109 protein-coding genes (1 of these 109 running past the window's edge) are annotated in these 115343 nt (G+C 42.8%); 57 read left to right on the top strand and 52 right to left on the bottom strand.

Features of this window, described 5'->3' with window-relative positions; translation table 11 throughout:
• Positions 1-227: 227 nt before the first annotated feature.
• From lptC to BLQ81_RS00340, 4 genes are all read right to left on the bottom strand, one after another.
• Positions 228-770 (bottom strand): LPS export ABC transporter periplasmic protein LptC, encoded by a 543-nt coding sequence (lptC, locus tag BLQ81_RS00325; RefSeq protein WP_092727963.1) that lies wholly within the window; start codon positions 768-770, stop codon positions 228-230.
• A gap of 90 nt (positions 771-860) precedes the next feature.
• A complete protein-coding gene (locus BLQ81_RS00330) occupies positions 861-2165 on the bottom strand; it encodes a hypothetical protein (protein ID WP_092727964.1) in 1305 nt (434 codons plus the stop codon).
• A 99-nt stretch (positions 2166-2264) separates the two neighbouring features.
• Positions 2265-3548: a hypothetical protein gene (locus BLQ81_RS00335; protein WP_092727965.1), complete on the bottom strand. Its 1284-nt coding sequence runs from the start codon at positions 3546-3548 to the stop codon at positions 2265-2267.
• A complete protein-coding gene (locus BLQ81_RS00340) occupies positions 3538-4254 on the bottom strand; it encodes a type III pantothenate kinase (RefSeq protein ID WP_092727966.1) in 717 nt (238 codons plus the stop codon). Before BLQ81_RS00340 ends, BLQ81_RS00335 begins: the two co-directional genes overlap by 11 nt.
• Positions 4255-4345: 91 nt before the next feature.
• Between BLQ81_RS00340 and BLQ81_RS00345 the strand changes: the two genes are divergently transcribed.
• The 3 genes from BLQ81_RS00345 (at position 4346) to BLQ81_RS00355 (ending at position 8429) form a co-directional block, all read left to right on the top strand.
• Positions 4346-5419: an anhydro-N-acetylmuramic acid kinase gene (locus BLQ81_RS00345; RefSeq protein ID WP_092727967.1), complete on the top strand. Its 1074-nt coding sequence runs from the start codon at positions 4346-4348 to the stop codon at positions 5417-5419.
• A 75-nt stretch (positions 5420-5494) separates the two neighbouring features.
• Positions 5495-6721 carry a Glu/Leu/Phe/Val dehydrogenase dimerization domain-containing protein gene (locus BLQ81_RS00350; protein ID WP_092727968.1) on the top strand — a complete coding sequence of 409 codons (1227 nt, stop codon included), beginning with the start codon at positions 5495-5497 and terminating at the stop codon, positions 6719-6721.
• Positions 6722-6902: 181 nt separating this feature from the next.
• The gene (locus tag BLQ81_RS00355) at positions 6903-8429 is read left to right on the top strand and encodes a sodium:proton antiporter (RefSeq protein WP_092727969.1); all 1527 of its coding nucleotides are present in this window, start codon (positions 6903-6905) and stop codon (positions 8427-8429) included.
• Here BLQ81_RS00355 and BLQ81_RS00360 read toward each other — a convergent pair.
• On the bottom strand, positions 8426-9007 hold the full coding sequence (locus BLQ81_RS00360) for a DNA-3-methyladenine glycosylase I (RefSeq protein WP_092727970.1): 582 nt from the start codon (positions 9005-9007) through the stop codon (positions 8426-8428). The two genes, BLQ81_RS00355 and BLQ81_RS00360, sit on opposite strands and share 4 nt — an antisense overlap.
• A gap of 86 nt (positions 9008-9093) precedes the next feature.
• On the opposite strand from BLQ81_RS00360, the gene BLQ81_RS22990 reads away from it, so the two are divergent.
• Together BLQ81_RS22990 and BLQ81_RS22995 are read left to right on the top strand one after the other, a co-directional pair.
• The gene (locus tag BLQ81_RS22990) at positions 9094-9534 is read left to right on the top strand and encodes an alanine racemase (RefSeq protein ID WP_317042004.1); all 441 of its coding nucleotides are present in this window, start codon (positions 9094-9096) and stop codon (positions 9532-9534) included.
• 70 nt (positions 9535-9604) lie between these two features.
• Positions 9605-10108 (top strand): alanine racemase C-terminal domain-containing protein, encoded by a 504-nt coding sequence (locus BLQ81_RS22995; protein WP_317042005.1) that lies wholly within the window; start codon positions 9605-9607, stop codon positions 10106-10108.
• Here BLQ81_RS22995 and purU read toward each other — a convergent pair.
• The 8 genes from purU to rfbC form a co-directional block, all read right to left on the bottom strand.
• On the bottom strand, positions 10105-10959 hold the full coding sequence (purU, locus tag BLQ81_RS00370) for a formyltetrahydrofolate deformylase (RefSeq protein ID WP_092727971.1): 855 nt from the start codon (positions 10957-10959) through the stop codon (positions 10105-10107). The genes BLQ81_RS22995 and purU overlap by 4 nt on opposite strands.
• Before the next feature lie 9 nt (positions 10960-10968).
• A complete protein-coding gene (locus tag BLQ81_RS00375; RefSeq protein ID WP_092728179.1) occupies positions 10969-11706 on the bottom strand; it encodes a shikimate dehydrogenase family protein in 738 nt (245 codons plus the stop codon).
• On the bottom strand, positions 11703-12638 hold the full coding sequence (locus tag BLQ81_RS00380) for a DUF368 domain-containing protein (RefSeq protein ID WP_092727972.1): 936 nt from the start codon (positions 12636-12638) through the stop codon (positions 11703-11705). The genes BLQ81_RS00375 and BLQ81_RS00380 overlap by 4 nt, the downstream gene beginning before the upstream one ends.
• Before the next feature lie 166 nt (positions 12639-12804).
• Complete coding sequence (locus tag BLQ81_RS00385) at positions 12805-13575, bottom strand: phosphosulfolactate synthase (protein WP_092727973.1); 771 nt, start codon at positions 13573-13575, stop codon at positions 12805-12807.
• A 109-nt stretch (positions 13576-13684) separates the two neighbouring features.
• Positions 13685-15100, bottom strand: coding sequence for a tetratricopeptide repeat protein (locus tag BLQ81_RS00390; protein ID WP_092727974.1), 1416 nt, complete (start codon positions 15098-15100; stop codon positions 13685-13687).
• A 159-nt stretch (positions 15101-15259) separates the two neighbouring features.
• Complete coding sequence (locus tag BLQ81_RS00395; RefSeq protein WP_092727975.1) at positions 15260-16213, bottom strand: NAD-dependent epimerase/dehydratase family protein; 954 nt, start codon at positions 16211-16213, stop codon at positions 15260-15262.
• Between the two features lie 9 nt (positions 16214-16222).
• Entirely contained in the window at positions 16223-16972 is a 750-nt protein-coding gene (locus BLQ81_RS00400; RefSeq protein WP_092728180.1) for a tyrosine-protein phosphatase, read from the bottom strand.
• Positions 16972-17526 (bottom strand): dTDP-4-dehydrorhamnose 3,5-epimerase, encoded by a 555-nt coding sequence (gene rfbC, locus BLQ81_RS00405; RefSeq protein WP_092727976.1) that lies wholly within the window; start codon positions 17524-17526, stop codon positions 16972-16974. The genes BLQ81_RS00400 and rfbC overlap by 1 nt, the downstream gene beginning before the upstream one ends.
• A 204-nt stretch (positions 17527-17730) precedes the next feature.
• On the opposite strand from rfbC, the gene hflX reads away from it, so the two are divergent.
• Positions 17731-18996 carry a GTPase HflX gene (hflX, locus tag BLQ81_RS00410; RefSeq protein ID WP_092727977.1) on the top strand — a complete coding sequence of 422 codons (1266 nt, stop codon included), beginning with the start codon at positions 17731-17733 and terminating at the stop codon, positions 18994-18996.
• A 144-nt stretch (positions 18997-19140) separates the two neighbouring features.
• On the opposite strand, the gene dgt is transcribed toward hflX, so the two are convergent.
• Positions 19141-20484, bottom strand: a complete 1344-nt coding sequence (gene dgt, locus BLQ81_RS00415; RefSeq protein ID WP_092728181.1) for a dGTP triphosphohydrolase — start codon at positions 20482-20484, stop codon at positions 19141-19143.
• A gap of 109 nt (positions 20485-20593) precedes the next feature.
• On the opposite strand from dgt, the gene BLQ81_RS00420 reads away from it, so the two are divergent.
• The 6 genes from BLQ81_RS00420 to BLQ81_RS00445 all read left to right on the top strand — a co-directional run bounded on the left by BLQ81_RS00420 (position 20594) and on the right by BLQ81_RS00445 (position 24422).
• On the top strand, positions 20594-21400 hold the full coding sequence (locus tag BLQ81_RS00420; protein WP_175454129.1) for a DUF4382 domain-containing protein: 807 nt from the start codon (positions 20594-20596) through the stop codon (positions 21398-21400).
• Positions 21401-21492: 92 nt separating this feature from the next.
• A complete protein-coding gene (locus tag BLQ81_RS00425; RefSeq protein ID WP_175454130.1) occupies positions 21493-22290 on the top strand; it encodes a DUF4382 domain-containing protein in 798 nt (265 codons plus the stop codon).
• On the top strand, positions 22287-23315 hold the full coding sequence (gene ribD, locus BLQ81_RS00430) for a bifunctional diaminohydroxyphosphoribosylaminopyrimidine deaminase/5-amino-6-(5-phosphoribosylamino)uracil reductase RibD (RefSeq protein ID WP_092727980.1): 1029 nt from the start codon (positions 22287-22289) through the stop codon (positions 23313-23315). Before BLQ81_RS00425 ends, ribD begins: the two co-directional genes overlap by 4 nt.
• Positions 23308-23793 carry a GAF domain-containing protein gene (locus BLQ81_RS00435; RefSeq protein ID WP_092727981.1) on the top strand — a complete coding sequence of 162 codons (486 nt, stop codon included), beginning with the start codon at positions 23308-23310 and terminating at the stop codon, positions 23791-23793. The genes ribD and BLQ81_RS00435 overlap by 8 nt, the downstream gene beginning before the upstream one ends.
• A 42-nt stretch (positions 23794-23835) precedes the next feature.
• Complete coding sequence (locus BLQ81_RS00440) at positions 23836-24141, top strand: DUF4160 domain-containing protein (protein ID WP_092727982.1); 306 nt, start codon at positions 23836-23838, stop codon at positions 24139-24141.
• A complete protein-coding gene (locus BLQ81_RS00445) occupies positions 24138-24422 on the top strand; it encodes a DUF2442 domain-containing protein (protein ID WP_092727983.1) in 285 nt (94 codons plus the stop codon). The genes BLQ81_RS00440 and BLQ81_RS00445 overlap by 4 nt, the downstream gene beginning before the upstream one ends.
• On the opposite strand, the gene BLQ81_RS00450 is transcribed toward BLQ81_RS00445, so the two are convergent.
• A complete protein-coding gene (locus tag BLQ81_RS00450; protein WP_092727984.1) occupies positions 24398-25174 on the bottom strand; it encodes an alpha/beta fold hydrolase in 777 nt (258 codons plus the stop codon). The genes BLQ81_RS00445 and BLQ81_RS00450 overlap by 25 nt on opposite strands.
• A 10-nt stretch (positions 25175-25184) precedes the next feature.
• The gene (gene dxs, locus BLQ81_RS00455) at positions 25185-27098 is read right to left on the bottom strand and encodes a 1-deoxy-D-xylulose-5-phosphate synthase (protein ID WP_092727985.1); all 1914 of its coding nucleotides are present in this window, start codon (positions 27096-27098) and stop codon (positions 25185-25187) included.
• Between the two features lie 178 nt (positions 27099-27276).
• Here dxs and BLQ81_RS00460 point away from each other — a divergent pair, with 178 nt between their 5' ends.
• The 4 genes from BLQ81_RS00460 to BLQ81_RS00475 are packed head-to-tail and all read left to right on the top strand — an operon-like array spanning position 27277 to position 32396.
• Positions 27277-28026: a segregation and condensation protein A gene (locus BLQ81_RS00460; RefSeq protein WP_092727986.1), complete on the top strand. Its 750-nt coding sequence runs from the start codon at positions 27277-27279 to the stop codon at positions 28024-28026.
• Between the two features lie 2 nt (positions 28027-28028).
• On the top strand, positions 28029-29093 hold the full coding sequence (locus BLQ81_RS00465; RefSeq protein ID WP_092727987.1) for a lysylphosphatidylglycerol synthase transmembrane domain-containing protein: 1065 nt from the start codon (positions 28029-28031) through the stop codon (positions 29091-29093).
• A 1-nt stretch (position 29094) separates the two neighbouring features.
• Positions 29095-31563, top strand: coding sequence for a bifunctional UDP-N-acetylmuramoyl-tripeptide:D-alanyl-D-alanine ligase/alanine racemase (locus BLQ81_RS00470; protein WP_092727988.1), 2469 nt, complete (start codon positions 29095-29097; stop codon positions 31561-31563).
• Positions 31564-31586: 23 nt separating this feature from the next.
• Positions 31587-32396 carry an ion transporter gene (locus BLQ81_RS00475; RefSeq protein ID WP_092727989.1) on the top strand — a complete coding sequence of 270 codons (810 nt, stop codon included), beginning with the start codon at positions 31587-31589 and terminating at the stop codon, positions 32394-32396.
• On the opposite strand, the gene BLQ81_RS00480 is transcribed toward BLQ81_RS00475, so the two are convergent.
• From BLQ81_RS00480 to BLQ81_RS23005, 3 genes are read right to left on the bottom strand one after another with little or no spacing between them, the layout of a single operon-like run.
• Positions 32393-32851 carry a GNAT family N-acetyltransferase gene (locus BLQ81_RS00480; protein WP_092728182.1) on the bottom strand — a complete coding sequence of 153 codons (459 nt, stop codon included), beginning with the start codon at positions 32849-32851 and terminating at the stop codon, positions 32393-32395. The two genes, BLQ81_RS00475 and BLQ81_RS00480, sit on opposite strands and share 4 nt — an antisense overlap.
• Positions 32852-32873: 22 nt before the next feature.
• The gene (locus BLQ81_RS23000; protein WP_317042006.1) at positions 32874-33584 is read right to left on the bottom strand and encodes a chloride channel protein; all 711 of its coding nucleotides are present in this window, start codon (positions 33582-33584) and stop codon (positions 32874-32876) included.
• Entirely contained in the window at positions 33511-34077 is a 567-nt protein-coding gene (locus BLQ81_RS23005) for a chloride channel protein (protein ID WP_317042007.1), read from the bottom strand. Before BLQ81_RS23005 ends, BLQ81_RS23000 begins: the two co-directional genes overlap by 74 nt.
• 150 nt (positions 34078-34227) lie before the next feature.
• Here BLQ81_RS23005 and BLQ81_RS00490 point away from each other — a divergent pair, with 150 nt between their 5' ends.
• Positions 34228-35121, top strand: a complete 894-nt coding sequence (locus tag BLQ81_RS00490) for a TIGR01777 family oxidoreductase (RefSeq protein ID WP_092727990.1) — start codon at positions 34228-34230, stop codon at positions 35119-35121.
• Here BLQ81_RS00490 and BLQ81_RS00495 read toward each other — a convergent pair.
• The 3 genes from BLQ81_RS00495 to BLQ81_RS00505 all read right to left on the bottom strand — a co-directional run bounded on the left by BLQ81_RS00495 (position 35098) and on the right by BLQ81_RS00505 (position 36139).
• Positions 35098-35472 carry a type II toxin-antitoxin system VapC family toxin gene (locus tag BLQ81_RS00495; protein WP_092727991.1) on the bottom strand — a complete coding sequence of 125 codons (375 nt, stop codon included), beginning with the start codon at positions 35470-35472 and terminating at the stop codon, positions 35098-35100. The two genes, BLQ81_RS00490 and BLQ81_RS00495, sit on opposite strands and share 24 nt — an antisense overlap.
• A gap of 271 nt (positions 35473-35743) precedes the next feature.
• The gene (locus tag BLQ81_RS00500) at positions 35744-35911 is read right to left on the bottom strand and encodes a PLDc N-terminal domain-containing protein (RefSeq protein WP_092727992.1); all 168 of its coding nucleotides are present in this window, start codon (positions 35909-35911) and stop codon (positions 35744-35746) included.
• A gap of 3 nt (positions 35912-35914) precedes the next feature.
• Positions 35915-36139 carry a PLDc N-terminal domain-containing protein gene (locus BLQ81_RS00505; protein ID WP_245693114.1) on the bottom strand — a complete coding sequence of 75 codons (225 nt, stop codon included), beginning with the start codon at positions 36137-36139 and terminating at the stop codon, positions 35915-35917.
• Positions 36140-36226: 87 nt separating this feature from the next.
• On the opposite strand from BLQ81_RS00505, the gene BLQ81_RS00510 reads away from it, so the two are divergent.
• The 7 genes from BLQ81_RS00510 to BLQ81_RS00540 all read left to right on the top strand — a co-directional run bounded on the left by BLQ81_RS00510 (position 36227) and on the right by BLQ81_RS00540 (position 43802).
• The gene (locus BLQ81_RS00510; protein WP_092727993.1) at positions 36227-38779 is read left to right on the top strand and encodes a M14 metallopeptidase family protein; all 2553 of its coding nucleotides are present in this window, start codon (positions 36227-36229) and stop codon (positions 38777-38779) included.
• 93 nt (positions 38780-38872) lie between these two features.
• Positions 38873-39997 (top strand): amidohydrolase family protein, encoded by a 1125-nt coding sequence (locus BLQ81_RS00515; protein WP_092727994.1) that lies wholly within the window; start codon positions 38873-38875, stop codon positions 39995-39997.
• A gap of 137 nt (positions 39998-40134) precedes the next feature.
• Positions 40135-40929 carry a LytR/AlgR family response regulator transcription factor gene (locus tag BLQ81_RS00520; RefSeq protein ID WP_175454131.1) on the top strand — a complete coding sequence of 265 codons (795 nt, stop codon included), beginning with the start codon at positions 40135-40137 and terminating at the stop codon, positions 40927-40929.
• Positions 40930-41006: 77 nt separating this feature from the next.
• Complete coding sequence (locus tag BLQ81_RS00525) at positions 41007-41648, top strand: dioxygenase family protein (protein ID WP_092727996.1); 642 nt, start codon at positions 41007-41009, stop codon at positions 41646-41648.
• A gap of 7 nt (positions 41649-41655) precedes the next feature.
• Complete coding sequence (locus BLQ81_RS00530; RefSeq protein ID WP_092727997.1) at positions 41656-42165, top strand: DUF4440 domain-containing protein; 510 nt, start codon at positions 41656-41658, stop codon at positions 42163-42165.
• A 21-nt stretch (positions 42166-42186) separates the two neighbouring features.
• Positions 42187-43407: a dioxygenase family protein gene (locus tag BLQ81_RS00535; RefSeq protein ID WP_092727998.1), complete on the top strand. Its 1221-nt coding sequence runs from the start codon at positions 42187-42189 to the stop codon at positions 43405-43407.
• Between the two features lie 104 nt (positions 43408-43511).
• Positions 43512-43802 carry a YceI family protein gene (locus BLQ81_RS00540; RefSeq protein ID WP_175454132.1) on the top strand — a complete coding sequence of 97 codons (291 nt, stop codon included), beginning with the start codon at positions 43512-43514 and terminating at the stop codon, positions 43800-43802.
• A gap of 236 nt (positions 43803-44038) precedes the next feature.
• On the opposite strand, the gene BLQ81_RS00545 is transcribed toward BLQ81_RS00540, so the two are convergent.
• Entirely contained in the window at positions 44039-45013 is a 975-nt protein-coding gene (locus tag BLQ81_RS00545; RefSeq protein ID WP_092728000.1) for an NADPH:quinone oxidoreductase family protein, read from the bottom strand.
• Positions 45014-45374: 361 nt separating this feature from the next.
• Here BLQ81_RS00545 and BLQ81_RS00550 point away from each other — a divergent pair, with 361 nt between their 5' ends.
• Both BLQ81_RS00550 and BLQ81_RS00555 read left to right on the top strand, forming a co-directional pair.
• Positions 45375-46763 (top strand): dipeptidase, encoded by a 1389-nt coding sequence (locus tag BLQ81_RS00550; protein WP_092728001.1) that lies wholly within the window; start codon positions 45375-45377, stop codon positions 46761-46763.
• Positions 46764-46851: 88 nt separating this feature from the next.
• A complete protein-coding gene (locus BLQ81_RS00555) occupies positions 46852-48957 on the top strand; it encodes a protein-disulfide reductase DsbD family protein (protein WP_175454133.1) in 2106 nt (701 codons plus the stop codon).
• Between the two features lie 141 nt (positions 48958-49098).
• On the opposite strand, the gene BLQ81_RS00560 is transcribed toward BLQ81_RS00555, so the two are convergent.
• From BLQ81_RS00560 to parS, 7 genes are all read right to left on the bottom strand, one after another.
• Positions 49099-49869, bottom strand: a complete 771-nt coding sequence (locus BLQ81_RS00560) for a hypothetical protein (protein WP_139183537.1) — start codon at positions 49867-49869, stop codon at positions 49099-49101.
• An 8-nt stretch (positions 49870-49877) separates the two neighbouring features.
• Entirely contained in the window at positions 49878-50615 is a 738-nt protein-coding gene (locus BLQ81_RS21885; protein ID WP_139183538.1) for a T9SS type A sorting domain-containing protein, read from the bottom strand.
• Positions 50616-50679: 64 nt separating this feature from the next.
• Complete coding sequence (locus BLQ81_RS00570) at positions 50680-51150, bottom strand: hypothetical protein (RefSeq protein ID WP_092728004.1); 471 nt, start codon at positions 51148-51150, stop codon at positions 50680-50682.
• 141 nt (positions 51151-51291) lie between these two features.
• On the bottom strand, positions 51292-52053 hold the full coding sequence (locus BLQ81_RS00575) for a hypothetical protein (protein WP_092728005.1): 762 nt from the start codon (positions 52051-52053) through the stop codon (positions 51292-51294).
• Positions 52054-52224: 171 nt separating this feature from the next.
• Positions 52225-52521, bottom strand: a complete 297-nt coding sequence (locus BLQ81_RS21890) for a hypothetical protein (RefSeq protein WP_139183539.1) — start codon at positions 52519-52521, stop codon at positions 52225-52227.
• 54 nt (positions 52522-52575) lie between these two features.
• Complete coding sequence (locus tag BLQ81_RS00585) at positions 52576-53031, bottom strand: RES family NAD+ phosphorylase (RefSeq protein ID WP_092728007.1); 456 nt, start codon at positions 53029-53031, stop codon at positions 52576-52578.
• Entirely contained in the window at positions 53031-53531 is a 501-nt protein-coding gene (gene parS, locus BLQ81_RS00590) for a type II RES/Xre toxin-antitoxin system antitoxin (RefSeq protein ID WP_092728008.1), read from the bottom strand. Before parS ends, BLQ81_RS00585 begins: the two co-directional genes overlap by 1 nt.
• Before the next feature lie 229 nt (positions 53532-53760).
• Here parS and BLQ81_RS00595 point away from each other — a divergent pair, with 229 nt between their 5' ends.
• The 4 genes from BLQ81_RS00595 to BLQ81_RS00610 all read left to right on the top strand — a co-directional run bounded on the left by BLQ81_RS00595 (position 53761) and on the right by BLQ81_RS00610 (position 60590).
• Positions 53761-56553, top strand: a complete 2793-nt coding sequence (locus tag BLQ81_RS00595) for a 2-oxoglutarate dehydrogenase E1 component (RefSeq protein ID WP_092728009.1) — start codon at positions 53761-53763, stop codon at positions 56551-56553.
• A 97-nt stretch (positions 56554-56650) separates the two neighbouring features.
• Positions 56651-58189, top strand: coding sequence for a 2-oxoglutarate dehydrogenase complex dihydrolipoyllysine-residue succinyltransferase (odhB, locus tag BLQ81_RS00600; protein ID WP_092728010.1), 1539 nt, complete (start codon positions 56651-56653; stop codon positions 58187-58189).
• Positions 58190-58334: 145 nt separating this feature from the next.
• On the top strand, positions 58335-59732 hold the full coding sequence (gene lpdA / locus BLQ81_RS00605; RefSeq protein ID WP_092728011.1) for a dihydrolipoyl dehydrogenase: 1398 nt from the start codon (positions 58335-58337) through the stop codon (positions 59730-59732).
• 84 nt (positions 59733-59816) lie between these two features.
• Entirely contained in the window at positions 59817-60590 is a 774-nt protein-coding gene (locus tag BLQ81_RS00610) for a Rossmann-like and DUF2520 domain-containing protein (RefSeq protein WP_092728012.1), read from the top strand.
• Here the strand turns inward: BLQ81_RS00610 and BLQ81_RS00615 are convergent, their stop codons facing one another.
• The 5 genes from BLQ81_RS00615 to BLQ81_RS00635 all read right to left on the bottom strand — a co-directional run bounded on the left by BLQ81_RS00615 (position 60591) and on the right by BLQ81_RS00635 (position 66734).
• Positions 60591-61445, bottom strand: a complete 855-nt coding sequence (locus tag BLQ81_RS00615; protein ID WP_092728013.1) for a pirin family protein — start codon at positions 61443-61445, stop codon at positions 60591-60593.
• 72 nt (positions 61446-61517) lie between these two features.
• Positions 61518-62813 carry a Zn-dependent hydrolase gene (locus BLQ81_RS00620; protein ID WP_092728014.1) on the bottom strand — a complete coding sequence of 432 codons (1296 nt, stop codon included), beginning with the start codon at positions 62811-62813 and terminating at the stop codon, positions 61518-61520.
• A gap of 82 nt (positions 62814-62895) precedes the next feature.
• A complete protein-coding gene (locus BLQ81_RS00625; protein WP_092728015.1) occupies positions 62896-63894 on the bottom strand; it encodes an acyl-ACP desaturase in 999 nt (332 codons plus the stop codon).
• 225 nt (positions 63895-64119) lie between these two features.
• A complete protein-coding gene (locus tag BLQ81_RS00630) occupies positions 64120-65001 on the bottom strand; it encodes an NHL repeat-containing protein (protein ID WP_092728016.1) in 882 nt (293 codons plus the stop codon).
• Positions 65002-65009: 8 nt separating this feature from the next.
• The gene (locus BLQ81_RS00635; protein WP_092728017.1) at positions 65010-66734 is read right to left on the bottom strand and encodes a hypothetical protein; all 1725 of its coding nucleotides are present in this window, start codon (positions 66732-66734) and stop codon (positions 65010-65012) included.
• Between the two features lie 176 nt (positions 66735-66910).
• Here BLQ81_RS00635 and BLQ81_RS00640 point away from each other — a divergent pair, with 176 nt between their 5' ends.
• Positions 66911-68155, top strand: a complete 1245-nt coding sequence (locus BLQ81_RS00640) for a dipeptidase (protein ID WP_092728018.1) — start codon at positions 66911-66913, stop codon at positions 68153-68155.
• A gap of 46 nt (positions 68156-68201) precedes the next feature.
• Here BLQ81_RS00640 and BLQ81_RS00645 read toward each other — a convergent pair whose 3' ends face one another.
• Together BLQ81_RS00645 and BLQ81_RS00650 are read right to left on the bottom strand one after the other, a co-directional pair.
• Complete coding sequence (locus BLQ81_RS00645; RefSeq protein ID WP_092728019.1) at positions 68202-68630, bottom strand: type II toxin-antitoxin system VapC family toxin; 429 nt, start codon at positions 68628-68630, stop codon at positions 68202-68204.
• Positions 68627-68884, bottom strand: a complete 258-nt coding sequence (locus BLQ81_RS00650) for a DUF6364 family protein (protein WP_092728020.1) — start codon at positions 68882-68884, stop codon at positions 68627-68629. Before BLQ81_RS00650 ends, BLQ81_RS00645 begins: the two co-directional genes overlap by 4 nt.
• A 296-nt stretch (positions 68885-69180) precedes the next feature.
• Between BLQ81_RS00650 and clpB the strand changes: the two genes are divergently transcribed.
• Positions 69181-71799, top strand: coding sequence for an ATP-dependent chaperone ClpB (clpB, locus tag BLQ81_RS00655; RefSeq protein ID WP_092728021.1), 2619 nt, complete (start codon positions 69181-69183; stop codon positions 71797-71799).
• Between the two features lie 353 nt (positions 71800-72152).
• Here the strand turns inward: clpB and BLQ81_RS00660 are convergent, their stop codons facing one another.
• The gene (locus BLQ81_RS00660) at positions 72153-72512 is read right to left on the bottom strand and encodes a DUF1304 domain-containing protein (protein ID WP_092728022.1); all 360 of its coding nucleotides are present in this window, start codon (positions 72510-72512) and stop codon (positions 72153-72155) included.
• 107 nt (positions 72513-72619) lie between these two features.
• Between BLQ81_RS00660 and BLQ81_RS00665 the strand changes: the two genes are divergently transcribed.
• Entirely contained in the window at positions 72620-73996 is a 1377-nt protein-coding gene (locus tag BLQ81_RS00665; RefSeq protein ID WP_092728023.1) for a methyltransferase RsmF C-terminal domain-like protein, read from the top strand.
• 3 nt (positions 73997-73999) lie between these two features.
• Here the strand turns inward: BLQ81_RS00665 and BLQ81_RS00670 are convergent, their stop codons facing one another.
• Positions 74000-75094, bottom strand: coding sequence for a DmpA family aminopeptidase (locus BLQ81_RS00670; protein WP_092728185.1), 1095 nt, complete (start codon positions 75092-75094; stop codon positions 74000-74002).
• Between the two features lie 292 nt (positions 75095-75386).
• Positions 75387-75560: a hypothetical protein gene (locus tag BLQ81_RS22145; RefSeq protein ID WP_175454134.1), complete on the bottom strand. Its 174-nt coding sequence runs from the start codon at positions 75558-75560 to the stop codon at positions 75387-75389.
• A gap of 219 nt (positions 75561-75779) precedes the next feature.
• Between BLQ81_RS22145 and nth the strand changes: the two genes are divergently transcribed.
• From nth to BLQ81_RS00695, 3 genes are read left to right on the top strand one after another with little or no spacing between them, the layout of a single operon-like run.
• Positions 75780-76451: an endonuclease III gene (gene nth / locus BLQ81_RS00685; RefSeq protein WP_092728026.1), complete on the top strand. Its 672-nt coding sequence runs from the start codon at positions 75780-75782 to the stop codon at positions 76449-76451.
• Positions 76452-78224 (top strand): asparagine synthase (glutamine-hydrolyzing), encoded by a 1773-nt coding sequence (gene asnB / locus BLQ81_RS00690; protein WP_092728027.1) that lies wholly within the window; start codon positions 76452-76454, stop codon positions 78222-78224. It abuts the gene before it with no gap.
• A complete protein-coding gene (locus BLQ81_RS00695; RefSeq protein ID WP_092728028.1) occupies positions 78221-79444 on the top strand; it encodes a glycosyltransferase family 4 protein in 1224 nt (407 codons plus the stop codon). The genes asnB and BLQ81_RS00695 overlap by 4 nt, the downstream gene beginning before the upstream one ends.
• On the opposite strand, the gene gldB is transcribed toward BLQ81_RS00695, so the two are convergent.
• The gene (gldB, locus tag BLQ81_RS00700) at positions 79407-80411 is read right to left on the bottom strand and encodes a gliding motility lipoprotein GldB (protein ID WP_092728029.1); all 1005 of its coding nucleotides are present in this window, start codon (positions 80409-80411) and stop codon (positions 79407-79409) included. The genes BLQ81_RS00695 and gldB overlap by 38 nt on opposite strands.
• Positions 80412-80529: 118 nt before the next feature.
• On the opposite strand from gldB, the gene BLQ81_RS00705 reads away from it, so the two are divergent.
• Both BLQ81_RS00705 and BLQ81_RS00710 read left to right on the top strand, forming a co-directional pair.
• Positions 80530-81534 (top strand): radical SAM/SPASM domain-containing protein, encoded by a 1005-nt coding sequence (locus BLQ81_RS00705; protein WP_092728030.1) that lies wholly within the window; start codon positions 80530-80532, stop codon positions 81532-81534.
• A 91-nt stretch (positions 81535-81625) separates the two neighbouring features.
• Positions 81626-82699, top strand: a complete 1074-nt coding sequence (locus BLQ81_RS00710; protein WP_092728031.1) for a DNA methyltransferase — start codon at positions 81626-81628, stop codon at positions 82697-82699.
• Here the strand turns inward: BLQ81_RS00710 and BLQ81_RS00715 are convergent.
• A complete protein-coding gene (locus tag BLQ81_RS00715) occupies positions 82685-82969 on the bottom strand; it encodes a hypothetical protein (RefSeq protein ID WP_092728032.1) in 285 nt (94 codons plus the stop codon). The genes BLQ81_RS00710 and BLQ81_RS00715 overlap by 15 nt on opposite strands.
• A gap of 522 nt (positions 82970-83491) precedes the next feature.
• On the opposite strand from BLQ81_RS00715, the gene BLQ81_RS00725 reads away from it, so the two are divergent.
• Genes BLQ81_RS00725 through BLQ81_RS00745 form a run of 5 tightly spaced genes read left to right on the top strand, consistent with a single transcriptional unit; the run spans position 83492 to position 90742 of the window.
• Positions 83492-86077: an SLBB domain-containing protein gene (locus tag BLQ81_RS00725; RefSeq protein ID WP_092728034.1), complete on the top strand. Its 2586-nt coding sequence runs from the start codon at positions 83492-83494 to the stop codon at positions 86075-86077.
• Positions 86077-87144, top strand: a complete 1068-nt coding sequence (locus BLQ81_RS00730; RefSeq protein WP_092728035.1) for a GumC domain-containing protein — start codon at positions 86077-86079, stop codon at positions 87142-87144. Before BLQ81_RS00725 ends, BLQ81_RS00730 begins: the two co-directional genes overlap by 1 nt.
• 13 nt (positions 87145-87157) lie before the next feature.
• Positions 87158-88450 (top strand): oligosaccharide flippase family protein, encoded by a 1293-nt coding sequence (locus tag BLQ81_RS00735; RefSeq protein ID WP_092728036.1) that lies wholly within the window; start codon positions 87158-87160, stop codon positions 88448-88450.
• A complete protein-coding gene (locus BLQ81_RS00740) occupies positions 88434-89357 on the top strand; it encodes a glycosyltransferase family 2 protein (protein ID WP_092728037.1) in 924 nt (307 codons plus the stop codon). The genes BLQ81_RS00735 and BLQ81_RS00740 overlap by 17 nt, the downstream gene beginning before the upstream one ends.
• Positions 89348-90742 (top strand): O-antigen ligase family protein, encoded by a 1395-nt coding sequence (locus BLQ81_RS00745; RefSeq protein ID WP_092728038.1) that lies wholly within the window; start codon positions 89348-89350, stop codon positions 90740-90742. Before BLQ81_RS00740 ends, BLQ81_RS00745 begins: the two co-directional genes overlap by 10 nt.
• A gap of 408 nt (positions 90743-91150) precedes the next feature.
• Here the strand turns inward: BLQ81_RS00745 and BLQ81_RS00750 are convergent, their stop codons facing one another.
• The gene (locus BLQ81_RS00750) at positions 91151-92257 is read right to left on the bottom strand and encodes a Fic family protein (RefSeq protein ID WP_092728039.1); all 1107 of its coding nucleotides are present in this window, start codon (positions 92255-92257) and stop codon (positions 91151-91153) included.
• Between the two features lie 181 nt (positions 92258-92438).
• Here BLQ81_RS00750 and BLQ81_RS00755 point away from each other — a divergent pair, with 181 nt between their 5' ends.
• The 5 genes from BLQ81_RS00755 to BLQ81_RS00775 are packed head-to-tail and all read left to right on the top strand — an operon-like array spanning position 92439 to position 96952.
• On the top strand, positions 92439-92654 hold the full coding sequence (locus BLQ81_RS00755) for a hypothetical protein (RefSeq protein WP_092728040.1): 216 nt from the start codon (positions 92439-92441) through the stop codon (positions 92652-92654).
• Positions 92655-92675: 21 nt separating this feature from the next.
• Complete coding sequence (locus BLQ81_RS00760) at positions 92676-93806, top strand: glycosyltransferase family 4 protein (protein WP_092728041.1); 1131 nt, start codon at positions 92676-92678, stop codon at positions 93804-93806.
• Positions 93803-94699: a class I SAM-dependent methyltransferase gene (locus BLQ81_RS00765; protein WP_092728042.1), complete on the top strand. Its 897-nt coding sequence runs from the start codon at positions 93803-93805 to the stop codon at positions 94697-94699. Before BLQ81_RS00760 ends, BLQ81_RS00765 begins: the two co-directional genes overlap by 4 nt.
• Positions 94692-95852: a glycosyltransferase family 4 protein gene (locus BLQ81_RS00770; protein ID WP_092728043.1), complete on the top strand. Its 1161-nt coding sequence runs from the start codon at positions 94692-94694 to the stop codon at positions 95850-95852. Before BLQ81_RS00765 ends, BLQ81_RS00770 begins: the two co-directional genes overlap by 8 nt.
• A complete protein-coding gene (locus BLQ81_RS00775; RefSeq protein ID WP_092728044.1) occupies positions 95828-96952 on the top strand; it encodes a glycosyltransferase in 1125 nt (374 codons plus the stop codon). Before BLQ81_RS00770 ends, BLQ81_RS00775 begins: the two co-directional genes overlap by 25 nt.
• Before the next feature lie 118 nt (positions 96953-97070).
• Here BLQ81_RS00775 and BLQ81_RS00780 read toward each other — a convergent pair whose 3' ends face one another.
• On the bottom strand, positions 97071-97451 hold the full coding sequence (locus BLQ81_RS00780) for a GxxExxY protein (protein WP_092728045.1): 381 nt from the start codon (positions 97449-97451) through the stop codon (positions 97071-97073).
• A 202-nt stretch (positions 97452-97653) separates the two neighbouring features.
• On the opposite strand from BLQ81_RS00780, the gene BLQ81_RS00785 reads away from it, so the two are divergent.
• Positions 97654-98067, top strand: a complete 414-nt coding sequence (locus BLQ81_RS00785) for an OsmC family protein (protein ID WP_092728046.1) — start codon at positions 97654-97656, stop codon at positions 98065-98067.
• A gap of 253 nt (positions 98068-98320) precedes the next feature.
• Here BLQ81_RS00785 and BLQ81_RS00790 read toward each other — a convergent pair whose 3' ends face one another.
• From BLQ81_RS00790 to BLQ81_RS00810, 5 genes are all read right to left on the bottom strand, one after another.
• Positions 98321-98707 carry a hypothetical protein gene (locus tag BLQ81_RS00790; protein ID WP_092728047.1) on the bottom strand — a complete coding sequence of 129 codons (387 nt, stop codon included), beginning with the start codon at positions 98705-98707 and terminating at the stop codon, positions 98321-98323.
• 96 nt (positions 98708-98803) lie between these two features.
• Complete coding sequence (gene rlmF, locus BLQ81_RS00795; protein WP_092728048.1) at positions 98804-99757, bottom strand: 23S rRNA (adenine(1618)-N(6))-methyltransferase RlmF; 954 nt, start codon at positions 99755-99757, stop codon at positions 98804-98806.
• Positions 99758-99781: 24 nt separating this feature from the next.
• The gene (locus tag BLQ81_RS00800) at positions 99782-100513 is read right to left on the bottom strand and encodes an SIMPL domain-containing protein (RefSeq protein WP_092728049.1); all 732 of its coding nucleotides are present in this window, start codon (positions 100511-100513) and stop codon (positions 99782-99784) included.
• A gap of 87 nt (positions 100514-100600) precedes the next feature.
• Entirely contained in the window at positions 100601-100732 is a 132-nt protein-coding gene (locus tag BLQ81_RS23050) for a hypothetical protein (protein ID WP_092728186.1), read from the bottom strand.
• Positions 100733-100758: 26 nt separating this feature from the next.
• On the bottom strand, positions 100759-102231 hold the full coding sequence (locus BLQ81_RS00810; RefSeq protein WP_092728050.1) for a M14 family zinc carboxypeptidase: 1473 nt from the start codon (positions 102229-102231) through the stop codon (positions 100759-100761).
• A gap of 89 nt (positions 102232-102320) precedes the next feature.
• Here BLQ81_RS00810 and BLQ81_RS00815 point away from each other — a divergent pair, with 89 nt between their 5' ends.
• The 3 genes from BLQ81_RS00815 to BLQ81_RS00825 all read left to right on the top strand — a co-directional run bounded on the left by BLQ81_RS00815 (position 102321) and on the right by BLQ81_RS00825 (position 103990).
• Positions 102321-103331, top strand: coding sequence for a dipeptide epimerase (locus tag BLQ81_RS00815; protein WP_092728051.1), 1011 nt, complete (start codon positions 102321-102323; stop codon positions 103329-103331).
• Positions 103332-103461: 130 nt separating this feature from the next.
• A complete protein-coding gene (locus BLQ81_RS00820) occupies positions 103462-103701 on the top strand; it encodes an addiction module protein (RefSeq protein ID WP_092728052.1) in 240 nt (79 codons plus the stop codon).
• Positions 103691-103990, top strand: coding sequence for a type II toxin-antitoxin system RelE/ParE family toxin (locus BLQ81_RS00825; protein WP_092728053.1), 300 nt, complete (start codon positions 103691-103693; stop codon positions 103988-103990). The genes BLQ81_RS00820 and BLQ81_RS00825 overlap by 11 nt, the downstream gene beginning before the upstream one ends.
• A gap of 85 nt (positions 103991-104075) precedes the next feature.
• Here the strand turns inward: BLQ81_RS00825 and BLQ81_RS00830 are convergent, their stop codons facing one another.
• Together BLQ81_RS00830 and BLQ81_RS00835 are read right to left on the bottom strand one after the other, a co-directional pair.
• Positions 104076-104771 (bottom strand): response regulator transcription factor, encoded by a 696-nt coding sequence (locus tag BLQ81_RS00830; RefSeq protein ID WP_092728054.1) that lies wholly within the window; start codon positions 104769-104771, stop codon positions 104076-104078.
• Complete coding sequence (locus tag BLQ81_RS00835) at positions 104768-106480, bottom strand: sensor histidine kinase (RefSeq protein WP_175454135.1); 1713 nt, start codon at positions 106478-106480, stop codon at positions 104768-104770. Before BLQ81_RS00835 ends, BLQ81_RS00830 begins: the two co-directional genes overlap by 4 nt.
• 222 nt (positions 106481-106702) lie before the next feature.
• On the opposite strand from BLQ81_RS00835, the gene lysA reads away from it, so the two are divergent.
• The 5 genes from lysA to BLQ81_RS00860 all read left to right on the top strand — a co-directional run bounded on the left by lysA (position 106703) and on the right by BLQ81_RS00860 (position 114278).
• Positions 106703-107926, top strand: a complete 1224-nt coding sequence (gene lysA, locus BLQ81_RS00840; RefSeq protein WP_245693115.1) for a diaminopimelate decarboxylase — start codon at positions 106703-106705, stop codon at positions 107924-107926.
• Positions 107927-108143: 217 nt separating this feature from the next.
• Positions 108144-109187, top strand: coding sequence for a PorP/SprF family type IX secretion system membrane protein (locus BLQ81_RS00845; RefSeq protein ID WP_092728056.1), 1044 nt, complete (start codon positions 108144-108146; stop codon positions 109185-109187).
• 429 nt (positions 109188-109616) lie between these two features.
• Complete coding sequence (locus BLQ81_RS00850) at positions 109617-111647, top strand: T9SS type B sorting domain-containing protein (RefSeq protein ID WP_217636630.1); 2031 nt, start codon at positions 109617-109619, stop codon at positions 111645-111647.
• Positions 111648-111650: 3 nt separating this feature from the next.
• Positions 111651-112691, top strand: a complete 1041-nt coding sequence (locus BLQ81_RS00855; protein ID WP_092728058.1) for a PorP/SprF family type IX secretion system membrane protein — start codon at positions 111651-111653, stop codon at positions 112689-112691.
• 57 nt (positions 112692-112748) lie between these two features.
• Positions 112749-114278, top strand: coding sequence for a cryptochrome/photolyase family protein (locus BLQ81_RS00860; RefSeq protein WP_092728059.1), 1530 nt, complete (start codon positions 112749-112751; stop codon positions 114276-114278).
• Positions 114279-114338: 60 nt separating this feature from the next.
• Here BLQ81_RS00860 and BLQ81_RS00865 read toward each other — a convergent pair whose 3' ends face one another.
• Positions 114339-115343, bottom strand: the 3' portion of a protein-coding gene (locus BLQ81_RS00865) for a TolB family protein (protein WP_092728060.1). The gene runs 99 nt beyond the window's last position; 1005 of the gene's 1104 nt are visible here — the last part of the coding sequence; the start codon falls outside the window, past its right edge — the gene reads right to left on this strand; it ends in the stop codon at positions 114339-114341.

Here is a 115343-nt window from a genome sequence, read left to right on the forward strand (position 1 = left end):
TATAATTTGTTTTTTAGCGGCCACATGGAATCTCGCATTTTGGATAATCATCCCAGTGTGTGAGCCCGTAAATACGGGATCATGCTCGATTTCATCTGTTTATAATTTTATTATTAAAGGCCACATAGCCTGTCCCGATTTTTCTTCGGGAGAATCTTCACTTGCATTATCCCCGATAGCTATCGGGGGGGCATACCTCTGTGTGTCGCTTTGGCTCATGCTCGATTTCATATTCCTTCTCCGGGTAAAAGGGTTCGGCTATCCCGCACTTCTTTCAGACTGTAAACAGAAAAACTGTCGTCGGCTTCCATTCCAGTGCCGTTGAAGAGCGTTTGTTTGTCCTGAATAGTTACAAATTTTTCAGTGTAAATTTTCTTTTCTGCCTGATTCCAAAAGATTTCCTCTGATTGCAGACTTTGATCTTTCAGCAGGTTTTTTATCTGCACATTCCCTTCCCCGCGATACAGGTTTTCATTTTTCAAATAATATCCGCGATCTGCCCGCATGGTGGTTTCGAGTTGGCCGTCTATGGTGAAGAACTTAATTTCAATCCCCTCGGGGAATTCTTCATTGCCATTCAAAAACTGTAAATTTTTCGCAGCGGTGATCTCAGATCGGACAATTGCCGAATCACTATGAACCAAAAAAATGTTCGTTGCCGAGTTGATAGGCCCATCATAGACCTTCAATTCATCCAGGTCTACACTTTCCCTGCAGGAAATCAAAAATGATCCCAAAAGGATCAATCGAAAGAAAAAGCGATACCTCATTACAATTCAAAGATAAGTGAATAGTCTTAAAATCGGGCTAACGAAAAAAGGCAGTCCAAAGACTGCCTTTATAAAATTGAATCGTGAAAATTAATCTCTCGTAGCTAATGTTACTGTCTCACCTACCCAGCATCCGGTGCTTAAGGAACCACCTACCTGAAGTCCTTCTGTAAACAGCTCTTCTTTGGATGGGAACCTGGATCTTGCACCTGCCATTCCCTTGGAATCACCCGCTCTTTGGTAGGCATTGTAGGCAGCGATGAATATAGAATAATCTTTTGCACGGCTTTCTCCTCCTCTACAATCATTGAATGCCGACATATATAAGTCTCCGATTAAAGAGAAAGCTGAGGCAGTCAATTCCGGGTCTAAAGCAGCTGCTTCTTTTGCAGCCGTTCTTGCCTGAGACTTTTTCCCTCCTTGGGTATAGATCTTTGCCAATTCCATCTGTACTTCGCCTTTCTGCTTGTTGTTTTCAGCCAAAGTCATGGCTTTTACCAATACAGGCTCTGCCTTGTCAAATTCTCCGGCAGACATGTATTTCATCGCTCTTACCTGTGAGGTCGCAAAGGTTGGGTTTTTGGAGTCAATAAACTCCAGGGCCGCCATGAATGAATTGGAAGAATAACACTTGTACTGTACAGAATACCTGAAGATTTGATTGGCCAGTTCTTCGTTGGTTGGATCAGCCTTCAGCTTTGGACCCATGGTGTTTTCGATGAAATTACAGTCGATCAATTCCATGTTGACCAAAATTGCCTCCAGAGTTGATTTAGAAGAGGTAACGTCTTTTCCTCTCGCCTCAGCTTCATTTAACAAGCCATTGACTTTTTCATAAATTGCAAGAACCTGCTCTCCCGTGTAAACTTTGTTGAAGGCATTGTTTCGATAAACCAAATCAAAATAAGCTTCCAGCAATTTATGGTTGCTTATGGTTCCGTTTAGTTCAATGGCTTTTTCAAAATCCGCAACGACCGCCGGAATTCTGGTTTTGTCTCCTTTGAAAAACACATAGCCATAATAGGCTTTGTTTTCGATCCACTTTGCCACATTATTGTAAATCTTTCCTCTTTTTTCGTAAAGAGCCATCACACTATCCTGATAAATCAACTTCTGCGCAGCATCGGCTGTCTTATCGGCCGCTCCCTTATAAATCGCAGTACCATTGATATAAATGGATTCATTTAATTCAGGAGTATTTACAAGCAGCCAATGCAGCGGCTTGGTAGCTTCCACAAACTGCTCAGACTTCATGTAGTCAGTGTAGGCAGCATTGAGTTCTCTTGCTTTTGCTTCCTGTGCAGGATCGGCAGGCCAGTTCCAGCCATCCTGTGCCTGAACCAACCCGGAGAGCAGCATGGCCCCCATTACCAGAAGTGTTGATTTAATTTTCATATTCAGTAAGGTTTTATTCGGTTTCTTTGGTTTGATTCCAATTATACTATTGATATTACAAGTATTGGGCCTTGTTTTCCCTTGATTTCTTAAATTATGTTATTCAAATACTCTTTTGTAAAACCAGCTGTTGTCGTTCAGAGAAAAACCAAGCGTGAAATTTACATAGTTTTCTCTAATCAACCCAGCATCCAAGGTTCCTCTTTGTCCTACTTTAAACGCCAAATTCATCATGGATAGCTGATTGAGGTAAAGCGATGATCCCAGCGAAATTCCGATATCGTTAATATTGGTTTGATTTAAGAAATACGGAGTTTGCATCCATTCCAGACCTATGCGGTATGTTCCTCTTTTTAATAAGTTGTCAAACGACAGATAATCCGGCACTATTTGGAATCCCAAGGCAAGTTTTTTGGTGGCCTGAAGATCCAAAGGGTCTCCAAAGAAGTTTCGATATTGTGTAAAATCCTGGTATTGTCCTTCGAGGGTTAGCGCCAGTTTATTCATTTTCTCAAAGGTCAACCCAAATCCGAGACGATTGGGGATATAGACACTTCCCTTTATATTATTTGCGATCAGGTCTCCGTCTGTTTTCGGGTCGCTAGCTTGGCCAATTCCGGCTAGTTTTGCAAACCCGGTTCCATTAACGTTGCCAAATTTCTGATAAATGGCACCAAAATGTAGATTGCTTTTCTCAGAGGTCTTCAATTGGTAGTGAATGCCAACTTTGAAACCCACATCAGATACAGTCAGTCTCTCATAATACTCAGAAGGAGCTCCTACTTCCACTCCTTTATCATCTGTGATCAGCAGTTGATTTGACCGGATGGTAGACCCGAAAAGATAAGAACCGTGAACCCCAATACTAAGATTTTTGGCAAGCAGGTATCCGAAATTGAGATAGGTTTCAGAAATTCCTCCATCGCCTGCCAAAAAATTATTCGCCTTTAAATCAGAATTGTCTACTGCACTTTCCACCTGTAGTCGATAATTGACACCGGTGATTTGACTTAGCCCCATTCCGGAGGTAAACTTTCCGGATTTGATCGGAAAAGATAAGGCCAAGTAGGATAGTCCACCCCCATCGACTCGGGAGTTTTCAGTGCCGTTATCCACATTGATACTTTTGTAATTAAGTGCTACCTGAAAATTGAAAATGGTATTTCGGGTGGTAAGGGCAGGATTGACATTGTTCACCTGCCAGCCCGTGCCATAGCTGATCCCCATTCCTCCCATGCCCATATTTTGGGTAAGGCCAGAATAATTGAACTCTCCGATACCTAATGCGCTGTAAGTGGAGGCGCTAGTCTGCGCACTGACTTCTGAAAACAATAAAAGAGTGCTTAACACACCCAAGAACTTCAACCAATTTTTAATCGACATTGTGGTTTAGAATAGAATTAAGTCCGTGAAGGACCAAATTTGGGACTACAAATATGTGGTCTTTTGCCAATGATTCAAAAGAAACCGAATCACCTCCGCAGATATATACCTTAATTTCAGGAATTTTAAGTCGATAGGCGGCTATTTGGCCTGTCAGTTCAAACTCCACCCCATACCAGATGCCCGCCTGCATGCAGGTGATGGTCGAATCTCCGGTCAAATTTTCGGGCTTATTATTTAAATCAACCAAGGGAAGTCGGGCAGTAAACGAATTCATAGCCTTGGCACGCATTTGCAGACCCGGGCTAATCGCCCCTCCTCTATAGATGGCCAGTTCGTCTACAAATTCGAAGGTAATGCAACTTCCCAAGTCAATGGCTAAAACAGGCTTTCTCCCGGCTAAGTCCCAGGCTCCCACTGCTGCCGCAATTCGGTCTAAGCCCAAGGTCTTAGGAGTAGCATACCCGTTCAAAATGGGTAAAACCGTACCATAGCTTAGAAAATGGAAAGGAAAAGGGAATTTCTCAGCTAATTCCTCCGCGCTAACGCTTACCGAACTGACAAGACAGGACCCAAATTCCATGGTCCTCCAAAAAGACAGGGCGGAATCCAAGTCTATAAAAGAGTGGTCCCCAATCAATTCATTTCCCTCAAAGAGCGCAGATTTGATTCGGGAGTTTCCTATGTCTATTACCAAATTTCTCATAAGCCCTGCAAATTAGACATTATTAAAAGGGAGACTTTTCATCGCCAAAAATTATCTTTGATCTGCATCCCTACTTAACAATCTTTAACCCATGAACCCTAGCAGCTACAGTTTGATTGGATTGATGTCCGGCACCTCCGGAGACGGATTGGATATGGCCTACGTTCATTTTGAGCTATTAGAAAATTGGAGTTTTGAGATAGAGGAGGCAGTTACCATCCCTTTTCCGCCTGATTTGGGAGAAAAGCTTTCAAAAGCCCATCTTCTTCCTGCGCTTGAATTGGCCCAATTGGATGTGGATTTTGGAAAATGGATGGGAAACCAAGTGAAGGATTTTTGCAGGCAGTTTCAAATTAAGCCACTTGCAGTTGCCTCACATGGACATACGGTATTCCATCAACCGGCCACCGGGCTCAGTCTTCAAATCGGCAATGGCTGGGCGCTTCATCAAGCTTCCGGACAAAAAGTAATCAACGATTTTAGAATGCTCGATGTACAATTGGGTGGGCAGGGTGCGCCTTTGGTTCCGATCGGGGATCAATTACTTTTCCCACATGTTGATTTCTGCATCAATCTGGGAGGGATATCAAATATCTCCATGCAAAAAAATGGTGCCCGAATAGCCTTTGATTGCAGTCCATTCAATCTTTTGCTGAATGCAGCCGCCAATAAACTAGGTAAATCCTATGATGCTGAGGGAGAAATCGCCCGATCAGGCGAAGTCAATCTGACACTTTTTGAAGCACTCAATCGCTTGCCTTTTTACCATAAAAGCTCGGCAAAATCCCTTGGCAGGGAAGATATGGAACGGGATTTTTCCCCATTGATTACTAAATCCGGACTTAGCCCACAGGATACACTAAGTACTTTGGTGGAGCATTTTGCATTTCAGCTCGCATCCGTAATCAAATCCTTTTCTCAAAAAGATACCCCCACAGTTTTGATCACAGGCGGAGGGGCTTACAACACCTATTTCATTGAGCGTTTGGATCATTACCTGAAGAAAAACTGGCTTCAGATTGATGCAAACTCCGAACTGATTGAATTTAAAGAGGCATTGATTTTTGCTTTCTTGGGAGTTTTAAGACTGAGGGAAGAGATAAACTGTCTTGCTTCTGTCACAGGTGCTTCTGAGGATAATTGCGGGGGTACCCTCTACGGCTGACCGATCATCCGGTGGGCGGTGAGGACTGCGTGGTATTTTTTCTATTTTTGGGGCCTAATATAAACCCAAAGAAGAATGCAGGATCTGCTAGAGAAATTTGAAAACAAAAAACCGGAAATCGTATTTGAGTGGAGTGACTCGGAAACTGAAGCTGAGGGCTGGGTAGTGATCAATTCCCTGCGGGGTGGGGCAGCCGGTGGAGGGACCCGAATGAGGAAAGGACTCGACAAGCGGGAAGTAGAGTCCTTGGCAAAAACCATGGAAGTAAAATTCACCGTCTCAGGACCTGCCATCGGCGGGGCCAAGTCAGGAATCAACTTTGATCCGGCTGACCCACGAAAATCCGGCGTATTGGAGCGCTGGTATAAAGCTGTGATGCCTTTATTGAAAAATTATTACGGCACCGGGGGCGATTTGAATGTAGACGAGATTCATGAAGTCATCCCCATCACGGAAGCCTATGGACTTTGGCATCCACAGGAAGGTATTGTCAATGGACACTTTCACGCCAACGAACCACAAAAGATTCGAAAAATCGGTCAGTTAAGACAAGGTGTCTCCAAAGTACTTGAGGATCCGAAATTCACTCCGAATGGCCTCAAAAAATATACCGTGGCTGACATGATCACAGGCTATGGAGTAGCTGAGGCGGCTTGTCACTTCTATTCGATTTGGGGAGGAGATATCCGTGAAAAGCGGGCGATTATCCAAGGATGGGGAAATGTGGGAGCCGCCGCTGCCTGTTTTCTCGCCGTGGAAGGCGTGAAAATCGTCGGCATTATCGATCGTGATGGAGGACTGATCAAAGAAGAGGGATTTGATTTGGACGAGATTCGGGAACTATTCATCAAAAGAAACGGCAATAAGTTGGTTTCCGAAAACCTCATCCCTTTCGAAGAGATCAATTCAAAAATCTGGGATTTGAAAAGTGAAATATTCATCCCGGCCGCGGCCTCGAGATTGCTGACACAGGACCAAGTCTCCAGGATGGTTGATGCCGGACTGGAAGTGATCTCCTGTGGTGCAAATGTCCCCTTTGCCGACTCCGAAATTTTCTTTGGTCCGACAGGAGTCTGGGCAGACGAGAAAATAGCTGTCATTCCTGACTTTATCGCCAATTGCGGAATGGCCAGGGTTTTTGCATATCTGATGAGTGACGGAGCAGAAGTTACCGATAAAGCCATTTTCTCCGATGTTTCAAAAACTATTAAGAAAGCAATGAAAAAGACATTTTCTGAAAACCCCTCCAAAAATAAACTGGCTCAAACCTCCTTTAAAATAGCTTTGACACAACTCGTGTAAAAGGATAGCTAAAGATCCGGGCTGGGAATTAATTTTTCATTAATTCCGGCTCGGGTTCATTTTGAAAGTTGGACAGTTTAAATCAAAATCTGTAGTTTAGTAATCAGCATTTTGATACGGCACCCCATTAAAAATTGCTTAAATTTCCGGAGAGTAAAACCCTGCATACCAAACCGACCAAATGAAGAAATATCTTATAAGTTTATCCATACTTTTCGGAATATTATTTTTTGGCCTAATTGAACCAACAGATTCCTATGCACTTTCTCGGGAAAATGGCATGGAACTTATTGCTCAAGCAGATGCCTCTCAAGCTGATTTGGCAGGTGCCTCCTCAGAAATGCAGGCTGAGGAAGGAACTCATGACAGTCAAATTGCTCCGCTTTGGTTGGTGATCCCTTTTGTCACTTTGCTCCTTATGATCGCCACCGGTCCGCTGTTTTATGAGCACTTCTGGCATCACAATTATCCTAAAATCGCAGTTGGATTTTCGCTCCTTGTGGTATTCTATTATCTTTTTGTACTTGGAAATGTGCACGCTCCTGTTCATGCCTTGGCAGAGTACATCCAGTTCATTGCGTTGCTTGCATCCCTATATGTGGCTTCGGGGGGCATTTTGATAGAGATTGACAAGAAGTCCTCACCTATGGCTAACGTTTCTTTATTGCTCATTGGTGCTTTGGTTTCCAACCTGATCGGTACCACCGGTGCATCCATGCTTTTGATCAGGCCTTTTATCCGCCTCAACAAAGGGAATATTCAGCCTTACCATGTGGTGTTTTTTATCCTGATGGTTAGTAATGTGGGTGGTTCATTGACCCCGATCGGAGATCCGCCCTTGTTTTTGGGATTTCTAAAGGGAGTCCCTTTCTTCTGGACTTTGGAACACAACTGGCCTGCTTGGGTATTAGCGCTGTCATTATTAGCGCTGATTTTCTACTTCGTCGACCGCAAGATGGGTAAAGCAAACGAAGATGAATACACCGAGGAAATAACCTACACCAATAAATTTTCACTCATTGGAATTAAAAATTTCGGCTGGCTCTTTATTATAATCTGTGCCGTATTCCTGGATCCAAATGTGATCGATGGTGTGCCGGCGATCGTCTATGACGGTCAAAAATTTTCATTTCTCAGAGAAATCATCATGCTTTCGGTGGCCTTTTTCTCTTATAAATTCGGGGACCAAAAGGCCCTGAAGGGGAATGATTTCAATTTTGAACCGATCCGAGAAGTAGCCTTTATTTTCGTCGGGATTTTTGGAACGATGATGCCCGCACTCGAGCTGGTCGGGAATTTTGCAAAGTCTCCCGAAGGAGCTTCTTTGATTACTGTTAATACCCTCTATTGGGGCACAGGCACACTTTCTGCCGTGTTGGACAATGCACCTACTTACCTTAATTTCCTTGCCGCAGCCATGGCTTCGGAAGGAGCTAACATTAACAATATCGCTCAGGTAAGAGAATTTGCAAACAATTCGATGAATGATTCGGACACCACATTCCAATTGGCGGCAATTGCTATTGCATCAGTTTTCTTTGGGGCGATGACTTACATCGGCAATGGTCCAAACTTTATGGTGAAGTCTATTGCTGAGCAAAATGGAATAAAAATGCCATCGTTCTTCGGCTACCTGATCCGATTTACCATCCCGATTTTGCTGCCTATTCTATTCCTGATTTGGCTGGTGTTTTTTGCTTTCGTCTAAGTTTTGACCTGAGGATAACGAAAACAATCCATCAAATGATCATTGACCAAGCCAGTCGCCTGCATGTGGGCGTAGATGGTGGTGCTGCCCAAAAATTTGAAGCCGCGTTTTTTGAGATCTTTTGCCAATCGGTCAGACTCGGGAGTGGTGGCCAAAGCTTCGCCCATGGTTCGAAGCGAATTCTGAATGGGTTTTCCTCCGACAAATCCCCAGATGTAGTCTGAAAAGCTCCCAAATTCCTTTTGAATTTCCATAAATCGTTGAGCATTGGTTATGGCTGCCCGGATTTTCAAAACGTTTCGAACAATCCCCGGATCCTGAAGTAATTCCTGTACATAGCTCTCCGGAAATTCTGCTACCACTTGGTAATCAAAATCTGCAAAGGCCCTACGGTATCCCGCTCTTTTCTTCAAAATTGTCGCCCAACTCAGTCCGGCTTGGGCGCTCTCCAATACCAAAAACTCGAAATGGATCCGGTCATCGTAGACAGGTACACCCCATTCGGTATCGTGATAGCTGACATATTCCGGGAATCCAAGGCACCAAGGGCAGCGGGATTTTTGTTCTGTGGCAGACATAGATATCTTGATTTCCTTAAAAATAGTCAAGAATTGGGTTAAGAATCCTTAAGGGTTTAAATTTTGCCACAATAAAACTTTAAAAAATGCTTCATACGTCATGCTTGGAAATCAGCACCGGTGCCTACTTTCAAAATATCGAATTTATCCGTTCACGAATCGGCACCGGGCCGACAATCTCTTCCGTGGTCAAAGGGAATGCCTATGGTCACGGAATAGCGCAAATGGTAACTATCGCTGAAAAGGCCGGGATCCATCATTTCAGCACTTTCTGTTCCGATGAAGCTTGGGAAGTTTTGGAAAACAGCTCCCAAAAGAACGAAGTCATGATTATGGGTGTGCTCCATCCGGAGGAAATCCCCGATCTTATCCGGAATGGGATTCAGTTTTATGCTTTTGGTTTTGAGCGTTTGGAGCATGCCATCGAGACGGCAAAAACCTTAGGACTAAAAGCTCAAATCCATGTCCAGGTAGAAACCGGATTTGAGTGGGCGGAAAGGAAAAAACTCCTGAAAATTCTTCACTGAAAATCAGATCCAGTTTGAAGGATTGCCTACGGCCTGTTCTGCAGCAACTTTACTTTTTCCAGAGACTCACATGAATCTGGTCCGCGTCGGAATCACGGGCTATGGATTTTGGCCAACCCGGCAGACATTTAACCTACTAAAGGATCAACTTCCTTTGGAAAATCGCAATCCACTCAAGCACCTTTTGACCTGGAAAACACAAATCATGAGTCTCAAAAAAGTGGAATCCGGGGAATTTGTGGGGTATGGAAAAAGTTTTCAGGCAAGTCAGGACATGACTTTGGCGATACTTCCCGTAGGCTATTCTCACGGATATGGACGCAATCTCAGCAATAATGGCAAAGTCCTTATTTCGGGTAAATATTGCCCTGTCATCGGCACGGTAAATATGAACGCTGTCGCCGTGGATGTAAGTCATTTGGCCAAGACAAGCCCCGGAGACGAAGTGATTTTGATCGGATACCAAGGAGAAAACGAGATCACTGTCGCTTCATTTGCAGAAACTTCCGATCTGATCGATTACGAAATGCTGACCAGGTTACCTGCCCAAATCCCGAGAAAAATCAGGGATTAATAGAAGATAATCGTCTTGTTTTTGAAAGTCAGAACTTTGCGATCCAGATGATATTTGATGGCCTTGGATAGCGTGACTTTTTCCACGTCCTGCCCGATTTGCACCAATTCAGGTATCGTATTGTGATGCCGCACCCGCGCGACTTCCTGCTCGATAATCGGCCCCGCATCGAGCTCCTCGGTCACATAATGTGCTGTTGCACCGATAATTTTCACCCCTCTTTCGTAGGCCGCGTGGTATGGTCTCGCACCAACGAATGCCGGCAAAAAGGAATGGTGAATATTGATGATCCGATTCGGAAAATGTCGGATAAACTCTGCTGAAACAACCTGCATGTACCGCGCCAAAACGATGAAATCCACCCGATGTTCCTTCAAAAGTGCCAATTGCTCCGCTTCCGCAGTGTCTTTGTTTGAGGTATTTACCGGAATGTAAAAAAAAGGAATCCCAAAAGCCTCCACGATGGGTTTCAGATCAGCGTGGTTCGAAATCACCAAAGGGATATCCACTTCAAGCTGTCCTGCATGATGCCTTCCCAGAATATCGAATAAGCAATGGGAAAGTTTGCTCACAAAAACTGCCATTTTTGGTTTTGGAAAATTGAAATGAAGTTTGAACTCCATTTGGAATTTCTTCCCGATTTCTGCTTCAAAACGAGAAGCTATTTCGTCTTTTTTCAAAGAAAAAGAATCTAACTCCCATGCCGCCCGCATGAAAAACATCCCCATTTCCTCATCCACGTGCTGATCCACTTCCAGAATGTTGCCGTTGTAGGAATATAAAAATCGGGACACGTCCGAGACAATCCCCTTTTGGTCGGGACATTGGATGAGTAAAATTGCCTTGTTCATGAGTTAAAATTAGGAATTCCAAATAGTCCAGGCTGCTTCTGCCTGAAGGACAAGCATATCCATTCCGTTTTTAGCCTTTCCTCCTCTTTCGATGCAGGCCTTCATCAGGGTGGTTTCGTCAGGATTATAGACCAAATCATAGACCCGATGAGATTCAGTAAGCATTTCCACCGGAATATCAGGCATTTCTTCTGCTTTGGGAAAAGTCCCAAGTGGCGTAGTATTGATGATCAGGGGAAAATTGATCATAAAATCAGAATTGTTTTTCAAATCAGCATAGGTGATTTGGTTTTCGGCAGGATTTCTTGAAACCGCCAAAAAACTAACTCCCAGATCCTTCAAAGCCACTTTTACAGCTTTGGAAGCACCTCCTGTCCCCAAGACCAAAGCCTTTGGAATCTCATTTCCAAGCCAATTCTTAAGGGAATTCGTGAAGCCAATGTAATCGGTATTGAATCCTTTTCGATAGCCGTTTCGGATTTGGATGCAATTGACGGCTCCGATTAATTCACAAGCCGAATCCAATTCATTCAAAAACGGAATAACTTCCTGCTTGTAAGGAATGGTCACGGAGATTCCCTCCAGTTCGGGATTTTCAGAAAGCACTTTTTCAAAATCAGCTATCTGAGGGATTTCATAAAGCTCAAACTCACAATTCCAGATTCTTTCCTTTTCAAACTTTGCTGAAAAGTATTTCTTTGAAAACGAGTGGGTTAAGGGATAGCCGATCAGACCGAATTTTCTCATGATTTCAAAAGTTTGGTTGCCAGCCATTCGATAAACAATACCAATCCGATTCCAAAAACAAAGGCAAGTACAGCTGCTAGAATTTGTGGTTGCTCACCCACTTGCTCCAAATAGCTTCCGGGAAGGATGTTGTCTGTCAGGAAAGGTTTCTCGTCCCCATTTGAGGAAGTCCGCCATGCGGTGACGATCTTCCAGGGCCAAAGTTCATTGACCGAGCCCAGCATAAACCCCGACAGTAAGCCAATTGTGGCTGAATGAAATTTTCTCAAAAGCCAGGCAACAAGCCTGCTAAACGACAAAATTCCAACAATACACCCACTCGCAAAAACAAAAAGTTTGAGAAAATTACGCTCGGTGACTGCCTGAAGAATTCCCTCATACTGCCCAAGGATAAGCAAAATAAAACTTCCGCTTATTCCGGGTAAAATCATGGCACAAATGGCTATGGAGCCAGCAATAAAGGTAAACCACAAAGCCTCCGGTGTAGTGGTTGGGGGCAGATTAGTCACCCACCAAGCGATACCAGTACCTATCACAACTGCCAGAATTACTCCCATGTGCCATCGTTTGATTTCCTTTAAAATCATAAAAGCACTTACCAGAATCAACCCGGTAAAAAAAGACCATAATGGGATCGGATGATTGCTCATCAAAAATGTAATCAGTCGCGACAGTAAAAAAATGCTGGATAGAATCCCTAAAAGAAGACTCAACAAAAAAGACCCGTTTACTGCCTTATAGAACTTTTTTACCTCGCCTCCGAACAAAAGCTTGCCGTTTTCCAGCGTAAACGAATTGATACTGTTGAGCAATTCTTGGTAAATCCCTGCAATCAGCGCAATAGACCCTCCAGATACGCCCGGGACGATATCAGCAGCTCCCATTGCCATACCCTTGAAATAGGTCAGGATGTATTTTTTGATAGAGGTCATGTGTTTAGCATTTGTCTTCCAGCGGTCCCAGCTGCCCGCCGGCAGGTGGATGATGATTTACCAACTCCGTTTTTGGCTGGCCTGTCTACCGACAGATAGACACGAATTCACAAACAAAATAGAGGCTGAACGATGAATCGATCAGCCCCTCTTCGTTAAATTTTGATTAAAGTTTGATTTCTCCCAAGAAGTGATCGAAAGTATCTCCTCTGAGTCCGAGACGGATAGTTTCCAAAGGAATGATCTCTGTAGGGCTAATGTTTCCGAGATTTACATTTGCTCCCAAAAGTTTGATGAACCAAACCTGCTGAGACTTTTGAGGAGCCTCCCAAATGATTCTTTCTTCAGGCACTTGGGTTAGAATCTCTTCCACCAATCCTTGACGAACTTCTCCCGAATCGCGAAACAAGCCTACATTTCCGCCTTCACGGGCTTCTCCAATTACCTTCCATGCACCAGCAGCAAGCTCCGTTTGCATTTGCTCGATCCACTTGTATGGAGGAATGATTTTGGCAGCATCCTTGGATCCAACTTCGGAAAGAACTGTGACCTGCTTGGCAAGTGTTGCTATGTATTCACATTTTTTATCGTGATTCAGTGAGATTGAACCATCGGATACTTCTGCAAATTCGAGTTGGTATTTGTCAAGGACTCTACGGTAATCCTCAAATTGACCTCTGACGATAAAAGCTTCGAAAAGCGTGCCTCCCAAATAAACCGGAATTCCTGCAGCCTTGTAGACTGCCAGCTTTTCATTAAGACGTTTGGTGACATAAGATGTCGCCCAGCCCAGTTTGACGATGTCTACAAAATCAGAGCAACTATCTACAAAATCCTCGGTTTCCCGAAGGCTAAGACCCTTGTCCATAGCCATAGTAAATCCCGTGGTACGTGGCTTATCAGTCCGTACAGGAATATTCTTTAGCACATAATTCATGTGTTGATAATTTGATTTTTAATGGCCACATGGAATCTTGCATGCGGGATGATCATCACAGTGTGTGACTTTTTTGTCATGCTTGATTTCATTTGCCAGGTTTTAAAGTTTAGAGCAGGGAATGATCATCCCGGTATTGAGTGATGATCTTGTAGATTGCCTTCTGCTGTTTGAGCTCAGGCATCAGTTCATACAAGATGGTATGCTTATCATAGTCCAAAGTTAACGCATTTTCCAAATATGAGAACGCATCTTTGTATTTGCCCATTTTTACCAGATATACAACCATACGATAGTACAGCTCGGGTTCTTCCGGAGCTTCTTCGATTCCCTCACGGACGACATCGACAGCTTCTTCAAAGCGGTTTTGCTCAAAATAGATCACTGAAAGATTGACATAAGTCTCCATTATGCCGGGCTCGAGGTTGATTGCCTCTTCATAGGCTTCCGAACTTGCCTGCATGTTGCCCAGATTGAATTCGGCGTCTGCCAATCCCACCCAGAAGTTGGCATTCTCCTTATTGAGATTGAGTGCCTTTTTGAAATAATGGATTGCTTCAAAAAACTTTTCCTTCTTGAGCATGCACATGCCAAGTCCAAACCAAGCGTCGTCGTATTCTTCGTCGAGTTTTGCGGACTTTTTAAAATATTTGAAGGCCTCATCGATTTTGCCCAGCTTCTCATAGGCTGCGCCCATGTAGCAGCAGTTTTCCGCATTGACTCCTTCGCAGTTGATGGTGTTTTGGTAAGCCTCCAAGGCTGCCTCGTATTGGTGGGTATTCATCAAAGAATTCCCAAGGTTGAAGTGTGCCGATGCAAAGGCATCATCAATAATCAGCGCATATTCATAGGCGGAAATGGCATCTTCAAACCGGCCCAGTCGGTTATAGACTACCCCTAAATTGTACCAAGCGCCTGCTGAATAAGGATCCTGATCAATAAATTCCTGATAAAACTGGAGAATTTCGTCAAACGATCCTTCCTCTTCAGTGATCATGGCCAGCTGAAACAAGGCATCCTCGTGGTTGATTCGGTTTTTCACCGCTTCCTTAAAATAATCGCTGGCTTTGGTGTTGTCTCCTTTTGCCCGATAGAGGTTCCCAAGCGAGTAAAGAACTTCCGCTTTGTCCTCCGCCATAGGTAAATAACTCTCGAGCAACTCTATTCCATCCTGATGACTCCCTGCCAAGATGTGTGCATTGGCCAAGGCCAAAACGATATCTTCATTGTTTGGAGACAGGTTATTCAGATTTTCCAGAATACTTAATCCTTCTTCCAGCTCATCGTTAAAAATAAGACACTGCGCTTTGAGCAAACGTATTTCCACCGAAAAAGGAAACTTTTCCAGGGCATATTCTGAAGCTCTCAGTGCTTTGAGGAATTTTTGCTGGTCGAAATAGAACTGAATGATGTCTTCCAGTTCTTCTTCTTCAAAATAGAGGTCGAGGTTTGATTTCAGAGAATTTTCAAATCGCTCAACGAGTTTTTTATCTTCTTCCCAGTCGTGATCGTGATCTCCGGTCATTCGATGATGTTATGGTTTATTTAAGATACCAATAAAAGAGGGATCTCAAAATTCACTTCATTTAATTTTTTCAATCCTGAAAAGATTTTTTTTCAGGGAAACAGGGTGACTGTTTTAATTAACCCCTCAATAACGCCACGTCCAAATATTAAGTTTGTTTTATGGCGTTTTCGCCCATTCCAGACTTTCCCTGAGCGAAAAATAGCGGAAACTTAAAAACCTTTCGATTTTGGCATTGTCAAATCTGATTTTTTGCTGAGAAAGCATAGCCGTCTGCTTGTTTAAGGGGCTTTTGCTCAATCCGAAAGCGCGGAGCAACGATAGGGTAAATGAGGCAATTGAAATTAGTCCGTCAGAAAGCGGAAACCTGGGACCTTTTTTTCCAAAAACAGTTGCGCTTTCTGAGAAAAATTCCTGGTACGAGATGCTCTCTTTATTTAAAATGAAACGCTCACCCCAAGCCTGGCTTTCAACCAATTCACGGGTAATCTTCGCTGCATCCCTCACGTCTATGTAATTTAAATCTCCTTTCGGAAAAAAGTTACCCTCCTCCATGACATAAGAATAGATCGCTGTACTGCTCTTTCCGTAACTTACTTTTCCAAGCAAAACAGAGGGATTAACCACAATCAACTCCAAGCCTTCCTGTTCCCCTCTCCAAACTTCCAATTCCGCCCAGTATTTTGAAACAGCGTATTCGGTATTCCATGGAGATTCTACCCATTTGAATTCTTCATCAATCACACTTAATTCCGGACTTCTTCCGATGGCTGATACTGAACTCACGTGGACCAATTTTTTTACTCCGGTGGCCAGCATGGCATTGACAAGATTCGCGGTGCCGGTGGTATTTACCTCATAAAGTTTTTCTTTGTCTCTGGCAGAGAAAGAAACCAAGCCCGCCGAATGGATCACGAGGTCCATACCGGCCAAAGTTTCAAGCAATGATTCCGTATTGGACAACTCACCAATATGCCATTGGATGTCAATTCCTTCAACCAAGTCCAAACTGGAATTTTCACGCTTTAGCCCATGAATTTTTCCCAAAGCACTAAATTCTTTGGCAAGCTGACTACCAAAAAGTCCCGTAATTCCCGTAATCAAAATATTCATAACCGGATCCTAAAGTCGGGTATTGATTAACTCGAGATTTTGCAGTTTCTCATAAATCTTCTGGTATTTTGGCAAGGTGTCAAGCATATCAAGGTAGCGTGCATTGTGGCAATCTGTTCCCAATAACGCAACCATTCCTTTATCGACGAGCATTTCACCAAAATCTTTGACCTGCTTGGAATAAAATCCTGTAAGCGAAAGCAAATTCACCTGGAAAAGAAGGTTTCTTTCGAAAAGTTCTTCCTGAAGTTTCTTATCCATAATTAGGTATTGATAGCGCTCCGGGTGAGCCAAAATCGGCTTATAACCCGCCATCTCCAAATGAAAAAAGATGTCAAAAAGCATTTGGGGTTTATTGATAAACCCGGTTTCGACCAAGATATAACTGTCTCCAAAGGTGAGCATCTTTTCACCTGCCTTCACTTTTTCAAAGAAAATTTCATCCATGTAGTACTCTGCTGCGGCATCTATTTGGATGGCAATTCCTTCTTTCTTGACCGCCTTTCGGAGATCTTCCAAGCCCATATGGATGATTTCCGGAGTATTACGATAATATTCCGACATGATATGTGGGGTGGTGATTATTTTTTCCAAGCCATAATCCGCTAATCGCTTCACCAATTCAAGCGATTCCTCCATGGATTTGGATCCATCATCGATCCCCGGGATCAGGTGAGAGTGCATGTCCACTTTCAGCCACGACAGGTCCAGTGGCGTGGTTTCTTCGGGTTTTCTTTTGAATGCGTCAAGCCATGCCATCATAAGCCCCCATTACTTTGAATTTTAAATTCCGCCAAGGATGTCCAAGTTTTATCCTTATCGGAGATTATTGGCTCGTCGATTCGCCAATCAATTCCCAATTTAGGATCATTCCAAAGGATTCCACCTTCAGAAAGCTTATTGTAATAATCAGAACATTTGTACGCAAAAATAGCATCTTCCAATACAGAAAACCCGTGTGCAAATCCAACCGGAACGAAAAGTAAGTTGTTTATTTCTCCATCTAATACTGTAGAGTAGTGTGCTCCAAAAGTCGGGGAATCCTTTCTCAAATCAACCACTACATCGAGCACCTTCCCCGATATTACCCGGACGAGTTTGGCCTGTGCAAAGGGCGCATGCTGAAAATGGAGCCCGCGAACAGTCCCTTTTTGAGAAAAGGACTGATTGTCCTGAACCCAATCCACAGTTATACCATTTTTTGCCAACCAATCATGTCTGTACGATTCAAAGAAATAGCCTCTGCTGTCATGAAAAATTTTTGGAAAAATCTCAATAAGACCAGCAATAGGAGCACTGCGCAATTCTGCCATTTGGGGATAAATACTTGAGCTTGGTAGGGCAAAATAACTACTCCCCAATTGACTATCCTAATCTATTCTAGATAATTATCCCCAAATTTGTACTTGGAAGGCCGAATTCCCCATCCATCAGGATTTGATGGCGGATATATAGAATCCATGAAGCGGAACCTATTATCCAAAAAAGACCGTTGATTACCACGAATAGAACTTGTTATGAATAAATTTTCAAGAAAACTCCAAAAACTTCACGACACCTCGCCAAAAGAGGAGACCGCCATCCTTGTCACACTGATTCGTCAGCAACAAAGCGAACAGGAAGTGGAAGAGCATCTGGACGAACTTGCCTTTTTGGCCGAAACACTCGGTGCAAAGACAGTTTACAGGTTTACCCAACGTATGGAAAAACCGGAGATCAAGACCTTTGTTGGTTCGGGAAAATTGGAAGAAATCAGGGCATATGTGGAGCATTTCGAAGTGGACATGGTCATATTCGATGATGACTTGAGCCCTTCCCAAATGCGAAATTTGGAAAATGAAATCAAGGTGAAAATCTATGATAGATCTTTGTTGATCTTGGACATTTTCCTCAAAAGGGCCCAAACAGCACAGGCTAAAACGCAGGTAGAACTTGCCAGATTTCAATATTTATTGCCGCGATTGACTAACATGTGGACTCACTTGGAGCGTCAGCGCGGTGGCACAGGTACCCGGGGTGGTTCCGGTGAAAAAGAAATCGAAACGGATAAGCGGGACATTCGTGCTAAAATCACCTTGCTGAAAGAAAAACTTCTTGAAATCGAAAAACAGGGGGTCACACAGCGAAAAGGCCGCAAGGGAGTGGTGAGAGTTGCCTTGGTAGGCTATACCAACGTGGGAAAAAGCACGCTGATGAACCTCATCACCAAGACGGATATTCTGGCTGAAAACAAGCTTTTTGCAACTGTGGATTCCACGGTCAGAAAAGTGGTGTTGGAGAAGGTTCCCTTTTTACTTTCTGACACCGTTGGATTCATTCGCAAATTGCCTTCGCACTTGATCGAATCCTTCAAATCAACTTTGGATGAAATCCGCGAGGCGGACCTTTTGGTGCATGTCGTCGATATTTCGCATCACGCTTTTGAAGACCAAATCGGAGTGGTAACTCAGACACTGAATGAAATCAAAGCGGGAGACAAGCCTGTTTTATTGGTTTTCAACAAAATCGACCTTGTACTTCAAATGCCGTCCGAAGAGGAATCCCAACATATCAGCGAACATGAACTTCAGGAAACGCGCTATGTCGATTTCAAAGCCTTAAGTGATGCTTACGAAAAGAAAAATGGAATTAAGCCTGTATTTATGTCGGCAACTTCGGCAGAAAATGTAGAAGAATTTCGAGCAGCACTGTTGGCAGAAGTCAAAAAACAACACAGAAAAATATATCCCCACTACCTCGAAGACGAAGTCATCGAATGGAATGAAAAGGATATCCTGAATTAAATTTGACTCAATTTCGGGTCGAAAGGGTCAGAAATTCATTTAAAGAGCACTTCTTGACTGAATTTTTGAATACAACAAAGAACTATGAATTTTCATAAGCTCTCCGGTGAGAATTACCTCTCACCGGTTTTTTTTTGTATTTCCTCAAATTCCCGGAAAGGAAATGCCTTTCACCCTGCGATACAGGTTGAGGGCATATTTATCCGTCATTCCGGAGATAAAATCGACCAAATTTCTGAGTAGTGGGTAAGGATTTACTTCTGCACCCCAGCCTTTCAGCGGAAAGTCTTCCGGCAGTAATCTCAGGATGCTTTTGTCTTGTCCGGAGAACAATTCAGGGCTGTAGAATTGATGATAAAGTGCCTGTGAAAACACAGACAACAAGCCTTCCAGTACCTGGAATCCGGCAGCTTCTTTTTCCAAGACAACTTTTGATCGATAGATACTCTTTACTGAAGCTGTGGAAATGGCAGCAAGGGCTTTGGCCGATGGAATAATATCCGTGAGCGCTTTATCAAAATTCCCTTTCCGCATACCTTCCTCATAGAGTACAAAAACTTCAACCGATTCTCGAATTAATTGTCCAATGGCCATTGCTCTCAGGATACCAAGGTTTTGGGCTTGAGTTCGGTCTTTCAATTTCTCCTTGTCAAATCGGTCACCCAATATTGGCTTGAGCAAGCTGACGGTTTCTTCAAAACTGATCAAGCCCATCGTGCAACCATCCTCAAGGTCGATAATATTATAACAGATGTCATCTGCTGCCTCCACCAAAAATGCGAGTGGATGTCGAACCCAACATTCTGCACTTGTTTTTTCAATTCCCAATGTATCCGTCAACAATTCGAAATCGATGAGTTGATTGATGAAAAATCCAAATTTCTTTTGGCTCTTTCGTGCGATATCCCGCTGAGGGATCAAGCTTGGCCTTGGATATTTGGTGAAAGCTGCCAAGGTTGCATAGGTCAGATTTAACCCAAATTGCTTGGAAACCAACATTCGAAAACCCTGGGCATTTCCCTCGAAGTTGACCAAATCAGACCATTGGTCTACTCTGACATGCTTTTCCCATACTTTGCCATAGACATGAAATCTGAAAAAGTCTGAAATCGCTTCTTCCCCGGCATGCCCAAACGGAGGATTTCCGATATCATGAGTAAGCGCAGCCGCTGCTACAATTGACCCTATAGCTGAGGAAGAAATCCCCAATTTTTCTAAAGTAGGATACTTTTCGATGAGAAACTCCCCAGCAGACTTCCCCAGAGATCTTCCGACACTGGAGACCTCCAGACTATGTGTAAGCCGTGTGTGAACAAAGGCATGCTCAGGAAGAGGGAATACCTGTGTTTTATCCTGAAGATTCCGAAAAGGTGCCGAAAAAATGATTCTGTCGTAGTCTATTTCAAACTCTGTTCTGCTGGATTCCAGATTTGGAGATCTTGGAGTTTCACCAAAACGTCCATTTGCCAGCAATTTTTCCCATTTCATCATCCCCAAAATTAAAAAGCTCCCGAGATTAATCTCCTATTTAAAAAAACTTTGATGCCTTGGCATGGGGATTGAATCCTTTGAAAGGAAACTAAATAAAAACACACACATGAAGGCCCTAGTTAAAAACCTATTACTCAGCTTGATTTTATTGGCAAGTTTCGCCTGTGGCACAGACGATTCTCCCAAATCCGGACAGGCCAGAGTCAACTTCTACTTAGTAGATGCCCCGGCAGACTTTGATGAGGTTTGGATCGAAGTCTTGGCTCTACGCGTGAAAACCGATCACGGGAAAAGTGAAATGTCCGAAGATGATAATTCCTGGAAAGAAATTATTTTTGAAGGAAGCCAATACATCAACTTGTTGGATCTAACAGGCGGAAATACCCTTCTACTTGGCACTGAGGATTTTCCCGAAGGAAAAATTGATCAAATCCGACTCATCCTGGGAGAGGATAATTACCTCATCAAAAATGGAAACAGACTGGAGCTCAAAACTCCAAGTGCACAACAAAGTGGCCTTAAAATCAAAGTGAATCAGGAAATTGATGCGGGTAATTCCTATAACCTGATGATTGATTTTGATGTAGCAAAATCTATTGTGGTAGCCGGAAACTCAGGCAATATCATTCTAAAACCTGTTCTTCGGGCTTTTCTGGAGCAGTCTCAAGGAGTGCAGGGCCAAGTGCTTCCGCTCGCGGCTCAACCTGTCCAAGTGAATGTCAATGGAGGTGGAGTTGACCTAAACACCTTTACCGACACGAAAGGGAATTACGTGATACAGGGTATTCAACCCGGAACATACACCCTCACCCTCACGCCAAACGAACTGTACAATCCTGCAACAATTACAGGAATCAGCGTGGAGGCTGGCAAATTAACAACCGTCCCTGCTGTCACACTCACACTCAAATAAATTTTAAATGCCGGACTCCAATCCGGCATTTTTCTTTCAGTTCCATTTGTCCAAAACACTTAAATTGAAGAGTTTTGGACTAAATTTGTTTTGTGATTAAAACCAAACACCTACTTCCATTAGCACTTTTTTCGGCCTTGCTCTGGTCATGCCAAGACTTGGATTCCAGTCCCAAAGCTTTGGTTAATATACTTTTAATAGACGCTCCAGCAAAATGGGATTCCGTCGTTGTCGAAATCCAGGGAGTAGAATTGGAGTTCGTGCCCAACAGTCGGCAAGGAGGAGATGTCCAGCGGATTTTCCTGCCCTATGAACTTGGGAACAAGCAAGTAGACATTTCCCGGTTTGTCGGAGGCAGATCGCTTCCAGTAGCCCGAAATGAAATGCAACTGGGCGTGATCACCGGAATTACACTAAGACTTGGAACAGGAAATTCCCTGTACTTAAATAAGGAAAAATTTCCCTTGGAATTGCCAGATGGAAAAATCGATTATTTCCAATCTCTTAACATTGATCTGGAGCAAGGTATTTCTTATGATATAGTCTTGGACTTTGACTTGGCAAAATCCATCCAAGTAACAGGTTCCAATCCACTTGCCCTGAAATTTAATCCGACGATTGCGGCTTTTTCCGGATTCGGAAAAGGGGAATTGACTGGTACCACCAGTCCGACAGAAATCCGCCCGGTGATTTATGCCATTAAAGGAACTGACTCATTGAGTACCCATACCAATTCAGGCGGAAATTTCCTGTTCCGGCTTGAACCCGGTGATTACACCGTTTTCATTGACCCTAAGGATTCCCGGTATAATGCCAACACCATCCTCAATGTGAAAGTCGAACAAGGGAAAAAAACACCTCTGGAACGTATCACCCTTACTAGGAAATGAACCGATTGGATCAGCTCTACATGAGAAGAGCACTGGAACTTGCCGAATGGGGCAGGGGCCATGTAAGTCCAAATCCAATGGTGGGTTGTGTCATAGTACATCAGGATCGAATCATCGGGGAAGGCCACCATCATCAGTATGGCGGTCCACATGCTGAAGTCAATGCCGTTCATTCGGTTGAAAATAAGGATCTACTGAAAGAGGCAACAGTTTATGTCACACTTGAACCCTGTGCCCATTGGGGAAAAACCCCTCCCTGTGCCAATCTTCTCGTAGAAAATCAAGTGAAAAAGGTTGTGATAGCCGCCGTCGACACCAATCCCTTAGTAGGAGGAAAAGGGATTGAAATCCTAAAAAATGCAGGAATTGAAGTTGAAACGGGGGTTTTGGAAAAAGAAGCCCGCTGGCAAAACCGACGTTTTTTCACCCAAATCGAAAAGCACAGACCCTATGTGATTCTCAAATGGGCACAGACCCAAGATGGGTTTGTGGCTCGGGAAAACTTCTCCTCCAAATGGATCAGCGGAAGCCAAAGCCGTCAGCTGGTTCACAAATGGAGAGCCGAGGAGGGCGCGATTTTGGTTGGGAAAAACACCGCCTTACATGATAATCCAAACCTAAACGTCCGGGATTGGGCAGGCAAAACCCCCATGCGGGTTGTCCTGGATGCCAAGTTGGAACTTCCTCAAAACCTTACCCTTTTTGACCAAACCATTCCGACAGTTTGCTATAATTCCAAAAAATCGGAAACTCAGGAAAACCTCAATTTCGTCAATCTCGGAGAACAATTCGGCATGCACGACATGTTGAAAGACTTACATTCCCGAAAAATCCAAAGTCTGATTGTCGAGGGTGGAACAAAGGTTTTGTCCCAATTCATCGAAAAAAGTCTTTGGGATGAGGCACGCGTATTTACCGGAAAAGTAAAATTTGGAACTGGAATTTCAGCCCCGATATTGAACCAAAATCCAGCAGAAACCCTTTCAATTGGCGAAGATATTTTAAACATTTACCACCATGGCTGAGACCCTTTTGATCCCCGATACCGCAACCAAAGCTGAGAAATACGAGGCCTTGCTTCCCCAAATAGAAGCGTTAATTTCCGAAGAACCTGATCTGTATGCCAATCTGGCAAATATTGCTGCGGCTTTGAAGGAAGCTTTTGGTTTTTTTTGGGTTGGGTTTTATTTGGTGAAAAATGAGCAGTTGGTCTTGGGGCCTTTTCAGGGGCCAATCGCCTGTACACGAATCAACTTTGGAAAAGGGGTGTGCGGCACCGCTTGGAAGGAGTCAAAAACCCAACTGGTGCCGGACGTGGATGCATTTCCCGGACACATTGCCTGTAGTTCAGCTTCGAAGTCTGAGATAGTAGTACCGGTTTTCAGAGGAAATGAGGTTGCAATGGTTCTCGATGTGGACAGCGATCTATTGGCTGATTTTGATGAGACGGATCAGAAGTATCTGGAAGAATTGATGGGGATATTGGGGAGTATGCTTGACTAATTTCAGCTAATAATAGATATTAAGGCTATAAACTAGATTTTTATGCCAAAAATTTTTGAATATTTCGGAATCATCTTTTTCTTTTATTCCAATGAGCACGAACCAATTCATGTTCATGCTAAAAGCGGTGAATTTGAAAGTAAAGCCGAGTTTATTTTGGTAAATGGGCAAATTGAGGAAGTTGTTATATCTTCAGTTAAAGGGAAAAAGCCACTCAAAGACAAGGACTTAAAAGAATTTCAAGTATTTTTAGAAAGCTATGGGCTAAAAATCGTTGCAAAGTGGGTAGACTATTTCGTTTACCATAAAAAAATCGAATTTGAAAAAATAACCGAGCGAATTAAATGAGATTTACATACGACAAATTGGATAATGATATCATTCAGATTGAAGTTTTGAAGGCTGAATGGATTCGTGACTATCTTCTTGAAATTAGATTTACCGATGGGAAAATTCAAAAAGTTGATTTTGAACAATTCTTGAAAAATTCAAAACATCCTGAAATACAAAAATATCTGGAACTCGAATTATTCAAGAAGTTTGAAATTAGGGATGGAAACCTCAACTGGAATGATTTTGATCTAATTTTTCCAGTTTCGGATCTTTATGCTGGAGAGATTACAGCTTGACAAAACTCTCTAACGATCTCCAAAGTCTCTGATTTTTGCTCGATCATTCCCATGTGTCCCACTCCTTGCAGTTCAAAATAATGGGTGAAAGTATCCTTTTGGGCGCGGCTGGCTTCAATTTTTACCGCTCCATCTGATGTGCCGGCAATCAGTAATTTTGGACCTGAGTATTGTCTAAGCAACTCCAGTCTATCTTTCCGATCCCTCATAGCTCCTGAAAAAGCAATCAGTCCATTCAAACTGCATCGTTTTGCATCTTCGATTGCGTCCTCAATTTCTCCGGACAATTCTTCTCTTCTGTTTTCGGGAAAAAGCGGGGGGACGAATGAGGTGACGAATTTCTCAACTCCATATTTTCGAAGAAAAGTGATCGTCCGGTTTCGCATTGCCTTTTTGTCTGTATCATCGGCAAAAGCGGTGGAATGAAAAAGGCCAATTGCTTTGATGCGATTTCCCATCAATTCCAAAAGTGCCAAGGAAACATACCCTCCGAGTGAATGACCGATTAGGATTGGATTTTCGATTTGGTTGGACTCCATCCATTCTTCCAATGAAACCGCCACTTCTTCCAAAGAAAGCTGATGACCTGAAATCGGGGAGTTTCCAATCCCGGGCAAGTCGGGGCAAAGCACCCGAAATTCATTAGAAAGTGCTTCCGCAAAGTCAAGCCACATGTTACCCGTTTCACAATATCCGTGAATCAGAATTAAAGGCTGACCTTTTCCTTTTTCAAAAAAATGAATACAAGACATTTGGGAGTTTTTAGGAAACGCGAACTACTTCTGAAAGGCTTCTGACAGCCTCCGCTATTCCTTCAGGATCAAATCCACACTCACGATGAAGCTCGATTTGCTCGCCGTGTTCGATCACATCATCCGGAATTCCCAGACGTCTTACCTGAGCAGAATAGCCATTGTCAACCATCCATTCCAACACTGCCGACCCGAAACCACCCATCAGGCAACCATCTTCGATCGTAACCACTTTATTGAATTTGCCAAAAATCTCATGAAGTAACTCCCCGTCCAATGGCTTCACAAAGCGCATGTCGTAATGTGCAGGATTCAAACCCTCTTTTGCCAATGTGGCGCAGGCTTGCACGGCATAATTCCCAATATGTCCTATGGATAAAATTGCCACTTCTTCGCCTTCTTTTACAATCCTTCCCTGACCGACAGGAATCTGACGCAGTGGAGTTCTCCACTCCGGCATCACACCGTTACCTCTTGGATATCGGATCGAATAAGGTCCCTCATGGATTGAGGCGGAATACATTAGATTTCGCAGTTCTTCTTCATTCATCGGAGAGGACACCACGAGATTGGGAACACAACGGAAAAAAGCAATATCGTACGCCCCGTGATGTGTAGGACCGTCAGCCCCGGCAAAGCCAGCGCGGTCTAAGCAAAGCACGACGGGCAAGTTTTGAAGACACACATCATGGACAACCTGATCGTAGGCCCGCTGCATAAATGTGGAATAAATATTACAGAAAGGAACCAAGCCTTGAGTTGCTAGACCTGCGGAAAAAGTCACCGCATGCTGCTCGGCGATTCCGACATCAAAAGCACGATCGGGCATTGCCTTCATCATGATGTTGAGCGAAGACCCGGAAGGCATAGCAGGCGTCACACCCATAATTTTGGGGTTCATTTCAGCCAATTCGACCAGGGTGTGCCCGAAAACATCCTGATATTTTGGTGCCTGAGGGGCAGTTGGTGTTTTTTTGAAAATTTCGCCCGTTACTTTATCAAATGTCCCGGGGGCATGCCAGGTGGTTTTATTGCCATTTTCGGCAGGGGCATACCCTTTGCCCTTTACCGTGATGCAATGAAGAATTTTTGGTCCGGGAATATCCTTCATATCGTTGAGGATTTCGACAAGATGGTTTACATCATGCCCGTCAACAGGACCGAAATAACGAAGATTGAGCGATTCAAAAAGATTGCTTTGTTTCAGTACCGCAGATTTGATTGCTCCTTCTACTTTGGATATAATTTCCTGAGCACTGCTGCCAAACTTGCTTAATTTACCCAGCATCTTCCACACTTCATCTTTTACTTTATTGTAAGTAGGAGAAGTGGTGATATCAGTCAGATAATCTTTTAATGCCCCGACATTCGGGTCGATGGACATGCAGTTATCATTGAGAATAATCAATAAGTTGGTATCACTGACCCCCGCGTGATTCATGGCTTCAAATGCCATTCCTCCGGTCATCGATCCATCACCGATTACCGCTACATGCTGAATATTGGAGTTTTTGTATTTAGAAGCGACTGCCATTCCAAGTGCGGCAGAAATCGAGGTACTGGAATGTCCGACACCGAATGTGTCAAATTCACTTTCTTTCCGCTTCGGAAAGCCCGAAAGACCACCATAGACACGATTTGTGTGAAATTTCTCTTTTCTTCCAGTCAAAATTTTATGTCCGTAGGCCTGATGACCCACATCCCATACCAATTGATCTTCAGGAGTATTGAGTACATAGTGTAATGCCACGGTCAATTCTACCACACCCAAACTAGCCCCAAAGTGTCCTCCATAGACCGATACATTGTCCACAATGAACTGACGCAATTGGTCGCAAACTTGGACTAATTTTTCCTTCGGAAATTTCTTCAGGTCATCGGGAGTATTGATTTGTGCGAGTAGTTCTCCGGGAGTGATTTGCATTTTCTGAAGTCTAGGTGTCAATAGGGAATAACAGTAAGCAGAATAGTTTGTTTCACTTGCTTATTAAATTAAGCAGAAAGACGGTTTTGCTTTATATCCCTACCCCTCCGATTAATTTAGCGTATTTGAATATCTTTGGCAGACAGTCCGCAAAATTAACCAATAAAATTACAATCCGGTGAGTTTCGAGATCAAATTGCCACTTTTTGAAGGCCCATTCGACCTGATGCTGTTCTTCATCGAGCGGGATGAGCTTGATATTTACGACATCCCAATCTCCAAGATTACCAATGACTTCCTTGAGTATATTCATCAGTTGGAAAAAATGGAGATTGAGGTTGCCAGCGATTTTATTCTCTTTGCAGCCACGCTGATGAAAATCAAATCTCGCATGCTGCTTCCCCGGCCTGAGCTCAATGAAAAAGGGGAAGAAGTAGATCCGAGGGAAGAACTCATCAGGAACCTCTTGGAGTACAAAAAATACAAGTCTGTAATTGAAGAAATGGCTCAAATGGAGTCCCTCAGGCTCTCAAAGGTAAAAAGAGGAAATCTCGCACAAGAACTTTTAGAACTAAGCAAAAATGAAGACGTTGAAGCTGAGATGCAACATGTTGATCTCTACAAGTTGCTCAGGGTTTTCCAAAAATGTATGGCAAGACTTGCCTCCAGAGTTGACGAAACAAAACATACTGTAATTCAGTACCCTTATACCATTGAGCAGCAAAAAGACTTTGTTTTGGAAAAAATAAGTTTTAAAAAACAAGTACCTTTTGAGGAATTCATCCAATTCAAACCAGAAAAAATCTTTGTGATTTATACGTTCTTAGCGATCCTAGAGCTTCTTCAACTTTCCCTGATCACTATTATCATCGGTGATGGGTATAATAATTTTTGGGTAGAAAAGACTGAGCCAATAGCTGCAGCCTAAGTATGAAGCTGGACAACAAGAAGATCTTTAAAACATTAAACCCAAATAAAGTATGGGTACCCATCATCATAGGACTTGGGATAGTCTTTGCGATGTTTTACCTCGACCCCTCGATTACAGCCGAATCACTCAAAGGGGTATTTGATGCCTCGATACCCTGGCTGTTTTTTGCCATTCTTGTATTGTTTTTTAGAGATTTAGGGTATGTCTATCGGATACGCGAGATTACAGATCGCCAACTCACCTGGACACGGGCGATCTATGTCATAATCCTCTGGGAATTTGCCTCTGCGGTGACTCCTTCGGTAGTGGGAGGAACTGCCGTAGCGATGTTTATTCTCAACAAAGAAGGAATCAAAATGGGAAAAGCCATCGCTTTTGTAATGGTGACCGCAATTTTGGATAATCTTTTCTTTGTCATCGGAGCTCCGATCATCCTTTATTTCGCAAAAGGAAACATTTTTCCCGAGAGCAAGCTGCTTGAAACCCAAATGGAAAATAGCCTTCAGGCAATCTTTTGGATCAGCTATGGACTTTACGCGTCTTACACCTTGGTGATGTCTGCCGCTTTGTTTTTCAGGCCAAGGGTCTTTAAGTGGGTGTTGATCAAAATTTTCAGCCTGAAATTTCTCCGTAAATGGAAGCATGATGCGCAGGAATATGGCAATCAGATCATCGAGGCTTCCCGGGAATTGCGAGGAAAAAGAGCTGGCTTTTGGTTGCCTATCATCGGAGCAACTGTATTCATTTGGACCTCCAGATATTTGATGTTGAATGCACTGATTTCAGCATTTGTTCCTTTATCCTTCGAACAAGAGATTATCGTTTTTGCAAGACAGGTGATTATGTGGATCGTCATGATGATATCCCCAACTCCAGGGAGCAGCGGCACGGCGGAGTTCTTCTATGCACAATTCTTCACCCAGTTTCTGGGAGGTTATACCTTTGTGACAAGTATCGTCTGGAGGTTGTTTTCCTACTACCCGTATTTGATTTTAGGAGCGATTTTTCTTCCACGATGGATACGGCAAGTCTTTTTCAAAAAGAAACCAGTAGGAGAGGAATAATATGCTCAGCTCGCTATCCATAACGCAACTGGAAGAATTGACGGGAGGAAAAGCTCAGGGGAAAGAATTTCCCGGATTGATTACTCAGATCAGCATCGACTCAAGGCAGATTATCCAACCGGAGCAATGTCTTTTCGTCGCCTTGAGAGGAGTCAAAGCTGATGGAGCAGATTTTATCCCAACGCTGATTCAAGCCGGTCTTCGCGTATTTCTCGTGCATCAGGACCGCACAATAGACCCAGAATTAGCAAAAAATGCCACTTTTATTCCGGTAAAAAACACCCGAAATGCACTTCAGGCAATCGCTTCATTCCAACGAAGTCAATTTATAAAACCCGTCGTTGGAATCACGGGAAGCAATGGAAAAACAATTGTAAAAGAATGGCTTGGGCAGGTATTAAGCCAAAGCTTTACGGTTGCCAAAAGCCCTAAAAGCTACAACTCCCAAGTAGGCGTACCGCTTTCGATTTTTGGGATTCAGGCTTATCATCAAGTCGCCATTCTTGAAGCGGGAGTTTCCAAACTAGGTGAAATGCACACGCTATCGGCAATGATCAGCCCGAATTTGGGGATATTCACCAATATCGGGACGGCACATGAGGAAGGTTTTTCAAGTATTGAAGAGAAAATAAGGGAGAAACTTCAACTTTTCCAGAATAGCCAATTGCTCATTTACTGCAGGGATCAAGCCCTTGTCAGTAAAGAAATTCAGGAAACCTTTTCAAAAGAACGGCTGATTTCCTGGTCAGAAAAGCCGGGGGCGGATTTTGTGGTTTCTGCCAAAAAACAGGAAACTCAGACCAAACTTATCCTGATCAAAAGTGACCTGAATACCTTCACTTTTCAGATTCCGTTCACCGACACCGCCTCCATCGAAAACATCACACATGTCATTGTTGCAGCGCTGACATTAGGGCAAGAGATTCCCTCCATACAGGAAGGGCTCAAGCACCTCAAGCCCGTGGACATGCGACTCACACTTAAACCGGGGCTGAATGATTCACTGATCATCGATGACACGTATAACAATGACATCGCCGGCCTTAAAGTTGCGCTTGAATTTCTCAGCCAACAACGACCCAAACGCCGAAAAATCCTGATTCTTTCAGATCTGCTTCAGCAAGGAATTCCTGAAAAAATCTATTCCGAAGTTTCAGAATTGATCAAATCCTATGGACTCGATCAAATAATAGGTGTCGGAGGTGATGTCAGTCGACTGAGAGATTTTTTCCCAAACCAGTTTAGCAACTATCCTACTACCGAAGCCCTCCTTCAGTCGATAGATACCGATGCATTTCAAAATGATCTGATTTTGATCACCGGAGCCCGGCCATTTGCTTTTGAGCGAATCGTCAACAGGCTTCAGCAGCGAATCCATGGCACCACCCTGGAAATTAACCTGAATGCACTGACGCATAATTTCAATTTTTACAAAAGACAGGTCAAGCCAGAAACCAAAATGATGGTGATGGTCAAAGCGTTTGCCTATGGAGGTGGTGCCGCTGAAATAGCAAACCACCTACAGACCATGGGAGCAGATTACCTGGCTGTGGCATTTTCTGATGAGGGGGTTTCTCTCAGAAAACAGGGAATTCGTCTTCCAATAATGGTACTCAATCCGGTCGAAGAATCATTCGATTTGCTTCGTGAGTTTGATCTCGAGCCGGTCGTCTTCAGCCCTGATTTTTTCGGTAAACTGGGTAGATATGCCCAAAATCATCAGATCCAACTTCCGATTCATTTGGATCTGGATACAGGAATGCATCGATTGGGTTTTGAAAAGCTACAGCTGGAGGAATTGAAAGTACTGATCCATTCTTTTCCTGAGTTGGGGATTGCGAGTCTCTATACCCATCTAGTGGGAGCGGATGAAGAAGAGCACGAAGAATTTTCTCTTGGTCAGCTTAGGCTATTCATGGAAATGAAGGAGGAATTGGAAGAAATTCTGGACTACAGACCGTTGGTCCATGCACTCAACTCTGCCGGAATCATACGCTATCCGGAATTCCAGATGGACATGGTCCGATTGGGAATTGGGCTTTATGGAGTCGAGGTCACAGGAAAACGTGACGCTGAATTAAAATCAGTCAGCACGCTGAAAACGACCATTTCTCAGGTAAAAATACTTCCTCCGGGAGCAACGGTCGGCTACTCAAGAAAAGGAAAATTGCCTCATGGAGGAAAAATAGCGACTTTAGCCATTGGGTATGCCGATGGATATGACCGCAGATTTTCCCAAGGAAAAGGCTACGTCCTGATCAATGGCAAAAAAGCTTCAGTCATCGGAAATGTATGCATGGATATGACCATGGTGGACATCAGTGATATCGATGCCAAGGCAGGTGACGAGGCAATTATTTACGGAGAGCAAATTTCATTAAAGGAACTCGGCGACCAAATTGGCACAATTCCTTATGAATTGCTGACCAATATCAGCACGCGCGTGAAGCGGGTCTATTACTTGGATTAACCAAATTTTCTCTAAATTTCTCCATGGTACTGACAAAAAGAAAACTCGCGCACATCGTCTTTGAATCCAATGACAAGGCCTCGAAGACTTTTGACCTGGTACTTCTTTTGTTGATTTTCGGGTCGATCATTATTGCCATTTTGGATTCTGTAAGTGAACTCCATCTGAAATATGGCAAGATCTTTTACATTCTGGAACTCTCTTTCACCTTCCTTTTTACCCTAGAATACATCCTTCGCATTTGGCTAACTACCAAAACGCTCAAGTACGTCACGAGCTTTTATGGTATTGTGGATTTGTTGGCGATTTTGCCGATGTACCTCAGTTTCTTTATCATCCATTCTCAGTCATTATCAGTGATCCGGGCACTCAGACTGTTGCGGGTGATCCGGATTTTGAAGCTGGGAAGATATTTATCTGAGGCTAATTTCCTGAGGGAATCGCTCAAAGCGAGTGCGGCAAAGATCCAGATTTTTCTGTTTTCAGTGCTTACCATCGTACTGATTATGGGCACCCTTATGTTTGTAATAGAAGGTCCTGAAAATGGCTATACCAGCATTCCGGTTGGAATGTATTGGGCCATCGTGACCCTTACGACGGTGGGATTTGGAGATATTACCCCGCAGACTCCCGTCGGACAATTCTTGGCTTCCCTGATCATGTTGATGGGCTATGCCATCATAGCAGTACCTACCGGAATCGTAAGTTCGGAAATAGCCAGAAGAAAAAACTTAGACTATTTTGATCAGCTAAAAAGCTGTACTTATTGTGGATTTGACCGATTGGAACCAAACGATAAATTTTGCAGGAAATGTGGACAAAAAACTGATTAAGTTTCATTTTTTAGTTTCATGTGTAAGATTGGATAGTCCATTCCTGCACCGTCCTTTTCAGAACGACCGACTACTTCAAACCCAGACTTCTCGTAGAATTTTCGAGCAGACTCGTTTTGCTCATTCACATCTACTTCTTTGCAATTCAATTTTACTTTAGCAAAGTCAAGTAGAAGCTTTCCCATTCCATTTCCAATCCAAAAAGGATCCAAAAAAAGCATCTCAATTTTTCCGTTCAGCACCCCCAAAAAGCCCAAAACCTGTTTTTGGTCGTCCAAAAGACAGTGAACTTCAAATTCATTAAAGTCAATGGACTCGACCATTTTTTTGATTTCCAGAAAATCCCCTTCCGTCAAAAATTCATGGGTAGCAAGCACTGACTTTTCCCAAACTGTGAGAATTTGCTTTCGAAACGGATGCTGATAGGGCTGGATTGAAAAATTTCTGGAATTCATCATTCTGTTTTTCTGGTCAATTTCAGGGAAGTTTTCCTTTCCACCCCAAATTTTGCGAAGCATAAATACTTCCTCCTCCGCTGAAAAAATAAGCTACCAGGCAAGCCAATCCCAGGAAAATTCCTGATTCATAGCCAAAAAGCTCCATACCCATTACTGTACAGGCCATCGGAGTATTCGTAGCTCCCGAGAAAACTCCGACAAAGCCCATGCCCGCCAAAAGTGCCAATGGCAAAGGAATCCAGGTTGAAAGTGCATTTCCAAGTGTAGCTCCAGTAAAAAATATAGGAGTAACCTCTCCACCTTTGAAACCCGAACCCAATGTCAACCCGGTCAAACCGGTTTTAACCAACCAATCATACCAAGGCAAGGGCGTTTCGAAAGCCTCCACTATCCTAGGAATTCCCAAACCAATGTAAGTCGTCGTCCCTGAAAAGTACACAATCAAGGCAACCAAAGTTCCGCCTATGACCGGACGAAGGGGAGGGTAGGCAACAGTTTTTTTGAAAAATGCGGAAATGGCATGGCCTGTCTCGGCAAAGAGCCGGGCAGATAGTCCGAAGGCAATTGCCGCCGGAATAACCCAAGCCAAATTTACAAAAGAGTGAATCGGGATTTCCGGAATGGAATAATGCGTATGCCCAACTCCCCAAGCCAATTCACAAGTCCAGTCCGCCACAAATGCGGCTAAAAAAGCCGGGAAAATTGATTCCCACCAAAATCTTCGTGTCATCCCACTCCAGCGAAAAAATAGCTCCTGCCAAAGGAGTTCCAAAAACAGAAGCAAAGCCACCCGCTATTCCACAGATAATGATCAGTCGTCTGTTTTCCTGATTGAGTGAAAACCACTTGGTCAACTGATCTGCCAAGGATCCTCCCATTTGAACAGCCGTTCCTTCCCGTCCAGCCGATCCTCCAAAAAGATGGGTAATAATTGTCCCAAAAAGAACGAATGGAGTCATTCGCAAGGGAATAGGATTTTTGCTTTGGTACAACTCTTCCAGCAGGAGATTATTCCCTTTTGTAGAATTGGCCCCGTAATGGTAATAAACATAACCGATCCCGAAGCCCGCTAGCGGGAGTAGTGCTATCAGCCAAAGATTTGCTTCTCGAAAATTTGTTGCCCAATCCAGAAAAATCGCAGATGCTGAGCCTGAAAGAATACCTACCAGAGTAGCCAGTCCAAGCCAAAGCGCAACGTATCTTGCTAATTCTTTTCCGTTCACGGTTAGAGATTTGGCGCAAAATAAGGTTCAAAACAGAAAAGTGTGTTAAAATCAAAGAAATAAACCCAAACTTAATGCTCGGACGATTGTCTCGAAATCGTACAGGTCAACCAATTCCGGGTTTTTAAGGTTACTTTAGAAATTGTCACTATGCAAAATATTTTAATCACCGGCGGATCAGGACTGGTAGGTCAGCAAATCACAGAACTACTTGAAAAAAAGGACTATCAAGTCGCGTGGCTGAGTAGATCTGTTCATTCTGGCCAAAAGACTTTCCTCTGGAATATTGAAAAGGGAGAGATTGATCACGAAGCAATGGAATGGGCAGATGCCATCATCCACTTGGCAGGTGCCGGAGTCGCCGAAAAACGCTGGACACCAGAACGAAAAAGACTGATTCTCGAATCCCGAACCCAAAGTTCCCAATTACTATTCAAAGCTTTGGAAAGTGCTGAAAATCGACCAAATACATTTATTTCTGCATCAGCTGTCGGTTATTATGGCTTTAATACCGGGACTTCTCTAGTGGATGAGACCAGTGCAGCAGGTTCAGACTTCCTTGCAGAGGTCGTAAAAGCTTGGGAAAATGAAGTGAAAAAAATGGAAAGTCTTGACATCCGGACAGTCTTACTTCGGATAGGAATAGTATTGGATGCTGAGGGAGGCGCTTTAGGAGAAATGTTAAAACCACCGGTGGCTGCACCCCTTGGGTCAGGGGATCAGTGGATGAGCTGGATCCACATCGAAGATCTGGCCAGAATGTTTGTTTTTGCATTGGAAAAAACCACCCTACAGGGAGTCTATAATGCCGTCGCTCCCAACCCCGCAACAAATCAGCAACTCACCCAAGAAGCCGCACATGCCAAAGGAAAAACTTATATCGGGATCGGAGTTCCTGGTTTCGCTTTGAAACTAGTTTTGGGAGAAATGGCGGCAATGGTACTTGGAGGCAACCGGGTTTCCTGCCAAAAAATTCAAAAGGCGGGATTTCAGTTTGAGTTTTATGAATTGTCCGCTGCGCTAAAAGACATATTTCGCAATTGATTGAATTTGCCAAACAAAATCTGAAGTATTTAGAATTCTTAGCCCTTTTATTTTTGAAAAATCTCGAATATTCTTCGTAATCAATACCAAATCCTCCACAATTGCTGTAGCTGCAATACAAGTAGAAATAATTTCTTGGCTCAACTCAAATACTCGAGAATCGGAAATAAACTCCTGAATCAATGATTCAATGGTTGGATCTGCTTTCCATGACAAAAGTTCAATTTGAGAAATGATCAAAAGGCATGGACTCTTTTCAAAAATCGGATCTAAAAAATCTAAAAAATCTTGAGTTAGATTTTCTGAAAAATAATCGGAAATAATGTTTGAGTCAATCAAATATCCCCTCATTCATTTCTTGAAGTTTGAATGTGTTCCTTCAGGTCCAAACCTTGTTTTTTGGAAAGAATCCCCTAAACTTCTTCTTCGGGAGAATGAGAGATTCTTTCGGTTCTTTATTCAAAACTTTTATCCAATGTAATTCCTCTAAATGTGTCAACAAATCTTTTGCTTTTGGATTTGTGATCTCAATGATTACGGTGTCCTGCATTTTATAAATATCTGATATTTATGGTATAAGCACCAATTTTATTCAAAGGTTCGCCAGAAATCTCCAAGAAGTTTAAATCCTCTTATTCCTTCCAATCACAAACCAGAGAACCGTTCCCAAAAGAGGAAGTAAAAGAACAATTAAAATCCAAATCAGCCGGTCATTGGGATTGGCAAACTTGCTTGTCACTACATCATAAATGGTATAGGCGTAAACGATGATTCCAAGAAATTTCCACATAGTCTAGTTTGTTTTAGAGTCTTTGCCCAAAATCAAATACGCGATCGGGCCCAAACCGTGAGCAAATAATAAAATGATAATCCAAATCAACTTCATGTTAGGGTCCTTGAAATTGGATCGAATCGCATCGATGAGACAGTAGGCCCAAAAAATAAAGTAAGCGATGGAAAACAATAAAAAGAGAATCAAAACTCCTCCCCCCATATTTTGAACAAATAATACTGTCATTTTTCAATTTATTTTTACCATCAGTCCAAAATAGCTTTTTTTGACAAAACTTAGTAAGAATTTAGTCCAAAGTTTAAAACTTAACCCATGAAGAAGTACACCCTTTCAGTGCTTTTAGCGCTATTCATCACTGCGACTTTTGCTCAGGATCTGAATTATTATTTGCCCAAAGGTTATACTTACAATCCGGCTATTCCCACTCCAAAGCAAGTTTTGGGCTATGAAGTCGGCGAATGGCACGTCACGCACGACCAGCTCGTGATGTATATGAAAGCGGTGGCGGAAGCCTCAGACCGTGTGATTTTTGTGGAAACGGGCAGATCTTACGAAAAGCGACCACAGACACTTTTAACCATCACCTCTCCCGGAAATCTCACCAAACTCGATCAAATCAAAGCTGACCGAGCCAAACTGCGTGATCCCGGAGCTACAGTTGACATTCAAAATATGCCCGTCGTCATGTTTATGGGCTATTCTGTACATGGCAATGAACCCAGTGGGGCCAATGCTTCGCTGGTGGCGGCATATCACTTCGCAGCAGCAAATGAAATCTCAGCAGACCTGGAAAACATCGTTCTCCTACTCGATCCTGCGATCAACCCGGATGGATTAAACCGGTTTGCCTCTTGGGTCAATTCCCACAAAGCCTACACCATGAATGGAGACCCTGCCCAGCGTGAACTCAATGAGGCATGGCCACGTGGCCGTACGAATCACTACTGGTTTGACCTCAACCGTGATTGGCTTCCCGTACAGCACCCTGAGTCCCGCAATCGGGTAAAAGTTTTCCAGAGCTGGCTGCCAAACATCCACTTGGATTTTCATGAAATGGGGACCAACAGTACCTTCTTTTTTCAGCCGGGCGTACCGTCAAGGATGCACCCTTTGACTCCTGCCAAGAATTTTGAACTAACCGAAAAAATCGGGACCTACCATGCCAAAGCCTTGGATCAGATTGGCTCACTTTACTACAATCAGGAAAACTACGATGATTTCTACTACGGAAAGGGATCCACCTATCCGGACGTACAGGGTTCGATAGGTATTTTATTTGAGCAAGCAAGCTCCAGAGGTCACCTACAGGAGAGTGCCAATGGGATGCTAAGCTTTCCATTCACCATCCGGAATCAGTTTACAGCCAATCTATCATCCTACCAGGCTGCCAAAGAGATGCGCGTGGAGCTGAATCAGTGGATGAAGGATTTTTACAAGGGAATCAAGACAGAAACAGATGCAGATGCCAACAAGGCTTACATTTTCGGAGCCAAGGACGATGACGCAAGAAGCTTCCATTTGGCAGATTTGATCTTGCAGCATGACATCAAAGTCTTTTCCCTGAATGAAAATATCACCATAAACGGTCAGGAATTCAAAAAAGAAAGTTCTTACATCGTACCTGCCGATCAACCTCAATACCGGTTGATCAAAGCAATGTTTGAGACTCGGACAAGCTTCCAGGACAGCTTGTTTTACGACATTTCTGCCTGGACCTATCCAATGGCTTTTGATCTGGATTTCATGGCACTCAACAGCAAAATCCTAAACCTTGCCAGTGTGAAGCAGGTCAATAAATCCGATTTCGCACTAACTCCCGGCAAAGTCGTCGGCGATGCCGGAGCCTATCAATACGCGCTGGAATGGACAGATTATTACGCTCCAAAAGCAGCATATCAGCTATTGAAAGCTGGATTTTTGGTGCGCGTATCCAATGCGGATTTCACAACTCCGGAGGGAAAAACTTTTGGACGTGGCACCATTTTGATTGATAAGGGTGAAACCGGAATGGATGATCAGGCCTTTTTTGTGAAGCTTAAAGAAATCGCCCAGTTTGCCTATGTAGACATTCACGCGATCAGCACAGGCTACACAAGTGGGGTAAATATGGGCTCTACGTTTATCGCTCCTCTGAAAACCCCACAAATCGCCCTGCTTGTAGATGGTGGAGTGGACAGTGGCGAAGCGGGAGAGATCTGGCATTTACTTGACCAACGAATGCATATGCCGGTCACCTTGCTGCCTGTTAGTGCCGTTACTATGGCCAACTTGGATCGCTATAACGTGATTTTGATGGCTGATGGTAACTATAATTCTCTTGGGAAAGTGGGCGCTGAAAAACTGAAAGAATGGACTTCCAAAGGAGGAACAATTGTGGCAAAAGGTGGAGCCCTTCGGTTTTTGGCACAAAATGAAATAGGAAACTTTACTTTCAGAACGGTCGAAAATGAAGAAAAAGGTCTTCAGAATAGTTATGCAAATTTCGAAAATGCCACAGGAGCGAAAGGAACTTTCGGGGCTATTTTCAAGGCAAATCTCGATGTAACCCATCCAATCGGATATGGGTATTCCAAAAAGGAAGTCTACACCTTCAGAAACGATAACTTCTTCATGGAGGTGTCTCCAAATCCATACGCAAACCCGCTGGTCTATACTGATAAGCCGCTTGCTTCAGGGTACCTTCATCCAAGCAATCTGCCGGGAATCCAAAATGGAAGCGTAATCCGGATTTCCGGTGTGGGAAGAGGAAGGATTGTGGGGTTTGCAGATAATCCAAACTTCCGGGCGTTTTGGTTTGGCACAAATAAGCTCTTCATGAATTCAATTTTCTTCGGTCAGGTAATTGACGGAGGCACAGCACGATAAATCATTGAAATCCCGGATTTCCCTCCGGGATTTGTTTTTTCCCACTCAAAGAAATTATGTATCCATTTCCTGTCCAAATCAGTTTAATCGCACATGAATAAACCGCTGCGCTTGCTTTCCGGAAGCATTTTAGTTTTTAGCCTGACAACAGGATTTTCTTCCGCTCAGGAAATGAGCTTTGAAAATTATAATCCCCCTTCCACGCTCAAAGTCCCCGAAAATCCAAAAACCAGGGCAAAATTTCCTTTCATCGATATTCACAGCCATCAGGGAGGAATCAACAAAGGAAAAATCGATCAGCTCACATCCGAAATGGATGAAATCAACATGGGTATCATGATCAATTTGAGCGGTCGGGGATTTGGTCAGGGTAATTCAAATGCCCAACAGGAATACATCAAAGGCATGATGAATGAGTTTAAAACTCACGCGCCGGGAAGATTTATGGTTTTCACCAATCTTAATTTCAATGGCTTTGGCACCCCTGAGTGGACAGCTTTGGCAGTAAAAGAACTCGTGGAAGATGTCGGGGCGGGAGCTGTGGGATTGAAGATTTACAAAAGCCTTGGGTTGAATTCCAAGGACAACAGCGGCAAACGAATCCCGATAGATCATCCTGATCTGGATCCTGTCTGGGCAAAAGCCGGTGAACTGGGAATCCCTGTTCTGATCCACGCTGCCGATCCAGCCCAGTTTTGGCAGCCAATGGACTCCACAAACGAACGCTGGCTGGAACTGAAACTTAACCCAAACCGCAAAAGATCGGCTACTGATCCGGCACCGTTTGAGCAGATTATAGCCGAACAGCACCGCGTCTTTGCCAAGCATCCCAAGACAACCTTCATCAACGCCCACATGGGCTGGATGGCCAACGACCTCGATGCCGCAGGTGCTCATCTGGACAAATACCCGAATGTGAACTATGAAATTGGGGCAATTATCGCAGAACTGGGACGCCAGCCAAGGCGGGCAAAGGAATTTTTCACCAAATATCAGGATCGTATTCTTTTCGGAAAGGACGCTTACAACAAAGAGGAGTTTTACACTTACTTCAGGGTGCTGGAGACGGAAGACGAGTATTTTCCTTACTACAAGAAATACCACGCCTACTGGAAAATGTACGGATTGGGTCTGCCTGATGAGGTTCTGAAGAAAGTATATTATAAAAACGCGCTGCGAATCGTGCCTGGACTAGATAAAACACTTTTTCCCAATTGATTTCAAAAAATTTCATCTGTACTAGAAAAGGCCTTTCCAAATGTGAAGAGGCCATTTTTATTTTTATGCCAATAACTTCATCCGAGATTTGAGTAAATTTTGAGATGGATTCACAGCGAGCCCTTTTCTTACGGCGAATGTCTAAACCTAAAAGTACCAAGGGCTTCCTCCTCCTCTTGGTGGTAGTTTTAGCCGTCACCATCTTTCAGGACTACCTCCAATCCAGATATCAATCCTACTCATTTTATTTTTCAGAGTCTCTGCTTTTTAATCTCTTTTGGGTTTTGATTCTTCCAGTCACTTTATTGCTGCGATATACCTTCAGAAAGGCAAGGATCATTCTCAGGATTAACTCCAAATGGGCGGTCAGATCTCTTTTTGTACTCGTGGCTACGATTCTCCACCTCTTGCTTTTTTCCCTTTTAGTGTTCTCAATTTCTGGTTTGTTCTATGATCATACTTTCGGTTTTTGGAGAAATCTAGTTTACTCGGTATCCAATGATTTATACAAATACCTGCTGATTTACACTGCGGTTTCCTTGATTCCTCTGGAAAAACCCACGGATACTAAACTTCAAATACCCAGAGAGCATCCTGATTTTTTACTCCTACAGACCGGCAAAAAAACGGAGAAAGTGGCCACCGATTCAATTCTTTACATTTCTTCAGCCACGCCATACGTTGAGTTTTTTACAGCTGAAAAAAAATATCTGCAACAGGGTACGCTTAAATCATTTTCTAAAAAGCTGGATCCTTCTGTTTTTGTACAAATCCATAAAACCACTTTGGTAAATGTCCAAAAAGTAAATTCAATCATTTCCCGGGGCAACGGAGATTATGATCTTTTACTTATAAACGGTCATGAACTGAGACTGAGCAGAAATTACGTCTACGACTTCCGAAGCAAATTTGATCGTGCTCACTCAGGTTGATATAGAATTCCCACAGGTCAAACCATCCATTTTGTCGGCCTCCAATTCTTTCTTTCAATTTGTAGGAAAAAAAAGCGATGAACCGAATCCTGAATAGATGCCTGATCCTCTTTTGTCTTTTCCTGAATTTTAATTGCACGGCTCAATCCCGAAAATTAGTCGGCGGAGGCTGTGAAGGCTGTGAAGCGATCTTTGAGTTTGGAGAAAAGACACTTTCTCCCATAGACACACTCCCGGATTTTGATAGCACAGAGCCCAAGCTCAAGTTGACTGGAACAGTATTACATCTGGACGGAAAAACCCCTGCTCGTGATGTTATTCTTTACATCTACCATACCGACCGGACTGGAATTTATCCCAAAAAGGGGAATGAATCCGGCTGGGCAAGGCGTCATGGATATATTCGGGGCTGGATAAAAACTGATCAAAGTGGCAATTATACTTTTTACACGTTCCGACCGGCAGCTTATCCTGACCGAACAGAGGCGGAACATATACACCTTACAGTCAAAGAACCTGACAAGAATGAGTATTACCTAGATGATTTCCTGTTTGAGGATGACCCAATTCTAACTCAGGAAAAACGGACCCTCCTGAGCAATCGCGGGGGTTCCGGAATTGGAATTCCAAAATTGGAAAAGGGGATTCTCACCTTTCACAGAGATATTATTTTGGGACTTAATATTCCCGATTATAAGTTGAATAGTCTAAAACGATAAACAAGAAATGAAAATACTTATCAAAGTATCAGGATTTATATTGTTGAATACAATTTTTCTTAATTGCTCAACAAACAACATTCAATCAGAATCACAAATAAGGGCAGAAATACAAAACCAGTTAGACAAGTGTATTAAAGCAGTTGAAACGAAGGACATTGAATTGTATATGGATTTAATTCCTGAAGACTTTATAATTTATGACGAAAGTGGCGAAATAATAAGTCGAGAAAAACAAAAAGAATACACCCTAAGGGATTGGAGTATTATAGACCGAACTTTAAGCAATAAGTATATTGCTGACAGTATCAAAATTAATGGGGACAGTGCAATTGTATTTACTTCACAACGTTGGGAAAGGCTTATGTTTCAAAGAGACGGTAAAGCAACTGACACAGTATTGACTACTCAAAAACATATAGAAACCTGGAAAAGAACAAAAAAAGGTTGGCTAAATTATGACGTTAAGGAGCTTGGCGGACAAGTCTTTATTAATGGCAAAGAATATCAAAATTGAAACTTATTTAAAACACTCATTATGAAGCAACTTTCACAAATTGGACTATTTTTTACTCTGTGCATCTTTATGACAAGTTGTAATGGGCAAACTAAAAAAAGTCAAGGAACAACAAACAATCAACAATCAGTTGGTGATGCGTTTGAAAATAGTGAGTTTACATACTATGGTATTCCTAAAACAATCAGTTCCATTGACACAAGTGCAGGTTGGAAATTAAACGGACAAAAAATATTATTGACAGGCATTGTTTATCAAATTGATGGCAAAACTCCTGCTTCTGACGTTCTCTTGTATTACTACCAAACCAACACAGAAGGAAAATATTTACACAAGGCAGAAGAAAGTAGAAGTATGCCGCCAAACGAACTTGGTCAAACACACGGATACATTCGTGGTTGGATAAAAACAGATAAGGAAGGCAAGTATTACATCTATACAGTAAGACCGGGAACTTACCCAACAAACGATGAACCTGCTCACGTTCATATTACTGTGAAAGAGCCAAATCATATAAAAGAATACTACATAGACGATTTTGTATTTGATGACGACAAAATTTTAAATTCTGCAAGAAGAAAAAAAATGGAAAATCGTTGTGGGAGTGGAGTTTTAAGAATGGTTCAAAAGGGCGACTTGCAGATTGGTGAAAGAAATATCATTCTTGGCTTGAACATTCCTGATTATCCAAAGAAACCAACAAATGAAATTAACTCTGGAAGAAATATCGGAGAAGATATTATTTCCTTTATTCCATATCATGCATGGGGTCCAGACAAAGGAACAAGAACATGTCCTATTTGTAAATATGGTTGGTATCATGGAATACTTTATTTCGTTGGTAACAAACCAAATTGGGACGAGATAAAACTATGGTTGACTTTTTTAGAAAATGAAAGTAAGAAAAGAGAAAAATATTTAAAGGTATATTTTGTCTATGGCAATGGAAAAGCCTATAATAAAAATGACAGAGAAAAAGAATTGGCAAAACTTGGAAAAGACTTGCAATTAGAAAAAGTAGCATTGACTTTCGTTCCTTCGTTTTCAGATAGTGAATCAGAAATTGATTTAAACAAAATTAATTCAGAAGCAGAAAATACATTCATCATTTACAAACGAAGCAGAGTAGTTGACAAGTTTATCAATTTGAAACCCAATCAAGACAGCTTCAACTTATTAAGCACACGACTTGACCAGACAATAAATGAATACTTTAAATTGCCCAAAACAGAAGAAGAATGAAATAAGACAAAAGTCTGCAGTTTAGCCACCGAAAAGTGCTAGGACTAATAGTCTTTTTTTAAGAGCATCAGCCTATATTGGAAAGTCAAATTTTGAAATTTTTTGTGGATAACTTTCCAACTTCTGAATTTGAAATCACCGAAGTTAAGACTCATTCCATTGAAAATCTGGAAGTATCCGGAAATTTGACCATCCGTGGAATTACTAAAAACATCACCTTCCCAGCCGTTCAAAAAGGTGATTTTATTGTTGCGAAATTTCTTTTAGACCGCTTTGAATGGAATATCGCATACGAAGGGTCATGGACAGACCGAACCCTCGTGGATCGGGATATCCAATTTCGGATTGAATTAATGCTGGTAAATGCTAAGTCTTCTGAGGAGGTTGTTTGGTAAATGTTAAAGAATGGAAATGTGATTTTCTGCCGAATAATACAGCCAAATCTAGCTATTTCACCAAATTTTTATTTTGCTTTTGGACAAATTCACAAAGATTGATCGAGTGTAATCAAGTCCTTTTTCTGAAAAATCAACAGCTGATTTTTTAGAATAAACAAAACTACTCTCCGGCTTGCTATTAAATAGGGCCAAGTTTATACCAAACAATCACCACCGATCATTCAAACTAATGCTCATATCACCACCACCCCTTTTCCTAACATTTTCCTGTCCAAAATAGCCCGCAAAGCCTGAGGTGCTTCTTCCAGGGAATAGCTTCTCCCGATATGTTGCTTGATTTTTCCTTCCTGAATCCATGCGACGAGTTGGCGGATATTCTGGAAACTGGTCTTGGACTCCAGTTTGGAAAACTGCCCCCAAAACACCCCTAAAATTGCACAACCTTTAAGCAAAGGCAGGTTCATTGGAATCTGCGGGATCTCCCCGTTGGCAAAACCCACAACGAGGTAGCGCCCCTTCCAAGACATGCCTCGGAGAGCGGATTCTGTGAATTTTCCACCGACAGGATCATAAACCACATCGATGCCTTTGCCATGCGTGAGTTCTTTGATGCGGGTTTTGAGATCTTCTGTTTCGTAATTGATGGTGAGTTCGGCTCCTTTTTCCCTACACAGTGCAAGCTTCTCCTCCGAAGAAGCGGCTGCGATGACTTTGGCTCCCATCAGCTGCCCAAGTTCAACAGCAGCCAAACCGACTCCTCCTGCAGCACCCAGCACAAGCAAGGTTTCTCCGGGCTGAAGATTCGCCCGGTCTTTCAGCGCATGGTATGAAGTGCCATACGTGTAAAGCGTCGTTGCTGCAACTTCAGGAGATAGACCCGGAGGCAAGGGAAAAACCCGATCGGAATCTACAGCGACTTTTTCTGCGAATCCTCCCCAACCGCAAAGTGCAAGGACGGGTTGTCCGATCTGAAAATTCTGCACTTGATCACCAAAAGCAATGACCTTTCCGGCGACTTCTCCTCCCGGTGCAAAAGGCAACTCAGGCTTAAACTGATACTTGTTTTGGATAATAAGGACATCAGGAAAATTGACCCCGCAGGCTTCCACGGCGATCAGGATTTGATTGGAGGCGAGAATGGGATCAGGAATTTCTTGGACAGCTAAAGTTTCAGGCAGGCCAAATTGGGTACAGAGAAGAGCTTTCATAATTTCTATTTTTCAACAAACCTGTTTTTAATTAGTGGGTGCAGTCACGAACGATCCTAAAAGATAACTTTCAATCTTAGTTGAATTTTCATCAATATCCTCTATTTCTCGAAATCTGCGAAAATCTGTGTCCTTATCTGCGCAAATCTGCGGGAAACAAAAAAGAAAGACATTGAACAGTGCAAAATTCTTGACTTAACAAAAACCATTTTTGACCAGGTCTCTCACAGATGTTCACAGATTTGGAAAATATTAAATGTATGTTTTTGACTATATATCATTAAGGTAAAATCAAAAATTTCTAGGCAAATCATCCCGAAAGGAATAATTTTGAGCTCCTTAGAAATTAAAACCCCCAAATATGTCAGTAGCCGATTTTATCGCAAATAATAAAGACCGATTTCTCAACGAACTTTTGGATCTCCTGCGAATCCCATCCGTGAGTGCTGACCCCAAATTCAAAAAGGATGTCTTTGCGGCAGCTCAATTTGTCAAAGAATCGCTGGAAAAAGCAGGTGCCGATGTGGCTGAAATCTGCGAAACGGCCGGTTACCCGATTGTTTACGGCGAAAAAATCATTGATCCTGCTTTGCCTACCGTCCTCGTTTACGGACACTACGATGTACAGCCGGCCGATCCCTATGAATTATGGGATTCTCCTCCTTTCGAACCTGTGATCAAAAATACGGCAATTCATCCAGAGGGAGCCATTTTTGCCCGTGGATCAGCGGACGACAAAGGGCAGTTTTACATGCATGTGAAGGCTTTTGAGGCGATGATGGCTACAGGTGATATGCCTTGCAATGTCAAATTTATGATTGAAGGTGAGGAGGAAGTCGGCTCGGATAACCTGGACAAATTCGTCCTAGAGAATAAGGAAAAGCTGAATGCTGATGTGATCCTGATTTCCGATACACACATGATCAGCATGAAGGATCCTTCCATCACCGTTGGGCTTCGAGGCATGTCCTACATGGAAGTAGAAGTGAGCGGATCCAATCGGGATCTCCACTCCGGTACTTATGGCGGCGCAGTAGCTAATCCAATCAATGTCCTTTGCAAAATGATCGCATCGATGAAGGACGAAAATGAGCACATCACCATTCCCGGCTTTTATGAAAAAGTGCAGGAGCTGACAGAAGCTCAGCGAAACCGACTGAACGAAGCGCCATTTGATCCGGACGAATACAAAGAAAAGCTAGCAATAGATGATGTACATGGGGAAAAAGGCTACACGACCATCGAGCGGGTGGGAATTCGGCCGACCTTAGATGTAAACGGAATCTGGGGAGGCTACATTGGGGAAGGTGCCAAAACAGTTTTGCCTTCGAAGGCCTTTGCAAAGATTTCCATGCGACTTGTTCCTGATCAGGATTGGCATGAGATCGCAACACTATTCGAAAATCACTTCAAATCCATTGCTCCAAAATCTGTAAAGGTGAAAGTCAAAACCCATCATGGTGGAGCTCCAGCTGTGGTTTCTGACAGTTCGGTCGGGTATCAGGCAGCAGAGGCAGCGATGGAGGAGACTTTTGGCAAAAGACCGATTCCGACCCGTGAAGGAGGTTCGATTCCTATTGTAGCTTTATTTCAAAAGGAATTAGGATCTGATCCGATACTATTTGGCTTTGGATTGGATACAGACGCGCTTCACTCACCAAATGAGCACTATGGAGTCAAAAACTATTTTATCGGGATTGAGACGATAGCAGCTTTCTTTAGACATTTCAGAAAGCTGAGCGGCAAGTGATCTATGTCGCCAAAAACTTTGTCTTACTATCTTAAATTCGAACTTCAATACCTAAATCTTTGTTCGCCAAAGTAAATCCCAATTTCGCATGACCTTTAGCGCCCAAAAGATCGGCAAGCTATTACTTCCGGTTTTTCTTTTGATTTCTTCAATAGCCCAGGCCCAAATGGTTAAGCCACCAAAGTGGACTTTCTCTTTGGAGCCAAAAGAATTGCAAGTTGGAGAAAAGGCAACTTTGGTCATGGAGGCAGAAATTCCCATGGGCTGGTATGTGTACTCCAATGATTTTGACAAGGATTTAGGGCCCCTGCTGACCGAATTTGTTCCGGCTGAATCCGGAGATTTTGCGGTTCCTTCAACACTAAAAGCCATCAATCCAAAGAAGAAGTATGAGGAGATTTGGAAGGGTGATGTGACTTACTTTATTGGAAAAGGACGATTTGAGCAAGCCATCACAATCCAATCAACTTCTGGTGTAGTAAAAGGATCACTGGAATACCAAATGTGCTCCGATCTGACAGGACAATGCATTAACTACGAAGAGGCAATTGAAGTAAAGTTTATCGCAAAAGCAGCCTCAGCTATTTCTACCCAAACAATAATCACTTCTGAGTCTCAGAATATAACAAATCAACAAAATTCTGATAGTGTTGCCTCCAAGGTCGCTGAGCAGGACTCGGAATTTCCTTTTATTTTAGCCGAGACAGAAAACGAAACAACTCAGACAGAAATAGTCCAAGACTTTAGGGCTGAGGGCGAATCCGAATCACTGTGGGGTTTCATCGTATTGGCTTTCCTGGCCGGATTGGCGGCATTGGTGACACCCTGTGTTTTTCCCATGATCCCGATGACGGTGAGCTTCTTTACGGGAAGATCCAAATCGCGGGTACAGGGAATCCGGCAGGCATTTATCTATGGCATTTCGATCATAGCAATTTATACTGTAGCGGGCACGGCAGTCGCCGCGATTCAAGGTCCTGAGTTTGCCAACTGGCTGGCCACGCACTGGATTCCAAATGTGTTTTTCTTTGGAATTTTTATCTTTTTTGCATTGGCGTTTTTGGGCATGTTTGAATTGAATTTGCCATCGAGCTTTGTGAATAAAATAGATGCCAAAGCTGAAAAGGGAGGTTTGGGAGGCGTGTTCTTTATGGCCTTCACATTGGTTTTGGTTTCCTTCTCATGTACTGGACCTATTGTAGGTTCGATCCTGATTTCCTCTGCGGGTGGAGAATTAATCAAACCCGTATTAGGCATGTTTGCCTTTGGGTTAGCCTTTGCGATTCCTTTTACCCTGTTTGCGATCTTCCCGGGGTGGATGCAACGCCTGCCCAAATCCGGTGGCTGGCTGAATTCTGTCAAGGTTGTGTTGGGCTTTCTGGAATTGGCATTAGCCTTCAAATTCCTTTCGATCGCTGATCAGGTTTATCATTGGGGCATTTTGGATCGGGATATTTTTCTTGCGATCTGGATTGTGATTTTCTCCGCATTGGGACTTTATCTTTTGGGTAAAATCAAATTGCCGCATGACTCCAAATTAGAATACATCGGAGTCCCAAGACTGCTTTTGGCTTTACTGACTTTTGTTTTTGTGGTTCACATGATTCCGGGACTTTGGGGTGCACCACTCAAATTGCTGAGCGGGTATCTTCCTCCAATTACAACCCAACAATTCAAATTAACCGGTGGTGTGGGTTCCGAGGAAAGTATTTCAAGGAGTGGAGAAGTCGTCAAATATGGAGATCGGCTGAAAATTCCCCATGGGATCCCGGGATACTTTGATTATGCTGAAGCTCTGGCTGCTGCGAAAAAAGCCAATAAGCCTTTGTTAATCGACTTTACCGGACACGGTTGTGTCAACTGTCGCAAGATGGAGGAAAATGTCTGGTCTGACCCACAGGTATTGGCTCGACTAAAAAATGACTTTGTGATGGTTGCACTCTACATCGATGAGCGTCTCGAACTTCCAGAAAGTGAGTGGTACACCTCCAGCTACGATGGCAAGGTGAAGAAAACACTGGGCAAACAAAACGCCGATTTCCAGATCACCCGATTCAATAATAATGCGCAACCCTATTATGTCATTCTAGATCATAATGAGCAACTCGTGGCAAAGCCACAGGGATACAATACCGATATTGCGTCGTTCGTGGAGTTTTTGGATGGGGCGAAAAGAATTTTCAATGAGCAATGAGCAATTTTCAATGTTCAAGGGAGGAAAATCCTTGAGCATTGAAAATTGAGCTTGATAATTGATCATTGAAAAAGTCTCGTATCGATGGGAAATTCTTTTTGGGCAAAGAAGCAGAACACACGGAAAAGTGGAATAATGTTTTCAGAAACTATATCCAACAATTAAACCCAAGTTAATCAATGATGTTTTTAATACATTATTAAAAGGAAGGTAGGTTGTACCCGGAGTCCCATTACTCATTTCATAATCAAAATTAGCAAGCTCAATACTGCTATCTATACCAAATCGAAAGGACTTTTTCTGATAAAAAACATTAAAAAGTCCTCCATAAACTAAACTTGATAAATTTGGTCTTTCAGCAAATGGTGAATGAGAATATACAAGTTTTGGGTCAGTTGTAGTAGATAATAATTCAGCTTGGTAATAGGGATAATTCATTTGACCATAACCAAGAAGTGCCGCCAAACTGGCGCTCCAATTTCCAAAAGCCTTCCGATAACCCAATCCGGTTAAGACAGTCCCTAATTGGTAGTTATCATGATGAAAACTAACCGTTCCCATAAATCGATCAGAAAAAAAAGTCTCAAGAACTTCATTAATGACAGGATTGGAAGATCTTCCTAATCTGATAAATGTATGAATTTTTGGACTAAAGAGGTATTCAATTTGAAATCGATAATTTAATCCTGTTTGAGCAAAACCTGCTTTAGATTTATCCAAACCTAAAAATACACGATCATCCTCAGGTAAAAATAGCTGAGCATTTTGAATCGAACTACTTGAATAATTACCTACTGGGATAGCAGAACCAATTGATACAGAAAATGTGACTTTTTCGAAAAGCTTTGATTGTCCAAAAATTGTTCCTGTGAATACAAGAAAAAGAACCATTGTTAATAATGTTTTTATCATAACCCTGCTTATTTTGAAACAATGAATCGAGCTTGGTGGATAATTTTTCCTTCATATATTATCTGAAGAATATAATCCCCCTTTGGTAATGCAGAGATATCAATTTCCTGACCTCCAGAATATTTGAAAATCTCTGATTTAATTTTAGAATCTAGACCTTGCAAAACCAAATCAAACTTAAGGTCAGGATTTAGGTCAATCGCCAATTTGTTTGATGAAGGATTGGGATAAAGGCTAAATGACCCAAAATTAAAAAAGGATACATTTCTGGTGGCCAAAACAGTGGTACCATTTCTGGCAGTTAAAGAAAAGCTGATGCTTCCTCCTGATACCATATTAAACGTCACATAATTTCCAGACGTGTTAAAAGTAGTTATACTCCCTGAAGTTCTCTGCCAAGTGAATGAGGTTGCATTAGGACATGTTACAGTTGAGGTTACATTGCCTGTGCTTATTTGATTTGTAGTATTTAAATTAATCCCAGTACTACTTCCAATATTATAGGTGCCTTCCAAGCAGATATTCGTTTGAATAATTAGGCTTAACTCCTGGATTTTTGCTTCGCCACATCCAGAATTTATGGTAAGTCTCAACTTAGCCATGCCGCTATGGGTAGGTGTTAGTGTTACAGTTGATTGATTTGATACAGAGGAAATAAATACTTTTGATAGACCCTCTACTATTGACCAACTATAAGTCACGCCAGGCTTGGATTGAATAGTAAATGAGACAGGTGATGTTTCCACAATATTATTGTTTCCAAGAATTGAACCAACATAAGACCCAAAATTGTGGCTGGCTTAATACCAATCAATTTAAATGATAAAATGATGAGTCGCGTCTATGCGCGACTAATGGCCCATTTGAACCATACTTTGAAATATATCTAAATTGGCCTCCTCCAATATTTTCCTTAACTGCAGAATGATCCCCCTCTACAGAAAGATCATAAAAAATTAAATCTCCATCAGATTCATTAGAGACTCTGACATATTTACCACTGTCTTGATAGCTAGCTGGAGATTTTATTCCCTTTGGATTCGGACAGGTGTAAACAGGAAGAAAAGGATTATTCCAACCGGGTGAAATACAGTTATCCTCAAAATAAGCCATAACAAACCCATGACAGTTATAATAAGCAGAGACATCACAATTTGAAAGCTTCTTGGATCCAAATTGAGCCAATCCTATTTTCCAATACGTGTCAGATTGATTCGAGTAACAACCAGCCTGAGAAAAACCCATTCTCCAACTTCCAAAAATTAAAAGGAGATATTTCATAAAAATATTTTCAATAAACCTAAGAGTAAATTACTAAAATTCAAACTATCAGAACAGAATTCTCAAATAGCCTCGAATCCAACGGGAAATCTTGCTGAACAACAATTTGGATTACTAATAAATCCAGGTGATGTGGATTGATCAAAAACTATAACCGACTACAAGCCCAACAGTCAAAACTCTGGTCTTGATGGTATCATTGAAGGATTCACTTTGGCTCCCACCGGGTATGGTTATCGGGAAGATGCCATAGTCAAAATTTGCTCTTTGAAAAAGGAGTTCTAACCCAGTATTAAATTTACCTATTTCATATTTAACCTTTACTAAACCGCCGGAAACCCATGAACTCAAATCAGTTCTTGGTCCCGAATGGGCCCAAATTCTATTGGCGCGTAAAAAAAGTAGCTCATAATATGGATAGTTGATTTTTCCATAACCAAAGAATACTCCAGCGTCATATTCCAATTTGCCTCTTTGAAAAGTATACCCCAAGCCGGGAGTTACGGTAAATAATTCATTATCCACCTGAGAAAATCGCTGCTCAACCTCATAGAGGTCAATAAAAAACATTTCAATTTCTGTAACTGAGATGGGGTTGCTTGACAATCCAGAACGAACAAAGGAATAGAAGTGATTTGAAAATTTATAGCTTAACTCCGCATTAATGGAATATCCTACTTTTGCAAAGCCACTTTTAGACTTTTCGATACTTGATACCGCGGGATGAATTCTATCCGGCAGGTAAATGACAGCGTTTGAAATATCCTTTTTGGCGAAGACCCCAATAGGAAAAGCTAATCCAGGAGAAACAGATAAAGTGATCTTTTCAGAGAGTCTTGATTGTGCGTAGATATATCCCTTGCAATTAGCCAACAGTAAAATAAGCAACAGTTTTTTAACCATAACCTCGTTTATTTAGAAACCACTAATCGGTCTTGATGGATGACTTTCCCTTTATAAAGTATCAAGAGAATATAGTCTCCTTTTGGCAGAGTAGAAATGTCAATTTTGTCACCACCTTTATATTTCAAAATTTCTGCTTTTAAGTTTGAATCAACTCCTTGAATGAACAAATCAAACACTATCTTTAAATTCTGAGGCAGTGCGTACTCCTTTGACATTAGGACAAGAATATGGGGCAGTAATGAAAGATTTATTCCACCCAGGAGACGTACATCCATTTTCAAAATAACTCATTACAAAACCATGACAGTTGTAATTGGCTCCAGAGTGGCAATCTGAGAGTCTTTTAGAGCCCAATGACTCACTGATTTTCCAATAAGTATCTTCTTGATCTGAGTAACATACTGCCTGAGGAAAACCCATTTTCCAAATGGAAACAAACAAACAAATTAAAAGTAACTTTTTCATAAAATAGAATTTACTAAAAGTAAAAAAAAACTATTGTCAAAGTTTTGATAAAAATTATAGTAACCTCCGATCAAAAGGAAAATCTTCCTGCCCAACAATCTTGATCGCAGTGAAATCCGGATGATGGGGATTGATCAAAAAATTAAAGTCTCCTGGTACAACTGCAGAAGGAACTTTCAGTACACAGTTTTTCCGCTCTGCAACAAAATCATCTCCGATCTTCTGAGTGTCCAGCATATGCGGAAAGCTGTTCCAACTTGGAGGTAAATCGCCAATTGTCATGGAAGCAATGGAAATAGATGTTGGAATCTCGATTTCGACCATCACATAATCCTTAGGCAAAAGGGATAAAGAAAGGTGGACCGCAACTTCCGCCATTGCCAAAGCCCGGCTTTCCGAAGTGTAGATTAGTTCGGTTCCTCTAGAATTCCATCGATTGCCGGAAAGGGCCGCCCCCTTTCCCGATAGTTCTATTCCATACTTCTTCCGCATCAGCCGAAATACCCGCATCAGACAAATACGCCTTGATCAATCCGATGAAGCTCACTAAGTACCAATTCCTTGCCATAGGAATTCCGCAGCAACTCAATAGGGCGTCGATTGCCAAGTGAATAGCTGCTGACATTAAGCCAGGAAGCAAAATCGGCCGCTGTGTCAAATACCTCCAAACCTAATGCAGTCACCTCTGTCAATTCGATTATCTTCTCGGAATGGATCGAACGAAAAACATAATCCGATTCCTTCTTGTAACGCTGAAGTGACTTTAAAGAAATATCCAAAAAATCAGACCATTCCTGATCTGAAAAAGGTGCCATTTGCTTGATTGACATAAATAGTGAAGTGGGAATCCCTTGACGAATCACATCAACCACCATCATTCGATCAGAAAAAAACTTGGACAACGGGATACCCTTTAGAGTAGGATATAGTGAATATCGAGGTAGACTCGTCACATAAGTAGCCATCTCCTCTGCTACCATGTAAATTCTTTGATTATCTGAATCGCTCATATCATAGAAATTTGTCTTTAAAATAACGACATTTTTCCAATATTGTTTGCCTTTCTCTGATATTTCTCAAAATTCAGCGCAAAACAAGGTTTTACTGATACTTCTAATTTCCTCATGGCAAATAATTGAAATTAAATTTGGGGTAAAAATATATATTTGTACAAGCAAATAGGCAATTTTCGATTGCGGATAATTGGGCTTAGTTTTGTCTTGTTCTCAAAAACTAACGATGGATAAATTCTCATACATTGCGAATGCTCATGTGACCTACATCGATGAGTTATACGCTTCTTACAAAAGTGATCCCGAATCAATCGACCCAAGCTGGAAAGAGTTTTTTGATGGTTTTGATTTTGCCTTGGCTAATTATGGTCAGGATGAAAATGGATCAGATAGCACAAAATCATCAGCTGAAACATCTCCCAAGAATGGCTCTCTGGCAACTCCAGGAACAATCATGGACATGGAGCAGCTTCCGAAAGAGATAAAAGTTCGGGCACTCATCCATGCACATCGCTCCAGAGCTCACCTCAGATCAAAGACCAATCCGGTCAGAGAAAGACGGGACCGAAAGGCACTCATCGACCCAAAAGATTTTGGATTGGGTCAGGAAGACATGAACACGGAATTCCAAGCCGGAAAGGAAATTGGCATTGGGACTGCTAAGCTTTCTGTGATCGTAGAATCTCTCAAAACAATCTATGAGGGCCCAATGGGCTTTGAATACCTCTATATCAGAGATCCTGAGATGCTGGATTGGTTTAAAACAAAGGTTGAAAAAGAAGCTTTAGCCTTCAATCCATCGGAAGAAGACAAAAAGCGCATTCTTTTTAAACTGAATCAAGCCGTGGTTTTTGAAAACTTTTTGCACACAAAATACCTCGGTCAAAAGCGGTTTTCACTTGAAGGAGGAGAGAGCACTATCCCTTTTCTTGACGCAGTAATTAACACCGCAGCAAAAAATGGCGTAGAGGAAGTAATGATCGGAATGGCGCACCGCGGTCGTTTAAATGTCCTTGCCAATGTCATGGGCAAGACTTATGAGCAGATTTTTTCTGAGTTTGAAGGCACCGCAAAGCCTGATCTGACAATGGGTGATGGTGATGTGAAATACCACATGGGCTATTCATCTGATATTGTCACTCATGGCAATTTTAAAGTTCACTTAAAACTTGCTCCAAATCCATCTCACCTCGAAGCGGTCAATCCGGTTGTAGAAGGCTTTATTCGAGCCAAAATCGATCACGCACACAAGCATGACGCAACGAAGGCACTCCCTATCATTATTCATGGAGATGCGGCAGTTGCCGGACAAGGCATCGTCTATGAGGTCACACAAATGGCAGGTCTTAAAGGATATAATACTGGAGGAACGATTCACTTTGTGATAAATAACCAAGTCGGATTTACCACTGACTTTGACGATGCCCGTACTTCCATCTACTGTACCGATGTAGCCAAAATCATCGATGCGCCGGTGATCCACGTCAATGGTGACAATGCCGAAGCAGTGGTTTTTGCAGCAAAGCTTGCTGCTGAGTTCCGTCAGAAGTTCAGCAAAGACATTTTCGTAGATATGGTCTGCTACAGACGCCATGGTCACAATGAGTCTGACGAGCCAAAATTCACACAGCCAGAACTTTACAACATCATCTCCAAGCATCCAAATCCGAGAGAAATTTATGTAAAGAAATTGACTGAGCGCGGTAATTTCGATGCGAAGATCGCAGCTCAGATGGATGAGGAGTTCCGCCAATTGCTTCAGGATCGACTGAACATGGTCAAGGAAAAGCCACTTCCGTATCAAGCCACCAAATTTGAAAAAGAATGGGCCAACCTTAGAAGGTCCAAGCCTGAAGATTTTGAATCCTCTCCGGAAACCAGCGTTTCCATTGAATCTATCAATAAAGTAGCTGAAGCTTTAACTTTTATCCCAAAAGGATTTAAGCCGATCAAACAAATCGAAGCTCAGATGAAGCAGCGAAAGGAAATGTTTTTTGAGTCCAAAGAGTTGAACTGGGCTTCTGCAGAATTGCTGGCTTATGGTTCCTTGCTTTTGGATGGAAAGACAGTCCGTTTGACCGGACAAGATGTGCAACGGGGCACGTTCTCTCACCGTCATGCGGTCATTCACGACGCAAATACCAATCAGCCTTTCAATTCTCTTTTGGAGCTGAAAGACCGCAAAGGTCAATTCCACATCTATAATTCCCTTCTTTCGGAATATGCCGTATTGGGCTTTGAATATGGCTATGCCATGGCAAATCCAAACGCATTGACCATTTGGGAAGGTCAGTTTGGTGATTTCGCCAATGGCGCTCAGACGATGATTGATCAGTTCATCTCTTCCGGAGAATCCAAATGGCAAAAAATGAACGGTTTGGTCATGCTACTTCCTCATGGCTACGAAGGCCAGGGACCAGAGCATTCCAATGCTCGTCCGGAGCGATTCTTGCAACTTTCTGCAGAATACAACATGGTCGTAGCCAATATCACCGAGCCATCAAACTTCTTCCACTTGCTGAGAAGACAATTAACATGGGAATTTAGAAAACCATGCATTGTAATGTCTCCAAAGTCGCTACTGAGACATCCAAAAGTCGTTTCTCCGCTTTCGGAATTCACTTCAGGTAAATTCAGAGAAGTCCTTCCTGATACGGTAGTCAATCCAAAAGAGGTAAAGCGAGTTGTGCTTTGTACTGGAAAAGTATTCTATGATCTGGAAGAAGCTCGGGAAAAAGAGAAAGTAAAAAATGTCGCTATCGTCAGAATCGAGCAGCTGCATCCACTTCCCAAGAACCAAATTCTTGAAGTGCTCAAATCCTACAAAGGTGCTGAGGTCGTATGGGTACAGGAAGAACCAGAAAACATGGGCTATTGGAACTACCTATTGAGGTTACTTTACAAGGAAATCCCAATGACCCTAATCGCCCGTAAACCAAGCGCTTCTCCAGCTACCGGATATAACAAAGTCCACGTAGAAGAGCAAAAAAACATTGTTTCTCAGGCGCTAAAACTTTAATCTTGATTTCTTCCCCGATTTATTTCGGGGTTGTTTTTGATAAAAAATCATACTAAACCTCCTTCCAAAATAACCCGAAGGGAAAAAATATAGAACCATGAGCAAAGAAATGAAAGTACCCACAGTGGGTGAATCGATCACTGAAGTCACTGTTGGGCAATGGTTTAAAAAAGACGGCGACCAGGTGCAATTGGATGAGATCCTTTGTGAATTGGAGTCCGACAAAGCAACTTTTGAATTCCCTTCTGAAGCAGCGGGGATATTAAGAATCAAAGCCCAAGAAGGTGATACCGTCGAAATTGGAGGCTTGATTTGCGTGATTGAAGATTCTGAAGGTGCTGAGAAATCTGCGCCAGCTGAAACTTCGCCAGCGAAAGAAACCCCTGCCGAAGCGCCGGCAAAAAAGGCTTCTGGCACTGGAGAAATCAAAGAAATGATCGTGCCTACCGTTGGGGAATCCATCACTGAAGTTACGTTGGCCAATTGGATCAAAAAGGACGGTGATTTTGTGACTTTGGATGAAATCATCGCAGAGGTGGATTCCGACAAAGCAACTTTTGAACTTCCAGCTGAAGCTACGGGAATTCTAAGACATGTAGCCAAAGAAGGTGATGTCCTCGAAATCGGAGGAATGATCTGCAAAATTGAAGTCACTGACGCAGCTCCTGCAAAAGAATCAGCTCCGGCGGCCTCTTCATCCACTTCTGAAAAGACTGCGGCCATGAACGAAAATTATGCTACAGGCCATGCTTCTCCTGCCGCATCTAAAATTTTGGCAGAAAAAGGAATTGCTCCAGCAGCAGTTTCAGGATCTGGCAAAGACGGAAGAATCACCAAAGAAGATGCGATGAGCGCACAGAAACCTGCTGCTAAACCAGAAGTTCAGGCTCCAAAACCTGTAGAATCAGCTCCTGCTGCACCTATCGTTCCTGGTGCTAGAAATTCACGTAGAGAGAAAATGTCATCGCTTCGCAAGACGGTTTCACGTCGTTTAGTAGCTGTGAAAAATGAAACAGCTATGCTCACCACCTTTAATGAGGTGAATATGAAGCCAATTATGGATCTGAGATCCAAGTTCAAGGATCAATTCAAAGAAAAGCATGGCGTGGGTTTGGGCTTTATGTCTTTCTTCACAAAGGCTGTGTGCGTCGCTTTGAAAGAATGGCCGGCTGTGAATGCACAAATCGATGGAACCGAAATGGTTTTTAATGATTTCTGCGACATCTCTATTGCAGTTTCTGCACCAAAAGGTTTGGTAGTTCCTGTAATTAGAAATGCTGAATCAATGAGTTTTGACCAGATCGAAAAAGAAATTCTAAGATTAGCTGGAAAAGCAAGAGATAACAAATTGTCGATTGAGGAAATGACAGGTGGAACATTTACGATCACCAACGGTGGTGTCTTTGGATCCATGATGTCCACTCCAATCATCAATGCTCCACAGTCTGCAATTCTAGGAATGCACAACATTGTCGAGCGTCCAATTGCCGAGAATGGTCAGGTAGTCATCCGTCCAATGATGTACCTCGCGCTTTCCTATGATCACCGAATCATCGACGGCAGAGAATCTGTCAGCTTCTTGGTGAGAGTGAAGCAATTGCTTGAAGATCCGACAAGGCTGCTATTTGGAGTCTAAAAAGTATCTAGTCGCTAGATATAAGTATCAAGAAGGGGATCATGCTCGATTGAGCTAATTTTATCTTAATCTCGGTACAAGATTATTTAATCATTGGTGAGTGAAAGTCTTGATACTTGATACTTGCTACTAAAATCTATTTAAAATGTACGACGTAATAGTAATCGGTTCCGGTCCGGGTGGATATGTAGCAGCGATCAGAGCGGCACAGCTTGGAATGAAAATCGCCATTATTGAAAAATATCCAACTCTTGGTGGTACTTGCCTCAACGTGGGCTGTATTCCTTCCAAGGCACTTTTGGACTCTTCAGAGCACTTCCACAATGCTGCCCATACCTTCAAAACTCACGGGATCAACCTCAACGGTTTGAAAGTTGATTTGGCACAAATGATCGCCCGAAAAGACGATGTGGTTAAGCAAAATGTGGATGGTATTCAGTTTTTGATGAAGAAAAACAAAATCGAAGTCCACCAAGGAGTCGGTTCATTTGTTGATGCCAATACCGTGAAAGTGACTAAAGATGACGGTTCCTCCAATGACATTCAAGGCAAAAACATCATTATCGCAACCGGATCAAAACCTGCTTCGCTTCCATTTATCAAACTGGACAAAAAGCGAGTAATCACTTCTACCGAGGCTTTGAAGATGAAAGAAATTCCAAAACACCTGATCGTAATCGGTGGTGGTGTGATCGGAATGGAACTGGGTTCGGTCTATGGAAGAATGGGAGCGAAAGTCTCTGTGGTAGAATTCATGGATTCTTTGATCCCGTCAATGGATAAAACCATGGGCAAAGAGCTTCAGAAGTCACTGAAGAAGCTTGGCTTTGAATTTTATCTCAAGCATAAAGTAACCGGCGTAGAAAATCTCGGAAAAGAAGTAGTAGTCAAAGCCGAAAACGGAAAAGGCGAAACCATCGAAATCAAAGGCGATTACGTCTTGGTTTCTATCGGACGTAAACCTTACACCGATGGATTGAATGCTGAAGCTGCTGGAGTAAAAATCACTGAAAGAGGTCAAGTTGAAGTGAATGAACATTTGCAGACTTCTGTGCCGCATATTTACGCGATCGGAGATGTGGTAAAAGGTGCCATGCTCGCTCATAAAGCGGAGGAGGAAGGTGTCTTCGTCGCTGAGACGATCGCCGGACAAAAGCCCCATATCAATTATCTTTTGATTCCGGGAGTAGTGTACACTTGGCCTGAGGTTGCTGCAGTTGGTTACACCGAAGAACAGCTAAAGGAACAAGGCAGAAAATACAAAACAGGGAAGTTCCCTTTCATAGCTTCCGGCCGTGCAAGAGCATCGATGGATACGGATGGTTTGGTGAAAGTCTTGGCAGATTCCGAAACGGATGAAATCCTAGGTGTACACATGATCGGACCAAGAACTGCCGATATGATTGCTGAGGCTGTCGTAGCGATGGAATTCCGCGCTTCGGCTGAGGATATTGCCAGAATGTCCCATGCGCATCCTACGTATACTGAAGCGTTTAAAGAAGCTTGTTTGGCAGCTACTGACAATCGAGCATTACATATTTAAGGTTTAGAACACTGAATTATATTGAAGCCATCCCGATTGATCGAGATGGCTTTTTGTTTTGTTTAAAATTGGTTTAATTCCGTCATGAAGTTCAAAATTGCCATTTTGGGTGCAGGAAATGTGGCTTGGCATTTAGCGCCAGCATTGGAAGATGCAGGCCACGAGATCACAGAAGTGTATGCAAGAGACCTTGAAAAAGCCAAGCAAATAACTGAGCGGGTTTATTCCGCTGAGCCCAAAGACGACCTCGATTTTTCAGAAAGTAAAGCTCAGATTTTCATTCTAGCAGTGAAAGATTCAGCCATTCCGGAAGTTGCGGATGAAGTAATTTTGCCGGAAGGAAGTATTTTAGTTCATACATCTGGAACAATGGCATTGGATGTTTTGGGTTACAGTTCGGCGAGCTACACCGGTATTTTTTACCCACTTCAGTCATTTACCAAAGGCAGAAAAATTGAGTTGGATGAGGTTCCATTTTTATTGGAAGCAGAAGATGAGGAAACGCTTCAAAAGCTTAAAAAACTGGCAAAAAGCCTATCACCATTAACTTATGTGGTTCGCTCTAAAGATCGCAAAGGCGTCCATGTTGCGGCGGTATTTGCAAGCAACTTTTCCAATCACATGATCCGCATTGCCGAGGAAATTATGCGAAGACAGGGTGCAGACTTTGAAATGCTAAAACCCCTTATCATCGAAACCATTTCTAAAAGCCTTCAGCTCGGAGCCAAAAATGCCCAAACCGGACCCGCAATCCGCGAAGACTATGAAACTCTGGAAGATCACCATCGATTTCTCCGCTACAATGAATCGTTAGCCGAAATCTACAAGCTGATCTCCCAGGATATTATTGACGGTTGATCAATGGTTCCAAGCCCCAAATTTTCCGGCTTGATAATCCGCGTAAGCTTCCTGAATTTGCTGTTGGGTATTCATTACAAATGGTCCCTGAGCCACCATCGGTTCATTGAAAGGCAATGCATGACCCAAAATTAAAACTGCCTCTTCGAGTGCCTCTACTTGAATTTTTTGTCCTGAATTGCCAAATTCCACCAGATTTCTGAACATCACTTCTGTTCCATTCACATTAAGTTCACCTCGCACGATATAGAAAAAGATATTTTCTTCAGCAGAAATTTCTTTTTCGAATTTCCCTTCCTTTTCGAGGTAGATTGTACACATGGTGATTGGAAAAGTCCCCTCAAAAGCGCCCTCCACTCCATTCCACTCTCCGAAAAGCTGCTGTACTTTTACCTTTCCTCCATCCAAATCAAAGGTAGGAATGTCCTCTTGCTGCAAGCCAATGTAATTTGGGGTTATCATTTTTTTCGCGGCAGGCAGATTTAACCAAAGCTGCAAAATCTCAAGATCCCCACCATTTCGCTTGAAATCGCTGCTCGATACTTCGGCATGGATCAAACCACTTCCGGCGGTCATATACTGAACTCCCCCAGGACCAATCACTGACTCATGGCCTGAAGAATCCTTGTGCATGATGTCACCTTCCAATATGAACGTCACCGTCTCCATTCCCCTATGCGGGTGAGGACCAAATGGTAAGCCTTGATTTCGCTCAGGATAAGTCTGAAAGCCGTGATGGTTTAAGAAAATGAAGGGGTCAATCTGCTGAAGACTGCGTGTCGGCATTGGACTGTATGTCACCAAATCAGCAATGGGTCTATATTCGGCTTTATGAATTCGTTTGATCTGTCTCATGATAGTTGTATGTATATACATTAAATCTGAAAGTGAGGAAAAAAGTTTTCTCAGATAGCATTATTTTAGGTTTTATCGCAGCTTCGAGTCCAGTTCCAGGATCGTTTTCAAAAGGACATTTGCACCATTAGCGATATCTTCTTTCGAGGAAAACTCATCAGGAGCATGGCTGATTCCGTCTTTACTTGGAATGAAAATCATTCCCATCGGAGCTATCCTAGCCATTTCCTGCGCATCATGTCCTGCGCCGCTGGGAAGGCTTTTGGTTGTGAATCCCAACTTTTCTGCTTGGGATTTGATGATTTCACGAACCATGGGATCAGCCAAAGCAGGCTTACTGGCAACTTCAATATGCTTGATATCCAATCCGATTTCACTTGCTGAAGCCAGTGATTTTGCTCTTTTCTCTATTTGCGAATAAATCTCCCAAATTTTTTCTGAAGAAAGGTCACGGATTTCCAAGGTCATTTTCACCTCTCCTGGTATCACGTTTCCTGCTCCGGGAAAAGCTTGTATTTTGCCAACCGTACCCACGTGCCGACCTTCATAGCTGTTGACGATTTCATTGACCGCCAAAACAAATTTTGCAGCCGGAAGCATCGGGTCCTTTCTCATATTCATTGGAGTCGTACCCGCATGATTGGCTTTTCCCAAGAAAGAAAACTCCCACCACTCGATCGCCACAATTCCCTCCACCACACCTATATCCAATTTTTCAGAGTATAGATTTCCGCCTTGCTCAATATGCAGTTCCAGAAATGCAGCCAAGTCTCCGACGTTTCTTTTGAGTTCAGGAATACGATCGGGATTTCCTCCAAGTAGTTTGATCCCCTCGTATTGTGTGAATCCGCTCGAACTCACCACCTGCAATGCTTCTTTACTCAAAGCCCCAACCAAGGCCCTACTTCCGACGACTCCTCCCTCTTCATTGGTAAAAATGATCACTTCCAATGGGTGATCGGTTTGAATCCCCCTTTCAGACAAGGTTTTCACCACTTCTATGGAGCCCATTGACCCGACAGGCCCATCATAATCTCCTCCATTTGGCACTTCATCGATATGCGAACCAAATGCAATCGGTTTAAAACTTGGATTTTTACCGGCTTTCCTTCCAATTATATTCCCTGCAAAATCAACCGAAATCTGCATTCCTGCATCTTCCATCAGCGCTTTCACATACGCTCGAGCTTCGATATCATGTTTGGTGTACGCCTGGCGATCAGATCCGCCATTTGCATTTTTCCCGTAGGAAGAAAGCTTCATCAGACTTTCATGCAATCGATCAGAATTAATGCTGATTTCCTGTCCGTAACCGGTGAAAGCAAAGGTGATCAGAAGAATAAGGAATGGGAATAAGGATTTTGTCATGGGAAGATGAAATTCTAAACAGTTCAAGATAGCATAAAAAAAGTCCTTCTTTTGGGAAGGACTTCTTTGAAGTAAATTTCAGTTATTTAAGCCAAGCGAGTTTTACTTCATCAGGAGCTTTCATTCGGTCAGCTACTCTCATGTAGCGCTCCGATAATTTCGCTAGGTAATCCTGCGCTTTTGCCGCGGCTGCATCCAATCCTGTGAGTGCCTCGATCTTCCAAAGTCCAACTAGGTGATCGATGATTCGGGCATAATCCCAACTAGTATAGATCCCTACTTTCTGAGTGATCTCAGAAAACTGTGTGAACAGAGATGGATTTGAACTTCCTTCACCCATCAATACCGCCGGCATGACGATTTGCTTTCTCATCAATTTCTCAAAAGCGAGGATCGCACCATTTGGATCGATCTCGAAGATTCTTGACATGAAAGATTTGTATGCCTTTTCATGTCTCGCTTCATCACCAGCGATTTGTTTGCATATTCTTCCCAACACAGAATCCCCGGCTATATCTGCCAGTTTTCCGGTATTGACATGTGATATCTTGGTCGCTCTTTCCTGAAAGGATGTATAGACAATCGCCTGATAAGGATCTCCACCCGAATTGGGATCAAATCCATTGGTCAACAGTCTATGAATAGTCCGCTCTACGGCTTTCATATCCACTCTCCCTGTCATGTAAAGGTACTTATTGAGCAAGTCGCCGTGTCTGTTTTCCTCAGCAGTCCAAGACTTAGACCATCTTACCCAACCTCCCGGAGCAAGCAGATTTCGCTCTGGATTGATGCCTTCCAACAGATTGAAATACGTCTGATAACTGGGAAGGGCTTCCTCAGTGATCATATTACCAATCAGGGACGTCAATACCGTGTCGGGAATTCCTTCTGCTCTTTTTTGAAGAAGCTTGATTTCTTCATGGATGTTGGGATCTCCAAAATCAGGAAGAAAATCTGATGGCTGCCAACATTTATCCGGATCTACCAAAATATTATCCACAGCATCAGCAACTAAGCCATCCAATTGGGAAATGACCTCAATATTCTTTTCTAGTTCGTAATTGATTTCGCCTGTTTTCATTAGGTTACTTGAAATTTACGCAAAGCTAAAATTGCGTAGGGTTGACTTGTTCGGTTCGGAAAGTTACTCACAAATCACTGGATTGATTATAGAAAAATTCTCATTCTGGCTCCAGTTTCCATGAATGGAATTTACGTGATTTAGTAACTTCCTTTGATTCTGTTAACGTGAAAATATCATTAAAAGGTCCATTTTGAAAGTAATGTGCCTTTCAAGTCAATTGAATCAATAATCTAACTTATATGCAGCCACCTTATTTTTGAAAAAGGTAGGAACGTAAAGGATCTTTTCGGCTGCATTGTATCCAATATCGGCCGTGTTTGATTCTGCAGATTTTGTGTCCAGCATCTTGGTCTCTCCATCAGCAGATGCAAACCATATTTCACCTTGCCATCTTGAAGCAACAAAATTGCCATCACCCAAGATGATTAAACCATCACCTCCGGTCACGTTTGCATTTACCACAGAGGCGGTGCCATCTGCATTCCACATTTTAAGCCCTGAGCCGTCAAGGCCATAGATCGTCCCGTCCTTGGCTACTGCAATGCCATTGATCGAAGCATGTCCTTCTGATACCATTGAGATCGAGCCATCTGCGTAAGCGTGAACTTTTCCGGTGTTCATGTCAGTGAAATATACAGTTCCCTCATGTGAAGCAACGTCATTTAGGAATATTGCACCTTCTACTTTCCATTTGTTGGAAACTTTTGCCGTGGAGATGTCTATCTCAACCAATTCATCGATATCGGTGACATACAGTTTACCCTCCGAAATGGCCATTCCCTTGGGGCTGTTCAATCCACCAACCCACACTGGATTAACGATTTTACCATCTCTGTCAATAATTGCGATGGATCCTTTTCCGTCTTTAGCTTGAGGATCCATACCTCCGATGTTTGAGACATAAATGGTACCTGTAGCCTCGTCAAAAAGTACGGACTCGTTGGTAGGTAGAGAAGCTTCTGTCTCCCAAAGTAAGGTGAGCGTTGGAGTTTTAGCCTCAACGAGGATTTCCTCCACAACTTCTTCTGTTTTTTGTGGCGCACATTGAGAGAAAAGAAGTGTTGCAGAAAGGCCCATAAGCCCGATTTTAAGCGTAGTGTTCATTTTTTAGATTATTTGATGATTGTCCAATTCTTTTGGTTAAAATTTTTCGGAGCGGATTTCAGGAATCGATTCTGAATTTCATCCAGATACATCGTATTGTATCGGAGTCTGGTGATGTAATTGGGAAGATTTGGATCTCCGTTCCAGCAATGTTCTGCCCGATCTCCATAAGCCACTTTTCCATCATAGTATGGGTTTTTGGTTTGTTCCAGAAAATCTTCAGTAAGGTAAACCGCATTGTTGAGGTAATAGTTATCCATGTCACCACAGTAAATATGGACTTTCCCCTCCAATTTTGGTCCTAATTTCTCCCAATCCCGCTCCATGATGTGGCGAAGGTCGAAATTTTCTTTCCAATAGGCAGACACTTCTTTGTCAATTTCTCCGGAATATTTGTCCCAAATTGGCTTTGGATAGCCATCATCTCCAACTGGGGAATAAACCGCTTGCCAGATGTCAAACTGGTCTCCAGACCTGGATTTGTCGCCACCGATCGCCAATTCTCGATGATTCATATCCCGCACCATGGCGTCTACATGACCTAAATAATTGCGGTGCCCGGGACGAAGGGTTTTTCTAAACTCCCCTTCTTTGAAGTACGCATTTTGATCTTGATAAATATCTACTGTGGTATATGCTCTGAAATCTATTGGGTCCGGACAAGCGGCAAAACATCCATTGTATTCGTCAGGATAAAAAACCTGAACGGCTAAGGCTTCCCATCCTCCTGTTGATCCTCCATATAAAAACCTTGCCCAACCTTCACCAATTCCTCTAAACTCTTTCTCAATATGGGGAATCAATTCAAAGGTAATAGCATCTCCATAAGGTCCGAGATTTGCAGAATTGACCGCATAGCTGTCGTCGTAAAATGGGTTGGCATGTTGTATTTCGATTATTATAAAACGCTTGAAATCAGGTGAAATCCACTTTTGGTAGAAGTCAAATGCTTCCTGCTGCTGCATTTTGGCATACCCGTAAATCCCAAATCGTGCACTGTAATCGTCATCACCTAATTCCGGATCAGGAGGAGTTGTTCGGAATCCTCCAAAATCAGAAGGAAAATGACCATGATAGATCATCAAAGGAAAATATTGATTTGGGTTTTCTTCAAAACTCTCCGGTAAAAGCACATGTGCTCCCAAGAACATGTCTCTCCCCCAAAATTCGGAGAGTTTTTCAGACTTGATCTTGATGTGTTTAATGTATTTGGTGTCCTGAGGTTCCTCTACTGGCGGAATGATCTGATTTATATCAAGTGTTAAACTTTTGCCTTTTTCCCAGTTGACTTTTACAGGGGTCGAGTAAATATTTTTTGGAGCTCTTGCCCATTGGCGGCCTTCACCTTGATCCATGGGTAGTTTAACAGTATGCCCATCCGAGCGGGTAAAGGTTTCATGTTTTTGAATGAAAGCCTGTACAGTATATTCTCCTGAAGGAATTTCGTGCAGGTTTTCTACGGGATAGCCAAAGCTTTTTGGGTCAAAAATCAAGGGTTTCCCCGAACTGAAGTTTTCAAAGTCCATCCCAAAAACCTGATTTGTGCCTACATTGTCATTGATTCCAAATCTCGGTTCTGCCTCATGGTTTTTAGAAAAGATCAAAAGTAACCGGCCATCCTTGAGGTCTGATTCAAGTTCCGAAGCTATTTTGATCTCGATATTTTCCGAGGTAGAACCAGTACAATTCCAAAAAAGAACTGCTAGGAGAAAAAGGAAAAGTGATTTAATCATTGGAATTGTTGTTGGATGCAAAAGCTAATTTACTCAATTTCGGATTAATCTTCTGAAGTCAAGTTTTATTCAGACCCTAACCTTGATTTTATTTTGTTTTTGGAGCCGGTTATGGATTATTCTGTAGCAGATATTGAAAAGAGCCTATCTTAGTAATTCTAAAAACCACCATTCGAATGAAAAAGATTTTTGCCTTAATACTTATGGTCGGAGCATTTTCCTGTGCTCAAAAAGAAGAAGTAATCGATTATACCAAAATGTCCGACGAGGAGCGGCTCAAAGCAGCTACCGAGATCGCTCAATCGATCATTATGGTAGATGGGCATGTGGATTTGCCTTATAGGATGAAAGTCGGAGGCTTTACCCTTCAACGTGAAATCCTAGATGTATCTGTTCGTACTCCGGATGGTAATTTTGACTTTCCCCGGGCCAAAGAAGGTGGACTGGATGCACCGTTTATGTCCATTTATATTCCCGCAGGAAATCAAAAAACTCCCGGAGCATCCAAGGCTTTGGCTGATTCTCTGATCCGGATGACCGAGCGATTAGCGTCTACTTTTCCTGATAAGTTTGCAATGGCCTACAGTCCGGCAGATATTGAGGCCAATTTTTCAAAGGGCTTGATTTCATTACCGATGGGTATGGAAAATGGTGCCGGTATTGAAGATGACTTGGCCAATGTAGCATACTTTTTCCAACGTGGAATCCGATACATCACCCTCACCCACGGAACGGATAATCTGATCGGAGATGCCAGTTACGACACTACAGGTACTCATGGAGGACTTAGTCCATTTGGAGAAGAAGTGGTTAAAGAAATGAACAGGGTTGGAATTATGGTCGATCTCAGCCACGTTTCTGACAATACGTTCCGGGATGCCTTGGCTATCACCAAAGTGCCCGTGATTGCTTCCCACTCTTCAGTCCGGAAATTCACTCCGGGTTTTGAGCGAAACATGAGCGATGAATTGATCCAAGCTATGGCCAAAAACGGCGGCGTGATGATGATCAATTTTGGAGGCTCGTTTATCGATTCGGCCTATGCCGCAGGTTCAGCCAAAGTCCGCGAGCATCTGGTCAACTACTTGGCCGAAAACAACCTCAGCCGGACGGATTCTGCCTTTAAAGCTTATGCAGAAGCCTATGCTGCCGCCAATAATCCATTTCCAACTGTGCAGCGTGTGGCTGATCATTTTGATCATGTCAAAAATCTCGTTGGTGTGGACTACATCGGTTTGGGTTCTGACTTTGATGGGGTAGGGGATTCACTTCCTACCGGATTGAAAGATGTCTCCATGTTTCCAAACCTGATTGCAGAACTTCTGAAGCGAGGATATACCAAGGAAGACATCGAAAAGATTTGTTATAAAAATATCTTCCGCGTATGGAAAGCCGTGGAGGATTATGCAGCTAATCAGTAATAGAGCCTAAACAAAATGCCTTTTTTAAGAACTCTGAATTGAAAAATCAGAGTTCTTCTTTTTTAAAGATTTCAAGAAACTGATCAGGGGCCAAAATCGGAAGACTTGATTTTTTGAAATCCTTTTGATTACGGGTGATGATCCCATCATACCCAAACTCAAGTGCGGTGAAATATTGAAGGGAATCTTCAAAATCACTGAAATCTGAGCTATTCAATCCCAAATCAATCAGTTTTTCATCCAGAGGATGGACTTTGAGCAAAATTTTAAATCTTCGCAAAAGTTCATTTACTGCATTGGGATTCATCAATTTGAGAAGATGATAATGGGTGTTTTCGATTGAAAGTGAGGAAACGCCACAGGATATTAAATTTTGTTCTGCCAATGAAAATATCTTCCCTGCCTGAAAATCAAAAGGCTTTCTTTGAGTCAAAAAATCAATGAGGATATTGGTGTCAATAAATAACTTCTTCATTGATATTTTTTGTCAAGGTAATCCCTGTACTCTTTTTTGTAATCATAGTTTTCTGGCAAAGAACCAGCGGCCCCCAAGAGACTTTTCACTAAGGGAGTTAATTGGATATCATTCGACTCTTCTGAATTGGACTTTGATATTGTATCCAAATAGGTCTCCACAAGTTTAGAAAGGCTGATTTTTTGATCAGAAGCATATTTCTTCGCCCGTTCGATTATCTCTGAATCTAATCTTAATGTAAGCTTGGTATCCATACTTGAGTTATTTGACGTACAAATCAAAATAAATTATACGTCAATTCAAATTTTCAGTTTTTCTAAATTATATAGCCGTCTCCGTTTATTCCAATTTGAAGTCGCAAATTGCGACTTCCAAATTCCTTATTCTCCACTGATATTCTGTCCAAATTAAAGGGGAAATATCCCTGAATACAGACAAAATTTCCTGATTTCATTCTAAAAACCCCTGATTTACGGCCATTCTGTCCGAATTTTGGGGTTGGCGAAAGATTTGACCCAAGAGGGTAGACAACTAACCACTAACTATCAAAATGGACTTCAAACAATTCACTATAAAATCTCAGGAAGCGATTCAGAAAGCCGCTGAACTTGCAACCGGGTCAGGAACTCCTGCAATTGAAACGGCTCATTTGCTAAAGGGAATCTTTGTGGAAGATGAGAATGTCACGGACTTTCTTTTCAAAAAACTTGGCACCAATAAGCAGCTGATCGATCAAAAACTGGATCAGGAATTGGCCAAACTTCCTAAAGTAAGTGGAACCAATCAGCAGCCCTACCTCTCCGGTGCAGCCAATCAAGCGCTTACAAAAGCAAAAGACTACCTCAAAACATTCGGGGACGAATACGTTGCCATCGAGCATTTGCTTTTGGCCCTACTTGCGGGAAGCGATGCCACCGCTCAATTACTCAAGAATCAGGGATTGGCTGATAAGCCACTGATCGAAGCAATCAAGGAACTTAGAAAAGGAAATAAAGTGACTGATCCAAACGCAGAAAGCAAGTACAGGGCTCTGGAGAAATACTCCAAAAATCTGAACGATCTGGCCAAAAAGGGTAAAATCGACCCTGTTATTGGCCGGGATGAAGAAATCAGACGTGTCCTGCAAATCCTTGCAAGACGAACCAAAAACAACCCAATCTTACTTGGAGAACCAGGAGTAGGAAAGACGGCAATTGTCGAGGGACTCGCCCAGCGAATAGTTTCTGGTGATGTGCCTGAAAACCTGAAATCCAAAACCCTTATTTCTTTGGATATGGGTCTACTCATAGCAGGTGCCAAATACAAAGGGGAATTCGAAGAGCGACTCAAAGCAGTAATCAAGGAAGTGACGGATGCTGAGGGCGAAATCATCCTTTTCATCGATGAGATCCATACTTTGATCGGAGCCGGTGGTGGTGGAGAAGGGGCAATGGATGCAGCAAATCTACTGAAGCCGGCATTGGCACGGGGTGAACTCCATGCAATCGGTGCAACTACGCTAAAGGAATACCAGAAATACATCGAGAAAGACAAGGCCTTGGAGCGTAGATTCCAAGCGGTAATCGTCGACGAACCGGACGCTGCCGATGCGATATCCATCCTTCGAGGAATCAAAGACAAATACGAACTCCACCACGGCGTGCGAATCAAGGACGATGCGGTAATAGCAGCTGTGGAGCTTTCGCAGCGCTACATTTCCGATCGATTTCTACCTGACAAAGCCATTGACCTGATGGATGAGGCTGCCGCCAAACTGAGAATGGAGATTGACTCTTTGCCTCAGGAATTGGATGAACTGAACCGAAGGATCATGCAATTGGAGATTGAGCGAGAAGCGATCCGAAGAGAAAATAACCGAGACAAAGAAACTGTCCTGAGCAAGGAAATCGCCGAACTCTCTGAGAAGCGTCAAAACGTCAAAGCCAAATGGGAAAGCGAAAAGGCAGTCATCATGGGCATTCGCAGAGAAAAAGAAGCGATGGACAAGTTGAAATTGGAAGCTGAACAAGCCGAGCGTGCCGGTGATTTTGGCAAAGTAGCCGAGATCCGATATGGGAAAATAGGGGAAGCCGAGAAGAAGTTGGAATCTTTCAAAAGCCAATTGGCAGAAATGCAGGCGGGTTCACCCCTTCTCAAAGAAGAAGTGGATCAGGAAGATATTGCTACGGTGGTGTCTAAATGGACCGGGATTCCAGTTTCCAAAATGATCCAATCCGAGCGGGAAAAACTCCTGCATTTGGAAGAGGAATTAGGGAAACGAGTGGCAGGTCAGCGAGAGGCGATTGTTGCTTTGTCCGATGCTGTACGAAGAAGCCGGGCTGGTTTGCAGGATCCAAAGCGACCGATTGGAAGCTTTATCTTCATGGGTACCACAGGAGTAGGGAAAACTGAACTGGCAAAAGCCCTAGCAGAATATCTCTTCAACGATGACAATGCAATGGTGCGAATCGACATGTCTGAGTATCAGGAGCGCCATGCCGTCAGCAGACTAGTGGGAGCGCCTCCGGGCTATGTGGGATACGATGAAGGCGGACAGCTGACCGAGGCGGTGCGGAGAAAGCCTTACTCTGTGATCTTGTTGGATGAGATCGAAAAGGCTCACCCGGACGTGTTCAACATCCTGCTGCAGGTTTTGGACGATGGACGATTGACCGACAATAAAGGTCGATTGGCCAATTTCAAAAACACCATCATCATTCTGACGACCAATATCGGTTCGCACTTGATTCAGGAGCGATTTGCCGAGATGGAAGACTGGAACAGGGAGGAGATTTTGGAAAAGACCAAAGTCGAGGTGTACGAGATGCTGAAGAAAGCTGTGAGACCCGAATTCCTCAACCGAATTGATGAAACGATCATGTTTGAGCCACTGAGCAAGGACATCATCCGAAAGATTGTAGACATCCAGTGGAGAGAAATTCAGAAGCGTCTTTCTGAAGCGAATATCGAGATTGAGGCTACGACCGAGGTTCTGGATTATTTGGGCGAGGTAGGTTTTGATCCGAATTTCGGAGCGAGACCTTTGAAGCGAACCATGCAGCGATTGGTCTTAAACGAGCTTTCGAAGCAAATTCTCTCAGGATACATCAAAAATGACTCAGCGGTGTTGGTGGACTTGGATGCCGATAAGCAGGTGTATTTTAAGAATATTGAAGTGGTAGAGGTTTAATTGAGATATACTTCCTGAAATACGCTAGCGCGAGATAAACCTCGTGAAATAAATCCGCTGCGTGGATCAAATAAGCTTTGCGAGATAGGTTAGAACCCTCAAGGTCTTTAGGGACTTTGGGGGTTTTTATTTAAGAATACAAATGGGATGGGATGGAGCAATTTGCTTTGTCAGCTTTTTGGAAAATGCCTTTAAGTTTTTGCCAAAAATTTCTTTTCTGTGAGATATACACGTACTCTCCAAGAATTGCTGAATTGTTACGAAAATTCAGAAAACTCACCTTTAATCACTAAAGTAAAGCAAACTGGAATCCAAATAGTTTGATCATGTCACCCCCCGTCTCTTGCGGTGAACTAAATCAAAATCAACACAATCCCCACCAGTGCAGGCAGGCCCTGCACATAAAAGATCTTTTTACTTGCCGTAATTCCTCCAAAAATCCCCGCAATCAACACACAGGTCAGAAAAAACAAGGCTACTTTATCCGCCCAAACAGGATCTAAAATCACCAAGGACCAGACCAACCCAGCCACTAAAAACCCATTATACAATCCCTGATTTGCCGCTAACGCTTTTGTTTTTGGGAACATTTCCGCAGGCATTTGACGAAATATTTTCATTCCTGTGGTCTCCCAGGCAAACATTTCAAACCATAAAAAATACAGATGAAGTGCGGCTACCAAGCCGATGACGATGTTGGTGAGTAGATCCATTGTTTTTATTTGAATATATGGAAAAAAGGTCAACAGTCCACTGACGAAGGTCCACCGCCGTGGACAGTGGACTGTCGTCCGTCGACCGAAAAACCTATCTTTGCCTCATGTCCGAAATAAAACTGCCCACAGAATTCGAGTCTCAAATGTTTTCACTTTTGGGAAAAGAAGAATTCGAAGCTTTTAAAACTGCAGTCAACCAAACACCACGTACCTCCATTCGTCTGAATTCGGCAAAACCGTTCACTCTAAACTGGCCAAATTCTCCAATTCCTTGGTCCAGACAAGGTTTTTTTCTAGAAGATCGCCCAAGTTTCACCCTTGACCCAGCATTTCAGGCAGGTGCCTATTACGTTCAGGAAGCTTCGTCTATGTTTATCGAACATATCCTTGATAGCCTTCAGATTCCCAAAGGAATTTACCTTGATTTGGCCGCTGCGCCTGGCGGAAAAAGCACGTTGCTATCCACTTATCTAGGAAATGAAGGACTTGTAGTTGCCAATGAAGTCATCCAATCCAGAGCCCAAATTCTGAAAGAAAATGCGATCAAATGGGGCTTGGGAAATATCATCGTGTCCAACAATGATCCCGATCATTTCGAACCCTTGGCAGGTTTTTTTGACTTGGTCTTGGTGGATGCGCCTTGCTCGGGTGAGGGAATGTTCAGAAAAGATCCACAAGCCCGGGAAGAGTGGTCACCAGACAATGTGCAGCTTTGCTCTGCAAGACAAAAACGCATCATGGACAAGGCCGGGGCTTTGGTCAAAGGAGGCGGTTACCTAATCTACTCAACTTGCACATTCAACAAGCAGGAAAACGAGGAAATGATCCAATTTCTCACCGGGGAATTTGCTTTCGAGCCCGTCCAAATTCCGCTCGATCCAATTTGGAACATCGTAGAATCTCCGGTAGAAACACCCGATGGGACGTTTTTCGGATACCGTTTTTTCCCTCATAAGGTAGAAGGTGAGGGCTTTTTTATCACCATTCTAAAGCGACCAGATTCCGCCTCCTCGCAGGAACCCGGAAAGATCAAAGACTTCAAGCATCCGGTTTTGAAATCTATCAATGAGCGGGAAGAAATAGGATTCGATACAGAATTAGGATTCGAAGGAAAAGGAAAGTATTACAGTCTTAACGATTCAATATTCAGAATTAACCAAGCCTTTTTCAGACATTTTGAGCGGATTGCATTGCATCTGAGTTTGCGGTATTTTGGGGTGGAGCTGGGCAAAAAACAGAAAAACGATTGGATTCCTTCGCATGAATGGGCCCTGTCTACGTTACCAAAAAACGGCTTTGATTCTTTCGAAGTCACCTTAGACCAAGCTTTGGATTTTTTGCGAAAAAACGATCAGGAAATCGCCGATCTGCCTAGTGGCTGGGTGCTGATGACTTATCAAAATCTTCCGCTGGGTTGGGTCAAAAACTTGGGAAATCGTGTGAACAATTACTTTCCAAAGGAATGGCGAATAAGGATGTGAGAATTAATGATTTCCCTTTTTCACCCAATCTAAAACTTTTTCTTTTGGCAGCGCCTCAACTTTTCTTCCGTCTTTTCCCACCATCGTTTCCGCTGCAAAAAGTGAATTAATAATCGCTTCCTCTGTTGCCTCGATTACTGCTAGAAAAAGAGAAGTCATGTCATCATTTCCGAGAAATTCAGCTTTCTGAAGCAATTGAGCCGGAACAGAATGAGGTATTCGCAGGCCCTCTGCTGTGGAAAAAGCGATTACATAATCTCCCGAGCCATTGGAAGCAATCCCTCCCGTTTTTGCCAAGCCCATCATAGCCCGCTGAGCCATGCGCTCCAGATTTCGCTCCAAAACCGGGGCATCAGTCGCCACGATAATCATGCAACTGCCATCCGATTTTTCCAGCGCATCTTTGAAAGGGTACTTTCCAAGCTTTTCCCCGACGGGAACTCCTGCAATCTGCAAGTTTCCGCCAAAATTGGTCTGGACCAGAACACCAACTGTATATCCTCCGAGGCTTTCGGGCAGCTTTCGCGAGGAAGACCCGATTCCTCCTTTCCAGCCAAAGCAAACTGTACCCGTTCCGGCACCGACATTCCCCTCTTCAATAGGACCGGATTTGGCATTTTGAATAGCTTCAATGACTTCATCCGAAGTAATATGCATCCCTCGAATGTCATTCAGGTAGCCGTCGTTTGTTTCTCCGACCACAGCGTTGACAGATTGGATTTGTTCATTTCCCGGCTGGGACAGCGAATAGTTCACCACCCCTTCAATTCCCGCGGCCACGCTAAGCGTATTGGTAAGAATGATCGGAGATTCGATATTTCCCAACTCCTGTACCTGCGTCACTCCGGCCAACTTGCCGAATCCATTTCCCACAAAAATGGCCGCTGGCACTTTCTCCTGAAAAAGATTCCCTCCATGAGGCAAAATTGCTGTCACGCCGGTTCGGATATGCTCTCCTTCGTTTTTGGTAAAATGACCGACTATCAGGCCTTTTACATCTGTGATGGAGTTAAGCTGGCCCGTGGGTAGCACGCCAAAGGGAATACCGAGTTCACTTGGGCGGGTTTGGGAAATTCCTCCCAGAGAAATAAAGGTCATTAGAATGATTATGATGGTTTTTTTCAAAACATTGAAGTTAAATTTTTAGGGGAAAAAACTGTAAATATCCTTTCTGTGAAGGATTCGAATAAAAATCAGATGGTCATTTTCCCATAGTAATCAAACACGATAATTTCCAAGCTTTGCTCTAAAGTAACTCTTTGTGCCTACTAATTTTTTCAAGTTTGAAAGGGAACTGAGGGACTCAGCTTTTTGAATTTCCTCAATGAAACTCAAAACTTTCTGATTAAGATCTTGGTCTTTGATTTTCTTCCAGTCCTTATAAAAGGATTTATCTATCAGAATTTTCATTTTTCAGTTCTCCCAAAAAATTAGCTAAGTCCACATATTCTCCAGTCTTCCCACTTTCGATTGCATTTGCCAAAGCTAAATCTTCGGCCAACTCGTCTTTGATAATTGAAAACTCAACGCCAAGAGCTTTGGCAAGCTCTTTGATTTGCTTCAAATTTTTGGACGATTTACTTTTTAAAATGATCGCTTCCATGACTCTGATATTTTCTTAAATATACCCAAAAGCACCAAAAATCTGTTGGTTATAAACGTTTGAAATTAAGTCCTACTTTTTTGAAGCAATAAAAAAATGTCGCCTAATTTTTCAATTTTCAAATCTTCCAATATTCCAATTATACCTATCTTATCCTCCGTTTCCAACTAGAACTTATTCATGCTTAAAAAACAGCGATACGAAGCTTTTATTTCTCACTTTTCGGAAAACATGCCCATAGCTGAAACGGAACTTCAATACGAAAATCCCTTCCAGCTCTTGGTAGCTGTGGTCCTCTCTGCCCAATGTACAGACAAGCGTGTAAATATTGTAACACGAACTCTTTTTGAGCATTTTCCCACCCCAGCGCATTTGGCGGCGACTCATTTTGATGAACTTTTCCCCTACATCCGCTCCATTTCCTATCCCAATAATAAAACGAAACACCTGATCGGATTGGGTAAAATGCTGATGGAAGAGTTTGGGGGAGAGGTGCCGTCCACCGTCGATGAATTAACCAAACTTCCCGGAGTTGGCCGAAAAACTGCCAATGTCATCACCTCTGTAGTATGGAATCAACCCAATATGGCTGTTGATACACATGTTTTCCGGGTGTCCAGACGACTTGGCCTTGTCCCTTTGACTGCTAAAACACCCTATGATGTGGAGAAACAACTTGTCAAACACATCCCCAAACAATACATCCACGTAGCCCATCATTGGCTGATTCTTCATGGGAGATATACTTGTCTTGCGCGCAGACCTAAATGTGAGGAATGCACTATCACTCATTTTTGTAAGTATTTCGAAAAGGCCAACAAGATCGCAGCTAAGGAGGGCGTTCAAAAATAAATGTGCGGGATACATTTAATTTGGGGCAAAAAGGCAAGTAAAAAGTCCATTCAGGCTTTGGTCGATGCCACTCACCACAGAGGTCCGGATCAGTCTGCCATCTATTCTCCATGGAACGGGCTTTGGATTGGCGTAAATCGCCTCAAAATTCTTCATCATGGGCCAGATGCAGACCAGCCATTTTGGGCTCCAGATGGCAACAGTCTGCTAATTTTGAATGGAGAAATTTACAATTTTCAGGAACTGAGGAGGCTACTGACCAAGATGGGTATCGAATTCATCACACAATCCGACACCGAGGTTTTATTGCATTACCTGAAGATTTTTGGGCAAAAGGGTTTGCAAAAACTCAATGGAATGTTTTCGTTCATTTACATCGACTTGATCAGCAAATCAGTGCTGGTAGCAAGAGATCGAAACGGCGAAAAACCACTCTATTATGCCCAAAGCCCAGATAATTTGGTCATCTCTTCAGAATTGAGAGGGATTACAGCTTTTCAAGCTCATGTCCCGGATTGGGATCAGGTTGATCATTATTTTTATTTCCGTGCTCCCGCTCCGGGAAAAACCTTTCATCGAGGAATCAGTGCCTGGAAACCCGGTAGATACAGTACGCTTTTCAGACACGACACTTTCAGATGGGATACGCTCCCTGTACCGCAAGGGGATAATGAACCGCCAAGTCAAACCTCCTTCGCCAAACTCCTGGAAAAAACAGTACTCAATCAATTTCATGCTGATGTACCCGTAGGATTGCTTCTGAGCGGTGGAGCAGACAGTAGTTTGCTATACTCACTTTGGTACAGAAAAACCGGAACTTCACTACCCGCTTTTACCATTCAGGTTGAGAAAAAGTACCGGTCAAAATACGCAGATGGAGACCAAGCTATTCGGTTTTCCAAACAGATTCCAACCGATCATCATCTCATTGACATCGACCAAAATGCCTTCTTGGAAAACTGGGAGGAATACATCCGAAGTGTGGATCTTCCCATAGGAGATTCGGCAGGGTTTCTGACTTGGATGATTGGGAAAAAAGCCAAATCCGAGGTAAAAGTCCTGATTTCCGGGGCAGGATCCGATGAGCTCTGGGGTGGGTATCAGCGACATGCCGCATTTGATAAATATTTGCAATTGCAGCGTTTTTGGTGCAAATGGGCAGACTATTTAAAAAAGCTGCCTTTTGGAAAAAATTGGAAAAAGTTCACATCAGGAATCCAGCTTGACCCCAATACCACCTTCCTGAATTTCTCCGCCTTGCAAAACCCTCCAACAGAAATGATCGGGGATTATGAACGGATTTTCAATCCAAAATTACCGGTATACAAGCGAATGCTGGACTTTGACCGGCAAGTTTACCTAGTACAGGACGTTTTAAAAGTCCACGACAATGCCCTGATGGCTCATGGTATCGAAGGCCGCTCGCCCTATCTGGATTCCTCCCTTTTGGGGCTATGGCAGCGGGTGGAAGATCCTGCACTCCTCCTTGGCAAACCCTGGATTAAGAATTTGCTTCGGGAAAATGAGCTTGGCTGGGTTGCAGATCGAAAGAAGTTTGGTTTTGGACTTCCATTGCAAGAGTGGCTTAGCGAATCCGGAGAATTATCCAAAAGAGTATTCGCTACACTCAAGGAGTTTGATAAAACACAGGGTGAAAACTTTTCAAATCCGGTAAGACAAATCCTACGGAATCCAGAGTCAGGAGTGAAAACGCAATTCTTAACCCTTTATAATCTGTTTCTTTTGGCAAAATGGTCGAAATTGCGTCTATGAAGGTCATCTACATCCATCAGTATTTCCGAACCCCCGATCAAGGTGGAGCGGTGCGCTCTTACCATCTAGCCAAAGGCATGGTGGAGGCTGGAATTGAGGTGGAAATGATTACCACGCATGCCTTATCCGATTATGATCAACGCTGGATCGACGGCATCCGGGTTCATTACCTGCCTGTGGATTATGACCAAAAGTTCGGCTTTTTTAAGCGGATTTGGGCATTTTGGCGCTTTGTAACAAAGGCTAAAAAACTGGTAAAAAAGCTACCAAGACCGGATTTGCTCTACATTACCTCAACCCCCCTCACCACGGGACTGATAGGACTTTGGGCAAAAAAAAGAATGGCCATCCCCTATGTTTTTGAAGTGCGGGATCTTTGGCCGGAAGCCCCGATACAAGTTGGAGCAATCCGTAATCCGGTCACAAAATCCCTGCTCTATTCCCTTGAAAGGAAAATTTACGATCAAGCCTTGAGTTTAGTCGCCCTTTCTCCTGGGATAGCGGCCCATTTGCAGAAAATCAGCCCTCAGCGGGAGGTAGCCTTGATTCCGAATTTTTCAGATCTGAACCGATTTTATCCAAAAGAGAAAAATCAAAAATTAGCAGTGGAGCTTGGGATTTCAGCCGGATTGACACTGGTATACACCGGAGCATTGGGACAGGTAAATGCCGTGGAAGAATTGCTGGAATTGGCTGAAATAGCCCAAAAAAAAGGAAAAAATTGGGGGTTTCTGATCATGGGAACAGGAAGTTTCGAGCAAAGATTAAGAGATCTCACCAAAGCAAAAAACCTGAAAAATGTCTGGTTCATCCCTTTCGGATCCAAGGAAAAGGTTAACGAAGTCCTTTCCCTGGCAGATTTAGCATGGATTTCTTTTGCGCATTTGCCAGTACTTAAGACTAACAGTCCCAATAAGTTTTTTGACGCCTTGGCTGCCGGAAAGGCTATCATAGTGAATCACAAAGGCTGGGTTTACGACTTGGTAAAAACCTACGAACTTGGAATCTCCTGTCTTCCCGGAAAAATGGACGCTGCTATTGCCAAGCTTGAAAAACTGGAAGAAAATCCTTCAGAGCTCGGCCGCCTGAGCAAAAACTCAAGAATACTGGCAGAAACCTATTTTTCAAAAGAAATTGCTGTGAGCAGGCTTTTGGAACTGATCAACCCTCAGCCGAAAACAACTACTCAGGGCGGCGCGGTCGATATCCGGACTGCCTGAAAATCTTCTCCACATCCCACTCCATCATCAGCACTGCCAAGTCTACATTCTGGTTGGACTGATAGTCGTCCACAATATTCCAGCCCAGCCATCGTCCCAATCTTCCGGGGGCTTTTGTGGAGATTGCATCCGTAAAAGGGGCTTCTCCGATGTATTTTCTGATTTCAAAGGGGTTAGTCTGGTAAAGCAGTTCATTTTCTACAAAATGGGCCCAAATGAACTCCTCATTTTCAAAGCATTCAGCAATTTCCTCCGGAGTATAACCAATGATAAACTGGTCTGAGGTGCAGGGCATAATTGCTTTGACAAAATGATAAGCCTTCCCATAATACATCATCTCAGACAGCAAGGTGTTGTTTGTGGGGTCAGTGATGTTGTAGCGGGAGGAAATGGCAAGCACAATCATTGGAACCAAATATTCACGTTCATAGCGCACAGCCATGTATCGCGCAATATCGGGCTGAAAGCTGTGATCAGCAGGCAGGTAATAGTCCAGACCGATTACAATCATGTCGTCCGTGACAATCAGATCCGAATTGAAGCCGGAGACAAAGGTATAAACCTTGGGTATTTTGAAATCTGGGAAATAGTATTTGATGGACTTGAAGGCATTTTTGAGGTCAGTTTCAATATCAGAAATATCTGCAAACTCCACTTTGACCGAGTCATACAGTACCCGCAGAGCCGAATCCTGATGAACCTCGAGTAGGCTGGCGGCGAGTGAATCAGGAGAGAAATACATGCTTTCCTGAAGGTACACCTCAGCAAATTCAGGATGCTTTTCCAACAGAAACAAGTAATCCTTTACTGTATTTGCACCAAAGAACTCATCCTCCAAACGGGTAATAGACAAGTCAATGTCCTGATCAAGAATATCGGGATCCAATTCACAGGTTTGGTTTTTTTTGCCACAGGCGAAAACTAAAATCAAGATCGGAATCAGAAAAGCAATTCGGGTAGGCCTCATGGGATGTTGGTTTCAGATTCAAAAATAAGGATTCCAATCTTAATCCATCAATTCGTTCTCCTCTGGCAATCCTAATTTTCCGTTTGCTTCTTCCTTCCTTAATTCCGTATTTTCCAAAGTGAAAAACAGGAGGATCACCGGGCTGGCATTTTTTCGATACCTGACTTTTGGGAAAGTCCTCAATTTCATTTTGCTGAAAAGCTCTTTTCATTTGAGCCAAATCGTCCAAAGACCCATCATTTGGGGAAAACCCACAACGCTCAGCATCGAACCGACGACCTCATGCAATCTTCGCTGCCCAGAGTGTCCATCCGGCTTGAGATCCTTCTCACGTCCCACGGGAATGCTGCAGGAAGCGCTTTATGAGAAGGTCATTGATCAGGTCAAAGGACATCTTACGTGGTTACATCTCTATTTTCAAGGTGAGCCTTTTTTGAATCCCCGGTTTCTGGAAATGGTCACCTATGCTGATCACAAACACATTTTCACTTCTACTTCTACCAACGCGCATTATCTCGGGGAAAATCAAGTGGATGCAATTTTGAAAAGTGGGCTCAAACAGCTGATTGTATCCATGGATGGAATCACGCAAGAAGTCTATGAGCAATACCGGATAGGGGGAAGTCTGAATAAAGTTCAGGAAGGACTGAGGCGGTTGCTTTCGGAGCGAAAAAAAACCGGACAACAATTCCCGAGAATTGTACTCCAATTTTTGGTAACAGGACAAAATGAGCATCAGCTTCCCGCCTTGAAATCTTGGGCTAAAGCTTTGGAGGTTGACGAACTCCAACTCAAAACCACCCAAATCTATGATTTCGAAAATGGCTCTGAATTGATCCCTTCAAACCTTGGATATTCCCGTTACATTCCTGACGGGATAAGCAAATGGAAGCTGAAAAAGCAACTGGAAAACAAATGTTGGAGAATGTGGCAAGGGGCTGTGGTGACCTGGGACGGAAAGGTCGTCCCCTGTTGCTTTGACAAAGATGCCCGTCATGTGATGGGAGAGCTAGGGGAACAATCACTTAGCTCAATTTGGAATTCTTTGCCTTATTTCAATTTTCGAAAACAATTGCTAGCCGATCGCACTCAGATCGAAATCTGTAGGAATTGTACGGAGTAACTTTTTTCATTTCCAAAACACTATTCAAGACAGTTTATGACAGAATTTCAAAATATCTTTGTGTAACCTTGTATAAGGTTTATATTTGAAAATGGATAAATTCATAACTGTCGGTGAGGCGGCAAAAAGATTGGATGTAAGCGCAGAGACACTTAGGCGCTGGGACAACAATGGAAAATTCACTTCAGTCAGACACCCTTTCAATAACTATCGGGTCTATACTGAGGATCAACTCAGTTCATTGGCAGAAGATCTTCAGCTAGAAATTAAATATTTGAAATCTTCTGAGGTGGTTGCACTTTCGAACCCGTGTGTGATAACTGATTTTGGAAAGCTTTTTCAAATGGATGCACTAAAATTTTTACAAACCCTCGATTCTGGGAGTGTCGACCTCATTTTTGCCGATCCACCCTATAACATAGGTAAAGCAAACTGGGATTTGTTCCCATCTCAAAAGGAGTATTTGGATTGGTGCATGGAGTGGATAAAAGAATCCCATAGAACACTAAAAAAAACAGGTTCTCTGTACGTGTGTGGATTTTCCGAAATTTTGGCTGACTTAAAATGGGTGACAAATGGAATTTTCCACAGCTCAAAATGGCTTGTTTGGTTTTACCGAAACAAAGCAAATTTGGGAAATGATTGGGGAAGATCCCATGAAAGTATTCTACACCTTAGAAAATCAAAAGACTTTCTTTTTAATGTAGACGAGGTACGGATTCCTTATAATGAACACACCTTAAAATATCCCGAGAGGGCACAAGCTGAAAGTTCTCAATACGCAAATGGCAAAAAAAATAAACAGATTTGGAGTCCAAATCCATTAGGAGCAAAGCCAAAAGATGTATTCGAAGTACCAACGATTGCGAATGGGTCATGGGAAAGGTATCCTCACTTGACTCAAAAACCCGTGGAACTTTTAAGAAAAATAGTTTTATCCAGTTCCAACCCGGGCGATCTAATTATTGATCCATTTGGAGGCTCCGGGACAACTTTTGCAGTCGCAGAAGCATACGGTCGCAATTGGTTAGGAACTGAATTAGAGGATGTCCACTGTCAAATAATTAAAAACCGACTAACAGACAGCGCGCATCTCCAGAGAATTAGAACTGAAAAAGACACTAAAGAATCAAACAACAGAAGGTCAAAATTACGAGGAAAATAACACCCAGATATCCTTGGTAATTAGTTCAGAAAACCTTTTCATATGGTTTGAATAAGGCATTTTTTGAACATTTGGCGGAGGATCCAAATAGTAAATTCCTTCCAAGGGAGTTAAAAACTGGGAGTAAACCATGAATAAACCAGATACTAAGGTAAAGGATATGCCTCCACTTTCTTTTCTCTGAACGTCGTTTAGAAAAATCCCTATTACCTTTTGCGGATGGCCTACAAATCTCTCAAGGAGGATCTTATCTATAAAAATTTTTCCCATTCTGTCTTTAGAAGTTGTTTTAGCCGAAACTCAAGAATTTTTCAAAGCCATCTGTTTTTTGCTTTGAAATTTTGTAATCTCCCGAAATTTGACTGTGTGTTGTAGTAAGATTTAAATATTCTAAGGCCCTATATCCGGTGTTAAAAAAATCTAGGAGGTTACCTTTTTTTACCTTTAGTTGTTCTTGAAGACTATTTGCCATCTTTTAATTGGATTGGCTTAAATAATTGTTTTTTTCTTTTTTAAAACAACTATGTCTATGAAATTTTGAGGTGTTAAATGAATCAAGGCAAAAAACCGGAATTCTATCCCGAAACTTTCTCCTTCTCCCGTAAGAAAAATACTTTTTCCACCCGTTTGCTGTGGTCAACCAATTCAGGGTTTTCAATTTTTTGATCGAAACCACGGTTTCAGCATCACCCAATAAAGTACTTTTTAGACCTATATTTGGTAGAATTAAGAAATTGACGGATTTTTAAATTCTATTTCCCCCCTAATTCACCCGGAACAGTCCTTAAAATCATGGTTTTAAACATAAGAATCTGGTATTTTTTTGCCTTAATCGCCCTGCTGATAGGATCAGTACCTCAAGTCAATGCGCAGCAAAATACTGACCTGACAAGCATCAAAGTCGATGAACTCAGCGATGAACAGGTAGAAGAATTGGTCAAACGGGCCAATGAGGCCGGATTAGGAGTGGATGATTTCCTTCAGATGGCCCAACTCCGGGGAATGCCATCTGTTGAGGTAGAAAAACTCCGCAACCGTATCGGGGAACTGGACTTGGTCGGAAGTACCGGCCGAAGCACCAAGGCTTCCCGCAGAGAGCCACGACAGCAAATGGACCTCAGCGAAATAACCCGGGGACTCTATCAACCACAGGATGAAATCCTGAATCAGGCAACGGGAGAGGAGATTTTCGGAACTTCGCTTTTCTATCAGAAAAACCGCCGACTAAGCTTTGAGCCAAGCCTCAATCAGGCGACACCGCAAAGCTATATTCTCGGTCCGGGCGATGTCATTTTTGTGGATATCTACGGACAGTCTGAGCAATATTATGAGGCCACGGTCAATCCTGACGGCTTTGTGATTTTGGACAATATCGGACCGGTCTCAGTTTCGGGAAAAACCATCACCGAAGCCACGGGAATCATCAAAAGCAGAGTTTCCAGATACTATCCGGGACTTTCAGGCGCCAATCCCAGCACCTTCCTACAAGTGACTTTGGGAAATGTGCGGACAATCAAAGTGCATATTTTGGGCGAAGTCCGATTGCCCGGCACATTTACACTCAGCGCTTTTTCCACTGTTTTTAATGCGCTGTATTCTGCCGGTGGACCAAATGAAAACGGTACCATGCGCGCTATCAAAGTAATACGGAATAATAAGCCGATAGCAACGATTGATGTGTACGATTTACTCATCAACGGAACAGCCGATTTGGATTTGCAACTTCAGGATCAGGATGTCATTCTGGTGCCCCCATTCCTGTCCAGAATCAAAGTTAAAGGAGAAGTGAAGCGCCCGATGACTTTTGAAATCCGCCCCGAAGACACCTTTGAAAATCTCCTGAACTATGCCGGAGGATTTACAGATTTGGCGTTCAAAGATCGTGTGGCAATCTCCAGAATCACCGGAAATCAGCGCTCGGTTTCGGATGTGTACCAAAACCAATTCAACCTTTTCCTCCTGAAAGGCGGGGATGAAATTACCGTAAGCAAAATTCTAAACCGCTTCAGTAATCGCGTACAGATCAGAGGTGCAGTTTATAGGGAAGGCACATTTGCACTTTCCGAAGGCTTGACACTGTCACAGTTGGTAAAAAATGCCGAGGGTCTTCGAGGCGATGCCTACACCGAGCGGGCGAGCATCCTCAGAACCAAGCCGGATCTAAGTACCGAAATGATTGAAGTCAATCTGAAGGATGTTTTGGCAGGAACCGCACCGGATGTAAGGATACAGCGCGAGGATGTGATTCGAATTTCCAGCATTTATGATGTTCAGAATGAGCGCTACGTCCAGATTTTGGGCGAAGTAAAAAAGCCGGGAACCTATCCCTATTCCCAATCCATGAAGATCGAGGAACTGATCATTCTGGCGGGAGGACTACAGGAATCAGCCAATTCCCAGGACATCGAAATCGCCAGAAGACTGGAAGATTCAGACCTTGGAACCCTTTCTGACATCATTCCTGCACGGGTCAATCCGGACCTTTCCATCAATACCAGCTCCCAATCCCTCCAGCCCTTTGATCAGGTAATCATCCGGAAAAGGGCAAATTTCACCATGCAAAGACTGGTGGCTGTAGAGGGGCAGGTGAATTCTCCGGGAATTTTTGCCATTCAAAACAGTGTTGAACGAATCTCTGATTTGATAAATCGCGCAGGAGGACTGAATCAGTTTGCTTATTCCAAAGGCGCGACTTTGATCCGTCGGACTGAATTTTTCAACACGGAATCTGAGCAAATCAGAAGACAGCGGAACCTGGAGGCCTTGAAAATGAAGTTGATCGAAGACCCAAACAATTCCGAAGCACAGGAAGAAATGTTGCAGCGGCTTTTCCGGGACTTACCTGCGGAAAAAAACAATCCTATCGACACGAGTATTTCCAATGCCAAAAGCGAATCATTGGACCAAATAGCGGCAGGAACTCCGGGCTTTGCTGTGAAACTTAAGGAGACGGAAGCAGTAGCAATTGATTTGCAGAAAATCATCGACAATCCGGGTTCGGAAAACGACCTGATTCTCGAAGAAGGGGATATCCTCTCCATTCCAAAACTACTGCAGACTGTCCGCATGCGGGGAAATGTGGTTTACCCGACCACCCTGCGCCATGAAACAGGACGCGGTCTGAAACACTACATCAACGGGGCTGGCGGCTTTGAGCGTCGTGCCAACAAAAAACAAACCTACGTGGTCTATGCTAACGGGGCAGTGAAACGCACCAAAGGCTTTTTCGGAATCCGCAATTTCCCTCCAATCGAACCCGGAGCAGAAGTGATCGTTCCTACCAAAGGACCAAAAATGCCTATCCGGCTGGGAGACGTGGTTGGTGTAACTACCGGCCTGGCCACGCTTGCTTTGGTACTATCCCAAATCAACAGGTAATGGCAGATTCAAAGCATTTTTCAGAGAATCAGTTTACGCTCAAAGAGGTCTTCAAAAACCTCGTGGAATGGTTTGGCTATTTTCTTTCCAAGTGGAAAATCCTCCTTCTCGCAGGAATCATCGGTATGGGTTTGGGCGCATTGGTTTCGATCTTTAAAAAGCCGGTTTTCCATGCCGAGACTTCCTTTGTGCTAGAAGAGGGCGAGGGCGGAGGAATCGGGCAGATGTCAGGGTTGGCATCGCTCGTCGGAGTAAACCTGGGATCCTTGGGCAGCACCAGCGGACTCTTTCAGGGTGACAACATCATGGAGCTTTACCGCTCTGACAGGATGCTCAGGGAGGCATTGCTCAGCCCCTTCAATAATAGGCAATTGTTGATTGACCGTTTTGTGGAGTTTCAGAAACTGGATCAAAAATGGGCATCGAAAGTGAATTTTTCCGCTTTGGATTTTTCTGTTTCCAGAGAAAAATTCTCGGTCACCCAGGACTCAGTCGTGATGGAAGTATCGAAACTGATCCGTGAAAATCAGCTTTCTGTAAGCAAACCTGACCGAAAGCTCAGTATCATTCAAGTCAGCATTTCTTCGAAGGATGAGCTTTTTGCAAAGGCATTCAATGAGAAGCTGGTGGAAAAGGTGAATTCTTTCTACCTCGAAACCAAAACCAAAAAAACTGGTGAAAACCTGGCTATTCTCCAAACTCAGGCGGACAGTGTGCGGTTAATTTTGGACCAGAGTATCGGTGCTTATGCCAGTGCCACAGACCGGGTACCCAATGCGAACCCGCTCCTGAGTTCAGCTACTGTTGAAAGCAGGAAAAGACAAATAGATGTGCAGGCAACCGGTGCGGTATATCAGGAGCTTGTCAAAAACCTGGAAATCGCCAAAGTCAATCACCGAAACAATTCCCCCTTGATCCAGATCATCGACTCTCCGAGGCTTCCCTTGAAGCGGTCTGAGATTCGATTGGTCAAAGGAATCGTCCTCGGAGCGATCATAACCGGAATAATCGTGATTTTTGGACTCTATTTCCGCAGGTTGTATCAAATCCATGTGCAGGAAAGCTAAACATTAAGCTGCCATGTTTGAAAAACTAAACCTGCTCATTCCTTTTGGAAATTTCATCCGAAACAAATCCATTCAGAATTTCCTGTTTTTGGCAATCATTCAGTCATCGAATGTGCTGATTTCGATCATTTCCATGCCTTTGCTTATCCAAAGTATTGGCGTGGATCAGTTTGGTCTGGTCAATCTGGCCCTCTCGGTGATCATTCTGCTCAACATCCTGGTGGGCTTTGGATATAACCTCAGCGCCCCCAGAGAAGTCGCTATTCTTCAGGGAAACAAAGAGGCACTTTCACATGTGGTCTCCAATGTCTTTTCGGGAAAAGTCCTACTGGCTGCTATTGCTGCCTTTCTGATTTTGATTGGGGTTTTTGGATTCAACCTCTTCGAGGGATATCAGATGATTTTGGTTTTTTCGGTGCTGTTACTGTTCTCGGAAGCCACACTTCCGCTATGGTTTTTTCAGGGCATGGAAAAAATGAAACTGGTGTCCATCGCCAATATTTTCTCCAAACTACTCTTCCTGATGGGCATTGTCCTGTTCATTCATTCTCCCGAACAGAGCAAATGGGTGAATTTTCTGATGGGATTCTTTGGACTTGGGATCAACTTGCTCCTGTTGGTCTATATCAATTCCATTCTTGGAATACATTTTTACCGACCCGAGTTTTCCGCTATCTGGAAAAGCCTAAAAGACAACGCATTGCTGTTTTTAAGCAATTTGGCGAGTCATATTTCCATCAATGGAGGACTTATTATTCTGAGCTTTTTCTCCGTAGCAGAGACCCTCGGCATGTATAGCTTAGCCGAGCGGGTGATTATGGTGTTACGGATGTTTCCGGCGCTGATTATTCAGGCAATTTTCCCAAACGCATCCCGACTTTTCAAACAAGACCAAGCTGCATTTTATGTCTTTTTAAAGCGGGTTTATTTTCGGGTTTTGGGTATTGGAGCAGTTATTTCCACTAGCGCTTATTTCTCCGCCCCTTTTATCATCAAAGTGCTTTCCCGCTCAGACTTGGAGGAATCCGTAATTTACTTACAGATTCTATCCATCGTTCCTTTTTTGGCTTGCCTGAATATTGGCAATATCACGATAATGCTTGTTTCGGATCTGAAACAGCTGCTTTTCCGTGCTTCATGGATGATGTGCGCATATATGGTGACGGTCTCCTTGATTTTGACCTCCATGCTGGGTGCAGTTGGACTATGCCTTGCTATTGCTTCCACAGAAATAGTCGTGTTTTTAATCTGTCTGGTGTTGCTTTACAGACATAACCGGACATTAGTTCATGGCTTTTACTCCTGATACTTCAATCGCCATCATTTTGGTCAACTGGAACGGGTTTGATTTTACCAAGGCCTGTTTGGATTCGTTGCGCAAAGTTGATTTTCCTGATTTTAAGCTCATTTTAATAGACAATGCTTCGCAAAATCAGGAAGGTCTTCGACTGAAAAGAGCTTATCCGGAAATCGAGTTGATTGAAAATTCTGAAAATCTGGGGTTTTCGGGCGGAAATAATGTTGGAATTCGATTTGCACTTCATCAAGGCTTCTCTCATCTGATGCTTCTCAACAATGACACAATAGTCGAACCTGATTTTTTGGGAGAAATGATGCGAAAATTCCTTCAAAATCCAGGGTTGGGCATGGTGCAACCGTTGATACTTTTTCAGCATGATCCTAAAACCATCTGGAGCGCAGGGGGAAAATGGATGCCATCGTTGGGCCGGGCCATTACCCTTGGAGATCGTGAGCCACTTGCAGATTTTCGATGCAAAAAGGAAAATTTGGACTGGGCTACGGGTTGTTGCATGCTTATTTCCCGGGAAGCCATTTTGGCAACCGGTCTTCTCAATGAGCAATACTTTGCCTATTTTGAAGATGTGGAATGGTCCCTCAGATTCAGAAAAGCTGGTTTTCAAATTGCTTTGGCAGAAAAAGCGGTTGTTTACCATGAAGCCGGAGCTTCATCAAAAAAGCCCCATTCAGAAGGCACTTTAAGTCCTCGGGTCTTTTATTTCAATGTGAGAAATCAATTTTTGTTGCTTAGAAGTCAAAGGATCTATTTCGGTATCGTTTATCATTTCTTCCGGTTTTTAGGTTGGGTGGGATATTTTTTGGTTCGAGGCAGGTTCAAAAAGATGAATTCTGTCCTCAAAGGAGTGCGTGATGGATTAAGTGCAGATTTACAAACAGCACCAAGATGGCCCTGATATTTTTCATTTTGATCGCAATTGGGGTAGGTGCAGGATTTCTGTGGACACTTCAAGAAATGATTTTCAAGGGGAAATGGAGCTACTTCATCTTTTTTCTGGCGGCTTTTCTTCCTTTTTACATTACTTCCCTGAGTGTTATTTTTCTTGCAACTCGCTCTCCTGAGATTTTGGGGATTTTCCAGATTCTAAAGGAAGTCGTTGTCCTTATTTCCATTTTAGTTTTCATTTTCTTCCAAAGGAAGGTTTTCGAATATCCGTTTCGCCTTCAGTCCACTGATTGGCTGATGTTGGCCTTTCTCAGCCTTGGATTTTTGTATTTGCTGTTGCCATTGGGCGAAGCCTCCTTTCTCAACAAAGCACTCTATTACAAGAGCATGCTGATCCCGGGATTGGTTTATTTTCTGGGGAGAAATACACGCTTTTCAGAAATTGAAATCGGGTGGATATTTAAAATCATTTTTGCAGTTGCTATAGGTGCCTTTGTTGTCAATTTGATTGAAAACTACCTTATACAAGCCCATCTTCAACAATTTACAGGGTATAGTTTATATAATCAGGTAATTAACAATATAGATCCGACTGGGAATTTCGGCTTGACTTGGACCTTTGAAACTCAGGCTGTCACTAAGCGGTTGGCTAGTTTCTTTTCAGATCCATTAGAGTTGGCAAGTTCGGTGCTGATGGGCTTTGCCGCGGGTTTGATTTGGTTTTTGACTTCCAAAAAAGAATACAACTGGCCTTACCTTTTGGTGATGGCCTGTTCTTTGGGAAGTCTGGTTTTTTCTGCTTCAAGGGCGGCATTTGGGGCATTTTTTATCATGATCTTCTTTGTAGCGCTGGTCTTTAAATTATACAAATTGATAGGAGCGGGCTTTTTTGGTTTAGTTTGCTTTGTTGTCTATGTAGTTTGGTTTGCTTCAGACGATTTTTATTTTTTTGTGATTGATACCTTGACTTTTGAAAACAGCTCAAGCCTGGGGCATGTAGTCGAATGGCTTCTGGCTTTGGATTCGATGGTTGCCAATCCTTTAGGGATTGGCTTGGCGATGAGCGGAAACTTTGGTAGTGTAGATGAAGAACTTCGGGTTGGGGGAGAAAATCAGTTTCTGATCTATGGGGTTCAATTGGGATGGATTGGAATGATACTTTACATTCTTGCGCTGGCCACAGGAGTCAAAAATTCGATCCGGGTATTCCACATCTCGGATAATACGTCCGTCGCGCGAATTGCATTTACAGGCGCCGTGGTGAAAGTTGGGCTTCTGTTGCCACTTTTCACTGCCAATGTTGAAATCTATACCTATGTCTCGTGGATCACTTGGTGGATGATCGGATTTAGTAATAGAGAATATGGTGAATTGAAGAAAATCACTAAAGATTAGTTTTAGAGGCAAGTTCATCAATCTTATTCTTAAAAAATTCCAATGAAATTAATTTAAAGTCAAGAAGTTTAAGCGACATTTTCTTTTCAAGAATGAACTCAATAGAAACAATAGTAAAGGAAATAAAAGATTTTGGTGAGCCGTCCGAAATGGCCTATTTCAATTTTCATAAAGGTAGATTTCATCATTTTGAGACTTTTTTGACCTAGAATTTTCCCCCAAAATGCTTTTGGACAAAAGATTTAAGTACTAAAACCTCCCTATTTAGCTTTCAAAATGCTGTCCAAGTTGGGGAATATGACCAATCTCTTTGCTGATGAACTACAGGTAATCGTAGAAATCAAGTCCAAGAAAGGATGGAAGATGGAAGTGCCGGAGTATTGAAGTATTATTTCAATGAATTCTTGTTCAGACTTTCAATTTCAAAAAATATCGCGTGGATTTTAGTTCTCCGGTTTTGTAGAGTGCCCCCATTTCTACCAATTCCTGTAAATCACGAGTGGCTGTGGCACGACTTGTTCCCGTAATCGTCAGATAGTTTTTCAATCCAAGACCTCCCTGAAACCCATCCAAACCCTCTCTAAATATTCTATCCAAGACTTTCCGCTGACGATCATTAAGTATTGGATTTAATGCATCAAAAAGCTTGGTTTTAGCCAAAATAAACTCCACCAAATCGATACTTCGCCGCTGAGCTTGGATCACAGTTTTCGCAAAGTAGATCAGCCAATCACTGATTTCCATTTGCTTATTATTTTTCTCCAAGGCGACATAATATTGCTTTTTGCTCTTTTCGATGGTTTGTGAAAGTGAAATCAGACTGGGATAACCTAATCCCTCAGAAAGCGCTTTTTCAGCAACTGCCCGCCCAATTCTTCCATTTCCATCCTCAAATGGATGAATGCTCACAAAATACAAATGGGCAATTCCGGCTCGAACGACAGGATGCAAGGATTTCGATCCCGTCTTGGATGTATCACTAAACCAATTCATAAATTTTTCCATTTCCCCAAAAACTGATGTGGAGGGAGGTCCCTCAAAATGAACTATTGGTCTTCCCAAATGTCCAGAAACCACTTGCATTGGTTCTGGGCTCGCCCGATACCTACCAATATCCACCAAATCCCTTCGCCCATTAGTCAACATACTATGCCAAGAGAACAACAAATCATGGCTTAGTGATTTATCAAACGACCGGTACAAATCCACCATCATTTCTGCTATTCCAAATTCGGCTGGATTTGGTTTTTTCCCTTCACTCTTCAGCCCAAAATGCCTTTGTATCGATGATTGTACGCTTCCACGGTTAAAGATTTCACCTTCGATTTCAGAGGTTTTTAGCGCTTCGTTTGTAATTATCTCAAGCATAAAGATTTGCTTATCCTTATCTGATACTACTTTACTCACTCCCAATAGTTCCCCTGCCAATATGAAAAATTCATCTAATTCCGATTGGATAGCGCTCAAATCAAACGTAAAATTTGGCCAATCTTTACCTTCCCAATTCCAAGTCATGAGGTATATTTTCAATTTTATAACTCATAAATATGCTATTTTTTGAGTTATAAACTTGAGTTTTTTAACTCAAAACGAAAATTAACCAATAGAACATCAAATCAATGATAAATCTGAAAGTTGAAAGGGAATCAACTCACTTTAAAAACCCTTAACTTAAACCCATTAAAGTGTTCTGTTTATGAAAATACTAGTTGAGCTTCCAGATGATAAGGCAAAATCATTTCTCGAAATGCTGAAAAAGTTGACCTATTTCAAAACTGAAAAGCTAAATCGAGAAGATGAGGAATTTTATGAAGGGTTGAAAGAAGTGGAGGAGATCAACCTTGCCAAACAAGGGAAGATAAAACTTAAATCTGCCAAAGAACTTCTTTATGAGCTTTGTGGTAGAAATTAACAAGATTTTAAAATCAATTCTTTGAAAGTCCTCCTCGACCTCCAATACCTCAACGTCGCCTCCACCGGGATCAAAACCTACATGATGGAACTGGCCAAGGCGGCCCGAAAATACCCTCATCCTCTGATTGAGTGGATCTTTACCCACGAACCTGAGACTCAAGCAGCCGACAAAACTTACAAATCCGCGCACTCCAAAGTCCAGAAGCTCAATTACCATTTGGACTATTTCAGATGGAAGGAGTTCCAGCTCCCGGATCTAATCAAAAAGCACAAACCGGATGTCTTGATCTGTGCCGATTTTGTTTCTCCCGCAGCTTCCCTGCCTTGTCGAAGGCTGACGGTAATTCATGATGCCTTTTTCTGGCAGATGCCTAAAAACTACTCCAAGTGGTGGCGCAAATACTTCACCAGCCTAATCAGGAAAGGCTTGAAGGAAAAAACCGAAATCATCACCACATCAGAATATTCCCGCAATTCCCTACTTGAACATCTCGGGGATTCATTTCCTATTTCGGTGGTTTACCAAGCCCCAAAAGGACTGAAAGCACCTGCTGATCCTACTTTTCTAGCTAAAAACAGGTTAACTACACAAGACTATTTTCTCCATATCGGCACATTTGACAAGCGTAAAAATCTTCCGCTGCTTGTCAAAGCTTATGCGGAATTCCTTGCCAAATCCTCATCAGATAAAAAGCTTGTTCTAGCCGGCGGACCGGGCGAAAGCAAGCAGATGAATGACCTTCCTGCAGTTGAGAATTTGGTTCGGGAATGTGGGTTGGAGGGCAAAGTCCTCCTTCCAGGCTATATCACAGACGGGGAAATCAAAGCCTTGTACCAAGGAGCTTTGGGATACATATTTCCTTCGGAAAATGAGGGCTTTGGAATCCCGATTTTAGAAGCATTTGGCTTTGGTGTTCCGGTCATCCATTCCGATCAGCAGGCACTTTTGGAAGTGGCCGGTGGTGCAGGTTTGTCATTTGAAACCGGAAATCAGGCAGATTTGACGGAAAAATTGATACTTTTGGAAAGCAAGACTGAGCTTAGGTCCAGGTTAACCCAGTTGGGAAAAATCAGGTCAAAGGACTTTTCAGCGCAACATTTTATCGAAGCTTACTATCAGATTATCCTGAGTTCGACACCTGCTCCATGAAGCAAATCACCTGTCCGGTTTGTAAAACTTCCCCCTCAAAAACCTCTAGCCATCAATCCATCATCAGCTGCACTGGGTGTGGCACTGGATGGACATACCTTTCAAAGGAATTTGATTCAGAGGCATTGTATTCGGACGAGGTCTACGCTATAGTAGACAACCGAAAATCCATTTTTGAGCGGGTCATTTTTTCAGAGGCTAAAAAAGTGCTCCAAAAAGCCAAATCCCTAAATGCTCAGGCAAATACATTGCTGGATTTTGGATCCGGAAAAGGGCAGTTTTTAACCGTAGCAAAGGAAATGGGCTGGAAAGGTATTGGAATCGAGACTGCACGAGAAAGAGCAGCTTTTGCCATGGAAAAGTATGGAGTTGAGGTGCTTTCTGAGTTATATCATGGTGGAATAATCGGATCTGGAACATTTGATTTAATCACCTTAAACCATGTTTTGGAGCATTTGCCCGACCCGTTAAACTTGGTGCAGGAGCTCTTGGAACAAAATCTTGCCCCAAATGGCTTGGTTTACATCGAAGTACCACGATCTGATTCCTGGCAGGCCAAACTTGCCGGAGCAAATTGGATTCATTGGGATATTCCACGGCATCTCACCCACTGGACTGAAAGAGGATTGGAACATGAGTTTTCAAAAATCGGATTTCAAAAAGTCGATTCACGAAGATTTTCAATCCATCTGGGAGTCTTGGGAATGTTACAAGCCCTACTTTCCAAGTTGGGCTTTCGGGAAAATTTGATTGTTAGGCTAAAGCGAAATAAATCCTTTCCACTTTTGATTTCAATTGCATTATTACTACCCTTTGCATGGATTTTGGAATGGGTCTCTGCCAAGTTCAATAAGTCGGGAATTTTGGGAATTTATATGCAAAGAAATGGTTAAGTCTAGAAACGTACTTTTTTTGCAAAGCTCCTCCGAAGGATATGGATCAGGGAAAATCATCCTGCAAGTTTTGCGCTTTTACCAATCCCAAGGCTTTTCTCCGGTGGTCATTTTGACGAATGAGGGCCCTATTCAGCAAATGCTTGCCCAGCTTGAAATCCCTTTCTACGTGCAGAATTTGGGGATTTTGAGGAGAAAATACGTCAACCCAAGCGGTTTACTCAATAGACTGAGTAAAAATCTAAAGGCCTACCGTTTCCTTAGCGAACTCCATCAGCAATACCGGTTTGAGCTGGTTTACTCCAATACACTGGCAGTCATCGTTGGGGCATATTGGGCCAAAAGGCGACAAATCCCCCACATTTGGCATATCCATGAAATCCTGCCTGATCCAAGACCTTTGGTGAAAATGCTGGCCGGCATGCTCGACCAAAGCACGGCTATGCCGATCGCAGTTTCCAGAGCCGTGGCTGATCACTGGCAGCCGTTTTTGAAAAAATCGCAAATCCAGGTAATTCATAATGGAATACCTTATGCCGAATTTTTGGCGGATTTTCGCAGTGCCAAAATACAAGTAGGTTTTCCTGCCGGCAAAATTATCGTCGGCATGATCGGAAGAATCAACCCTGGAAAAGGACAATTTTTCTTCCTGGAACTAGCCGATCAGCTTGCTCAAAAGTATTCCGAAATTCATTTCATTCTGGTTGGAGATCCATTCCCAGGCTATGAATCAATATTGGAAGAGCTGGAAAAAGCGATTAAAAGCAAAAAATTAGAAGCAAGAGTAAGCTACATAGGATTCAGGCAGGATATACCCATGGTGATGGCAGGCTTTGACATTTTTGTGTTGCCATCCATTCTGCCGGATTCATTTCCCACAGTAATCTTGGAAGCCATGGCTGCTGGTAAACCTGTCGTCGCAACGCGATCCGGAGGAGCGTCAGAAATGGTTAAAGATGGAGAAACCGGCTTTTTAATCCCCATTTCCTCGGTAGAAAAAGGGGTAGAGGCTTTGGAAATGCTGATTCAGGATACCGACTTGAGGCAAAAAATGGGGAAAGAAGGTCGAAGACGGGTGCTGGAGGAGTTTAGTCTGGAAGCTTTCGAAGAAAAAATCAAAACCCACCTATGGCAGCACCTGAAAAGAAGCTAAAAATCGCCATCATGGGTGCCAAAGGATATCCCTATGTCTATGGGGGATACGATACGATGATAAAGGAACTCGGCGAGCGATTGGTCGCCAGAGGGGTGCAAGTTCGGGTGTATAACCATCGGGCTTTATTTGCAGATCGACCTCGATTTGTCAATGGAATTGAATGCATTTATACCCCTGCTATCGAGTCCAAAAGCTTGACTCAACTGACGCATACCTTCTTTTCGATGATCCATGCCTGCTTCTCGGATGTGGATGTGATTTTTGTGGTAAATAGCGGCAATGGCCCTTTTGGCTTGATTTCAAAACTTTTTGGGAAACCCACAGCGATAAATGTCGATGGGTTGGAATGGTTGCGACCCAAATGGAAAGGCTTGGGTTCCAAATATTTCTTCTGGGCTTCCAAGTTGGCAACCAAATTCTACGATCAGGTTATCAATGATTCCGATGAAATGCGTCGTGTATATCTGGAGCTTTTCAAGGCAGATTCCAAAGTAATCGCTTATGGAGCTAATCCACGCGAAGCTGTAGAATCCAAACCAATCGAGAAATGGAATTTGGCAAGCCAAGGTTATTTGCTTATTGTCGGAAGGTTGGTGCCGGACAATAATGCGGATCTGATCATTGAAGGCTTTTTGAAGTCCGATTCCCAACGAAAATTGGTGATTGTCGGCGATGTGCCTTTTGAAGATGCCTGGGCAAATCGGTTGAAGAATCTGAAGGATGAGCGGCTTCTTTTCACGGGATACGTGACGGACCCGAATGAATTGGCGGCACTATACTCACACTGCTACGCCTATTTCCACGGGCATGAGTTTGGCGGCACCAATCCGGCGATGTTGAAAGCATTAGGTTATGGGTGTGCGATATTGGCATTGGACACACCATTTAATCAAGAAATGCTTCAATACGGAAAGCATGGTTGGTATTTTGAGAAAAATCCAGAATCCCTGAAGGAGATTGTGGAAAAAGCTGAATCTGGACCCGAAAAAATGAATGAACTCCGCCTAATTGCCCGATCCGGATTGACCCAGAAGTACAATTGGGATTATGTGACCGAGCAGTATTTGGAGGTTTTTTTTAGCTTGATGAAAAATTAGTTCTCACAGATCTGCACAGAAAAGGACACAGATTTTCACGGATTTTTTGAAGAGATCTTTATCACGCTCCGTGTTAATCTGTGATTTTAATCCGTGACAATCTGTGGGAAACTGGGCATCAGAGATATCCATTGATCTTCCGAATAATGTTCTCTGACAAATCATCTGTATTGAAGTTAACCAAAAGACCAACCTTTACACGTGACAGTCTTAAATATGTCATAATTTGCAAGTGATGTACATTTTGCAGTTTCTCTACAGATTTGATTTCTACGATGACCTTTTTCTCTATCAATAAATCTATTCGGTAGCCAACATCCAATTTTAAATCCTCATAGATTAAAGGAAGTCCAACTTGATGCTCAACCAAAAGCCCAGATTTGATCAATTCATATCCCATCGCCGCTTCATAGCTGGACTCTAAAAGTCCCGGCCCTAGGGTGTTGTACACTTTAAAAATTGCACCCCGGATTAAAAATGTGATTTCATTCTCGTGCATTGTCTAAATTAAAAAATAGTTCCCACAGATTAGAACAGATTTTTTGAATTTCTTTATTTTAAGTTCAGATATATTGCCTAATTTCTGTGTTAATCTGTGATTTTAATCCGTGAAAATCTGTGGGAAATTCAAAAAACAAGAAACTTAAACCCTTCAAAAAGCCTTATAATACCATATTTTAACCTCAAATCTCTTTAATCCCATGATCAGAAAAGCAACTGCCGTTTGGAACGGAACCGGAAAAGAAGGCAAAGGCCATTTGACCACAGCAAGTACTGTCTTAAACAAAACACAATACTCTTTCAATACCCGCTTTGAAGACGGAGTAGGCACAAATCCCGAAGAACTCATCGCGGCCGCTCATTCTGGCTGCTTTGCGATGAAGCTCAGCTTCAACCTGACCGCTGTCAATTTTCCTCCTAAGGAACTGGACGTGACATCCAACATCACTTTTGAGGACGGCACGCTGAAGAAATCTCACCTAGTGCTTAAGGCTCAGGTAGAAGGTATTTCCGAAGAGGAATTTGCCAAGCAGGTAAAAGACGCAGAAGAAAATTGCCCGATTTCCAAAGCATTGAATATGGAGATCAGTGTGGAATATACACTGAACGCATAATTACCTTTGGTCTGTGGATATCTACCTTTCGGTAGACAGGCACAGACCACGGCGATAGGTGCTGAAGAAATTTGTCCAATATCCAAAGCCTTAACTATGGAAATTAGCGTAGCGTATATGCTTAATTCCTGAAAATTTGCGTTTCGCGGAGACCTGGCTGTCGGTTGTCAGACACAATCTGCTTCCAAAAAATATGATTAAAAGAAGCCATGCTAGTAAATTAGCTTGGCTTCTTTCTTTGAGCATGTTACAGTTAAAATTTAATCCTTATCGAAACTACTGGAACTCCGGCCATTTGTCTGCTTGAAAACCGCTGTATCTCCATGGGTTTGTAGTCCAGATTTGCAGAGAGTTCTCTCGCTTTTTTGAAACTATTTCCAGAGGAGGATAAAATTGCGATTCCACCACCCATTAAAAGCGCACCCCCCACGATTACCATTGGAAGACTATTTAACTTGACATCTCCCTGAGCAGCATTGGCTAAAACCAATACTGATCCGGCTACTAAAACAGAACCGATTATCAACTCGGTATTTCCTTCCTTTTTGTAATCCTTAGAAGACTTTTGGGAAGTGGTTTTCTGGCCAAGACAAACATTCATCGTTGCTAAGACCATCAAAATAAAAAGTTTGGTTTTCATAAAAGTTAAAGTTTGATTGATCTAATTTATTATCAATCAGACTATTGACTATCCGGAAATTGCGAATTTCAGAATTAATAATTGCAGAAATCGCAATTATCCGACCCGATGGCCTTCAGACCTATTTTCCCGCTGCTTTTCAGTCAAAAAAGTCCAGGCCACAAAGCGACTCTCTTTGTTTCCCTGAGCCATTTGGATGGTTTTTTGGGAAAAAACACTGGCCTTTTCGAGTTGATAGTGGATGGATTTTAGGTTTTCGGATTTCGACACCAAAGTCGTAAACCAACAAACTTGATTTTTGAATTTCAGGCTTTCCTCAATCATTTTTCGGATAAACTCCAATTCTCCCCCGTCTGTCCACAATTCATTGGCTTGTCCTCCAAAGTTCAATACTGGTTTTGAAGTCAACTTTCCGGTTAGATTTTGGACTTTTCGCCGACTGACTTCTTGGGCAGCTTGGGCAGATTCGTGAAATGGAGGATTGCAAACTGTCAGGTCAAAGAAATCTTCGACCAGGATGATGTTGGAGAAAATTTTGGATGAGTCGGGCTGAAAGCGGAGTTCTATTTTTTCGTGTAATTTTTGATTGTGTGCAAGGATTTTTTGAGCTGAATCGATGGCTACTGGATTCAACTCCGATCCTACAAAACTCCAATCATAAATCGAATTCCCCAAAATAGGATAGATCAAATTTGCCCCGGTTCCTATATCCAAAACCTTGATTTTTGAGCCTTTTGGGATTTTGCCATCCTTGCTTTCTCCAAGCACGTCAGCCAAATAGTGAATGTAATCCGCCCGGCCTGGAATTGGCGGACAAAGAAATCCATCAGGAATATCCCAAAACTCGATTTGGTAAAAACACTTTAAAAGTGCTTGATTGAGGGATTTGACAGCTTTAGGATTGGCAAAATCCAAAGTCAGATTTCCATGCTCGTTTTTGAAAATATGTGCTTTCAGCTCCGGCAAAGAATCTGAAAGCAACTCCAAATCGTAGCGACCTTGATGGAGATTTCGGGGGTGAAGGCTTGGCTGAGGAGTTTGCTTCTTCATGTAGACAAAACTACCCTTTTCACCTTAATCCACCTCAAAACTCAGCTTCATCGTGATGGAAGCCGTTTTGTTTTTTGCCGAGGTATTGAATGTGCCTCCCCAGGAGTAGTCTTCACCTGAGTTTTGGCCGGTGATCTGGAAAATCCCCATGTTGGCAGTGACGAGATCTCCCAGGCTGGAATTTGAGTTTTCAGCGATTCGCTCGGCCCGGATTCTACCGTCCTCTGTCGCCTTGGCGATCATTTCCAGTTTCAGAGATTCAAGTTGGGTATAGTAATACCGGGGTGGCTGAGAATAGAATGTGATCCCCTGATTGAGCAATTCGGTGATTTCACGGCTGATTTTCTCCACTTTTTCCACCTCCTTGGATTCGATGACCAAGGACTGGTTTAACTGATATCCCTGAAAAGTCTGTCCGGCGTAGTTTCCGTTTGCCGTATAATTTTGTTGGTAAATGGGATTGGTACTGACTGCATTGAACACCAATTGCTCGGAGGGAATACCCTTTGATTTGAGGTAATTGGTAACGGCCATTCGATCACTTTCCAAGCTTGCATAGGCAGCTTTTAGATCCTTGCTTTCCCGTGAGAAATTTCCCTCCCAGACCACCAGATCCGAAGTAAAATTCTGCTCCCCCAAGCCCGTCACATGGATCATTCCCTGAGGACGGTTTCGGTTGATGACCGCATTGGCAAATACAAAAGCGGCGATGATGATTGCAATTGCAAAAATCAGTGAAGAGAGGTTTTTTCGCATGGCGATTTAGAAAAGTGATTGATGAATTTACCAGATATTCCTTCAAATTCATAGGCAAAAAACCCGCCGAGTTTGCGGGTTTTAACTTTAATTAAAAATTAGTTTTAATTCTGATAACTCCCTTCCAATTCGATTGATGCCGGCAAGGATCCGCTGTGATTGGTTTATCGAAGGCTTTTTTTTTCCACTCAAATACTGAGAAAGCAAAGAGGGATTCATTCCGATTTTTTCAGCTAGAACTTTTTTCAAAATACCCGATTTCGAAACTCCTGTTTTTTAGGATTTTCAAGGTTAATTAAATACCCGTTGACGACACCATATTTTAGCACTCCGTCTTTGGCCAAAAAGAAATTGGGAACGGAACCGGTGGTCCAGCCGCCTGTGAATTTTTCTGTGGTCTTCAGCACCAGTATTGGAAGTCCATGTACTTGTCTAGCCTCTCCGTTTTTTACTTTCACTGCTAGGAATCCCTGACGAAGCAAATCCATCGCTTCAGCTTCGGAAATTTTGTCGACACTTTCGAAAGCTGTCGGGTAAACTTTCCCCTCAGTATAGTGAAGTCCTGTGGCATCCAAGGTCTCAAAACCATAGAAAATCTGCATATCTCCCAAGTCCTCCACTGATCCAGTCATAAAATATCCGGTGGCATTTTCAGACTCTCTTCTTCGGATGGCCAGATCGAGGGGATACAGTTTGTCCCTCACTTTGACTTGCATTTCATTGATGATCAGGTCCATGAGTTGAAATCCATTATCAGGAATCGCGAAATACTGGGCAGTGGTGTATTGCTCATAGCCTTTGGTGGCGATTTGATGCAGTGCATTGAGGATTATTATAAAGTTCAGCTTGCGGATGTATTGCTTCTCCGGATCACCAGGATATCCTCCAGATTCGATCAAAATCGTACTGGTACCCCACTTTTGGATATTGTCTCCAAAGGCACGTGGTTCGAAAGCGTCATCATACTTTCCAACCTGCCCGGGAATCAGTTTTTGCAGAATGTCATTCATCCCCGCGATGGTCTTCATTGCATTTCCGCGGACATCATTGATTTCGGTCTCATAATTATAGGCTGGGGCCAAAAGGGAAATTGTTGCTTGCTTTGGCGTATTGACCACATTATAATAGATCTGCTGATCATGGAGATTGAACCCAAACTCAGGTTCGAAGTCATCTCTGGCTTTTTTGAGAATCACTGCCTCCGGTGAAATTTGCGAAATCGCATCGCGATTTAAGTCAATGTCCAAGCCATTTCTCCGCTTGAATGCATCCGCTCCGTCAGGATTAAGTATGGGGATGAACTTTAGAGTGAGGCTGGATTTTAGGGTTTTTCTCAATTCCTCATGCTCATCGCCTGAAGCTTCCAAGAAATTGAACAGGTCAAAAAGGGCCATTGTTGCCGTACTTTCATTGCCGTGCATCTGAGACCAAAGCATCACCTTGGTTTGGCCTTTGCCCCAAATCATGCCGGAGATGCTTTTGCCTTCTACGGATTCGCCTAATTTTTCGATCTGAAAAGCTGCCGAATGCTTTTGGATCAAAGGCTGAAGATCGGCATGCTTAAATCGACGGTGTGTGATCGCAGGTTCTTTGTAGCTTTCAAAAGCAGCTTCCAAGCGGTCAGAGGAAATTTTTTCGTAAGCTATCTGAGCTTGAATTTTACAGCTCGTGGCAAAAAGCAGAAAACAAAGGAGGTACAATTGTATCGAATTCTTCATAGAATTGGCTTTTGAATCACTGAATCTAAAACTAGCTAATCGAGTCAAATAAATTCATCTATTTTTGTCCAAGCTCATAAAATCCTCCCATGAACCTCAGCTACCAAGTCATTGACCTTCCTCTAAAACACACCTTTACAATTGCCCACCAAAGCCGGGATATTCAGGATACTTTGATCGTAAAGCTGGAAGAAAACGGTATTTTCGGCTTGGGTGAATCCACTACCAATTCATTCTACGGAATGACCATTGAGAATATGGTTCCGCTTTTGGAGGCTTTTCGGCATGTAATTGAAGGCGGGGACTGGGAAACACCTGAGCAACTTTGGGAATTAGGCCGGGAAGTATTCAATGAAAACCCATTTGCACAATGTGCACTCGATATGGCGGCTTGGGATCTTTTCACCAAAAAGAAGGATCAAAAACTCTACGAATACCTAGGCTTAAATCCTGCTAAGATTCCCACTACCAACTTCACCATTGGAATTGATACGGTCGAAAAGATGGTATCCAAAATGAAAGAAGTGGATTGGCCGATCTACAAGATCAAGCTGGGGACTGAAAATGATCTGGAAATCGTCAGAGCATTGAGAAAGCATACTGATGCAATTTTCCGCATCGATGCCAACTGTGCTTGGACGGCTGAGCAAGCAATTCGAAATGCTGAAGAATTGGCCAAGCTCGGGGTGGAATTTATGGAGCAACCGTTGGGAAAAGACGACTTGGAAGGAATGAAAGAGGTGTTCAAGTATTCCAAACTTCCAGTGATAGCGGACGAAAGCTGTATTGTAGAATCAGACGTCAAAATATGTCACGGCTTATTCCATGCCATCAATGTCAAACTCGTCAAAGCCGGAGGCATAACTCCGGGACTACGAATGATCCATGAAGCCAAATCACTGGGTATGAAAACGATGGTAGGCTGCATGACAGAATCCTCAGTAGGAATCACCGCCATTGCCCATATTGCCCCGCTTTTGGACTATGTAGATATGGATGGAGCGATGCTATTGGCCAACGATCCGGCAACGGGAGTGACCATAACTCCTGATAAAGTGACTTTCCCGGACGGCCCTGGAATCGGGGCGAAGTTGGTTTGAAGAAGTTGGGAGGTATGGGGGTTAGGGAGTATGGAAGTATGGAGGTCAGGAAGTTGAGGTTTGAATTTTTCCTATTATTACATCATACTCCAAGATTGATTTTCGTTAACTTTAGAATAAAAAAGAAACCATGGACGTTGTCTCGCTTAAATTAGATTTGATAAAATGGCTATCTCATCTACAGGATGAAGCTATTTTAAAAAAAATCCATTCAATCAAAAAAGCCAATGACCAAGAGATTGGGCTGACATCTGAGCAATTAGAGGAACTAGACCGGAGGCTCGATAAATATGAGCGTGGAGAGATGAATTTTTCGACTTGGGAGAACGTAAAAGCCCGTGTAAAATCCAGAGCCAAAAATGAAAACTGAGGTTCAACTATCAGAAGAGGCGGAAGAGGATTTGTTTGAATCTTATGTTTGGTATGAACGAAAAAGGTCTAGCCTAGGAGATGAGTTTCTATCTCAAATCCAAATATCATTGGACACTATAACAAATAGTCCAGAATCCTATCCTATTAGATATCGAAAAATGGTTAGGGCTTTTGTAGTTGATCGGTTTCCTTTTTTAATTCTGTTCATCATAAAAGAAAGCCTTGTTGAAGTAATTTCCATTTTTCATACAAGTAGGGATCCTAAAATCTGGAAAAATCGAGTTTGATTTTTTCCACATAAAAAACCCCGCAGCATCTCTACCCCGGGATTTCAAAATCTTGATACTTATGTCTAGCTACTAGCTACTCCAATTATCCTTCCCCCACAATCATCTTAAATCCTTCTCCGTGAATGGTAATGATCTGGACTTTTGGATCGTCTTTGAGGATTTTGCGGATTTTGCTCAGGTACACATCCATTGAGCGGGCATTGAAGTAGCTGTCGTCCCCCCAGATTTGCTTGAGTGCGTGACTTCTGTTGACCAACTTATTGATCTCTGAAGCAAGGAGTCGGATCAACTCGTTTTCCTTAGAAGTCAGCTTGTGCCTTCCCTCTGGACCATCGATAAACTGCTCATCGTAATGCAGGACAAAATCACCAAACGTATAGGTTTTCAACGCTGAGATTTCGGTTGACTTTTGAGTTCTGCGAAGGATAGCTGTTATCCTCAAGAGCAATTCTTCCATGGAGAATGGCTTCGTAAGGTAATCGTCCGCTCCGATTTTCAGGCCTTCGATGATGTCATCTTTTTGATTTTTGGCAGTCAGAAAGAGTATTGGAAGATTTTCCTGCACTTTCTTGATTTCCTTGGCCAGCGTAAATCCGTCCTTCTTTGGCATCATAATATCCAACAGACAAAGATCGTATTTGTCTTTCTTGAATTTATTCCAGCCTTCCTCCCCATCTCTGCAAAGTGTGGGCTCATAGCCTTTCATTTCCAGATACTCCTTTAAGATATCTCCCAAGTTTGGATCATCTTCTACGACTAATAGTTTGGCCTTGCTCATTGTTTTTTGGGTAGGTTAATGGTGAAGATACTTCCTTTTCCGGTTTCTGATTGCACTTGAATTTCGCCTTTATGGGCTTCCAGCATAGTTTTGACATAAGAAAGCCCGAGTCCGAAGCCTTTTACGTCGTGTACGTTACCGGTTGGTACCCGATAGAATTTATCAAAAATCTTTTTCTGGGCATCTTTACTCATCCCGATCCCTTTATCCTCGATGCAAATAAAAACCCGATCTGCTTCCTCCCAAGCTTCCACCCGTATCACCGGGTTTTCTTTGGAATATTTGTTGGCGTTGTCCAGTAAGTTATTGATCAGGTGGGTAAGGTGAAAGGCATCTCCTTCAATTTCGGGATCTCTGAGTTTGTTGACAAAGTTTATTTTCCCGCCGCGTTTCTCCACCTGAAGACTGATCTGATCAACATTGCTCTCCAGCAAATCAGCCAAATTGATTGTTTCGATTTTGAGTTGGAAATCCTTTTTTTCCAGCGCGGCTGCTTGCAGCACTTTTTCAACCTGGGTTACCAAGCGCTTATTTTCGTCTTTGATTATTCCAAGGTATCGGGTTCGGAATTTATCATGATTGGACAGCTCAGGGTCCTGAAGAGCTTCCACGGCAAGGCTCACCGTAGCCAGTGGCGTCTTAAATTCGTGGGTCATGTTATTGATAAAATCATTTTTGATTTTGGAAAGCTCCTTCTGCCGGATGATGACTTTGATCGCATAAATGAAACAAAAAATGATCACGAAGATGAAAACGACGGAGCTGAAAATCGGAAGCCAGACTTGCCGGATCACGTGATTATTTTTCTCAGGGAAAAAGATGAACAGAAAGTTATCCTTGCCTAGAATATCATTAGGGAAAAGCTTGGCTTGGACTCCATGATTTTTTAATCTCAAGGGGTCAGCTACTTGGCCAATGGGCACCATTTCGGCCTTATCATTAAGCAAGGCCAACTCAAAATCCTCGGAAATTCCTTTTTCTACCAAGCGCTGCTTGAGCATTAGCCTGACTTTTCCAGTATCTAAGCGGTCTAAAATAGCGCGCTGCCCCTCTGCCCACTCAGCTATAGCCTGATTAATTAAGTCAATTTTGATATTCGTCTTTACGATCTTGTCGATCGCATCATCAGAAAGAATGATCTCTGTTTCAAAGGAAGATATGATTGGCTTATTTTGCCTTCTCTGTCGAAGGAAACCTTGACTTTTACTCAGGAAATCTAACTGCCGCTCTTTTTCCTGAAGCAAAATTTGCATTTCGTCAGGAGTGAACATCCTCGAGGCAATCTCAGGAGTCAAGTAGGTGAAGAAATTTTCCAATTCGGAAACTACAGAAATATCCACTCCACGAGAAAGCAACATACGACGAAACGTCTCACTCACCTGAGGCGCGGGTAAGGAAAGCATGGTGTCTACGACTGAGGGGCGGCTATATCGAGGGGAGGTTTGGATTTGAAGCTCAATAGGATCGATTTTTTTGAATATAGTCTCCTGAAGTGCTGAATCCTGAATAAGTTGGTTAAGCAGGACATCACTTGTTTCACCTTTTTCCAACTCATTAATTGTATTGGAAAGGACCTGAAGCACATTTTGGTCGAATCGTTCCTGATTAATCCTTACAGCATTTCTGACCCAATAGTATTGAAAGCCCATCAAGCCAAAGCTTGCCAGCGACATCAAAACTACAATAAGGGTGATATTACCTTTGGACATCACACAAATTTAAAGTGATTCGCAAGTGAGGCGCAGCTGTTAACATGTTTTAACTGAGCTGTTTTTTTTCAAATTTCTTTATTTTGAACAATGGAAGTAATCTTGCCGTTCTCATTTCATTAGTTTCTTAATTACATTAAATCCAAAAAAAGGGAAGGTATTAGCCTTCCTTTTTTTTGTGAATGGGTAACTTGCAGCATCAAATCTTTAAACCTTTTCCAAGTGCCTAATCCTACGCATATCCAAGGAGTATCCATCGCCGCTCTGGCTGATGAATTTGGAACCCCACTTTACATTTATGATGGTGAAAAAATCACCCAACAGATAAAAACTCTCCAAGAAGCTTTTGGAGGCGTGCCTTTGAAAATCAAGTATGCCACGAAGGCACTTTCCAACATCAATATCTTAAAACTGATACGGAAAGCAGGCGCGGGTGTGGATGCTGTATCCATTGAGGAAGTAAGGTTGGGATTGATGGCCGGACACCAAACAGATGAAATCATGTACACCCCAAGTGGCGTTGGCTTTGAGGAAATTCGGGAAGCTGTCAACTTGGGAATCATGATCAATCTGGACAGTCTTCCTTTGATGGAAGAGTTTGGTGAGGTCTATGGAGGATCGATCCCTGCCTGTATCCGAATCAATCCACACATCATGGCCGGCGGAAACCTCAAAATTTCAACTGGTCACAAGGAAAGTAAATTTGGTATTTCCATCGAACAACTCCCTCAAATCCTGCATACGGTAGCCAAATACAAGCTTAATATCGTAGGACTTCACATTCATACGGGCTCAGATATCTTAGACGCGGAAGTATTCTTGAAGGGGGGAAATGTTCTTTTTGAAGCTGCGATCCAGTTTCCTGAGCTTAAATTCCTTGATTTCGGGGGAGGGTTTAAAGTTGCTTACAAGCCGAATGATATTGCTACAGATATAGTGGAAGTGGGCAGCAAAGTGTCCGTAGCCTTTCAGGATTTTTGCAAACGCTATGGGAAACAACTTGAACTTTGGTTGGAACCGGGAAAATTTTTGGTCAGTGAGGCTGGATATCTTTTGGTAAAGGCTAACGTGGTCAAAGAATCCCCGAGTGTGACTTTTGTGGGTGTAAATTCTGGATTGAATCATCTCATACGGCCCATGATGTATGATGCTTACCATGGCGTATATAACCTAAGCAATCCAGATGGGAAAAAAGCAAAATACAACGTCGTGGGATACATTTGTGAGACCGACACGATTGCTTCACATCGTGAACTGACTGAAGTAAGGGCTGGAGACCTTCTGGTCATCAAAAATGCCGGGGCTTACGGCTACAGTATGTCCTCCAATTACAACTCAAGAATGAGGCCCGCGGAAGTGCTGGTTTTGGACGGAAAGGCATTCCAAATTAGAAAACGGGAAAATTTTGAGGATCTGATTCGCAATCAGGAAATTATTGATTTTTAACCCAAAGGGGCTTGACAAAGTGCCTTTGGTATAATTATTGACAAACTGTGCATGTCAAGAAGCGAAAAGTACTTTTGATTCGTTTCAAGATAAGGTTTGAAACCCAAAGATTGCTCACCTCAATCCTAAGCCCTAGTAGTTTCAATGTCTTATTTGATAAAATCTAATCACGGAAAAAGTATTGGTTATAACTTTGTTCCGCGAGAGAGGATAGTTTATGTTGCGGAAATTTATTTTAGGGATATGCCTTGTATTGTTTGGGCTCTTGGGTGTTTTCCCACTGAGTGCGCAAGACGTGCAATATTCCCAATTCTACGCCGCACCCCTTTACCTCAATCCTGCCCTGACTGGTGCCTCCGAGCTCACCCGCGTTGGGGTAAACTATCGAAATCAATGGCCTGGCTTGGACCATAGTTTCAATTCCTATTCCGCCTATATTGATCATTATATTTTTGACTACAACAGTGGCATTGGCTTAATTTTCAATGGAAATCAGGAGACTCTTGCCAATCTTTCTACCAATGAGATTGGCTTAAGCTATTCCTACAGACTCAAATTGACCGAAAAGTTTTTTTTCAGGCTTGGAGCTCAGGCTAGCTACATGCAGCGAGATGCCTTTTTCTCAGATTTGGTGTTTGGTTCGATGATTGATATTGTCAACGGTACCGTGGGCGGCATTTCCGATGAGCTCAATGGCGTTCCTTTAGACAGTCGCCATTCCTTTGTTGATTATGCTGTGGGGGGAATGTTTTACAATGACAAATTTTGGCTGGGCGCATCCGCCCACCATCTGACCGAGCCCAATATCTCTTTTGTCAACGACCAATCCAGCGTACTCCCGATGAAATTATCGCTTCAGGGAGGATACAAAATAAATCTTGCTCCCGGAGGAAGGGACTACTTCACACACAACTATCAGGAAAGATCGCTCTCATTTGCTTTTAATTACAAAGAGCAAGATCCTTTTAGCCAACTGGATGTGGGGGCTCAACTTTTTTTACACCCGCTAGTCTTAGGCTTATGGTATCGGGGACTTCCTACCAAAAACAGTCTTCCAAACAATGAAGCATTCATTGGACTGGTAGGCGTTGCCTTAGAAACCGGTCTGGACATAGGCTATTCTTTTGATATGACTACGTCCAAACTTGGACTGAGAAATAGTGGAGGAGCACATGAAATTTCGGTTAGATATACTTTTTTATGGGGTGATGCTAAATCCCGAGGTCAAAGATCACGCGTAATACCTTGCTTCAGGTACTGATTTTCAGAGGAAAAATCAGTCTAACGTAAAAATTTCGAAAAAATTTTGATTTTTTTTCAAAGGCCTTTCTAGCAGGTCTTTTTTCATTTCACATCCTGAAAAAAGTATCACCACAACAGTTTTTTTAATTATGATACATTTTGAAGAAAAATTATACTTTTCTAAGCCTAGCATTTCATTTACATCATAGTTCACCCTGCTTGGAAAATAGAATTTTTAGGTTCTAATTTCATGAAATCAGCATTTCTAAAGAATATCATTTTGTTGTATGTGACTTACAAAAAATATTATTCTTAAAAATGAAATACACAAAAGGGTTTTTGTAAGACAAAAATCTACTGCTGAAAGAGTTGAATACTGTGATGAAGTGCAAAAATGAAAGGTTTAAATAAAATGTTCGGCGCAAAGATTATCCTACTGGTTCTCAGTATGGCAATCAATTATTCTGCCCGGGCTCAATTTGCCTTTAATATCCCCAGTCGTGAAAATCAGCGAATTGAAACATATCAGACAATTCAAGTCGCAGTAAGCGGAAAACTCGCGCTCTGTTCTCACAGTGAAAAAGGAAGCATCATCCTGAATGTAACAGGAGGAGTTTCCCCATATAAATTTAGATGGAACACGAACGAGACTAGCCAAAACCGTACCAATTTAAATGCCGGTACCTACACGGTCAAAATCACCGACGCACTAGGAACAGAGCATATCGAACGAATAATTGTTCAACCTCCATTTCCTTTAATACTCAATCCTGTCACAAAAAGAGATGCAACCTGTGGATCCGGAAATGTTGGATTCGCTAAAATCAGCGTGAGAATCGGAAGAAATGATTACGAGGCTGACAGCCCTCCTTATAAGATAACCTGGAGCAATGGCCTCAAAGATGTTTGGGAAGCCGGTAATTTAGTCCCGGGAACCTACACAGTAATAGTTTCTGACAAATACAATTGCGATGTAAGCCTCTCATTTGATATAAAAGCTGCTGCTGAAGGAATTAATGTTTCGGCGTCTTCCCAAGAACCAACCTGTCAAACAGCTAATTCTGGAAAAATTCAATTGACTGTAACTGGGGGTCAGGCTCCATATACCTATGCCTGGAGCAATGGGGCCAGCTCCAAAGATCTCTCCAATATTGCTGCCGGGACTTATCAGGTTACTGTAAAAGACAACAAAGGCTGTTCCTTCCAAGCTTCCTACACATTGAGCTCACCGGCTTCTTTCTCCTTGGATTCAAGAATCCTTGATCCCGGCTGTAAAGATTCAAACACCGGTGAGATTGAAATCCTTCCAAAAGGCGGAAAGGCTCCTTTTTCCTTTCTCTGGAGCAATGGAAAAACCTCGGCAAGAATAACTGACTTAAAAGTAGGCAGCTATTCTGTGAAAGTAACAGATGCCCTTGGCTGCACTGTTGAAAAGCAATTTTCCTTAACCAATCAGTCTAGCCTTACGCTAGAGGTGTTGGAAAACCGGCCGGTTTCCTGTTCCGGCCAAGCCGATGGAGGCATTTCCCTAAAAATCACAGGACAAAAAGGAGCCATAAAATTATCCTGGTCAGACGGGGCAAAAGACTTACTACAAAGAAAAGCCCTGAAAGCGGGAACCTATACAGTGACTGCCACTGACGAAAGCGGATGCTCTGTTTCTATAAATGTATCAGTGGTAGAAACCACAAGAATTCAGGCCCGCATCGAAACTGCACTGGATATTGACTGTTCAAACGGGAAAGCAACCGGAGTAGCCTGGGTCTCAATTCAGGGAGGCAAAGAGCCCTATACTATCAAATGGAGCAGTAGCAATTCAAATACAAGAGAGATCAACTTCAGCTCTTCCGGAGTCCTCAAGGCAACAGTAACTGATGCACTTGGCTGTAGGGTAGAAGCTGAGTCCAAAGTGGATTTTCCAAATCAAAATTCACAGGGATCAAGACTTGACTTCCAATATCGAAAGTTGGTATTCACCTCTGAACCGGAAGTAATGATCGAGGAGGAAATCCTGTTCGAAAGTGAAATCGCCCCGGAAATCATCGCTTGGGAATGGGAGTTTGGAGACGGGAAAAAATCCTCCGACAAAGATCCTATCCACATTTTCTCAAAGTCCGGAGAATATGAAGTCAAACTAACCGGATACGACATTTTTGGCTGTTCTACTGTCGAAACAAACAAAGTCCAAGTCACTTCTCCAACTGAAATGATCGTAATCCCAAACGCCTTCTCTCCCAATGGAGATGGGCTTAATGATACGTTTTTCCCTAAAATCAGAGCCGTCACCTCATTCCAATTGGAAGTCTTCAATACCTGGGGAGAGAAGCTCTTTATCACCAACAGCTTGGAAAGCAAAGGATGGGACGGGACATACAAAGGTCAGCTGGCTCCTGCCGGCAATTACATTTATAGAATCACCTTTACCTCCATGAACGGACAAATGGTCAATCGTTCCGGGGGTATCACCCTTATCAGATAGCATATGAGAACATCATTTACGCTTATCCCCCTCGTGTTCTTCACCATGTGTTGTACATCACTATGCCTTAAAGCTCAAGATGTTCAATACTCACAGTTTTACGCGAACCCGCTTAACCTTAATCCGGCTATGACTGGAGCAAGCGAAATGACCCGAATCGGTGTGAATTACCGAAATCAATGGCCGGGACTAGATCAGTCTTTTACTTCTTATTCCGCACACATTGACCACTACCTGTTCAATGCCAACAGTGGGATTGGAGTGATATTCAATCGCTCAGAGCAAAGCATGGCTAACCTCAGCGTATCGGAGATCGGTGCTACCTATTCTTACAGGGCTCGATTGGGGTTCCGTTCCTTTCTTAGATTTGGAGGTCAGGTAAGTTATATTGATCGTGATGCCTATTTTGGCAATTTGGTCTTCGGTAGTCAAATCAATGATCAGACTGGAGCAGTGGGAGACTTTTCGGGCGAAAACCTCGGACTTGATTCAAGACATCAATTTGTGGATTATAGTCTTGGAATGATGTTCAACAATGAAAAAGCTTGGTTTGGTGTCGCTACACACCACATAACCCAACCCAACATTTCATTTATAAATGATCAAGAAAGCCGATTACCTATAAGATTCTCAGCACATGGCGGATACAGAATTGACCTTTCAGGCGGTTCATCACGCTCCTTCATGAATGACCGAAGCGGGACCAAAGATTTGACTTTGGCTTTCAACTACAAAAACCAAGGACCATTCTCTCAATTAGATTTTGGAGCTCAGGTCAATCTGCAGCCAATGGTTTTGGGAATATGGTATCGTGGAATTCCTGTTTCGGAAATAACTCAGACTAACCATGAATCTGTCATTGCCCTAGTAGGTATTTCTCTCGGAAACGGAATTGATGTAGGATACAGTCATGATTTCACCATTTCATCTTTGGGGAATGCCAATACAGGTGGTGCCAATGAAATATCCATCAGGTATAGCTTCTTAGCCGGTTTGGCAAAAGGAGCCGGAAGAAAATCCTCCATGCCTTGCTTTAAATATTAATTTTTTCATAAACAATGGGTTTCGAAAAGGGCTTTACTTTGGTAAAGTCCTTTTTTTATGGCCAAAACTCTTCGTCTGATCCTCGGTGATCAACTCAACATTCAGCATTCTTGGTATCAGGAAGTAGACGATTCTGTCAGGTACCTGATGATGGAAATGCGGCAGGAGACTGATTATGTCACGCATCACATTCAGAAGATTGTTGGATTTTTCCTATCCATGAGGACTTTTGCTGAAGCGTTGAAAAAAGCCGGTCATCAGATGATTTATCTCAACCTAGATGATCCCGAAAATCAACAAAACCTCAAAGAACTGCTGAATATATTGATCTCCAAAGAAGGTTTTGAGCGCTTTGAATATCAACTGCCCGATGAATATCGACTGGATAAGATTCTGAAAGACATTTGCGAAAAACTTCCCATCCCTTCAGCTTCTTTCGATACTGAGCATTTTCTGACCACGCGGGATTTTCTGAAGGATTTTTTCAAGGGGAAAAAATCCTACCTCATGGAGACCTTTTACCGGGAAATGAGAAAAAAATACAACATCCTGATGGATGGCAAAGAACCATTGACGGGACAATGGAACTACGACCATGACAACCGAGCATCCCTAAAAGACAAAAAACTGCTTCAAAAAGCCTTGATCCGGCCAAAGAAAGTAAGCGAGATAGTAGAAATACTGGAAAAATCCGGAGTGAAGACTATCGGAAAGATTGATGCAGAAAATTATCCTTGGCCTGTCTCTCGCGCTGAAAGTCTCCAAATTCTGGAATATTTCTGCGAAAATCTCCTGATGCACTTTGGTGCTTACCAGGACGCATTGACCACTTGGGACCCATACCTTTTCCACTCCCGACTGAGTTTTTCGATGAATACCAAAATGATCTCTCCTCTTGAGGTCGTGCAAACAGTAGAGAAATATTGGTATCAGCATCAAAACACAATCTCCATCGCTCAGGTGGAGGGGTTTATCAGGCAGATCATTGGATGGCGTGAATACATGAGAGGAATCTATTGGGCAAAAATGCCGGAGTTTTCGGGGTTGAATTTCTTTGGTCATGATAACAAGCTGCCGGATTGGTTTTGGACCGGAAATACTAAAATGAATTGCTTGAAGCAATCCATTGGCCAGTCATTGGATTTGGCCTATGCGCATCATATCCAACGCTTGATGGTCACCGGTAACTTCGCCTTGCTGGCAGGAATCCATCCGGATGAGGTCGATCAATGGTACCTCGGGATCTACATCGACGCGATCGAATGGGTCGAAATCACCAATACACGCGGCATGAGCCAATTTGCAGACGGGGGAATCGTCGGCACCAAACCCTACGTCTCCTCAGCCAATTACATCAAAAAACAGGGGAATTACTGCTCCGGCTGTGCATACGATTCCAACAAAAAGGCAGGACAAGGGGCCTGCCCTTTTAATAGTCTGTATTGGCACTTTTATGACCGAAATCGTGATAAACTGGAGAAAAATCCGCGAATCGGAATGGCTTACAAAACCTGGGACAAAATGGGAAATAAGCAGGAATTATTGGATCAGGCAGAATTGTATTTGGATAATCTGGAAAAATTATAGGTAAGGTTCATAAAACTCCTCTAGACAAGGTGGTCTTCCCAAAAAACATGAATTAGCAAATCAATCCCCAATCCACTCTGCGACAAACAGATTCGTATCGCGAGTTCCTCCATTGTTTCGGTTGGAGGAAAAAACTAAGTATTTCCCGTCATTGGAGAAAACCGGAAAAGCGTCAAAAGTCCCATCGTGCGTAATTCTTGTCAAGCCAGTACCGTCCAGGTTGATCATGAAAAGATTGAACGGGTAGCCTCTTTCAGTCATATGATTGGAGGCGAAAATGAGCTTTTCACCCGAAGGATGAAAAAAAGGGGCCCAATTGGCTTTTCCAAGGTTGGTGATTTTTTTGACATCAGATCCGTCGACATTTGCCACATACAACTCCATTTCGGTTGGCTTGACCAATCCATCTTTAAGTAAGTCCCGGTATTCTTTGACTTCCTCAGGAGTCTGAGGCCGGGAAGCTCTCCAGACGATCTTTGATCCATCCGGCGAGAAAAAAGCTCCCCCGTCATAGCCTAGGTCAGAGGTGATCTGTTTCACTTCCGTTCCGTCAATATTCATGGTATAAAGCTCCAAGTCGCCGGTTCGAATGGAAGTAAAGACGATTTTATCTCCACGAGGAGAAACTGTCGCCTCTGCATCATAGCCCGGTTCATTCGTCAGCTGAGAGAGAATATTCCCTTCCAAATCGGCAGTAAAGATGTCAAAGCTGTCATAAATCGGCCACACATATTTGCCATCTGCTCTTCGCTCCGGAACAGGTGGACAGGCAGGATCTACCAAATGTGTCGAAGCATAGACAAAAGTGTTATTCCCCGGTAAGAAATAGGCACAAGTCGTCCGTCCCAGTCCAGTACTGATTCGCTTCGGTTGAGACGCCGAAAGATCGTCTTCTCGCCAATTGAGGTAAAACATCTGATCACATTCATTGCCCCAGTCTGCATAGTCCGACTGAAATACCAGCATTGAATCATCGAAGGACCAGTACGCCTCAGCGTTATTTCCGCCAAAGGTCAACTGCTTGATATTTTTAAGATATTTCATTTCCTCAGGGTGAAGCAGTAA

Origin of the sequence: Algoriphagus alkaliphilus, assembly GCF_900103735.1 — a bacterium.
In the GTDB taxonomy this organism is placed as follows: Bacteria; Bacteroidota; Bacteroidia; order Cytophagales; family Cyclobacteriaceae; genus Algoriphagus; species Algoriphagus alkaliphilus.

Coding starts and splice junctions, on each gene's coding strand:
- lptC (WP_092727963.1), bottom strand. CDS start 770: ATGAGGTATCGCTTTTTCTTTCGATTGATCCTTTTGGGATCATTTTTG.
- BLQ81_RS00330 (WP_092727964.1), bottom strand. CDS start 2,165: ATGAAAATTAAATCAACACTTCTGGTAATGGGGGCCATGCTGCTCTCC.
- BLQ81_RS00335 (WP_092727965.1), bottom strand. CDS start 3,548: ATGTCGATTAAAAATTGGTTGAAGTTCTTGGGTGTGTTAAGCACTCTT.
- BLQ81_RS00340 (WP_092727966.1), bottom strand. CDS start 4,254: ATGAGAAATTTGGTAATAGACATAGGAAACTCCCGAATCAAATCTGCG.
- BLQ81_RS00345 (WP_092727967.1), top strand. CDS start 4,346: ATGAACCCTAGCAGCTACAGTTTGATTGGATTGATGTCCGGCACCTCC.
- BLQ81_RS00350 (WP_092727968.1), top strand. CDS start 5,495: ATGCAGGATCTGCTAGAGAAATTTGAAAACAAAAAACCGGAAATCGTA.
- BLQ81_RS00355 (WP_092727969.1), top strand. CDS start 6,903: ATGAAGAAATATCTTATAAGTTTATCCATACTTTTCGGAATATTATTT.
- BLQ81_RS00360 (WP_092727970.1), bottom strand. CDS start 9,007: ATGTCTGCCACAGAACAAAAATCCCGCTGCCCTTGGTGCCTTGGATTC.
- BLQ81_RS22990 (WP_317042004.1), top strand. CDS start 9,094: ATGCTTCATACGTCATGCTTGGAAATCAGCACCGGTGCCTACTTTCAA.
- BLQ81_RS22995 (WP_317042005.1), top strand. CDS start 9,605: ATGAATCTGGTCCGCGTCGGAATCACGGGCTATGGATTTTGGCCAACC.
- purU (WP_092727971.1), bottom strand. CDS start 10,959: ATGAACAAGGCAATTTTACTCATCCAATGTCCCGACCAAAAGGGGATT.
- BLQ81_RS00375 (WP_092728179.1), bottom strand. CDS start 11,706: ATGAGAAAATTCGGTCTGATCGGCTATCCCTTAACCCACTCGTTTTCA.
- BLQ81_RS00380 (WP_092727972.1), bottom strand. CDS start 12,638: ATGACCTCTATCAAAAAATACATCCTGACCTATTTCAAGGGTATGGCA.
- BLQ81_RS00385 (WP_092727973.1), bottom strand. CDS start 13,575: ATGAATTATGTGCTAAAGAATATTCCTGTACGGACTGATAAGCCACGT.
- BLQ81_RS00390 (WP_092727974.1), bottom strand. CDS start 15,100: ATGACCGGAGATCACGATCACGACTGGGAAGAAGATAAAAAACTCGTT.
- BLQ81_RS00395 (WP_092727975.1), bottom strand. CDS start 16,213: ATGAATATTTTGATTACGGGAATTACGGGACTTTTTGGTAGTCAGCTT.
- BLQ81_RS00400 (WP_092728180.1), bottom strand. CDS start 16,972: ATGGCATGGCTTGACGCATTCAAAAGAAAACCCGAAGAAACCACGCCA.
- rfbC (WP_092727976.1), bottom strand. CDS start 17,526: ATGGCAGAATTGCGCAGTGCTCCTATTGCTGGTCTTATTGAGATTTTT.
- hflX (WP_092727977.1), top strand. CDS start 17,731: ATGAATAAATTTTCAAGAAAACTCCAAAAACTTCACGACACCTCGCCA.
- dgt (WP_092728181.1), bottom strand. CDS start 20,484: ATGAAATGGGAAAAATTGCTGGCAAATGGACGTTTTGGTGAAACTCCA.
- BLQ81_RS00420 (WP_175454129.1), top strand. CDS start 20,594: ATGAAGGCCCTAGTTAAAAACCTATTACTCAGCTTGATTTTATTGGCA.
- ribD (WP_092727980.1), top strand. CDS start 22,287: ATGAACCGATTGGATCAGCTCTACATGAGAAGAGCACTGGAACTTGCC.
- BLQ81_RS00435 (WP_092727981.1), top strand. CDS start 23,308: ATGGCTGAGACCCTTTTGATCCCCGATACCGCAACCAAAGCTGAGAAA.
- BLQ81_RS00440 (WP_092727982.1), top strand. CDS start 23,836: ATGCCAAAAATTTTTGAATATTTCGGAATCATCTTTTTCTTTTATTCC.
- BLQ81_RS00445 (WP_092727983.1), top strand. CDS start 24,138: ATGAGATTTACATACGACAAATTGGATAATGATATCATTCAGATTGAA.
- BLQ81_RS00450 (WP_092727984.1), bottom strand. CDS start 25,174: ATGTCTTGTATTCATTTTTTTGAAAAAGGAAAAGGTCAGCCTTTAATT.
- dxs (WP_092727985.1), bottom strand. CDS start 27,098: ATGCAAATCACTCCCGGAGAACTACTCGCACAAATCAATACTCCCGAT.
- BLQ81_RS00465 (WP_092727987.1), top strand. CDS start 28,029: ATGAAGCTGGACAACAAGAAGATCTTTAAAACATTAAACCCAAATAAA.
- BLQ81_RS00470 (WP_092727988.1), top strand. CDS start 29,095: ATGCTCAGCTCGCTATCCATAACGCAACTGGAAGAATTGACGGGAGGA.
- BLQ81_RS00475 (WP_092727989.1), top strand. CDS start 31,587: ATGGTACTGACAAAAAGAAAACTCGCGCACATCGTCTTTGAATCCAAT.
- BLQ81_RS00480 (WP_092728182.1), bottom strand. CDS start 32,851: ATGAATTCCAGAAATTTTTCAATCCAGCCCTATCAGCATCCGTTTCGA.
- BLQ81_RS23000 (WP_317042006.1), bottom strand. CDS start 33,584: ATGACACGAAGATTTTGGTGGGAATCAATTTTCCCGGCTTTTTTAGCC.
- BLQ81_RS00490 (WP_092727990.1), top strand. CDS start 34,228: ATGCAAAATATTTTAATCACCGGCGGATCAGGACTGGTAGGTCAGCAA.
- BLQ81_RS00495 (WP_092727991.1), bottom strand. CDS start 35,472: ATGAGGGGATATTTGATTGACTCAAACATTATTTCCGATTATTTTTCA.
- BLQ81_RS00500 (WP_092727992.1), bottom strand. CDS start 35,911: ATGTGGAAATTTCTTGGAATCATCGTTTACGCCTATACCATTTATGAT.
- BLQ81_RS00505 (WP_245693114.1), bottom strand. CDS start 36,139: ATGACAGTATTATTTGTTCAAAATATGGGGGGAGGAGTTTTGATTCTC.
- BLQ81_RS00510 (WP_092727993.1), top strand. CDS start 36,227: ATGAAGAAGTACACCCTTTCAGTGCTTTTAGCGCTATTCATCACTGCG.
- BLQ81_RS00515 (WP_092727994.1), top strand. CDS start 38,873: ATGAATAAACCGCTGCGCTTGCTTTCCGGAAGCATTTTAGTTTTTAGC.
- BLQ81_RS00520 (WP_175454131.1), top strand. CDS start 40,135: ATGTCTAAACCTAAAAGTACCAAGGGCTTCCTCCTCCTCTTGGTGGTA.
- BLQ81_RS00525 (WP_092727996.1), top strand. CDS start 41,007: ATGAACCGAATCCTGAATAGATGCCTGATCCTCTTTTGTCTTTTCCTG.
- BLQ81_RS00530 (WP_092727997.1), top strand. CDS start 41,656: ATGAAAATACTTATCAAAGTATCAGGATTTATATTGTTGAATACAATT.
- BLQ81_RS00535 (WP_092727998.1), top strand. CDS start 42,187: ATGAAGCAACTTTCACAAATTGGACTATTTTTTACTCTGTGCATCTTT.
- BLQ81_RS00545 (WP_092728000.1), bottom strand. CDS start 45,013: ATGAAAGCTCTTCTCTGTACCCAATTTGGCCTGCCTGAAACTTTAGCT.
- BLQ81_RS00550 (WP_092728001.1), top strand. CDS start 45,375: ATGTCAGTAGCCGATTTTATCGCAAATAATAAAGACCGATTTCTCAAC.
- BLQ81_RS00555 (WP_175454133.1), top strand. CDS start 46,852: ATGACCTTTAGCGCCCAAAAGATCGGCAAGCTATTACTTCCGGTTTTT.
- BLQ81_RS00560 (WP_139183537.1), bottom strand. CDS start 49,869: ATGATAAAAACATTATTAACAATGGTTCTTTTTCTTGTATTCACAGGA.
- BLQ81_RS00570 (WP_092728004.1), bottom strand. CDS start 51,150: ATGAAATATCTCCTTTTAATTTTTGGAAGTTGGAGAATGGGTTTTTCT.
- BLQ81_RS00575 (WP_092728005.1), bottom strand. CDS start 52,053: ATGGTTAAAAAACTGTTGCTTATTTTACTGTTGGCTAATTGCAAGGGA.
- BLQ81_RS21890 (WP_139183539.1), bottom strand. CDS start 52,521: ATGAAAAAGTTACTTTTAATTTGTTTGTTTGTTTCCATTTGGAAAATG.
- BLQ81_RS00585 (WP_092728007.1), bottom strand. CDS start 53,031: ATGCGGGTATTTCGGCTGATGCGGAAGAAGTATGGAATAGAACTATCG.
- parS (WP_092728008.1), bottom strand. CDS start 53,531: ATGAGCGATTCAGATAATCAAAGAATTTACATGGTAGCAGAGGAGATG.
- BLQ81_RS00595 (WP_092728009.1), top strand. CDS start 53,761: ATGGATAAATTCTCATACATTGCGAATGCTCATGTGACCTACATCGAT.
- odhB (WP_092728010.1), top strand. CDS start 56,651: ATGAGCAAAGAAATGAAAGTACCCACAGTGGGTGAATCGATCACTGAA.
- lpdA (WP_092728011.1), top strand. CDS start 58,335: ATGTACGACGTAATAGTAATCGGTTCCGGTCCGGGTGGATATGTAGCA.
- BLQ81_RS00610 (WP_092728012.1), top strand. CDS start 59,817: ATGAAGTTCAAAATTGCCATTTTGGGTGCAGGAAATGTGGCTTGGCAT.
- BLQ81_RS00615 (WP_092728013.1), bottom strand. CDS start 61,445: ATGAGACAGATCAAACGAATTCATAAAGCCGAATATAGACCCATTGCT.
- BLQ81_RS00620 (WP_092728014.1), bottom strand. CDS start 62,813: ATGACAAAATCCTTATTCCCATTCCTTATTCTTCTGATCACCTTTGCT.
- BLQ81_RS00625 (WP_092728015.1), bottom strand. CDS start 63,894: ATGAAAACAGGCGAAATCAATTACGAACTAGAAAAGAATATTGAGGTC.
- BLQ81_RS00630 (WP_092728016.1), bottom strand. CDS start 65,001: ATGAACACTACGCTTAAAATCGGGCTTATGGGCCTTTCTGCAACACTT.
- BLQ81_RS00635 (WP_092728017.1), bottom strand. CDS start 66,734: ATGATTAAATCACTTTTCCTTTTTCTCCTAGCAGTTCTTTTTTGGAAT.
- BLQ81_RS00640 (WP_092728018.1), top strand. CDS start 66,911: ATGAAAAAGATTTTTGCCTTAATACTTATGGTCGGAGCATTTTCCTGT.
- BLQ81_RS00645 (WP_092728019.1), bottom strand. CDS start 68,630: ATGAAGAAGTTATTTATTGACACCAATATCCTCATTGATTTTTTGACT.
- BLQ81_RS00650 (WP_092728020.1), bottom strand. CDS start 68,884: ATGGATACCAAGCTTACATTAAGATTAGATTCAGAGATAATCGAACGG.
- clpB (WP_092728021.1), top strand. CDS start 69,181: ATGGACTTCAAACAATTCACTATAAAATCTCAGGAAGCGATTCAGAAA.
- BLQ81_RS00660 (WP_092728022.1), bottom strand. CDS start 72,512: ATGGATCTACTCACCAACATCGTCATCGGCTTGGTAGCCGCACTTCAT.
- BLQ81_RS00665 (WP_092728023.1), top strand. CDS start 72,620: ATGTCCGAAATAAAACTGCCCACAGAATTCGAGTCTCAAATGTTTTCA.
- BLQ81_RS00670 (WP_092728185.1), bottom strand. CDS start 75,094: ATGACCTTTATTTCTCTGGGAGGAATTTCCCAAACCCGCCCAAGTGAA.
- nth (WP_092728026.1), top strand. CDS start 75,780: ATGCTTAAAAAACAGCGATACGAAGCTTTTATTTCTCACTTTTCGGAA.
- asnB (WP_092728027.1), top strand. CDS start 76,452: ATGTGCGGGATACATTTAATTTGGGGCAAAAAGGCAAGTAAAAAGTCC.
- BLQ81_RS00695 (WP_092728028.1), top strand. CDS start 78,221: ATGAAGGTCATCTACATCCATCAGTATTTCCGAACCCCCGATCAAGGT.
- gldB (WP_092728029.1), bottom strand. CDS start 80,411: ATGAGGCCTACCCGAATTGCTTTTCTGATTCCGATCTTGATTTTAGTT.
- BLQ81_RS00710 (WP_092728031.1), top strand. CDS start 81,626: ATGGATAAATTCATAACTGTCGGTGAGGCGGCAAAAAGATTGGATGTA.
- BLQ81_RS00715 (WP_092728032.1), bottom strand. CDS start 82,969: ATGGGAAAAATTTTTATAGATAAGATCCTCCTTGAGAGATTTGTAGGC.
- BLQ81_RS00725 (WP_092728034.1), top strand. CDS start 83,492: ATGGTTTTAAACATAAGAATCTGGTATTTTTTTGCCTTAATCGCCCTG.
- BLQ81_RS00730 (WP_092728035.1), top strand. CDS start 86,077: ATGGCAGATTCAAAGCATTTTTCAGAGAATCAGTTTACGCTCAAAGAG.
- BLQ81_RS00735 (WP_092728036.1), top strand. CDS start 87,158: ATGTTTGAAAAACTAAACCTGCTCATTCCTTTTGGAAATTTCATCCGA.
- BLQ81_RS00740 (WP_092728037.1), top strand. CDS start 88,434: ATGGCTTTTACTCCTGATACTTCAATCGCCATCATTTTGGTCAACTGG.
- BLQ81_RS00745 (WP_092728038.1), top strand. CDS start 89,348: ATGGCCCTGATATTTTTCATTTTGATCGCAATTGGGGTAGGTGCAGGA.
- BLQ81_RS00750 (WP_092728039.1), bottom strand. CDS start 92,257: ATGACTTGGAATTGGGAAGGTAAAGATTGGCCAAATTTTACGTTTGAT.
- BLQ81_RS00755 (WP_092728040.1), top strand. CDS start 92,439: ATGAAAATACTAGTTGAGCTTCCAGATGATAAGGCAAAATCATTTCTC.
- BLQ81_RS00765 (WP_092728042.1), top strand. CDS start 93,803: ATGAAGCAAATCACCTGTCCGGTTTGTAAAACTTCCCCCTCAAAAACC.
- BLQ81_RS00770 (WP_092728043.1), top strand. CDS start 94,692: ATGGTTAAGTCTAGAAACGTACTTTTTTTGCAAAGCTCCTCCGAAGGA.
- BLQ81_RS00775 (WP_092728044.1), top strand. CDS start 95,828: ATGGCAGCACCTGAAAAGAAGCTAAAAATCGCCATCATGGGTGCCAAA.
- BLQ81_RS00780 (WP_092728045.1), bottom strand. CDS start 97,451: ATGCACGAGAATGAAATCACATTTTTAATCCGGGGTGCAATTTTTAAA.
- BLQ81_RS00785 (WP_092728046.1), top strand. CDS start 97,654: ATGATCAGAAAAGCAACTGCCGTTTGGAACGGAACCGGAAAAGAAGGC.
- BLQ81_RS00790 (WP_092728047.1), bottom strand. CDS start 98,707: ATGAAAACCAAACTTTTTATTTTGATGGTCTTAGCAACGATGAATGTT.
- rlmF (WP_092728048.1), bottom strand. CDS start 99,757: ATGAAGAAGCAAACTCCTCAGCCAAGCCTTCACCCCCGAAATCTCCAT.
- BLQ81_RS00800 (WP_092728049.1), bottom strand. CDS start 100,513: ATGCGAAAAAACCTCTCTTCACTGATTTTTGCAATTGCAATCATCATC.
- BLQ81_RS23050 (WP_092728186.1), bottom strand. CDS start 100,732: ATGAATCCCTCTTTGCTTTCTCAGTATTTGAGTGGAAAAAAAAAGCCT.
- BLQ81_RS00810 (WP_092728050.1), bottom strand. CDS start 102,231: ATGAAGAATTCGATACAATTGTACCTCCTTTGTTTTCTGCTTTTTGCC.
- BLQ81_RS00815 (WP_092728051.1), top strand. CDS start 102,321: ATGAACCTCAGCTACCAAGTCATTGACCTTCCTCTAAAACACACCTTT.
- BLQ81_RS00820 (WP_092728052.1), top strand. CDS start 103,462: ATGGACGTTGTCTCGCTTAAATTAGATTTGATAAAATGGCTATCTCAT.
- BLQ81_RS00825 (WP_092728053.1), top strand. CDS start 103,691: ATGAAAACTGAGGTTCAACTATCAGAAGAGGCGGAAGAGGATTTGTTT.
- BLQ81_RS00830 (WP_092728054.1), bottom strand. CDS start 104,771: ATGAGCAAGGCCAAACTATTAGTCGTAGAAGATGATCCAAACTTGGGA.
- BLQ81_RS00835 (WP_175454135.1), bottom strand. CDS start 106,480: ATGTCCAAAGGTAATATCACCCTTATTGTAGTTTTGATGTCGCTGGCA.
- BLQ81_RS00845 (WP_092728056.1), top strand. CDS start 108,144: ATGTTGCGGAAATTTATTTTAGGGATATGCCTTGTATTGTTTGGGCTC.
- BLQ81_RS00850 (WP_217636630.1), top strand. CDS start 109,617: ATGGCAATCAATTATTCTGCCCGGGCTCAATTTGCCTTTAATATCCCC.
- BLQ81_RS00855 (WP_092728058.1), top strand. CDS start 111,651: ATGAGAACATCATTTACGCTTATCCCCCTCGTGTTCTTCACCATGTGT.
- BLQ81_RS00860 (WP_092728059.1), top strand. CDS start 112,749: ATGGCCAAAACTCTTCGTCTGATCCTCGGTGATCAACTCAACATTCAG.